Origin of the sequence: Pseudomonas sp. EA_65y_Pfl2_P74, assembly GCF_963970575.1 — a bacterium.
GTDB lineage: Bacteria > Pseudomonadota > Gammaproteobacteria > Pseudomonadales > Pseudomonadaceae > Aquipseudomonas > Aquipseudomonas baetica_A.
This window is the reverse complement of sequence record NZ_CAXAOQ010000031.1, coordinates 1-91,677: the sequence shown is the minus strand read 5'-3', so window position 1 is coordinate 91,677 and position 91,677 is coordinate 1. Positions and strand designations below refer to the sequence as shown.

Below are 91,677 nucleotides of genomic sequence, written 5' to 3'. Positions count from 1 at the left end.
GCAGCCAGAGCGCCGTGGTCACCGGCCCCAAAGGCGAAGAAATCCACTGCGACCAATACGGCCGCGTCAAAGTCCAATTCCACTGGGACCGCGAAGGCCAGGCCGACGACAAAACCAGCTGCTGGCTGCGTGTCTCCAGCGCCTGGGCCGGCGCCCAATACGGCGGCATAGCCATCCCGCGCATCGGCATGGAAGTCCTCGTCACCTTCCTTGAAGGCGACCCCGATCAGCCGCTGGTCAGCGGCTGCCTGTACCACAAGGAAAACACCGTCCCTTACGCCCTGCCGGCGAACAAGACCCGCAGCACCTTCAAAACCCTGAGCTCGATGGGCGGCAGCGGTTACAACGAACTGCGCATCGAAGACAAAAAAGGTCAGGAACAGATCTACCTGCATGCCCAGCGGGATTGGGACGAGAACATTGAACATGATCAGAAGATTCGGGTCGGCAATGAGCGTCACGACACCGTTGAAAAGAACAGCTACACAGAGTTCAAGGCCGAAGAACACCACACGGTTTTTGAGGACCGCAAGGTTGAGGCGCAAGCCAATGATCACCTGACGGTTGGGGTGAATCAGCACATCAAGATTGGCACTGGGCAGTTCATTGATGCGGGGCAGGAAATCCACCTCAGCAGCGGCATGAAAGTCGTGATGGAGGCCGGCGCCGAACTGACGCTGGTGGGCGGTGGGAGCTTCATCAAGATCGATGGCGGCGGCGTGACCATGAGTGGGCCGGTGATCAATATGAACTCCGGCGGTGGACCGGGTAGCGGCACGGGCGCTGCGCCGTTGTTGCCGGGGCCGTTGAAGCAGGCGGATGCGGATAAGGCTGGGCAGTTGCTGGTGCCGGCGCAGCGGCAGGCGTTGATGCAGAAGAAGCCGATTTGTGCGGTTTGTGAGGCTGCGAAACTCGCGGCACAAAAGGGTGAACAGTAAATGAACAGACTACCGCCGCTCCCGAATGACTTGCCGTGGAAGACGCCCGCCTATTTACTTCTGGACGGCGTGAGTGTGCCCAATCTGGCACAACAGCTGTACCAATGGGACAACCAGGCATACAGCCTCTACCAATCGACACGCTGGCAAGAACTGTCCGATATCTCGCCTTACCTGATTGCTCTCAAAGGGCCCAGCGATCCGCTTTTGGCCCATTTTCTGGAAAACTCGGCCTTGGAGTGGGGTTATCTGTTGTTCAGTACTACCGATGCTCATGTGCTTTGGGGGCATTGGCGTAACTTGCTTACGGTCGAGCATCCGAGCGGCGTTGAGGTTATGCCGCGCATCGCCGACCCAGCAGTCATGCATCAGCTGTTCGGGTTGGCGGAGCAAGCCAGTAGTGCCCGCTGGTTTGGTCCGGTCGAGTACATCTGCCTGCCAGACGGAGTCGAAACCTTATGGCATCAACACAAACGTCCCGAACCCGCCATTGCTGAACCGCAAACCTATCGCTTGACCGATAAAGAACTCACAGTGTTAGGTGAGGTAGAGTTTCGCAACTTTGTCTCGTCATTGAATGAGCACTTGGAAAAGTACTTTCCTGAATACATGGCGACTTTTCCTGAACAGGATCGTCGCCCCTATGCGCAGAAAATAGCGGATGAGGCCTACGAACAAGGTTTTGCCTCGGAGCAGGAAATCACCCTCTATGCAAACGTTCACGGTTATCTGGCAGGGGAACCGCTGACTGACCACCCTGATATCGTGCGACTGCTGACGCAGTCGACACCTGATGCGCCATTGAAGCGCGTGGAGCGCGCTGCCGAGCTTGCCGAAAGCCGTGCTGAAGATCGACAAGGAAGCCCATCATGACCGCTCAACAACCACCAAAAACCAGCGCCAACACTGTTGCCCTGGCTAAACCAGCCAAGGACACCCGTGTCCCAATGGGTGAATGCCAATTGATGAACAAGAAAGTTCAGTTGCTGCCTCTGCGCTATGGGCTCGTTCAGCACCTCGATCCCGCATCCGAACTCGCCATGCCGTTCAAGACAAAAAGCCAGCCACTGGGCATCCGGCTGTTGCGCGACGGCTACCTCTACATCATCAACGGCACCACCGGTTACCTGCACGAGTACCGCATAGAGAAAGGCGAGATCACCAAACTATTGTGGAACAGCCAAGAAGTCTCCGGTGACACGCGCACCAGTTCGATCGGCGAACCTCATCTTATCTTCACCCGCAAACACACGTTGTATGCCAGCTATTCCGAGCTTCAATGGACAGCCAATAAATGCTCGCAAGTGCTCAAGTCCAAAGAAGAACGGAAGCGTTTGATGCAACCAGTGGAGTTGGCAAGTGCCTGCCCTGAAAAGGGCGGCAAACATTTGTTGAGCAAACAACAGGTGGAGGACTGGCTGGCAGAAGTGAAGGAGCAGTCTGAGAGAGCCGATGCCGTCCTCGAAGGGGCAGACCCACAAGAAGGCGAGGCTTATCACTGGGAAGATCAGCCGCTGTTCAAACATATTGCGATTGAAACGCTGACCAGTAAGGTTCAGTGCGCCTACAAGGATGACTACTTGTTTCTGGTGTTGCGTGACGACATCGGCGTCATGCGCGACCTTGCCAGCGCTCAGTTGAAAGTGGCTGACTGGATTGATCGATGGAGCAAGGACGACAAGCGTCAGGCACAATACCTCACGGGTTCCTACGTCCACTCCCTTTATGATGTGAATGGTCCACGGCTGGAAGCCCTGGGTAAAACAGATCCTGAAGTTCAGGCACTTAAAGATGAGACCAACGAAGAACAGCAATCGAAAATCTACGAATTCCTGAAGGTTCGCCGGGACAACAGAGACCCTGGCATCTACGGTGATGAAGCTCATTGGCGAAAGATGGCGGAGAAAGATCCCTACGCCCGCGCCTACATGGACATGACGGACTCTCTGGGAGATCCGCTTTATCGTAAACACCAGGACACTTTGAACAAACTCAGCCTGCAAAGCTGGTACGCGTTGCATGGCAAGGAGTTAGGTCAGCGAGGTATCGACGACCTGGTCAACCGTCAGGAAATGGAAGCCTTTGTTCAGGAACAGCAAAACCTTCTAAAACATTGGCATGGTCGTCTGCAAAACATCCGTGAAGATCGACTGAATATGTTCACAGGTGGTCGCTTTCACGGTGCAGCCTGGTATTACGACTTCAATCTCGATGCACAAATCAAGCACCGACTGGAAACCGAGTTTGTCTGCGTGGCAGCCATGTGCGCAGACCCAAAAGCGCTCGAAAAACTTGCCGCCTACATGGAGGCAAATCTGCAGACCCTAGTGCCAGGACTGGATACTCTGTCCCTCGTAGCACAGGTAGACATTGCAAAAAAACTGGCAGACTTGACCAGTTTCTCGATCAACGTGATCTCGGCCAAGGAAAACCTCGCTAACGTCAATGTGCTGACCAACCAGTTCCACAGCTTGATGACCGAGCGCCTGCCCAACTACGCCAAACTGAACACCCAGTTCATGGGCATGCAAAGCATGCTGGACGAGGCCTACAACCCGGCGCGGCAGCTGAAGATTGCCGATCAACTGGACAAGGCTCACGAGGGTTTCGCGCGCGCACAAACAGTTGATCCCAACGAGTACATCCGCAAGATTGGAGCACCCGCGCGCTTGCAGCTATTGCGCGAGTTCTCTCGACAGGGATTGACTCTGCGTGCGGCTACAGGGGCTGAAATTGCAGCCTTCAATCAGGCTCGCGACCAATCACTGAACTTGCGTAGCCAATTGAAAGAAAGCTACAAACTTCGAAATCGGGAATTGATGCGCCAGTCCATCGGTTCTGCAACTCCGGGTAGTGAAGCCCCGCATAACCAACGTATCGCTCAACTGAAAAATGCGCTGATTCCACTGGAAGAGAAACTCACCGATGCCTTGGCGGTCGGGGGTGATAGTGCAGCGAAAATTGGTACGGTGGTTGATGGATTGGATCCGCAGTTACGCGCGGAGATGGGCAGGACTGTCAGGGATTTCAGGGCTACGGGCACCCTCAACAAGCCGCTGGCGGGCGCATTGAAGTCGAAGGGTGATGGGATTGCGTTTGCTCTGTTTGTCATCCAAGGACAAAAATTTATTGAAGCGATGAGTAGTTTTGCTAAGAAGACGGACCGATCTTGGGCAGATTGGGGCGCTGCTGGAGAATCAGTCGTCGGCTTGTCCTCCTCCGGGTTTGCAATGGTGCAAGGTCTATCCGTAACAGTATTCCAAGCTCATATCGAGCAAATGGAAAGTGCTGCCGGCAAATTGAACACTATGAGCCGCCTAGGTCGCTGGAGCGGCATTGCTGGATTTGGAGCATTTTTGTCTGGTGGTGTCGCCGCTGCATTTGACTTGGGGAAGCATTCTCTACAATGGGGTAAAGCGTTGGCTGAAGGTGACTACAAAGGGTTAGGGGCGACGACGTTGCAGATAAGCGGGGACGCAACACTCGTAGGAACCAATACGTGGGCAGCCAAACACACCGGCTCTATCGTGAAAAACGTAATGAAAACGCCGACCGAATTGCGCGCACTGGCATGGGCAGAGGCCAGCCCTCGGCTTTTGGCTATCGGCACACGGGCCAATCTCATAGGATTGATCGCTACTGCTCTACAACTAGTGGGAGAAGGCCTCTTTAACTATTTCAATCTGGACGACTTACAGAAATGGATGGAGAGTAGCGTTTGGGGGAACAAGACCAAGCAGCGCAATGTTCAAGATGAGTGGAACGAGCTCGCAAAAGTCGTTCAGAAGCCAACATGTGAATTGATTCGCGATGACAAGCTAACCTATTTGAAATTGGTTTTGCCAGGAGTCAGCACTCAGGAAATGGACAGCCGGAAATTGCAGTTTCAGGCGTACCAACAGTATCGTGAAAAGCCACTTTCGCCACGTACTTATAGCCCTGGACCATTCCCGTTACGCTGGAAAGAGTGCACGATCACTTGGGTTACTCGTTTCATAATCGCCAGTAAAGAAAAGGAAGCCTTGACACTGCATTTACCGATCAGCAATTCCTTGCAAACCTCAGACTTCGCTTTGGCATTAAACATCGCTTACCAATTGGAAGCTGAACGCGATACCACACACCAAACTCGTTTTGTTTTACGCGACCTACATATCGTGAATACGTATGGTGTGCGCATTCCAACAAAGGGGACGTATAAAGTCGAGTCTGTTGAGACTCTGCCAGTCGGCACAGGCAAGGCATCATTCCACTCTTTTAAAAAAGATGACTTGGCGACTATTGATGTTTAAGAACTTGTTCAAACGTAAAACCACGACTGCCGAACACAAGTCCGCCCCAGACATCCGCAGTCAACGCCCACGTGCAGGAGAAATTCGAGCCAACGGTTTAAATGAAACCCTGTTCCTTTCACCATTACCTGTCTACACAGGCCAGGCACAGTCATCTCGTCGTAACTTTTCGGAGATCACCGAGACCTATCTGGAGTTGGGCGGTAACAATTGGGGCATGGTTGAGCAAGGAAAAATATTAGCCGCGGGAATCTGGATGCTCTTAACCCTGGCATTTATTGCCCCGACTTTAATTGTTTTGTACGGGACACTTGCCTACCCGGAAAACTTCCCCACTCCCTTGAAAGATTTAGTAATGGGCATTCAGACGTTTTCAGGAATTGCACTGTTAGGGCTTCTGCCCCTCGGCGCCTATGTTTACGGAATGTTTTCCAGCGTCTTCACCGCCGCAAAAACCTACCCCGTTCGCTTCAACCGCCAGCGCCGCGAAGTCTGTTACGTCGACAGCAACACCCATCGCGTGCTGATCGTGCCTTGGGAAAGCGTGGTCGCTTGGGTTGCAAACTCCCAAGGCGTCACCAGTTACGGCGCTACTCGCCAATACACTTTGGGCATGGGGCTGGAGGATGAAGAACAGGACAAAGTGCAGTTTCTGCTGCTCCCCCAACCCAGCGATGCCCACTCCCTGAGCATGTGGACATCCATTCGCAACTTCATGGAAGACGGTCAACTAGTCGATGTGCCGAACCCGATGCTCAAGGCACTCGGCCTGATCCCGACCGGGGATCGGCTCAAGCCCTATGAAGGACTGCACACCTTTGAAATCGAACGCGAAGATGCCCGTGCGATGGGGTCGCTGGACGAAGAAGGTGGCGAGGACCTGACTCCAGAACAACGGAGGGAATATGGATTCGGGGAGAAATCTCGATGGCCATTGCGCCGCTGGTACATCGGGCGTGTACTGACCTTCTGGAAAATGCCCTACATTCTCGCCGAATGGGCTCATCGCAAGGGCCGTCCCGTTCTGCCGGAACAGGTTCAAGCATGGTCGCAGTCACTGCCACCGGAGCAGTGGGCCAAACCTAGTGCAGCACTGGTGAAAGCCAATCAGTTGGTAAAAAACGCCATGGACAAGAAAGGCGCGACTTTTGTCGAGGCCTGCAAAGTGGCAGGTTTGCACTGAATGAAACCCCAAAATAGGTGAAAGATTAATTTTCTAAAAATAGATCTGTCACGAATGGCACTTACTTAACATGTTTTGGGTGCCCGTTTTTTCTGACATCTGCCCTTGCTGACCGACGTGGTTTGGTCAGCAAGGGGTAGGCTTGAGGTCTTCGTTTTATGGCTCGCGGCTCGATACGACCAGGCCGATTTCCGACGCGCCTCTGAGCAATCAGCATCAATAAATTCGACAGGCCATCCTCGTCTTCGGAACTGCCATATTGTCGCAGCGCCAGCCATAGCTGAAGGCTGTGTTTGAAGCTCAGTTCGCGAGGTAAACAGTCAGCTAACAGAGCCGATTGTGCCATCAGCATTCGGATCAGATTGTGAGCTAACAGATAGACCCATAACTCCTTTACTGCCATGCCTGGGGTTTTGCAGCTTAACTTGCCTAGTCCGGCATTGCGACTCTAGGAGGAGCAATACTGAGTGGCTGGGATAGCTACCGATCTCTGAAACAAGGAGATACTGATGCCGCTGCCGCCTATGGTGTGGCCGCAGTCGGAAGTGGACTATGGGCAGCTTATGGTGTTGGAATAATTCTTAATCCCTATGCTTTGGTAGTCGGCATGGCTCTGACTATAGGTGGTACTATCGCAGCCAATCTATTGACCGACAGCGACATGGAAATTGTAGTGAAGAAAGGTCCATTTGGTCTCCAGTTTGCAGAAGCAGGAGTGTTGGATCAGGCCCTAGGCAAAGGCCAACGCTTCAATCACTTGAAAGACCCGCAGATCGCCTACCAGCAATTGCTCGGCATTATCGGAAAACCGCAAATATTCGTACAGAGGTTGGCCGACTGGCGAAAAAAAGCGCCTGCGGCGCATATCAAGGCATTGCAACAAGCTGATAGCGATCGTGCGCCACTGACAGATTCTGGGCAGCAATGTGTCATGCCCGGAAAACAGACTCTAGTCGATCAGGATTGGGCCATCGTTCTCAGTTCTCCACTGCTGTCGATGTTCGAGAATGACCAGCAATTTCAGTTGATCGCCCAGGAGTTCCAAAGCAGCCTGCGTATAAACGTCGCCTTCGATATCAAACGTTATGACCGGATCCCTGTTGCGGCCCCCAAGCTAGCGGCGCTTTCACTGGATGCCACTAGCGTGCTCTATGTTCTTCCCGCCAGCCTACCCGTTGCTCAACTCAGCCCTCTGGATCGCTACAGTGTGCGCGTAACTCAGGGTCTGAAAGTGAGTGCTCAATTTGAACTAAGTGCCGACCAAGCAAGCGAACGGTTGGTGTTGCCTCAACCAAGCCCTAAAAGCTGGTCAGCCTTCACCTCGGCCAATCGTCGTTTGCCACCAGATAACCTGCTACCGGATGCCGCTCCGCCCTATTGGCAAATAGAAATCACTGAGTTCTCTGTATGACAGCACAAATGGACACCTTGTACGCTGCCAGTGCCTACCGCAGCAACAGCGATACTCCTCTGCCCCCCCCAAAATGGCCGGAAGATGTCAATCGTTCAAGCACCTTTGATACCCACCTTGCCTTTGGTTATTACGCCAACCTAGAGCCGGCAATGGAGGTTACAAACCAGTTGCAAGGTGAAGAGCAAACGATTTACCAGCGCCAGCAGGAAAAAGGGGATAAGGAGGAGGTGTATTGCGACGAAAGCCGCTGGCGCTTTCAGAACGCAACCAAAATTCCATATTTATTGTTCATATTGAAGATAGTGTGTATTTCTTTTATATGGGCTGTCTGGGGAATAGGAATTTTACTCGAATTTATCCCAGATACAGGGCGTAAAGACTTTAATACTTTTCTGACACTGCTAGGTTGCGTAGCAACAGTGGCTTTCATGATTGTGTCAATGGCGTTATTTTTGAATGGCAATAAGTTGGCACATAAGATCCAGATCATTGGATTTTTCATTTGTGCCGGCATTGTCTTATGGAAGCAAGGGTCACTTTTTGGCAGTGACAGCATGCAGGTTTCCCTATGGTTAGGGGCGTTCCTCTACCTCATGGCTAGTGTCGGATCCGACGGTTTACTCTGGTTTCACAGCAAAATCAGCACCCACGACGGCAGCGAGTTCAACCGCATAGACGGCATGCTTCGCTTCAAGCGTCGTTTCCGCCGACTCTTCGTTGCACCTTTTGAAGAGTTTGACCCGGTACTGCAACTGCTGCCCAACGGTTATGGCTCCCATGACTATGCCCTGTGGCTTCATCACCGCTACACCGACAACAAGATTTGTCTGGCAACCAAAGTCCACGCCCTGGGCCTCGACCAGCCGAATGCGCTGGCCTTCTGGGATTGCCTGCAACGTTACATGGACGTCACACAACCGCTGCCAGACCTGCCGGTGCTTGAGCAAAGTCGTCACCTGGACCCGGTAACCGCCGCCTACGACGTCAAAACCGGCCGTAACCCACGACGCTGGCGCGACCAGTCGGAAAAGGGCTGGCTGGCAACAGGCCTCAAGCAGTTGACCCAACAGTTGCAGCAATATCCTTGGCAAAAACAGCCTTGCATCATCAAGGCTCGCATTGATCCGTCTCTAAGCATCGAAGCGTACTACCGCGCTCAGGAAGCCAAAGGCATCCAGGCCACGCCGAAGGCCGATGATTTTGATGACATTCATAGAGCGTAATAGAGCGGGCAGGACGGAATTATATTCAGAGTAACCGGGAAAGGGACGGGCCACGTTTATAAACATGGCCTGCCCCTGAGATCGCTAAGGCATCAATACAAAATCGTCGAACACCCAAGCAACATTACCTTTCGCGACAAGCTCCAACCTCACAATATTCAACCCTGAGAATTCGATAGTTCTGTATGGTCTGTCGAGCCTGTCTTGCCCGAGATAACCGCCAGCACCATAAAAATGAACTTCACCATAGGAAGTCTCTGGCTGGTTTCCATAAAACCGAAAGCTCACCTTTTGGCATGGGCGAACGAACGTAATCTCTGCCTTTTCTTGCGCCACAACATACCAGTGGAGCTGTTTTCCAGGTTCACCACTGCCTATTTGAGCGCTTGTAAACACGTCCGGCCTCGTTGGAAAAACCGCCGTACTTAGAAGTTTGAATGTAAGGACCGGCGTCACAAGAACTTCCCCTGCCCGGATGATCATCCGCGAAAGCTCATCTTCAAAATCCTCCACCAACAATGTCTTGACCGTGTAGTTTCTCGGCGGAAACTTCACAGCCATGCTCTCGTCTGCCTCGCCATAAAAATTCACGCTTATGTCGATCGACAATTGGCTCCTTTCACGCAGTGTAAAAAACCAATCCAGCGGTACCGGTCGACTCAGGCCTGACGATGCGGCATTGATTACTTTTTCTTCGAAAACCGTATCTTTGCCATCACTGTCGATCCCGCTGTAGCGGATCAAGACCCATTGGTTTAAAACCTGTTGGGGCCACTCGCTAACATTCAAAGGCGTCAGTGCGTCAAGCTGCGTGACGTCCAGATCAGTGCTATTCACACCTCCAACAGTCGGTGTTGGCAGATCGGGATGATAGTGCGCAATTGACCCGATGTTGGCGGCAAGGATCGGCGATTTCTGGATCGGCTTGCCATCGCGAAGGTGCTCGAAACCAAGTTTTACCGGTTTACCGAGATTGGCGGCGATAAACGCTTTTGCCAGCAGAAAACTGGCACGACTGTTGGCATTCAGCGGCTTAGACTCGAAGGTTGGCGATCCAGCCCCAGGGGCACCCTCGACAACCAGTCGCACTGTGTCGCCGTTGCGATAACCCAACACTTCAACCCGACCCGTGGCGCCTTGCAGGTTGGCGGAGTCCAGGGGGTCGAGCACTCGGTTGACGGACTTGAGTAACTGGGGTGGTCGCAGCGTTGGTAACCCCTCGCCTTTTACTTGCGCAGTGGTCACCCTCGAATCGCCGACAGAGCCTCCCTCTCTGATCAGCGTGTAAATCACCGATACGTCGCTATTGGCGATAACTTTTTCGTTGGCGACCTCAATGATGCAAGGTTGCTTCTGCCCGAACTCGTCTTGCGTGACAGTTCCCGTCACCTTTGCAACCACATCCGGCTTGCCTGCAACTTTGGCCGTGTACGTGGCATAGATGTCATCCCCAGCGAGGAAGCGCGGATCGCTGGTGAGTACGATAACCAGCAAAGGATTGGCACCGAGTTTCTCAAGGTCGATGTAAGGCAAATCGTCGGGGTCATTGAGGATTTCGCGCAGCAACGCCTTCGGCAATCGTTTGCCGTCCAAATCAACATCGATGATTTGCACGGCAGAGAAGAGTGAATCCGGGTCAGGATTGTTTCCCAGTTGATCGGTGACCGTATAAGAGATTTTGAATTTCGGATGATCCTTGGCCTTCTCCAAGTCTGCACGGGTGACGTTAAAACAGACTTTGACCGGCTCGTTGGAACCCGGATCCGGCGCCTCCTGCTCGGTGACCTTGTGGTAGACGTCATGGCCGTTGAGGTTCAACCGAATGCGATCATGCGCCCGACAAAACGGGTAAGACACGCACACCTGTGCACCCGCGGCAGGAAAATCCGCACCCACACCGTTGAGCAACGCATCAGGCAGTATCAATTCAAGCTCGGAATGCTCACCGTCGCCCGGGCTGGTGTCTTGATTGCCGGGACGAATCTTGTTGTACAACAACTCCAAAGGTGGCTCGGAGGTTCCCATGTTGTTACTGCTGCGTCTCACTGTACAGGTGAGACGGTTGACTACATCGGCGAGCAGCATTTTCTTTGGAATGTACAGTGTCACTTCATCGTCCACGGCTTGCGTTTGCACACTGTCAATGCAGGGTTGACCGTTCAAATTCAAACACACCGTATCGCCCGAATCCTGATCCAGATATGGGCCGAACACGACTTTGACGCCTTTCGGCGCCAAATCATAAATGCGCAGCGGGACTCCAAGATGCGCGCCTGTGACCGGTCTAGTCGCCTCGGGTAGATCAGGCGGATCCAGCGTCAGCACCGTGTTGTCCGCCCCCATGACACCCGAAATCTGCATGTCATTTTGCGGGAGCCACGTTGGGGCAACGACTTGTGGGCTATCTGATTGTCCGGCTGGGGGATTGGCCATTTGATTCTCCTTCTCGCAGTTTGAATGCCAAATACGCGTGCTGGAGAGTGGGCGCCGATAAAGCAATACTGACAACTGTCAGAAATTACAGGTGGACGGTCATTCCTGACGGACGGAAACAGTCCCTTTGTTGAGTCCTCTGGAGATCAGCTCATCGATTAAATAGATATACACTCAAACTCATCTATAAAAACCGCCCACCGGGTACCCTTCCCATGATGACCTTGCGTCAGATCCGTCACTTCATCGCCGTGGCCGAAACCGGCTCGATCTCCGCCGCCGCGCAAACGGCGTTCATTTCCCAATCGACCCTGACCCTGGCGATCCAGCAACTGGAAGAGGAAATCGGCGTCAGCCTGTTCAGCCGACACGCCAAGGGCATGACGCTGACACATCAGGGACACCAATTCCTACGCCAGGCTCACCTGATTCTGGCGACTGTGGACAATGCCAAACGCAGCCTCCAGCAAAGCACCGATCAGGTCGCCGGGCAGTTGATCGTCGGTGTGACCAGTCTGGTCGCCGGTTATTACCTCGCGGATCTACTGACTCGATTTCAACGGGCCTATCCCAACGTTGAAATAAGAGTGATGGAGGACGAACGCCCCTACATTGAGCACTTGCTGGTCAGCGGCGAGATCGATGTCGGGGTGTTGATCCTCTCCAACCTCGAAGACCGCCATGCCTTACAGACCGAAGTCCTGACCCACTCGCCACACCGTTTGTGGCTGCCCGCGCAGCATCCGCTGCTGGAGCACGACAGCATCAATCTCGCCGACGTCGCTCGCGAGCCGTTGATTCAACTGAACGTCGACGAAATGGATAGCAACGCTCAACGTCTATGGCAGGGCGCCGGACTGCAACCGAAGATCACTCTGAGAACCGCATCGACCGAGGCCGTGCGAAGTCTGGTCGCAGCGGGTTTGGGCGTGTCGATCCAGCCGGACATGACCTATCGCCCGTGGTCGCTGGAGGGCGACATCATCGAAGCCCGCCCCATCGCCGACCTCAATCAGACCCTCGACGTCGGCCTGGCCTGGCGCCGTGGCACTGCGCGCCCAGCATTGGTCGACCCATTCCTGACCGTCGCTCGCGAACAACCCCACGGCGGGCGCAAGCCATCTATTTAATCGAATGCCACCTTCAGTATTTAGAATTTGTCGACCTCGGAGCCGCGCACTAGTCTTGCTGCATCTATAAGACGGTCGGCTCCCGGTGACAGAGGGAGCAACAATGACCACACAAGAAAAGAGATCGCGGAAAATGGCTGGCGCGCAGACCCCGATGTGTACCGCGTTGTTGATCGACGGCCAACTGGTCGCCGGGGAAGGTTTTGTCGAGCCGATCCTCAACCCGGCCACCGGCGAAATTCTCACGCACATTGCCGAGGCCAGCACCGAGCAGGTCGAAGCGGCGATCCTCGCCGCCCACCAGGCCTTTGCCCAATGGTCGCGCACAACGCCGCAGCAACGTTCCAACCTGTTGCTCGACATCGCCAACGCCGTCGAAAAACACGCCGATCACCTCGCCCGCCTCGAATCGCTGAACTGCGGCAAGCCATTGCACCTGGCGCGTCAGGACGATTTGACCGCGACCGTCGATGTGTTCCGCTTCTTCGCCGGTGCCGTGCGCTGCCAGACCGGCCAGCTCAGCGGCGAATACCTACCGGGTTACACCAGCATGGTCCGTCGCGATCCGATTGGCGTGGTCGCCTCGATCGCGCCGTGGAATTACCCGATCATGATGGCCGCGTGGAAAATCGCCCCGGCCCTCGCTGCCGGCAACACGCTGGTGTTCAAGCCGTCCGAACACACGCCGCTGTCGATCCTCGCACTGGCGCCTGCGCTAGCCGAGATCCTCCCGCGTGGGGTGATCAACATCATCTGCGGCGGTGGCGAAGGCGTCGGCAGCCATTTGGTCAGTCACCCGAAAATCCGCATGGTGTCGCTGACCGGCGATATCGTCACCGGCCAGAAAATCCTCCAGGCCGCCGCGAAAACCCTGAAACGCACTCACCTCGAACTTGGCGGCAAAGCCCCGGTAATCGTGTGCAACGACGCTGATCTAAAAGCTGTGGTCGACGGCGTGCGCACCTACGGTTATTACAACGCCGGGCAGGACTGCACTGCCGCCTGCCGGATCTACGCACAGGCCGGGATTCACGACAAATTGGTCGCCGAACTCGGCGCCGCCGTCAGCAGCCTGCGCTTCGCTGGCAAACGCGATGCCGACAACGAGATCGGCCCGTTGATCAGCACCCGCCAGCGTGACCGCGTCGCCAGTTTCGTCGAGCGCGCCCTTGGCCAGCCGCACATCGAACGCGTGACCGGTGCGGCCGTGCATTCCGGTGCCGGTTTCTACTATCAACCGACGCTGTTGGCCGGTTGCAAACAGAGCGACGAAATCGTTCAACGCGAAGTGTTCGGCCCGGTGGTGACCGTGACCCGTTTCGACGAACTCTCGCAGGCCGTCGACTGGGCCAACGACTCCGAATACGGCCTGGCCTCGTCGGTGTGGACGCAGAATCTGGACAAGGCGATGCAGGTTGCCGCCCGCCTGCAATACGGCTGCACCTGGATCAACAGCCATTTCATGCTGGTCAGCGAAATGCCCCACGGCGGGCTGAAACGCTCGGGTTACGGCAAAGACTTATCCAGCGATTCGCTTCAAGACTACAGCGTGGTGCGGCACATCATGGCCCGCCACGGCCAGCATCTCTGACTACGCTAATAACAAGCCGCCAACGGCATGCTTCACCGCGTTCACAACTGCCCCGACCATAATTTAAAGAAGAGGGTTCAACCATGTTCGTGCACAAGACCGCACTGCTCAGTGCAATCACCACGGCCTTGCTGGCCAGCGCCAGCCTGCAAGCGGCAGAACCGCTGAAGGCTGTCGGCGCCGGCGAAGGGCAGTTGGATATCGTCGCCTGGCCGGGCTACATCGAACGTGGCGAAAGCGACAAGGCCTACGACTGGGTGACCGGTTTCGAGCAGGAAACCGGCTGCAAGGTCAACGTGAAGACCGCCGCCACCTCTGACGAAATGGTCAGCCTGATGGCCAAGGGCGGTTACGACCTGGTCACCGCGTCGGGCGATGCTTCGCTGCGATTGATCGTCGGCAAGCGTGTGCAACCGATCAACACCGCGTTGATCCCGAACTGGAAGACCCTTGACCCACGCCTCAAAGATGCGCCGTGGTACGTGGTCAATAAACAGACCTACGGCACCCCGTATCAGTGGGGCCCAAACGTGCTGATGTACAACACCAACGTGTTCAAGACTGCGCCGACCAGTTGGAATGTGCTGTTCGCCGCGCAGGATTTGCCCGACGGCAAGCCGAACAAGGGTCGCGTGCAGGCCTATGACGGCCCGATCTACATCGCCGATGCGGCGCTGTATCTGAAATCGACCCGGCCTGAACTGGGCATCAAGGATCCGTATCAACTGACCGAGGCGCAGTACAAAGCCGTGCTGGATCTACTGCGGGCGCAGCAGCCGCTGATCCACCGTTACTGGCATGACACCACGGTGCAGATGAGCGATTTCAAAAACGAAGGCGTGGTCGCGTCGGGCGCCTGGCCGTATCAGGTCAACAGCCTGGTGAACGAGAAGCAGCCCATCGCTTCGACCATTCCGAAAGAAGGCGCCACCGGTTGGGCCGACACCACCATGTTGCACGCCGAGGCCAAACATCCCAACTGTGCATACAAATGGATGGACTGGTCGCTGAAGCCCAAAGTCCAGGGTGATGTGGCGGCGTGGTTCGGCTCGTTGCCGGCGGTGCCAGCGGCGTGCAAGGAGAGCGAGTTGCTCGGCGCCGAAGGTTGCAAGACCAACGGTTTCGACCAGTTCGACAAAATCGCCTTCTGGAAAACTCCGCAAGCTGAAGGCGGCAAGTTCGTGCCGTATAGCCGCTGGACGCAGGATTACATCGCGATCATGGGCGGTCGCTAGTCTTTGAATTGACGCCGCGCCCCCTGTGGGAGCGGCGGTGCGACTTGCTCGCGAAAGCGGTGTGTCAGCCAGCACCCTTGCCGAATGATAGACCGCGTTCGCGAGCAAGCCCGCTCCCACATCGGGATCACCAACAACGGCAAACCGCAAAACGTTTCAGCTTTTTCAGAAGTCCAGGCAGGGCCGCTGCGACGGCTTTCGCCTTTTTGGAGCACCGCACCATGACGCTTGCAGTCCAGTTCACCAACGTTTCCCGGCAGTTCGGCGAAGTGAAGGCCGTTGACCGGGTTTCCATCGATATCCAGGACGGCGAGTTCTTTTCCATGCTCGGCCCCTCCGGCTCGGGCAAAACCACCTGCCTGCGACTGATCGCCGGGTTCGAGCAACCGAGCGCCGGTTCGATCTGCATCCACGGCGCCGAAGCGGCCGGTCTGCCGCCGTATCAACGCGATGTAAACACTGTATTTCAGGATTACGCACTGTTCCCGCACATGAACGTGCTGGACAACGTCGCCTACGGCTTGAAGGTCAAAGGCGTAGGCAAAGCCGAGCGCCATAAGCGCGCCGAAGAAACCCTGGACATGGTCGCCCTCGGCGGCTACGGCGTGCGCAAACCGGTGCAGTTGTCCGGTGGTCAACGACAGCGTGTCGCCCTGGCCCGCGCCTTGGTCAATCGCCCTCGCGTGCTGTTGCTCGATGAACCACTCGGCGCACTCGACCTGAAACTGCGCGAGCAGATGCAAAGCGAATTGAAAAAGCTGCAACGCCAACTCGGCATCACCTTCATCTTCGTGACCCACGATCAGACTGAAGCCCTATCAATGTCCGACCGCGTCGCCGTGTTCAACAAGGGCCGCATCGAGCAGGTCGACACGCCGCGCAATCTGTACATGAAACCGACCACCACGTTTGTCGCCGAGTTCGTTGGCACCTCGAACGTGATTCGTGGCGATCTGGCGCGCCAGCTCAGCGGACACCCGCAGCCGTTTTCGATCCGACCGGAACACGTGCGTTTCGCCGAGGGCCCGCTGGCCAGTCACGAAATAGAAGTCAGCGGTTTGCTCCACGACATCCAGTATCAAGGCAGCGCGACCCGTTATGAACTGACGCTGGAAAACGGCCAGACCCTGAGCATCAGCCACGCCAATAATCAGTGGATCGACAGCAGCGCGCAGCACCAGACCGGCCAGCGCTTGAGTGCGCGTTGGGCGCGTGAAGCGATGATTACGCTGCACGACACCGTTGCGAGCGGGGTGTGAGATGAGCACGCTCGCGACGACTCCATCGCCACCGTTGCGCAGGTTTTCCAACCTGCTCTATCGCAAGCCCAACCTGTACCTGTTGATGTTGCTGGTGCCACCGCTGCTGTGGTTCGGCGCGATCTATCTAGGCTCGCTGCTGGTGCTGCTGTGGCAGGGTTTCTATACCTTTGACGACTTCACCATGGCGGTGACGCCGGACCTGACGCTGGCGAATTTTGCGGCGCTGTTGCGGCCATCGAACTTCGACATCATTCTGCGCACGTTGAGCATGGCCATTGCCGTGTCGATGGCCAGCGCCCTCGTCGCGTTCCCGATTGCCTACTACATGGCGCGTTACACCACGGGCAAGACCAAAGCGTTTTTCTACATCGCGGTGATGATGCCGATGTGGGCCAGTTACATCGTCAAGGCTTACGCATGGACGCTGTTGCTGGCCAAGGGGGGCGTGGCGCAGTGGTTCGTTCAGCACTTGGGGCTGGAGCCGGTTTTGCAATTCATTCTGGGCATACCGGGCGTGGGCGGCAGCACCCTGTCGACCTCGAATCTGGGGCGGTTCATGGTCTTCGTCTACATCTGGCTGCCGTTCATGATCCTGCCGATTCAGGCCTCGCTGGAACGTCTGCCGCCGTCGCTGTTGCAAGCGTCTGCCGACCTTGGCGCCAAGCCGCGCCAGACGTTTATGCAAGTGATTTTGCCGCTGTCGATTCCGGGGATTGCGGCGGGTTCGATCTTTACGTTTTCGCTGACGCTGGGCGATTTCATCGTGCCGCAACTGGTGGGCCCGCCGGGCTACTTCATCGGCAGCATGGTGTATGCGCAGCAAGGCGCGATTGGCAATATGCCGATGGCAGCGGCGTTCACTCTGGTGCCCATCGTTCTGATTGCGGTTTACCTGTCCATCGTCAAACGACTGGGGGCCTTCGATGCACTCTGAGCGCGCTTCACTGGGTCTGCGCATCGCGGCCTGGGGCGGGTTGGTGTTTCTGCACTTCCCGATCCTGATCATCTTCCTTTACGCCTTCAACACCGAAGAAGCCGCGTTCAGCTTTCCACCGAAGGGCTTCACCCTGCACTGGTTCAGTGTGGCGTTTTCGCGGCCGGACGTGCTGGAGGCCATCAAGCTATCGCTGCAGATTGCAGCCATCGCCACGTTGATCGCGATGGTGCTTGGCACGCTGGCGTCGGCGGCGCTGTACCGGCGTGATTTCTTCGGCAAACAGGGCATCTCGCTGATGCTGATCCTGCCGATTGCGCTGCCGGGGATCATCACCGGGATTGCGTTGCTGGCGACGTTCAAAACGCTGGGAATCGAGCCTGGGATGTTCACCATCATCGTCGGCCACGCGACCTTCTGCGTGGTGATCGTCTACAACAACGTCATCGCCCGTCTGCGCCGTACTTCGCACAGCTTGATCGAGGCCTCGATGGATCTGGGCGCCGACGGTTGGCAGACCTTCCGTTACATCATCCTGCCGAACCTCGGCTCGGCGTTGCTGGCCGGCGGCATGCTCGCGTTTGCGCTGTCGTTCGACGAAATCATCGTCACCACGTTCACCGCAGGGCATGAACGCACGCTGCCATTGTGGTTGCTCAATCAACTGAGCCGGCCACGGGATGTGCCGGTGACCAACGTCGTCGCCATGCTGGTGATGATGGTGACCATGCTGCCGATCCTGGGTGCCTATTACCTGACCCGAGGTGGCGAAAGCGTGGCGGGGAGTGGCGGCAAGTAAACGTCCCCCCCCTGTGGGTGCGGGCTTGCTCGCGAAGAGGCCAGCACATTCAACATTGATGTTGGCTGCCTTACTGCTTTCGCGAGCAAGCCCGCTGCCACCGTTGAACCCGGTTTCTTCTGAAAAATAACAATGGCTTCAAAGAGGACAAAAACATGCAAACCAAACTCTTGATCAACGGCCAACTGGTCAACGGCGAAGGCCCGGCGCAACCGGTGCTCAACCCTTCGCTCGGTGAAGTGCTGGTGGAGATCAACGAAGCCAGCGAAGCCCAGGTCGATGCAGCCGTGCGTGCCGCCGACAACGCCTTTGCCGAGTGGTCGCAAACCGCGCCGAAAGACCGCTCCTTGCTGCTGCTCAAACTCGCTGACGCCATCGAAGCCCACGGCGAGGAGTTGGCGAAACTCGAATCCGACAACTGCGGCAAACCCTACAGCGCCGCGCTGAATGACGAGATCCCGGCGATTGCCGACGTGTTCCGTTTCTTTGCCGGCGCCAGTCGTTGCATGAGCGGATCGGCCGGCGGTGAATACCTGCCCGGCCACACCTCAATGATCCGTCGCGACCCGGTCGGCGTAATCGCCTCCATCGCGCCGTGGAACTACCCGTTGATGATGGTCGCCTGGAAAATCGCCCCGGCACTGGCCGCCGGTAACACCGTGGTGCTCAAGCCGTCGGAACAAACCCCGCTGACCGCGTTACGCTTGGCCGAACTGGCGTCGGACATTTTCCCGGCCGGCGTACTCAATCTGGTGTTTGGTCGTGGGCCTACCGTTGGCAGTCCACTGGTCACGCACCCGAAAGTGCGCATGGTTTCGTTGACCGGTTCCATCGCCACGGGTGCCAACATCATTTCCAGCACCGCCGACAGCGTCAAACGCCTGCACATGGAACTGGGCGGCAAGGCGCCGGTGATCATCTTCGACGACGCCGATATCGATGCGGCGGTTGAAGGCATCCGTACGTTCGGCTTTTACAACGCCGGGCAGGACTGCACCGCGGCCTGCCGGATCTACGCGCAGCAAGGCATTTATGACAAGTTTGTGGAGAAGCTCGGCGCGGCCGTCAGCAGCATCAAGTACGGTTTGCAGGATGATCCGTCCACCGAACTGGGGCCGCTGATCACTGCGCAACATCGCGACCGCGTCGCCGGTTTCGTCGAGCGTGCCGTGGCGCAACCGCACATCCGTTTGATCACGGGTGGCAAGTCTGTGGACGGCAATGGTTTCTTCTTCGAACCCACCGTGCTGGCCGATGCGCAGCAGGACGACGAAATCGTCCGCCGCGAAGTGTTCGGGCCGGTGGTGTCGGTGACCAAGTTCACTGATGAAGCGCAGGCGCTGGAGTGGGCCAACGATTCGGACTACGGCTTGGCGTCCTCTGTGTGGACTGCGGATGTAGGACGCGCGCATCGGATGTCCGCGCGGTTGCAGTACGGCTGCACCTGGGTGAACACGCACTTCATGCTGGTCAGCGAAATGCCTCACGGCGGTCAGAAATTGTCTGGCTACGGCAAGGACATGTCCATGTATGGGCTGGAGGACTACACCACGGTTCGGCATGTGATGTTCAAGCACTAAGCCTTTAAAAGCTTCGCGTCACCCCGGCTTCAAGGCAGAAACCGGCTCTACGCACCACCAGGACTCCAAAACAATAACTACCGAACCGGGCGGCGCCCTTAGGCCCCGCCACGGCCTCGGCCATCCGAAATCTGCCGATTTCACGGAGCAAACACACATGAGTGCATCACCCTATCTCTCAGCCGCCGTTGCCGACAGCGATGCCGAACAACTGCGCCAACTGGGCTACACCTCCAACTTCAATCGCAGCATGAGCCTGTGGGAAAACTTCGCCCTGGGCTTCACTTATCTGTCACCGGTCGTAGGGGTTTATACCCTGTTCGGCCTGTGTCTGGCCGCAGGCGGGCCACCGATGTTCTGGGCCTACTTGCTGGTCGGTTGCGGTCAGTTGCTGGTGTGCCTGATCTTCGGCGAAGTGGTGTCGCAGTTCCCGATCTCTGGCGGCGTCTATCCATGGGCGCGCCGCTTGGTGGGCAAGAAATGGGCGTGGATGGTCGGCTGGATCTACTCCATCGCCCTGTGCGTGACCATTGCCGCCGTGGCGGTCGGCGCCGGCCCGTACCTGGCCGCCATGATGGGCTTTGAGCCAAACAACAACACCAACATCGTCATCGCCCTGGTGCTGACCCTGTTCGCCACACTGGTCAACCTCAGCGGTACCAAAGTGCTGGCGCGCATCGCCATGTTCGGCTTCCTCTGCGAACTGGTCGGCGCGGTGATCGTCGGCGTGTACCTGCTGATCTTCGAACGCCACCAGCCGCTCAGCGTGCTGTTCAACACCTTCGACATCAGCGTCGACGGCTCGTACCTGCCAGCCTTCCTCACTGCATCGCTGGCGGGGATGTTCCTCTACTACGGCTTCGAGGCCTGCGGCGACGTCGCCGAAGAAACCCCGAACCCGAGCAAGAAAATCCCGGTGGCCATGCGCATGACCATCTACATCGGCGGCATCGCGGCAATGTTCGCCTGCCTGGCGCTGATCCTCGCCGTGCCGGACATGCAAGCGGTGATCAATGGCACCGACAAAGACCCGGTCACCACCATCCTCAACAACGCCTTCGGCCCGGTCGGTTCGAAAGTGGTGATGGGCGTGGTGATGATTTCCTTCATCTCCTGCGTCATCAGCCTGCAAGCGGCAGCCAGCCGTCTGCTGTACTCCTACGCTCGCGATGAAATGGTCATCGGCAGCCGACTGCTGAAAAAGCTTTCTCCTACGACCCAGGTGCCGGTGGCTGCACTGTTCGTGGCCGGCGTCCTGCCCGCCCTGATCATCGTCCTCGGCTTCTTCCTGCAAGACGCCGTGGCCACCATCGTCAGCTTCGCCGCCATCGGCATCTACCTCGCGTTCCAGATGATCGTGCTGGCCGCCCTGTATGCGCGGATGAAAGGCTGGAAACCCAGCGGCAAATTCACCCTCGGCGTGTGGGGCTGGCCGGTGAATATCGGCGCACTGGTGTATGGCGTTGGCGCGATCATCAACATGGCCTGGCCACGCACGCCGGATGCGGCTTGGTATGTGAACTACGCGATGGTGTTGAGCACCGTAATCGTGATTGGTTTGGGCCTGGTTTACATGTGGATTGGCAAGCCGTATGACCATGGGAAGGCGCCGGCCGGGGATGCCTGGAAGGTGAGTCGCTAAGAAGAATCACCCCGGAATCAAGATTTGATTCCGGGGTCTCCCCGAAGCACTCTCATCAATTCATCTGTACGCCATTTGATCTCCGCTTTACCTCTGACAGCTTCGAAGCGATCCAGATCGATCACCTTTCTCTTTTTACCTCTCGCTTCGTCTTTGCTCACAGAATTACTTCTCCCGTTTTCCCGGTTGCTAACTCATAAAGGAAAATCTTCGGTACAGGGATGGTTTCGCAGCAAGAGCTGCAAAAACAGGCATTTCCTACAGACACAACCTTCCGGAGAAAGCCCCATTTCCTACGCCGTGCGTCGACAGAGTAGACTTGGCGCCGCTAGCGCCTGACCGATAGGCTTTGTCCCGTCGCTGCCAAATCAGCGGCCCGGGGTCGAAGCCGGAACATCATCAACTTGGCGCAACTGCGTCCTCCATAGAGACCGGGGCTTTTTTGCCTTTCAGTTTCGCGTTATGGCGGATCGTGTGGTGCGGGCCTCTCGGCTTCCATGTTGATCGAGAATGTTCCGACTTCGAACGCCACACGGTTCGCCACCCAAAATCTGTCGAAGGATTCGTGGCGACTCTCATTTCAACATGGAGTCAGAAATGCCTAAGCACACGCCAAATCCACCTGAAACCCACCCGCACTTCACCCCCACCGTCTTCACCCGCCACAACCGCTTCCTCCACGCGTTCATGCAAGACCACGAAGCCTGGTTCTGCGTCCAGGATCTCGGTCGCCTGATGGGTTATCCGCTGAACGAACACCTCACTCTGAAACTCGATCCCGACCAGCGTCGCAACGTCCTCATGCGCAAGGACGGCGAAATCGTCGATTGCGCGACGGTCAGCGAGTCCGGCCTGTACGCCCTGCTCGTCCATCACTTCGTGCCGCAAAACCGCAATCTGCGCCAATGGCTGAGCCATGAAGTGATTCCGATGCTGCGCGAAAGCATGGCAACGCCTGTGCAGAACGACCCGAGCCTGAGTTCGGTTAACTGGGCTGGGGTCACCGTCCCTCTGCTTCACTGGCAGCAGCAGGCGTGGGTCAAATGGCGTGACGTGCCGGAGTTGATGCACGGCCAACAGCCGTATCCGGTTTTGGGAACCTGTAGCTGAAATCCATCCAAAAAAACTGTGGCGAGGGCGCTTGCTCCCTCGCCACAGGCTATCCCAACGTTAAAACCGCGAAACACTCCTCATCGCATCCACCAGATACCGCATGGCGATCCGGTCGCTCTCCGAAAGCTCCCGATAACGCTCCAACAGTTTCAACTCATCAGAGCTGAGCCTACGCCTTTTGCGACCGCTGCCAAGGCAGGGAAAGATGCCCAACATGTCAGTGATGCCTTGTATTTTTGCCATGGACGATGTCCTTCTCTAATACGTCAAAGAACTGCTCAACCACCACATCGCCCTGCCCCTTTCAGCAGCGTCGTGTGCCCCACCGGTCTGAAGGTTCGCGACCGGTCATGTCCATAGAATAGAAATTTAATCGGTGCTGAAAAGGGCTTTTTAGAGTAATTAGTCGAAAAAAGCAGAAATGCCCTGTAAATCAGAAAGTGCCGTCGGAAAAAATACCGACATGTCTTGTTTCATTGCCAGACTGAGCCTCGTAATCAATCATTTTTGCTCGACAATCGAACGGTTTAAGCTAGCCGGCATCTGTTTATAGTCCGCAGCGTTTGGCCGAAGGCTTGTCCGAACCGTACTTTCTGATCCAGCACGTGCCAGGAACGGCGCGGGATTGCACACGACAGGTTGTATTTATGCACCGCAGGAATTTGCTTAAAGCGTCCATGGCCATTGCGGCTTACACCGGTCTTTCAGCCTCAGGCCTGCTGGCGGCGAATGCCTGGGCCGCCAGCGGTGACGTCGCTGATGGCGACGCACAAGCCTTCGATTTCCAAGCCCTGAAGCGCAAGGCCAAACAACTGGCCGGCAGTGCCTACCAGGACACCAAACAGGTGCTGCCGCCGACGCTGGCGACCATGACCCCGCAAAACTTCAACGCGATCCGCTACGACGGCGAGCATTCGTTGTGGAAGGAGAACAAGGGTCAACTGGACGTGCAGTTCTTCCACGTCGGCATGGGTTTTCGCCAACCGGTGCGCATGCACAGCGTCGATCCGAAGACCCGTACCGCCCGCGAGGTGCATTTCCGCCCGGCGCTGTTCAACTACGAGAACACTTCGGTCGACACTCAGCAGCTCAAGGGCGATTTGGGGTTCGCCGGCTTCAAGCTGTTCAAGGCGCCGGAACTGGATCGTCATGACGTGCTGTCGTTCCTGGGCGCCAGCTATTTCCGTGCAGTCGACGCGACTGGCCAATATGGCCTCTCGGCGCGTGGTCTGGCGATCGACACCTATGCCAGGAAGCGCGAAGAATTCCCTGACTTCACCCAGTTCTGGTTCGAGACACCGGATCAGAACGCCACGCATTTTGTGGTTTATGCCCTGCTCGACTCGCCGAGCGCGACCGGCGCCTATCGCTTCGACATCGATTGCCAGGCCGAACGCGTGGTGATGGAAATCGACGCGCATATCAACGCACGCACGGCCATCGAACAATTGGGCATTTCGCCGATGACCAGCATGTTCAGTTGCGGCACCCACGAGCGCCGCATGTGCGACACCATCCACCCGCAAATCCATGACTCGGATCGCCTGGCGATGTGGCGCGGCAACGGCGAGTGGATCTGCCGTCCGCTGAACAACCCGGCGACGCTGCAGTTCAACGCATTTGCAGACACGGACCCTAAAGGTTTTGGTCTGGTACAAACCGACCATGAATTCGCCAACTATCAGGACACCGTCGACTGGTACAGCAAACGTCCGAGCCTGTGGGTCGAACCGACGACCGCATGGGGCGAAGGCTCTATCGATCTGTTGGAAATCCCTACCACCGGCGAGACCCTCGACAACATCGTCGCGTTCTGGACGCCGAAGAAACCGGTGGCCGCCGGTGATTCGCTGAACTACGGCTACAAGCTCTACTGGAGTGCCCTGCCACCGGTCAGCACGCCGTTGGCGCGGGTGCAGGCGACCCGTTCCGGGATGGGCGGATTCACTGAAGGCTGGGCACCGGGCGAGCATTATCCGCCGGTCTGGGCGCGCCGTTTCGCCGTGGATTTCACTGGTGGCGGTCTGGATCGCCTGCCGCAGGGCACCGGGATCGAACCGGTCATCACCTGCTCCAACGGCAAGGTGCAGGACTTCAGCGTGTTGGTGCTCGATGACATCAAGGGTTACCGGATCCTGTTCGACTGGTACCCGACCAACGACAGCGTGGAGCCCGTGGAACTGCGGTTGTTCATTCGTACCAATGACCGCACGTTGAGTGAGACCTGGCTGTACCAGTACTTCCCGCCGGCGCCGGACAAGCGTAAGTATCCTTGAGGGTTTGAGGCGCCTGCTCGCGAAGACGGCAGCACTGGCAAAACAGCCGCCAACAGAAAAAACAAAGCCCCGACCCTCACTGGCCGGGGCTTTTTGCATGTCAGCGACGCACTCAATCGCGCAAATCAGACTCATGAATCGGCTGATCACGATGGGTCGCACGCTGATACTGCGCCGGCCACACCGCTTTGCGTCCGCCCAGATCATCATCGGCGTGCAACGGCCAGTACGGATCACGCAGCAACTCGCGGGCGAGGAAGATGATGTCGGCCTGGCAGGTACGCAGAATGTGCTCGGCCTGCGCAGGTTCGGTAATCATTCCCACAGTGCCAGTGGCGATGCCTGACTCTTTGCGCACGCGTTCGGCGAAGCGCGTCTGATAACCCGGCCCGACAGGAATCTCGGCGTTGGCTGCCGTGCCACCCGAGGAAACGTCGATCAGGTCCACACCCAATGCTTTAAGACGCCGCGCCAGCTCAACGGTTTCGTCAGGGTTCCAGCCGTCCTCAACCCAATCGGTGGCCGACACACGGACAAACACTGGCAGTTCCTCTGGCCAGACTGCCCGTACCGCTTCAGTGACTTGCAGCACCAGACGAATCCGGTTTTCGAACGAGCCGCCGTACTGATCGCGCCGTTGATTACTCAGCGGCGACAGGAACTGGTGCAGCAGATAACCGTGCGCGGCGTGAACCTCAACCACACTGAAACCCGCTGTCAGCGCGCGTTCTGCGGCATCGACAAAGGCTTGGATGACTTCGGCGATCTGCCCTTCATCGAGCTGTTTGGGTTGCGTGTGCTGCGGATCAAAGGCAATCGGCGACGGCCCGACCGGTGTCCAGCCGCCATCATCCGGTTTGACGCTGCCGTGCTGGCCGATCCAGGGTCGATGGGTGCTGGCCTTGCGCCCGGCGTGAGCCAGTTGAATGCCGGCGACCGCGCCCTGCGAGGTGATGAAACGAGTGATACGTTGCAGTGGTTCGATCTGTTCGTCATTCCACAGGCCAAGGTCTTGGGCGGTGATCCGACCGTCGGCCGTCACCGCCGTGGCTTCGGTGAACACCAGCCCGGCGCCACCCACGGCGCGGCTGCCAAGGTGTACGAGGTGCCAGTCGTTGGCCAGACCGTCGACGCAGGAGTATTGGCACATGGGCGACACGGCGATGCGGTTGGGCAGGGTCAGTTGGCGCAGAGTAAAGGGTTCAAGCAGCAGACTCATGGGGCACCTCTCAAATCAGTGGGCAGGCTCCAGGGTTCTGTTTGAATAGTCGTCGAGTGACAGGAAGAGATGCAGCACCCGCCCCCGCGGGCAAAAAACGACAAGACGTCACAAGGCCAATCAAGCAGTGCTTAGAGCCTAGTCGACAACCGGGGATGCGGGAGGGTTCAGAGTCATTCCGTGTGGGAAAGTCCGCCTTCGCGAGCAAGCTCGCTCCACCAGGAAAACACCGGACCTGTGGGAGCGACTTTGCTCGCGAAGGGGTCAGCGCGGTTCGATGTGGGCAATCATCAGTTGCACGGTCTCATTGCCACGAAACTCGTTAACGTCGAGCTTGTAAGCCAGTTCGACCCATTTGATCGTCGGATTCGGCCAGATGTCGCGGTCGATACCGAAGGCGATGCCGTCGAGTTTCACCGAGCCGCACTCGCTTTTGAGTACCACTTTCAAGTGTCGCTCACCGACGACCCGCTGCTCGACCAACTGGAATACACCGTGAAACAGTGGCTCCGGAAAGTGCTGACCCCAAGGCCCGGCATGGCGCAGGGCGCGGGCCAGCTCAAGGTGGAATTCTTCAACCGCCAGCGTGCCGTCCGACAACATGCGCCCGGTGAGGTCTTCTTCGCGAAGTTGCCTACGCACTTCGGCGTCAAATGCCTCAGCGAACAACGGAAAATTCTCCTGCGGCAAGGTCAGGCCGGCTGCCATTGCGTGGCCGCCGTATTTGGCAATCAGGTTTGGATGCTGCGCTGCAACCACGCTCAAGGCATCACGAATATGGAAGCCTTGCACTGAACGCCCCGAGCCCTTGAGCAAACCATCGCCAGCATCGGCGAAGGCGATGGTCGGACGGAAATAACGCTCTTTCATCCGTGAGGCGAGGATGCCGATGACGCCCTGGTGCCACTCCGGATCAAACAGGCACAGACCGAACGGCATCGACTCAACGGGCAAGTCCTTCAACTGGGCCAGCGCTTCGCGCTGCATGCCTTGCTCGATGGTTTTGCGATCCTGGTTCATACCGTCCAGTTGCGCGGCCATTTCGCGGGCCATGTTGGCGTCGGCGGTGAGCAGGCATTCGATGCCCAGGCTCATGTCATCCAGGCGCCCGGCGGCGTTCAGGCGCGGGCCGACGATGAAACCCAGATCCGTGGAGGTGATGCGAGCCGCATCACGCTTGGCCACTTCAAGGATCGCTTTGATCCCCGGCCGCGCACGCCCGGCGCGAATCCGCTCCAGACCCTGATGCACCAGAATCCGGTTGTTGGCGTCCAATGGGACAACGTCGGCGACACTGCCCAACGCGACCAGATCAAGCAATTCGCCGATGTTCGGCTGCGGCTTGCTTTCGTACCAGCCGAGGCTGCGCAGGCGCGCGCGCAACGCCATCAACACATAGAAAATCACCCCGACACCGGCCAGCGCCTTGCTCGGGAACTCGCAGCCTGGCTGGTTGGGATTGACCAGCGCATCGGCCAGCGGCAGTTCATCGCCGGGCAAGTGGTGGTCGGTGATCAGCACTTTGAGCCCATGACGCTTGGCAGCGGCCACGCCTTCAACGCTGGAAATGCCGTTGTCGACGGTGATCAGCAACTGCGGCTCGCGAGTCATGGCAACTTCGACGATTTCCGGGGTCAGGCCGTAACCGTATTCAAAGCGATTCGGCACCAGATAATCGACATGAGCAGCACCCAGCAGTCGCAGACCGAGCATACCCACCGTGCTGGCCGTGGCGCCGTCCGCGTCGAAATCACCGACGATGAGGATGCGCTGGCGTTGCTCCAGCGCTGTCACCAGCAGATCGACTGCCGCATCGATGCCCTTGAGTTTCTGGAACGGAATCAACCGTGCCAGACTCTTGTCCAGTTCCGCCTCGGATTGCACGCCCCGCGCCGCATACAAGCGGGTCAGCAGCGGCGGCAGGTCACCGAGAAAAGGCAGAGTGGCAGGCAGTTGACGAGGTTCGATACGCATGGGGTGACGGAGACTTCTCTTGAATACGTGGGATTAATCAGATGACAACGCAGGATCAGCCGCGCTCACCTTGCAGCCATTGCAACTGGACTTCGTGTTGACCGCGATCGTCGGTGACGAAAATCGTCCCTTCGCTGATCATCACGTCCCACTTGATGACGCGGGGCATGTCCTTGGCCAGGGTTTCCAGCACTTCTTGCGGGACGGCGGCAATGTTGACGTTTTTAAGGTTCTTGATCGCCGGGATCACCTTGGTTTCCCACACGCGCAGGCTGCCGTAGGCCAGCAGGCTGGTGCGTTCGGTGCGACGCGAGCACCAGGTCAAACGGTCGGCGTCGGGCTGGCCGACTTCGATCCAGTGCAGAACACGATCGTCCAGGCTCTTTTCCCACAGCGCAGGTTCATCCACGTCTGACAGACCACGGCCAAACGACAACTGCTCGTTGTACCAGAGGGCGTAGGCCAGCAGCCGCACAGTCATGCGCTCTTCGGTTTCCGAAGGGTGACGGGCGATGGTCTGCTTGACGCTCTCGTAGACGCTGCGGTCGAGGTCGGTGAGGTTCAGTTCAAACTTGTAAGTGGTCGAAGGCTGGGCCATGAACGGGCTTCTTGATACGAGGAAAGTCGGCAAGTCTAACCGATGCGGTAGGCAATCATCGAATTGATGGCGATCAACCTGCGGCGCCTGACAGCCGGCTATGCTAAAACGCTGTATCCGCTCAACCTTGTCCTACAGGATTCAGCATGCCGTTTACCAACAAGCCGCTCAGCGGCGTGAAAGTCATCGAACTGGGTACATTGATTGCCGGGCCGTTTGCCTCGCGTATTTGCGGCGAGTTCGGTGCCGAAGTCATCAAGATCGAATCGCCGGACGGCGGTGATCCGTTGCGCAAATGGCGAAAGTTGTACGAGGGCACCTCGTTGTGGTGGTTCGTTCAGGCGCGCAACAAGAAGTCGCTGACCCTCAACCTCAAGCATCCCGATGGCTTGGCGATCCTGAAAAAACTGCTCAGTGAAGCCGACATCCTGATCGAAAACTTTCGCCCCGGTGTGCTGGAAAAACTCGGTCTGAGCTGGGACATCCTGCACGCGTTGAACCCGAAACTGGTGATGGTGCGCCTCTCCGGCTTCGGCCAGACCGGGCCGATGAAGGATCAGCCGGGGTTCGGCGCCGTCGGCGAATCCATGGGGGGGTTGCGCTACATCACCGGTTTCGAGGATCGGCCGCCGGTGCGTACCGGCATCTCCATCGGCGACTCGATTGCCGCGCTGTGGGGCGTGATCGGCGCGTTGATGGCGCTGCGTCATCGTGAGGTCAACGGCGGGCTCGGCCAAGTGGTCGATGTGGCACTGTACGAAGCGATCTTCGCCATGATGGAAAGCATGGTGCCGGAGTTCGATGTGTTCGGTTTTATCCGTGAACGCACCGGCAACATCATGCCCGGCATCACGCCGTCGTCGATCCACACCAGCGCCGACGGCAAACATGTGCAGATCGGCGCCAATGGCGATGCAATCTTCAAGCGCTTCATGCTGATCATCGGCCGTGAAGATCTGGCCAATGACCCGACACTGGCCAGCAACGACGGTCGCGACAATCGCCGCGACGAGTTGTATGGCGTGATCGATCGCTGGGTCAATTCGCTGCCGCTGCAATCGGTGCTCGACCTGCTCAATCAGGCTGACGTACCGGTCAGCCGGATCTTCAGTGCCGAAGACATGTTCAGTGATCCGCAGTACCTGGCTCGGGAAATGTTCCTGTCTGCCAAACTGCCGGACGGCAAATCTTTCAAGATGCCGGGTATCGTGCCCAAACTCTCAGAGACACCGGGCTCCTCCGAATGGGTCGGACCGCAACTCGGTGAACACAATGCGCAGGTACTCCACGATCTTGGCTATGACGAAAAGCAGATCGCCCAACTGCGCGAAGACGGAGCCATTTAAGCTGAAGCACCGACAGGCATCGGACGCCAACCGCTCCCGCCACGGATGGACGTGGCGCCTGTTCGGTCTGTTGTTTCTGCTGACCCTGCCCGCTTGGGCGCAGGCAAAACCTACGCTGATCTGGTTACTGCGCGACTTGCCACCGATGACCATTTTCGAAGGTCCGAAAAAGGGCCAGGGGGTGATCGATCAGTTGCTGCCGATGCTGATCGCTGGCATGCCGCAATACGAACATACGCTGATGCGGGTCAATCGCGCCCGTGGCTTGCAGATGCTCCATGACAACCCTTTCGCCTGTGACCCCGCGCTGATATGGAACCAGGTACGCGCGCAGTCGGTTGCGTATTCGATCCCTGCGATTCGCGCGGTGAGCAATGGTCTGGTGGTTCGTCGGCAGGATCGGGCGGTGCTTGAACCCTATCTGGTGAATGGCGAGGTTGATCTGTCTGCGCTACTCGCGAATGGCAACAGGAAGGTCGGCGTTGTCGCCGAACGCAGCTACGGCGAGTTTCTCGACACTATCCTGCATCAAGCGCCCAGCGGCGCGCTGACTGCGCATTACGGCAATGATGCGCTGGCCAATCTGCTGTCGATGCAGCGTCTGGGCCGGTTGCAGGTGGTGCTGGGTTACTGGCCGGAAATCCGCTATCAGGCGAAGCAGGCGCAGATTGCCGAAGATGAGCTGGAGTTTTATCCGATCCAGGGCGCCGGAAAATATCTCTCAGGTTATATCGCCTGTTCCGACACCACGATGGGGCGTCAGGCCATCGGCGAGATCAACCAACTGCTACGCACCCTGCCCCACGAACATCTCAATCGGCTGTACGCCGCGTGGCTTGACCCCAAGCAACAGGCCGATTATCTGGAACAGGCACGGCTGTTCTTCGAACAGCAGGCCGCGCAGTAAACGGCGGACAAAAGAAACCCCGAGAAGTGGGGAGACGACTCGGGGTTAAACGTGGCCCGTAATAAAGACCCGTAGCAGCAAGCGACAAGCACCGGAGCACAATGCTTGATCCTGCTGTTACGAGGTCTGACTGACAGAGATGCAGGAAGTTTCCCACAAGAGACATTTCATTTTCAGAGCGCCGCACGCTTGTCCAGCGCCGCATTGCGCAAGGCCGCGATCACGCAGGGCTCCAGGCGCCCTTCGGCAATCAGGACGTCACGGTGCAAACCATCGACGACATCGGTCAACTGACGCTTGTCGGTCAGTTGTGCCTGATTGAATGGGCGTTCCACGACAATGGCGCCGCTGCTGTTCTTCAAGGTCACCAGGCATTCACCCTGGGCACCGCTTGGAGACAACGAAACCTGATACGGGCTCAGAGCCTCACCGAGCAATAGACTGATACTTTCCATCTCGATCTCCACTCAATAGTCCGAAAACATTGTGTCTGGGGCGTGTCCACAGTAAATGACCACCGGCCCGAGAAGAAAGTTCTGCATGCCGGTCGCAAGCACTGCAGCGTCACCGGTCTGTCAGAGCATGCACGGTGAAGATGACAGAAAAATAACCGTGCCCTTCAGACCCCGACAGGCTGCGAAGCAGCGATCAGGTAGCCGTCCAGCAAACCTCTCATCAGCACTGCCGAGACCGGCGTTTGCAAGCGCCCCAATAATCGCAACCGATGCTCGCGCAGCAACGGCTCGAGATCGCTCAGCAGACTCGGCGCGACCGCCCCCAGCAGGATCAGCGCACGGGCTTCACGCTGTACCGCCAGATGCTGAATCAGAGCCAGGCCATCGCCGCCCTTGAGTTGCGGATCGCAAATGGCAATATCGACCACGCCGCGGTGGCCCAGCGAACACAGGGCCGACGCCAGGGACGGTGCGGTCAGTACGTCATAGATGCCGATGGCATTGAGCATTTGATGCAATGCCATCAGCTGAAACGGATTGGGTTCAAGAATCAGAACTTTAAGCGAGCGCATGGGCGACCTCCGGAACGACAATCGCGGACTCTCACCGCAGTTGTCGCTCACTCTAGGGCAGCCGTCTTAAGCCTCCCATAGGAAAAGTAGCCGCGTCTTATAGGAAGTTTCCCATCTTCACTGCAGACATCGGCACCCGCTCTCCGTCCTACGCTGGGTGATGTCGGTCCAGCCGCCCAGCAGTCCACGCAACTGGCCGTCGGCACTGTAGAACGGCACGGTCCACTGATAGACCTCGCGCGGGCCATTCTTGAATTGCAGTTGGCGTTTACTGAAGCGCGACTTGCGTGTGCTCAGTTGCACGATGAACTCGTCGTGCAGCATCAGGGCGGTCGCTTCGGGCAACACATCGATCTCGATCAGCAAACGCCCCTGCACCTGATCCAGCCGAACCGAAAGAGCCTCCTCGTAGCTGCGGTTGCACATGATCAGTCGACCGTGCAGATCTCGGACAAACATCGGATCAGGCATGGAATCAATCAGCGCGCGCTGAAACGCCAGTTGATCGCCCAGCACCTTTTCCGCCTCGCTGCGCTGTTTGATCACCGCCGTCAGGCGCCGATTCCATACCAGCGACAACAGGCCGAAAACACCCAGCCCACCCATCACCCAGCAGCCCCATTCGATCATCCGCTGCCACACCGACGGTATGGGCGCCGGCGAAATACCCTCCAGCCATTTGAGGCGAATGGCGCGTAACTCGGCAGGGGGGAACGCCTCCAATGCCTTGTTGAGAATACTCAAAAGTTCCGGCATGCCCTTGCGTACCGCCAGATGATCAGCCTCCCATTTGCCTTCCACCAGTGCACCGACCTTGAGCAACCCCAACGGATAAAGCTGTGCACCGATCTCGTTTTCGATCGTCGCGTAGGCCTCGCCGCTCTCGACCAATGCCCGTGCTTCGGCGTAGGTTTTGACCGAGCGGATTTCGATTGAAGGGTAATCACGTCGGATCACGTCTTCCAGTGCATGCCTGGCGGGCAGCACCACCACTCGCTTGGCCAGTTGCTCCAGGGACTCCACCGAGGGTGCCCCGGCGCGCCCGACAAATACCCAGCCCGCGCCGCCGAATGCGTGACTGAAATCAAGAAACGCCTTGCGTTCGTCGCTTACGGCCAGCGTTGTGCTGATGTCCGCCGCCCCGCTCTCGAGGCGCTCAAGCATGTGATCCGTGGAAAACGACTCATGATGCACAAACTGCAACCCGGTCATCGCCGTGACGCGTTTGAGCACATCGTTGTTCAAGCCGCTCCACTGACCATGCTCATCCTGAAACAGATACAACGGGTACTGCACCGACGCGACCGTCACCGTGGGGTTATCGCGAATCCACTGGCGCTCATGTGCGTCCAGTTCGATGGGCTGAACGTTGAGGCCCACCGCATCATCGTGCAACGCCAATTGCGCGGCCACACTGCCGTGCATCACTCCCAGCAATCCGAACAAGCACAACCAGCCCAGTGCCGGTTTCAAACCTCTATAAAACAGCATTGCCACTTCCTTCGTGATCGACTCACCCGTCCTTCGAGGGTGAAAACCCGAGCAGTGTGGCAGCAGAAACAAAAAAGCCCGTCAGGAGACGGGCTTCAAAATGTGACAGCTTTGCAGGTTTAAAGCGGCTTGCCGCGGTTGCCATGCTGGCTGACAAAGGCCTGCACGGCTTTCAGCTCGTTTGGCAGAACGGTGCAGCGTTCGTTTCGCTCAAACAAATCAGAAAGGTGTGCAGGTAGTTCGAGCGCTTTTCCTACACCCGCTTTCTCTACCGCGTCCGGGAATTTCACCGGATGCGCCGTGCCCAGGATCACCATCGGGATGTCGAGGCTGCGACGGCATTCGCGTGCGGCCTTCACGCCAATGGCGGTGTGCGGGTCCAGCAGTTCGCCGGTCTGCGCATAGACTTCGGCGATGGTTTCGCAGGTTTGGGCATCGTCCACGGCCAGCGAATCGAACAGTTTGCGTGCTTCGGTCCAGCGCTCTTGCTCGACGCTGAAACCACCGCCCTGCTTGAACGAATCCATCAAACCGGCAATCGCTGCACCGTTGCGACCGTGCAGGTCGAACAGCAGGCGTTCGAAGTTCGACGACACCATGATGTCCATCGACGGCGACAACGTGGCGTGCAGGGTTTGCTTGACGTACTGATTGCCGCTCATGAAGCGGTGCAGGATGTCATTGCGGTTGGTGGCGACGATCAACTGATTGATCGGCAGGCCCATGTTGCGCGCCAGGTAACCGGCGAAGATGTCGCCGAAGTTGCCGGTCGGCACCGAGAACGATACCGAACGCGCAGGGCCACCCAACTGCAGGGCAGCGTGAAAGTAGTAAACGATCTGGGCCATGATCCGCGCCCAGTTGATCGAATTCACCGCCACCAGGCGCGTGCCCTTGAGGAAGCTCTGGTCGGCGAAACTGGCTTTGACCATTTCCTGGCAGTCATCGAAGTTGCCTTCGATGGCGATGTTATGAATGTTCTCACCGAAAATCGTGGTCATCTGGCGACGCTGCACTTCGGACACACGGTCGTGCGGGTGCAGGATGAAGATGTCGACATTTTCGCAGTGTTTGCAGCCTTCAATGGCGGCCGAACCGGTGTCACCGGAGGTGGCGCCGACGATGACTACACGCTCGCCGCGCTTTTCAAGCACGTAGTCGAGCAGACGACCGAGCAGTTGCAAGGCGAAGTCTTTGAACGCCAGGGTCGGGCCGTGGAACAGCTCCATGACCCATTCGTTGCCGTTGAGCTGACGCAGCGGCGCGACGGCGCTGTGCGAGAACACACCGTAGGTTTGTTCAAGAATCCTTTTGAAATCGGCGTCAGGAATGCTGCCGGTTACAAACGGGCGCATGACGCGAAAGGCCAGCTCGTGATACGGCAGGCCAGCCCAGGAAGCGATTTCTTCCTGGGTAAAACGTGGCAGGTTTTCCGGGACGTACAGACCACCGTCGGTGGCAAGACCAGCCAGCAGGACGTCTTCGAAATTCAGGGCCGGTGCCTGGCCGCGGGTACTGATGTAACGCATAAGGGCAAACCTTCGGTTTGGGCTACAAGCGGTGAGCTTCAAGCTACAAGTGAAAAGCGCCTCTGCTTTTACTTGCAGCTTGAAGTTTGAAGCTTGCTGCTGCTGTTAATTCAAGTGTTCGACGCGGATCCGCATAACCGGACCGTTGACGCCGGCCAGGGCTTCCAGGGCTGCGATCGCATCATTGATGCGCTGCTCGACCACGCGGTGGGTCAGCAGGATCATCGGCACCAGACCGTCCTGCTCTTCGACTTCCTTCTGCATGATCGACTCGATGTTGATGCCACGCTCCGACAGAATGCTCGCCACCTGAGCCAGTACGCCCGGGTGATCCTTGGCTTGTATGCGCAAGTAGTAAGCGCTTTCACAGGCTTCGATCGGCAGGATCGGATGGGCCGACAGCGAGTCTGGCTGGAAGGCCAGATGCGGGACGCGGTTCTCCGGGTCGCTGGTCATGGCGCGAACCACGTCCACCAGGTCGGCGATGACCGAAGAGGCCGTTGGCTCCATGCCGGCACCGGCGCCGTAGAACAAGGTCGAACCGGCAGCATCACCGTTGACCATCACCGCGTTCATCACGCCGTTGACGTTGGCGATCAGGCGATCGGCCGGGATCAGCGTCGGGTGTACGCGCAACTCGATGCCCGCAGCCGTACTGCGCGCCACGCCGAGGTGCTTGATGCGGTAGCCCAGTGCTTCGGCGTAGTTGACGTCAGCGGTGGTCAGCTTGGTAATGCCTTCGGTGTAAGCCTTGTCGAACTGCAGCGGAATGCCAAACGCAATGGAAGCCAGAATGGTCAGCTTGTGCGCGGCGTCGATGCCTTCGACGTCGAAGGTCGGATCGGCTTCGGCGTAACCCAGCGCCTGAGCTTCGGCCAATACGTCTTCAAACGTACGGCCCTTCTCGCGCATTTCGGTGAGGATGAAGTTGCCGGTGCCGTTGATGATCCCGGCCACCCAATTGATGCGGTTGGCGGACAGGCCTTCACGGATCGCCTTGATCACCGGAATGCCACCGGCCACCGCGGCTTCAAACGCCACGATCACGCCTTTCTCGCGTGCCCTGGCGAAAATTTCATTACCGTGAACGGCAATCAGTGCCTTGTTCGCGGTGACCACATGCTTGCCATTCTCGATGGCCTTGAGTACCAGCTCGCGGGCAACGGTATAGCCGCCCATCAGCTCTATGACGATGTCGATCTCAGGGTTCGTGGCCACTTCGAAGACATCGTTGGTAATCGCAATACCGGTCGTCTGGAACTGAGGCTTTGGCGTGCGCATGGCAATTTGTGCCACTTCGATCCCACGCCCGGCACGACGAGCAATTTCCTCGGCGTTGCGCTGAAGTACGTTGAAGGTACCGCCACCGACGGTCCCTAACCCACAGATGCCTACTTTGACCGGATTCACTGTGAACTCCCCATGAAACGGCCGACTCAGGGTCGGCCGGAAAACAACCGCGTGCTCGCGGCTCTCTATTAATGGCCCGGCGATGCGGCTACCGGACCATGATCGTCAAAGTCTGACCGTGACGATGCGAATTACTTCGCGCCCAGCGCCAGTTTGGCGACTTGTGGCGCAGGCTGATAGCCCGGAATGACTTGCCCATCGGCCAAAACGATGGCCGGTGTACCGTTCACGCCGATCGACTGACCGAGGGCGAACTGTCTGGAAACCGGGTTCGCGCACTTGGCGGCCTTGATTTCCTTGCCATCGACCATTTTGTCCATGGCCGCTTTCTTGTCTTTGGAGCACCACACGGCTTGCAGTTGCTCATCACCCGGCGAGCCCAGGCCCTGACGCGGGAACGCGACATAACGCACTTCGATGCCGCGCTTGTTCAGCTCGGGCACTTCGGCGTGCAGCTTGTGGCAGTAAGGGCAAGTGGTGTCAGTGAACACGGTGATGTGCGATTTGGTCTCGCCCACGGCCGGGTAAACCACGGTTTCAGCCACCGGAATGGCGTTGATCAGTTTGGAGATGCCCAGGCGCTCGGTCTTCTCGGTCAGGTTGACCGGTTTGCCGTCCTTGAGCTGAAACAGGTAGCCCTGAACGATGTACTGGCCATCGGCACTGGCGTACAGCACACGGCTGCCCTTGAGCTTGACTTCATACATGCCAGGCAGAGGGCTCGCGGAAATGCTGTCTACCGGAACATCGAGCTGGAGGTTTTCCAGGCTTTTACGAATGGCTTTGTCAGCCGCATCATCGGCGACGGCAAAGGTGCTGACCAACGCAATGGCGGCGGCGGCGAAAATCTGGGTCAGACGCATGAGAACTCCTGAGGGCGGACAAATGGAACGGTCAGAACGCCCGGGCCGGAACACCGGGTCATAACCGTCCATCGTGCAAACCGGCAAAGCCTAACACATAAGGTCACGGTGGCCGAATGCGCCTGTCGCCAGACGCACAGGCGGATGCAATTGCTTGCACATCGATTGTTTGTTCAGCCACGCGGGTGGTGTTTGGCATGCAGATCCTGCAACCGTGCCCGCGCCACATGAGTGTAGATCTGGGTGGTCGACAGATCACTGTGACCGAGCAACATCTGCACCACGCGCAAATCCGCGCCGTGGTTGAGCAGGTGCGTGGCGAACGCGTGCCGCAAGGTGTGCGGCGACAGCGATTTGCCGATCCCGGCGACCTTGGCCTGATGTTTGATCCGGTGCCAGAACGTCTGCCGGGTCATCTGCTCACCGCGCTGGCTGGGAAACAGCACATCGCTGGGGCGCCCGCCGAGCAGTTCTGCACGCCCGTCACGCATATAGCGCTCGACCCAGACAATCGCCTCCTCGCCCATCGGCACCAGCCGCTCTTTGCTGCCCTTGCCCATCACCCTTAATACGCCTTGGCGCAAGTTGACCTGCTCCAGGGTCAGGCTGATCAGCTCGGTTACCCGCAGGCCGCAGGCATACAGGACTTCCAGCATGGCGCGGTCACGCTGACCGATGGCTTCGCTCAGATCCGGTGCTTTGAGCAATGCCTCAACGTCGGCCTCCGACAAGGATTTGGGCAGCGGCCTGCCGAGTTGCGGCATGTCGACGCGCAATGTCGGATCGACTGTGATCAGCTTTTCGCGCAGCAGATAACGATAAAACCCACGTACGCCGGAGAGAAATCTCGCAGTGGATCGCGGTTTGTAGTTTTGCTCCAGACGCCAGGCGAGATGATCGAGGATCAACTCACGGCCGGCGTTGATCAGCTCCAGGTTTTTCTCCTGCAACCAGCCATTGAACAGCGCAAGGTCGCTACGATAGGCGCCACGGGTGTTGTCGGACAGGCCCTTCTCCAGCCACAAGGCGTCGAGGAATTGGTCAATCAGTGGATGGTCGATGGCAGGCATGGGCGCTCAAGGCACACAGTTCAACGACTGCGCGCAAATGTAGAGTGAACGGTAGGAATGGGCGCTAGTCTTTCATAGCCCGCAATTTCAAGGAACAGGGAGCATCAATGAACGAGCAGCAAATTCTATTGGCATTTGGCGGGATAGGCGCAGCGGCGCTAGGTTGCCAATGGCTGGCGTGGCGCCTGAAGCTGCCGGCGATTCTGTTTCTGTTGCTGACCGGCATTCTGGTCGGCCCGGTATTGGGGTGGCTCGATCCGCAAGAAATGTTCGGGCCGCTGCTGATGCCACTGGTATCGCTGGCCGTGGCGCTGATCCTGTTCGAGGGCAGCCTGACGCTGCACCTGTCGGAATGGAAGGAAATCGGCAGCGTCGTCCATCGACTGGTGACTCTCGGCGCCCTCTCGACATGGATTGTCATTGCGCTCGCCACTCACTTTTTGCTCGGCTTCGACTGGATGCTGGCGATCCTCTTCGGCAGCCTGACGCTGGTCACGGGCCCCACGGTGATTGTGCCAATGCTGCGAGTGGTGCGGCCCAAAGCCTCGATCGCCAACATTCTGCGCTGGGAAGGCATCGTCATTGATCCGATCGGCGCCCTCCTCGCCGTGGTGGTCTACAGCTTCATCATTGCCAGTGCCGAAGGCCATGGCCTCAAGCAGAGCCTGTTCACCTTTGGCGGGGTGATTGCCTGCGGCGCGGCGTTCGGGGTTGCCGGAGGCTGGTTGCTCGGCACGGTCATTCGGCGGCAATGGCTGCCGGAGTACCTGCACAACCTCGCTTCGCTGGCGGCGGTGCTGGGAATTTTCATTGTCTCCAACGAGGTGATGCATGAGTCCGGCCTGCTGGCGGTGACATTAATGGGCATGTGGCTGGCCAACATGAAAGGCGTGGATGTACGGCACATCCTGCACTTCAAGGAAAACCTCAGCGTGTTGCTGATTTCCGGGCTGTTCATTCTGCTCGCCGCAAGGCTGGACTTGAACGCCTTGATCGGGCTCGGGCCGCTGGTGCTGATCCTGCTGCTGGTCATCCAGTTGATCGCCCGACCTTTGAACGTTGTGCTGAGCACCGTGGGATCTAGCCTGAACTGGCGTGAGCGGGCATTGCTGTGCTGGATCGCCCCACGCGGGATTGTCGCGGCGGCAGTGTCGGCGATTTTCGCGATTCGCCTGGATGAAGCCGGGCATGAAGGTGCACTGTTGCTGGTGCCACTGACCTTCGCGGTGATCATCGGCACCGTCGTGCTGCAAAGCGCAACGGCGCGACCGTTGGCGCGTTTGCTCAACGTCGCAGAGCCGGCACCCAGTGGTTTCCTGATCGTCGGCGCCAATGGGCCGGCCCGGGCGTTGGGCAAGTCGTTGCAACAATTGGGCAGCCGAGTGTTGCTGACCGATTCAAGCTGGGAAAACATCCGTGCCGCGCGCATGGAGGGTTTGCCGACGTACTTCGGTAATCCGGCTTCGCAGCATGCCGATGCGCATCTGGATCTGGTTGGCCTGGGGCATTTGCTGGCACTGTCGCCGTCGGGCGAACTCAACACGCTGGCAGCCATGCGCTTTCGCCATGACTTCGGGCATCAGCGCCTGTTTGGCCTGGCCAGCGGTCAGGAAAGCCGTCGCAGCGACAAGCATCGCGCCAGTCTTGAGCATCGCGGCAATCAACTGGGCAGCGAGGCACTGACCTACGCCAAACTGGCCGGCCAGATGGGTCAGGGGGCCGAGCTGTATAGCACCACGCTGACGGATGGCTTTGGCTGGGAGGATTACCGTGCGCTGCATGGCAAGCGCGCCACGCTGTTGTTCATGCGCGATGACAGCGGATGGGTGCATGTGGTGACGCCAGAGACCGCTTTGAAGCCGGGATCGGGGTGGACGCTGCTGGCGTTGATCCAGCCTTTAACCAGCGGCGCCTGACCTGACGCATTCGCGAGCAAGCCCGCTCCCACAAGAAACCTCGATCCAGTTCAAGCCTGCCCCCACAGGAGACCTCGATCCAGTGAGGGAGCGGGCTTGCTCGCGAATGGCGCGGCTCGGAAGTGGATCAGGCCGCAAACCCCGGCAGCACCGGCACCGGTCGTTTGTCATCATCGATGGCGACAAAGCTGAACTGCCCATGGATAGCCTTCTCGCGCCCGTCACAACTCATGCTTTCCACAAACACTTCCACCTCGACCTTGAGGCTGGTGTTACCGACCTTGATTACTCGCCCCACCAGTTCGACGATGGAACCGGCCGGGATTGCATGATTGAAGTCGATGCGGTCAGTAGACACCGTCACCAGCGGCAAACGGCAAAAACGCGTGGCGGTGATGAACGACACCTCGTCCATCCACGCCAGCGCGGTGCCGCCGAACAGGGTGTTGTGGTGGTTGGTGGTCGGCGGGAACACGGCTTTGGTTACACGGGTCACCGAGAGCTCGGTACGGCGTTCGATTTCCTGGTCACGGGGGGTCATGGTTATGGCCTGAAATAAAAATGCTGTGGATAAATTGCAGACAACAAAAAAGCAGCCCGTAGGCTGCTTTTTTCTGCATCGGAAGCTGGACTTAAGCCAGTTTTTCCTTGATGCGAGCTGCTTTACCCGACAGGTCGCGCAGGTAGTACAGCTTGGCTTTACGTACGTCACCGCGACGTTTAACAGCCATGCTGTCGATCTGCGGGGAGTAGGTCTGGAAAGTACGTTCTACGCCAACACCGTTGGAGATTTTACGTACGGTGAACGCACTGTTCACGCCGCGGTTACGCTTGGCGATTACAACGCCTTCGAACGCTTGCAGACGGGAACGATCGCCTTCCTTCACTTTCACCTGAACGACAATGGTGTCGCCTGGGGCAAAGGTAGGGATTTCTTTGGTCATCTGCTCTGCTTCGAGTGCAAGGATGATTTTGTTGGTCATGCTGTGCTCCTAAGGTAAATCAACTGATCTACCATCGATACGTTGTTAACTATCGTCCCGCTCGCGGATGTATTCCTCGAGCAGCTTCTTCTCTTCTCCAGAAAGCGAGCGGCTTTCCAGAAGATCGGCGCGTCGTTCATAGGTCCTACCAAGGGACTGCTGTAAACGCCAACGCCGGATATGCGCGTGATTGCCACTCAGCAACACGTCGGGAACACGCTGATCCGCATACACCTCAGGTCGGGTGTAGTGCGGGCAATCCAGCAGACCATCCGTAAAGGAATCTTCCTCAGCGGAATCCGCATGCCCTAAAGCTCCAGGCAGCAGTCGTGTAACCGCATCGATCAGGACCATGGCCGGCAGCTCACCGCCAGACAGTACATAGTCGCCAATCGACCACTCTTCATCGACATGAGCCTCAATAAAGCGCTCGTCAATGCCTTCGTAGCGGCCGGCAATCAGGATCAATGCATCCGATTGTGCCAACTCGCGTACCGCCGACTGAGTCAGTTGACGGCCTTGGGGGGACAGGTAAATCACCTTCGCCGCCTCCCCGGCTGCTGCCTTGGCCTGAACCAGAGCATCCTCCAGGGGCTTGATCTTCATCACCATGCCCGGACCACCGCCAAACGGGCGATCGTCCACAGTGTGATGCCGATCCGTCGTGTAATCCCGCGGATTCCAACAGGTCAGCTGCAAGAGCCCCTGTTTGACCGCTCGACTGGTGATGCCATAGTCGCCGATGGCGGAAAACATTTCGGGAAACAAACTGATCACTTCTACGCGCAAGTTAGCCACGCTTAGAAGTCCGCGTCCCAATCCACCTTCATCTCACCCGCGGCGAGGTCGACTGCCAACACGCATTGCTCCGTATAGGGCAACAGGCGTTCGCGATCATCCAGGCTGCCAGCGCAAGGCTTGACTACCATTACATCATTGGCGCCGGTTTCCAGAAGATGATCGATTTTCCCGAGCAATTGCCCCAGTTGATCGATGACCTTCAGACCTTCCAGCTGGTACCAGTAGTACTCGCCTTCGGTCAATTCAGCGAACAGGTTGCGCGGCACGCAGATCTCGTAACCGGCCAGAAGACGAGCTTCTTCACGATCATCAAGACCCTTGAGCTTTGCGACCAGGAACTTGTCGCTCCCGCGTCCACTGACCAGCTCGACCTGTTTGACATTGCCTTCGCGCTTGAGCGTCCAGGTTTTGTACTGCAACAGGTTTTCAGTCGGATCAGTAAAGGAATAAACCTTCACTTCGCCGCGAACGCCGTGAACAGAATAAATTTTGCCAATAACGATCAAATCATCGGCAACAGCAGGCGTCGCGTTCATATTGCTCAGGCCGCAGCCTTGGCAGATTCCTTCAACAACTGAGCAACGCGCTCAGAAGGTTGTGCACCAACGCTCAGCCAGTAGGCTACGCGCTCTTGGTTCACGGACAGACGAGTTTCCTGACCACGGGCAACAGGGTTGAAGAAACCAACCTGTTCTTTGTGGGAACCGTCACGCGGGTTGCGGGAGTCGGTTACGGTCAGGTGGTAAAACGGGCGCTTTTTGGAGCCGCCAAGGGCAAGACGGATTGTTAGCATGTGAACATCGTTCCTGTAGTCGGTGCTGCAAATCTAAATGCACAGCGGGCATGGGTGCCCGAAAGGCCGCATATTCTAAGGAATATCCGGACTTTTGCAAATGACTTTTTCCGGCGCCTATGGCATGCCGTGCAGATTTGCATATAGAGCCGTCGATGAAAACGGCCAGTCAGCTCCCGCCGAGTGCGGGTTTGCTGTTGATCCCGCATCCTTGCGGGGCCTGCGCCGGTGCGACGACCGGCGAGTTATTTACATTTTCGGCATACCGCCGCCGGGCAACATACCGCCCATGCCGCGCATCATTTTCGCCATTCCGCCTTTGGCGGTGAATTTCTTCATCATCTTCTGCATCTGCTTGTGCTGCTTGATCAAGCGACCAATGTCCTGCACCTGAGTGCCCGACCCCATGGCGATCCGGCGCTTGCGCGAGCCGCTGATCAACTCAGGGTCACGGCGCTCGGCCGGGGTCATGGAGCTGATGATGGCTTCCATCTGTTTGAATTGCTTCTCTGCGGCATTCTGGGCATTGCCCATCTGAGACAGGTTTACGCCGCCGATGCTCGGCAGTTTGTCCATGAGGCCGCCCAGGCCGCCCATGTTCTTCATCTGTTGCAACTGATCACGGAAGTCTTCGAGGTCGAAGCCCTTGCCCTTCTTCAGTTTCTTGGCCAGTTTGTCGGCCTTTTCCTTGTCGAGGGTCTGCTCGGCCTGTTCGATCAGGCTGAGCACATCACCCATACCGAGGATCCGCGAAGCAATACGCTCGGGATGGAACGGCTCGAGCGCTTCGCTCTTCTCGCCCATACCGATGAACTTGATCGGTTTGCCGGTGATCGCTCGCACCGACAGGGCGGCACCGCCACGCGCGTCGCCGTCGACCTTGGTCAGGATCACACCGGTCAGCGGCAGCGCATCACCGAAGGCCTTGGCCGTGTTGGCCGCGTCCTGGCCGGTCATGGCGTCGACCACGAACAGGGTTTCGACCGGGTTGATCGCGGCGTGCAGCGCCTTGATCTCGCCCATCATCTCTTCGTCGATGTGCAGACGACCGGCGGTATCGACGATGACCACGTCGATGAATTTCAGTTTTGCTTCTTTAATAGCCGCGTTGGCGATGTCGACCGGCTTCTGGCTCAGGTCGGACGGGAAGAACGTCACGCCGATGTCGTTGGCCAGGGTTTCCAGCTGTTTAATGGCCGCAGGGCGATAAACGTCCGCCGACACGACCATGACCGACTTCTTTTTGCGCTCTTTGAGCAAGCGCGCCAGTTTGCCGACGGTGGTGGTTTTACCGGCACCCTGCAGGCCGGCCATCAGCACGACGGCTGGCGGTACGGCGCTGAGGTTCAAGTCCTCGTTCGCCGCGCCCATCAGGCTTTCGAGTTCAGCCTGGACGATCTTCACGAATGCCTGGCCCGGCGTCAGGCTGCGCGACACCTCGGTGCCGACAGCGCGCTCCTTGACCGAATTGACGAAGTCCTTGACCACCGGCAGGGCGACGTCGGCTTCGAGCAACGCCATGCGCACTTCACGCAGGGTGTCTTTGATATTGTCTTCGGTCAGCTTCGCCTTGCCGGTGACATGGCGCAGCGTCTGCGAGAGACGGTCGGTTAAGTTTTCAAACATTGCGCGATCCTTTCAGGCCCTGTGTAGACCGGGATAATGGCGGCCCAGACCGGAATCAACATGTGCTCGGCGAGCCTGCGGCGTGGGCAGGTCGCGGATTATAGCGAAGACTGCGTCTGGCGGACACCTCGCTGTCAGCTTCCTGAGTCTTTCGTGCCATGGCGGTTCTATGCCAAACTCAGCCCCTTTCGGGCTTACCGATCAGGATTTATGCTCCCCTTGTCACCCAGTTTGCTGACCACCCTCGCCGCCGCCCTTATATATGCCGCTGCGACCCTTTATCAGAGCACCCGTCTGGCCACCGGCGCCAAGGCGAACAAGCGCCTGCTGGTTACGCTCGGCGTTTTCGCCGTGCTGGCCCATAGCGCCAGCCTGCTCACGCACCTGCTGACCCCGATCGGCCTGGGCCTGGACTTTTTCAGCGCCTCCAGCCTGATCGCAGCGGCGGTGATCGCCCTGACCCTGATTGCCTGTTCGCGAATCCCGGTGGAGAACCTGCTGGTCCTGCTGTTCCCGCTGGGTGCGGTCACGGTGTTGCTGGCGCAGTTCGCGCCGGCCGGCACCGTGCAGATCATTGATGAAGAGCCGGGCATTCTCGCCCACATCCTGCTGTCGATCCTCGCCTACGGCATGTTCACCATCGCGGTATTCCAGTCCTTGCTGGTGCTGGTGCAAGACCACCAACTCAAGCACAAGCATCCCTCCGGCCTGATCAAGAACTTCCCGCCACTGCAAACCATGGAAAGCCTGCTGTTCGGTTTCCTTTGGGCCGGCTGGACGTTGCTCTCGCTGTCGTTGATCTCCGGCTGGCTGTTCGTCGAGAACCTGTTCGCCCAGCATCTGGTTCACAAAACGCTGCTGGCGTGTCTGGCCTGGGTGGTGTTCAGCGTGCTGTTGTGGGGCCGCAACCGTCTCGGCTGGCGCGGACACAAAGCGATTCGCTGGACGCTCGCCGGTTTCTGTCTGCTGATGTTGGCGTATTTCGGCAGCAAACTGGTTCGTGAATACATCCTGCATATCTGACGGGCGGCATAAATGGACGGTTTGCCCATAGGGCCGATGCTCGCGGTATTTGTCCTGCTGATTTTATGGTCGGGGCTGTTTACCGCCGTCGAAATCGCGCAGCAACACCTGCTCGCACAACGCACCGCCTCACGCGCCAGTGATAAACCGCTGGCGAAGCTGAGCTTCCCGCTCGACAGCCTGATTCTGTGCAACACCCTCTGCCGTGCGCTCGCGGTCGTGATCGCGACGTTGCTGGCGATTTTCCTCTGTGAAGAAAACGGCCCTTGGGCGGCATGCCTCGGTGCGGGCGCCATCTTGCTGGTCTTCGCCGATTACTTCCCACGCACCCTCGCCCGGCGTTATCCGGAAGCCGTGCTGACCCTCGGCAACACGCTATTGGCCGTGCCGCTGAAAATTGTTTATCCGTTTGCCTGGCTTTTCAGTCGCATCAGCCATTTGCTCCTGAGTCCGTTCGTGCGCAAAACCCAAATGGTTCAGCAGAGTGACGACGACGCGCAGGCTGATCGTCATGACGATCCCGAACATCCGGCCCGCACGCACCCGACGTCGGGTATCCACGCGCTGGACAACATCACGGTCAATGACATTCTGGTGCCACGCAGTGACGTCGACGGTATCAACCTCGACGATCCGATCGAACAGATCATCGAACAACTGCGCCACAACAAACGCACACGTCTGCCGGTGTTCCACAGCGACATCAATCAGGTCGAAGCGGTGCTCAACACGCGGCAGATCAGCCACCTGCTGAATAACCACAGTCTGACCCGCGAAGCCCTGCTGGCGGCCAGTTACGAGCCGTACTTCGTGCCGGAAAGCACGCCTCTGCAACTGCAATTGCTCAATTTCCACAAGCAGCAACGTCGCCTCGGCATGGTGGTGGACGAGTACGGCGAAGTGCTCGGCATCGTCACCCTGGAAGACATTCTTGAAGAGATCGTCGGCGAATTCGAAAGCGAGCACAGCCTCGACAATCCGCATATTCACCCGCAGGCCGATGGCCGCATGGTGATCGACGGCACGGCCTCCATCCGGGAACTCAACAAATGCCTGGGCTGGCATTTGCCCAGCGATGGCCCGAAAACCCTCAACGGCCTGGTGACCGAGGCGCTGGAAACCATTCCCGAGAGCGCGGTTTGCCTGAAGATCGGGCGCTATCGACTGGAAATTCTCGAGACTGAAGAGAACCGGGTGAGCAAGGTGTTGATCTGGCACACCACGTCTACCCCTGCGCTTTTGCTGCCCCGATAACAGATCAAAAAATCACCGCTGCGAGAGTGCCTTTCACGCGTTTTTTACGCTTGTTCAATCGTTAGCCCCCTTCCTATAATCGAGGCGCTTACCCAAGCGCCGACGATCCAAGTGCTTACCCGGCACTGCTCAGGTCTCGACCTTTTGCGCATCACCCCGGCGACTGTTCTTACCTGAAACAGCGCTCGCGCCTCATCCCACATCCCTGGGTGCTCGACCCTAATAATTCGCTCCACCGGAGCTCATGACTGTCAGGGATCACCGCATGACAACCCGTACCGCTTACAGCGACACCGCGCCTGCCCAACCGACCAACTCCGCCACCCGCGTGGCGACGGCGAGTTTCATCGGCACCGCCATCGAGTTCTACGACTTCTACGTTTACGCCACGGCTGCCGCACTGGTGATCGGGCCGGTGTTCTTTCCGCAGACCTCCGGCACGGCACAGATGTTGTCAGCCTTCCTCACCTTCGGCATCGCTTTCCTCGCCCGACCGCTGGGTTCTGCGTTGTTTGGCCACTTCGGTGACCGCATCGGGCGTAAATCGACACTGGTCGCTTCGCTGCTGCTGATGGGTGTTTGTACGACGCTGATCGGCGTGCTGCCGGGTTACGACAGCATCGGGGCCTGGGCGCCCATTCTGCTGTGTGTGCTGCGTTTCGGTCAGGGTCTTGGACTGGGCGGCGAGTGGGGTGGTGCCGCCCTGCTGGCCACGGAAAACGCACCGAAAGGCAAGCGCGCGTGGTTCGGCATGTTCCCGCAACTTGGCCCTTCCATTGGTTTTCTCGCCGCCAACGGCTTGTTCCTCACGCTGGCCATGGCCCTCAGCGACGAGCAATTCAGCCGTTGGGGCTGGCGCATTCCGTTCCTGCTCAGCGCCCTGCTGGTGATGGTTGGCCTGTATGTGCGCCTGAAACTCCATGAAACCCCGGTATTCGCCAACGCCATCGCCCGCCAGGAACGGGTGAAAATGCCGCTGGTCGAGCTGTTCAGCCAGTATTGGGTGCCAACGCTGCTGGGGGCGATGGCGATGGTGGTTTGCTATGCGCTGTTCTACATCTCGACGGTGTTTTCCCTGAGCTACGGCGTATCCACACTGGGCTACAGCCGCGAAACGTTCCTTGGACTGCTGTGTTTTGCCGTGCTGTTCATGGCCGCCGCCACACCGTTATCGGCCTGGGCCAGTGACCGTTACGGACGCAAACCGGTGCTGATCATCGGCGGCGTACTGGCCATTGCGTCCGGGTTTCTGATGGAGCCGTTGCTGACTCAGGGGTCGACCTGGGGCGTGGCGCTGTTTCTGTGCATCGAGTTGTTCTTGATGGGCGTAACGTTCGCGCCGATGGGGGCGTTGTTGCCGGAGCTGTTTCCGACTCATGTGCGCTATACCGGCGCGTCGGCAGCGTACAACCTGGGCGGCATTGTCGGGGCCTCGGCGGCGCCGTTCTTTGCGCAGAAACTGGTGGCGATGGGTGGTTTGAGCTATGTCGGCGGGTATGTGTCGGGCGCGGCAGTGCTGAGTTTGATTGCGGTGCTGTGCCTGAAGGAAACGAGGAATAACGATCTGAATCAGGTTGCCTGACCGAAGATCAAAAGCTTCGCGAGCAAGCCCGCTCCCACAGGGTTCTCTGTTGATCACACATTTTGTGTACAACCAAAAAGACTGTGGGAGCGGGCTTGCTCGCGAATAACGCGCCTCGGTTTACAGCTCGACGACAACCGCCTGAGCAGCACGGGTCGCTTTGGCACGCGCCGCTTCAATCGACTCATCCCGCGCCAGCGCCACGCCCATGCGGCGCTGACCATTGACTTCGGGCTTGCCAAACAGACGCAGCGCTGTGTCCGGCTCGCTCAACGCAGCGCCCAGGTTGGCGAACGCGGTTTGAGTCGACTGACCTTCCACCAGAATCACCGCCGAAGCCGATGGCCCGAACTGACGGATCAGCGGTACGGGCAGACCCAAAATCGCCCGCGCGTGCAGGGCGAATTGCGAGAGATCCTGAGAAATCAAGGTCACCAGACCGGTGTCATGCGGACGCGGCGAGACTTCGCTGAACCACACCTGATCACCTTTGATGAACAACTCAACGCCAAACAGACCACGGCCACCCAGTGCCTCGGTTACCGCTTTGGCAACACGCTCGGATTCTGCCAGGGCAATCGGGCTCATGGCTTGTGGCTGCCACGACTCCTGATAGTCGCCCTTCTCCTGACGGTGACCGACCGGCGCACAGAACGTGGTGCCGCCGATGTGGCGCACGGTCAACAAGGTGATTTCGTAGTCGAAATCGATGAAGCCTTCGATGATCACCCGACCTTTGCCGGCACGACCGCCCTCTTGCGCGTAGTCCCAGGCTTTCTGCACGTCATCGTGGCTGCGCAGCAGGCTCTGGCCCTTGCCCGACGAACTCATCACCGGTTTGACGACGCATGGGAAACCCAAATCCTCAACGGCTTTGCTGTAGTCCTCGAAGGTGTCGGCGAAGTGGTACGGCGAGGTCGGCAGATCCAGCTCTTCAGCGGCCAGACGACGAATGCCCTCGCGGTTCATGGTCAGTTGCGCAGCGCGCGCGGTCGGGATCACGGTGAAGCCTTCGGCTTCCAGTTCGACCAGGGTGGCGGTGGCGATGGCTTCGATTTCCGGCACGATGAAGTGCGGCTTCTCGGCTTCGATCACGGCACGCAGAGCGGCGCCGTCGAGCATGTTGATCACGTGGCTGCGATGAGCGACTTGCATGGCCGGCGCGTTGGCGTAGCGGTCGACGGCAATCACTTCAACGCCTAGGCGTTGCAGTTCGATCACCACTTCCTTGCCCAACTCACCACAGCCACACAGCAATACGCGGGTCGCGGTTGGCGACAATGGAGTTCCGATACGGGTCATCTCAGGTCCTCAAAGAAGCGGATCATCGAGGAAAGCAACGCCAGGCGCACTTTCCATGGGGAGAAAGCGCGGCATTTTACATGAACCCGCGGGTTTGGCTTTAGCTGGCGACGGCCTGCTTGCGATCGCGCCAGGCCATGATCAGCCAGACGGCCGTCACGCCAGCAAACTTCGAAGCCAGAGCGGTGATGATCACGGGCGGTGTCAAGGCATCGATCATGCCGAAGAAAATGAAGGTATCGAGGGGAATGCTCAGCGCCGAACTGATCCACAAACGGTCGCGCAACGGCCGCTTGGTGATGCTGAACACCAGCCAGTCGATGCACTCGGAGACCCCGAACGCGACAGCGCTGGCCAATGCGATGGACGGATCGGACGTCACGTAGGACAACACCAGCGCCGCCAACATCGCCACGATCGCGCCATGGCCGAAGCGGGTTTGCACCATGTCACGCAACACGAACACCAAGCCACCCCAAGCCGACCAGATGACGTCCAGGTGCGGCGCGGTGGAGAAGGCGAAGTTGATCAGCACGACGCTGCTGATGTAGGCGATGAGGAAAATCATGGGGGCGACCTGATAAATTGGCGCACAGGTTACTTCAGGGATTGTTTTGGGCCAATAAGAAGTCGTGGCGTTGCCGGCCGCTTCGCGAGCAAGCCCGCTCCCACACTGGGTCTACAGTGAACACAGATTTTGTGTATGCAATAGATCCATACAAACGGGCTTGCTCGCAAAGGCGCCCTGTCAGACGCCGGATTTCCCAGGGATCATCCACACCAGCCCACTCGCCTTCGCCCGCTCATGACACAACCCCAGCACAACACGGCGCTCGTCGTTGCTCATCCGGCTCCAGCGCGTAATCTCCTCGACCGTGCGCTGACACCCGGTGCAAACATCATCCTCATCCAGCGCACAAATACTCACGCAGGGCGAGGCGACGGGTCTTTCAGGCGTATTCATTCTTCCTGCTCAACCAGATCACGGGCATAGCGCTGCGCGTTATGCACATAGTGCGCGGCGCTGGCTTCGAGCATTTTCTTCTGCGGCTCGGTCAGCTCACGCACGACCTTGCCCGGCGAGCCCATTACCAGCGAACCGTCAGGGATTTCCTTGCCTTCGCCGATCAGCGAATTGGCGCCGATGATGCAGTTCTTGCCGATCTTCGCGCCGTTCAAAATCACCGCATTGATACCGATCAGGCTGTAATCGCCGACGGTGCAGCCATGGAGCATGGCGTTGTGGCCGATGGTCACGCCGGTGCCGATGGTCAGCGGATAGCCCATGTCGGTGTGCATCACCGTGCCGTCCTGGACGTTGCTGTTCTTGCCGATCAGGATCAGTTCGTTATCACCGCGCAGTACAGCGTTGAACCAGACGTTGGCGCCCTCTTCGAGTTTGACCTTGCCCACCAGCACGGCATTGGGGGCGACCCAGCTCTGTGGATGGGTTTGGACACGGGCGTCGCCCAAGCGGTATTTCATCTTGTTGTCCTCAGGGCTCACGGTGAGCGGCCATTGCTGCGATGGCTTCAGGTGTTGATGAAGCTTTTAGGCGGCTGATGCAGGCTGATCTTCGCGTCATAGAGCAGATTGATCAACTCGACGATCATGATTGCCGTCAGCCCCCAGATTTTGTATTCACCAAATCGATAACTCGGCACGTACCAACTGCGGCCCTGGTAGTCGATGCGGTGGGTGTGTTCGCGTGGGTCTTTACGGAAGAATTCCAGCGGCACGCTGAAGACGGCGGCGATCTCGGCGTCGTTGGCCAGATACTCGACAAAATCAGGAATCACACCGACATACGGCGTGACCTTGATGCCGTGCAGAGAAATCAACGGGCTGAGCGGGCCGATGACTTCGACCAGGCCCGGCGGCAGGCCGATCTCCTCTTCGGCTTCGCGCAGGGCGGTGAAGATCAGATCAGGGTCTTCGGGGTCGCGGCGCCCGCCGGGAAAGGCGACTTCGCCGCCGTGGGTCGAGAGGCCGCTGGCGCGCAGGGTCAGGATCAGTTCCGGTTCGTCACTGCGGGTGATCGGCACCAGAACGGCGGCCTCGGGAAAACGCGAGTCGGTCTCCAGCGTGCGCGGTGTGTGGTTGCTTACCCGATGCAGTAGCTCGTCCAGCATAAGAGTTCTCGATCTGTGCCTTGCCCCGCATCATGCACCAATCAATGCGAGCGCCCAAGCCCCCGACTCTTGCTGTGTCGCGAAACGACAACTTGCCGACCGGCACCGCTGCACGCCAAGATAGGCGCAGCATTCAGGAACCTCAGCATGAAATTTTGCAGCCAATGCGGTAACCCGGTGACCCAGCGCATTCCCGAAGGCGATTCGCGGCTGCGATTTGTCTGTGATAGCTGTCAGACCATTCACTATCAGAACCCCAATATCGTCGCTGGATGCGTCGCGACCTGGGACACCCAAGTGCTGCTCTGCCGCCGCGCCATCGAGCCGCGCCTCGGCTACTGGACATTGCCTGCCGGCTTCATGGAAAACGGCGAAACCCTCGAACAGGCCGCGACCCGCGAAACCGCCGAGGAAGCCTGCGCCCGGCTGCGTAACCTGAGCATCTATACGCTGATCGATGTCCCGCACATCAGCCAGGTGCATGTGTTCTTTCGCGCAGAACTGGTCGACCTGGACTTTGCCGCCGGTCCCGAGAGCCTTGAAGTGCGACTATTCGACGAAGCCGACATTCCATGGGACGAGCTGGCTTTCCGCACAGTGGGCCGTACCTTAGAATGCTTCTTCGCTGATCGGCGTGCCGAGACCTACCCGGTTCGCTCGGAATCGATCCCGCCGCTCGCTCAGCCGGTCATCACATAAAAGCATCTATGAATATCTGCATCACTCCCTGGGGAATCGTTTCAATGCGCTGGTTGCTTGCCCTGTTCTGCCTGTCGTTCGTCACGGTCTCGCAAGCGTCATTCGTGACCACCGTATCGCCGTCCAATACCCCTCTGATCGAAAAAGTGCTGGTGCTCAAATCGGCTCATCAGTTGCAGTTGATCGCCGACGGCAAGCCACTCAAGACCTACCGGGTTTCCCTGGGCAAGGGCGCGAAAAAAGGTCCGAAACTGTTTGAAGGCGATAAACGCACACCGGAAGGTTTCTATTGGATCGATTGGCGAAAGGTCAGCGACCGATTCAACCTGGCGATGCACATTTCCTACCCGAACATCAGCGATTCGGCGCGTGCCCGACGGGAAGGCGTCGCCCCCGGCGGCATGATCATGATCCACGGCACACCCGACACCGAGGACACCCCCGAGGATCTGTTCCACACGCTGGACTGGACCGACGGCTGCATCGCCATGCGCAACATGGACATGCGCGAAGTCTGGGGCCTGGTGCCGGACGGCACGATGATCGAGATCCGCCCGTAACGACCCACCACTGGCCACCTGCAAAAAAATAAATCAGAGGATCGCCGCCTGCGACAGCGCCTACAGGGTTGATACCACTTTCAACGACAGGAGCGGCCGCAGACGGCGATCTTTTGCTTTTTACAGCCCACCTCTAATACCACTTAAGACACCCCTCTCCACAACCTGCCATTTCATTGGGCAAACCGCCATTTTCCTGCGTTGACATGGTATTCAAGTGGTATTAATTTGCGCCCAGCAAGCGAGCCACAACAATCCTATACTCGCGCCGGAAATGACCTCAATGAACGACCTCCACGCCCTACGTCCCGATGACTCTCAGCCGACGCCGCTGTACCTGCAACTGGCGCGCAATCTGGAAGCTGCGATTCATGCCGGGCAGTGGAAAGCCGAACAGGCGATGCCGTCCGAGCGCAATCTCAGCGAACAGTTGGGCATCTCCCGCGTGACTGCACGCAAGGCGCTGGAAGTGTTGCTCGATCAAGGTCTGATCCGTCGCTTGCAAGGCTCCGGCACCTTCATCACCCCGCGCCTGGAACAACCCCTCTCACGTCTGTCGGGCTTCAGCGAGATGCTGCGCCTCAAGGGCTTCGTGCCCAGTTCGCAATGGCTGGAGCGGGACATCACCCTGCCGACCCACGAAGAACTGATCCGCCTGAGCCTGTCGCCGAACGACAAAGTCGCGCGCATGAAACGCCTGCGCAAAGCCGACGACACCGTGATGGCCATCGAAATGAGCACCCTGCCCGCCGCGATCATGCCCAAGCCACAATTGGTCGGTGATTCGCTCTACGAATACCTCGACGGCATCGGCAAACCGATCGTGCGCGCCTTGCAACACATCCAGGCCATCAACGCCTCGGACGAGTTCGCCGCACTGGTCGGCATCGCCCCCGGCACCGCCATGTTGCTGATGACCCGGGTCGGCTATCTGGAAGACAACACGCCGATCGAAGTCACCGACACCTATTGCCGCAACGACTACTACGACTTTGTTGCAGAGCTGCGCCGTTAAACGGGCGCAGACGTCAAACAGCGAGAACCGAAATGTCCGAAGACAACATCCTCACCGCCCACGGCTGGGTTCGCGGCCGGCTGATCCACGAACACGGCAAAATCGTGTCGATCGAAGGCGTGCCCTGCGATCCGGCCGATAATGACCTGCCTTATCTGCTCCCGGGCTTCATCGACCTGCACGTTCACGGCGGCGGCGGCAAAGACATCATGGAAGGTGCCAGCGCCTTCGAGACGATCACCAAGACCCATGTGCGTTTCGGTACCACTTCGCTGCTGGCCACCACCATGACCGCACCCAGCGCCGAGATTTCCAGCGTGCTCAAAGCCGTCGGCGAGTTCTGCGAACAGCGCCCGGCCAACAGCGCCCGGGTGCTCGGCGTTCACCTTGAAGGCCCGTACATCAACCCCGGCAAACTCGGCGCCCAACCGAACTTCGCCCACACCGCGTTGATGGCCGAAGTCGAGGAATACCTGGCTCTGGCGCCGATCCGGGTGATCACCATTGCCCCGGAAATTGCCGGCCACGACGGTTTGATCCGTGAGCTCAGCAACCGTGGCATCCGCATGCAGATCGGCCATACCCTGGGCAGTTACGAGGAAGGCGTCGCCGCGCTGGAGGCCGGCGCGACCAGCTTCACCCATTTGTACAACGCCATGAGCCCGCTGCATCACCGCGAACCGGGGATCGTCGGCGCGGCGCTGGCCCACGCCAAATACGCCGAGCTGATTCCGGATTTGCTCCACGTACACCCCGGCGCCATCCGCGTGGCCCTGCGCTCAATCCCGTGCCTGTATTGCGTCACCGATTCGACCGCAGCGGCCGGCATGCCCGACGGTGAATACAAACTTGGCAGCCACACCGTGACCAAATGCCTGGGCGGCGTGCGACTGCCCGACGGCACCCTGGCCGGCAGCACCCTGACCATGGACCAAGCCCTGCGCAACCTGGTGAAGATCGGTTTGCCGATCAGTGAAGCGTCGCAGCGTCTGTCTCAATTTCCCGCCGACTACCTCGGCATCAACGAACGCGGGCGCCTTGAACCCGGCGCCTGGGCCGACTGCGTGCGGTTGGATCGCTCACTCACACTGACCGCCGTCATGGTCGAAGGAGAAGACATTGACTTCAAAAATGCTTGAAGAGGCGCTGTCCTCGTTTGAGGCCGTGCAAGCCCAACTGCAACAGCTCGACGCGCCCATGATCGAGATCGCCGGGCGCCTGCGCCGTCAGCCGCCGCAAGTGGTGATGACCGTCGCCCGGGGCAGCTCCGACCACGCAGCGAGCTACTTCGCCTACCTGACCATGCAGCAATTGGGCGTGCCGGTGGCATCGTTGCCGATGTCGGTGGTGACCATGCAACAGGCGCCGTTGAAGGTCAGCGGTCAAGTGGCCTTTGCCTTCTCCCAATCGGGTCAGAGCCCGGATCTGGTCAACAGCCTGCGCTTGTTGCGCAAGCGTGGCGCGCTGAGCGTTTCGATGGTCAACGCCGCCGATTCGCCACTGGAAGCGGCGTGTGAATTCAGCGTGCCGCTGCTCGCCGGCACCGAAAGCAGCGTCGCCGCGACCAAGAGTTTCATCGCCACCCTCAGCGCCAGCGCCCGTTTGATCGCGCACTGGAAAGAGGACAACGAATTGCTCGAGGCGCATAACGCCCTGCCTGAAGGCCTGCGCGACGCGGCGCAACAGGACTGGAGCGCGGCCATCGACGTACTGCGCGACTGCGAACGTCTGATGGTCATCGGTCGTGGTGCCGGTTTCGCCATCGCCCAGGAAGCCGCGCTGAAATTCAAGGAAACCTCGGCGATCCAGGCCGAAGCGTTCAGCAGCGCCGAAGTGCGTCACGGCCCGATGGCGCTGATCGACGAACACTATCCGTTGCTGGTCTTCGCCCCACGCGGTGCCGAGCAGGCCGGCCTGCTGAGCCTGGCGGCAGAGATGCGTCAACGCGGCGCTCGCGTATTGCTGGCAGCGCCGGATGACGTCACCGAACGTGACCTGACCCTGACCCGCGCCGAACACCCGGCCCTCGACCCGATCCTGGCGATCCAGAGTTTCTACGTGATGGCTGCCGGACTCGCCGTGGCCCGTGGCATGGACCCGGATCAACCGCGCCACCTGAGCAAAGTGACCCGTACGCACTAAGTCCGACTGACTGCACACCTGATGAGACCGAGCCATGCACAACAACAATAAAGAGCTGACCCTCAGCGCCCCGCTCAGCGGCCCGGTGCTCACGCTCGCCAAAGTCCCGGACGCGGTGTTCGCCAGTGGCGCGATGGGCGATGGTATTGCCATCGACCCGATCAACGACACCCTGTATTCGCCATGCGCCGGGGTGATCATCCACGTTGCGCGCACCGGCCATGCCCTCACCGTGCGTGCCGACAACGGCGCGCAAATCCTCCTGCACCTTGGGCTCGACACCGTTGAACTGAACGGCGAAGGCTTCTCGATGCTGGTCAAGGAAGGCACGCGAGTCAGCAAGGGGCAGCCGCTGTTGCGCTATGACGTCGACAAAGTCGGCCTGCAATGCAAAAGCCTGGTGAGCCTGTTGATTCTGACCAACAGTCAAGACTTCCAGGTGCGCCCGATCACCCTCAAAGCGGTGAAAGTCGGCGAGCCGTTGCTGCACATCATCTCGCGCAACAACTCGGCGGCGAATGCTGAAGACGTTGGCGGGCCAGAGGTTCAGGGCCATGTACGCGTCGCTCATCGCGGCGGCCTGCACGCCCGGCCGGCAGCGCTGATTCGCCAGACTGCGCAGGGCTTCAAGAGCCAGTCGCAACTGCACTTCGCCGGTAAATCGGCGCCGTGCAACAGCCTGATCGGGTTGATGGGCCTGGCGGTCGGCGAACAGGATGAAGTGCAAGTCAGTTGTCAGGGGCCGGATGCTGAAGCGGCGCTGCAAGCGTTGATTACGGCATTGGCCACCGCGCTACCGAATGATCATCATGTCGCCGCGCCGATCAGCGTTGCACCGCTCAAGCGCCCGGCCGAAGCGGATGTGTTGCACGGTGTGTGCGCCGCACCGGGGTTGGTGGGCGGGCCGTTGTTTCATTTGAATGCGATCAGTTTGCCGGCGGACGCGGGCAATCATGATCCGCTGGCGCAACAGCAAACACTTGAAGCTGCGCTGGATCAGGTGCGCGGCGACATCGGCAGCACCCTCGCCCAAGCGAAACAACACAGGAGCGCCGACGAAGAAGCGATCTTCGCCGCGCATCTGGCCTTGCTCGAAGACCCGGCCCTGCTCGACGCCGCACGACAATCCATCGAGCAAGGCACGGCCGCCACCCATGCGTGGAGTCAGTCGATCGACGCTCAGTGCGACGTGCTCCAGAAAACCGGCAGCGCGCTGCTGGCCGAGCGCGCCAACGACCTGCGCGACCTCAAGCAACGCGTGCTGCGCGCCCTGCTTGGCCAAGCCTGGCATTACGAGGTGCCGGCCGGTGCTATCGTCGCCGCCCATGAACTGACCCCATCGGACTTGCTGCAACTCAGCGCTCAAGGTGTCGCCGGATTGTGCATGGCCGAGGGCGGTGCGACGTCGCACGTCGCGATTCTGGCGCGGGGCAAAGGTCTGCCGTGCATGGTGGCGTTGGGCGCGGCGCTGCTCGATCAGCCGCAAGGCCAAGCAGTGGTCCTCGACGCCGACGGCGGGCGCCTCGAACTGACGCCCAGCACTGAACGTCTGGCCGACGTCCGGCAAGCGCAAATCGACCGCCAACAACGCCGCGATGCGCAACAAGCCAAGGCTCATCTGCCCGCCGAAACCCACAATGGCGTGACCATCGAAGTGGTCGCCAATGTTGCGTCCAGCCATGAAGCGGCGGACGCGTTTGCCAACGGCGCCGACGGTGTCGGTCTGTTGCGCACCGAGTTTCTGTTCGTTGACCGCCAGACTGCGCCTGACGTCGAAGAACAGCGCGCCGCCTATCAAGCCGTCATTGATGCCATGGGCGATAAGTCAGTGATCATCCGCACCATCGACGTCGGCGGCGACAAGCAACTCGACTATCTGCCGCTGCCCGCCGAAGCCAACCCGGTGCTCGGTTTGCGCGGCATTCGTCTGGCCCAGGCCCGCCCGGAAATTCTCGATCAGCAACTGCGCGCGCTGCTGCAAGTCAGCCCGTTGCAGCGTTGCCGGATCCTGTTGCCGATGGTCACCGAAGTCGACGAACTGCTGCACATCCGCGAGCGGGTCGATGCGTTGTGCAATGAACTCGGTATCACTCAACGCCCGGAAATGGGCGTGATGATCGAAGTCCCCGCCGCCGCATTGCAGGCCGAACAACTCGCCGAACATGCCGATTTCCTCTCGATCGGCACCAACGATTTGTCGCAATACACCCTCGCCATGGATCGCGATCACGCAGGACTCGCCGCCCGCGTCGACGCCCTGCACCCGGCGCTGCTGCGCCTGATCGCCATGACCTGCGCAGGCGCAGCGGTGCACAAACGTTGGGTTGGCGTCTGCGGCGCCCTCGCCTCGGACCCGTTAGCGACACCAGTGCTGATCGGCCTCGGCGTTACCGAACTCTCGGTGAGCCCGGTGCAGATCGGTGAAATCAAGGATCGCGTGCGCCAGTTGCACGAAGCCCAATGTCAGCGCCTCAGCCGCGATCTGCTCAAGCTGAGCAGCGCCGCCGCCGTGCGCCACGCCTGTCATCAACATTGGCCACTGCGCTAACAAAAACAAAAAGGACAAACGCCATGTACCAACTCTTCATCGAAGGCCTGCAACGCCTCGGCCGCGCGCTGATGCTGCCGATTGCGATCCTGCCGATTGCCGGCCTGCTGCTGCGCCTGGGCGATACCGACCTGCTGAACATCGCGATCATCCACGACGCCGGTCAGGTGATCTTCGCCAACCTGGCGATGATCTTCGCCATCGGCATCGCCGTCGGCTTCGCCAAGGACAACAACGGCACCGCAGGCCTTGCCGGAGTGATCGGTTATCTGGTGATGATCTCCACCCTCAAGGTGCTCGACGCGAGCATCAACATGGGCATGCTCGCCGGGATCGTCAGCGGCCTGATGGCCGGCGCGCTGTACAACCGCTTCAAGGACATCAAGCTGCCGGAGTACCTGGCGTTCTTCGGTGGCCGGCGTTTCGTGCCGATTGTCACAGGGTTTGCGGCGGTCGGGCTGGGCGTGGTGTTCGGCTACATCTGGCCGCCGATTCAGCAAGGCATCAACAGCTTCGGTAGCCTGATGATGGAAAGCGGCAGCTTCGGTGCCTTCGTCTTCGGCGTGTTCAACCGTCTGCTGATCGTCACCGGCCTGCACCACATCCTCAACAACATGGCGTGGTTCGTCTTCGGCAACTTCACCGACCCGACCACAGGTGCGTTGGTGACCGGTGATCTGTCGCGCTACTTTGCCGGCGATCCGAAGGGCGGCCAGTTCATGACCGGCATGTTCCCGATGATGATCTTCGGCCTGCCGGCCGCGTGCCTGGCGATGTACCGCAACGCTCTGCCAGAGCGGCGCAAGGTCATGGGCGGGATTTTCCTGTCGATGGCTTTGACGTCGTTTTTGACTGGGGTAACCGAGCCGATTGAATTTGCCTTCATGTTTTTGGCGCCGTTGTTGTATCTGCTACATGCGCTGCTGACCGGGTTGTCGATGGCGATCACTAACGCGCTGAATATTCATCTGGGCTTTACCTTCTCCGGCGGCTTCATCGACATGGTGCTGGGCTGGGGCCGTTCGACCAATGGCTGGTTGGTGATTCCGGTCGGGCTGGCCTATGCCGTGGTGTATTACGCGGTGTTTGATTTCTGCATTCGTCGTTTCAATTTGAAGACGCCGGGGCGTGAGGATGTGGCGGCGGCTGACAAGGCAGTTCTCACCGAGAACGAGCGCGCTGCGGCTTACATCAAGGCTCTCGGTGGTGCGGATAATCTGGTGACGGTGGGTGCGTGCACTACCCGCTTGCGTCTGGAAATGGTTGATCGCAACAAGGCTTCTGACGCTGACTTGAAGGCACTGGGTGCGATGGCCGTGGTACGCCCGGGCAAGGGCGGCAGCTTGCAGGTAGTGGTCGGGCCATTGGCCGACAGCATCGCCGACGAAATCCGCCTCGCCATGCCGGCGCTGGGGCGTGCGTTGGTGTCTGCGCCTGCGGTGGTGGTCGAGGAATCGAAAGCTGCGTTGGTCGCTGCGCCGCAAGCTCAACAATGGCTGACGGCACTGGGCGGTAGCGAGAATGTGCTGCAACTGGACTGCATCGCGCTGACACGTATTCGTCTGCAACTGGCCGATGGTAAAGCGTTGTCCGAGGCGCAGTTGAAAGAGCTGGGTTGTCAGGGTGTCAGCCAGTTGGAAGGCGGGGTCTGGCATTTGTTGGTGGGGGATAAGGCAGCGAGTTTGAGTGGAGCGCTTGAGGCGTTGGTCAATCGCAGTGAGCTCGGTGCAAAGGTTTAAATCTGCTGCGCCTGAGCGGGCCTCTTCGCGAGCAAGCCCGCTCCCACAAGGTGATTGCATTCCAGATGGGGAGCTGGCTTGCCAGCGATGACGCCCGTCGAGCCTCTACTCAATCAAAACTGTGGGAGCGGGCTTGCTCGCGAAGAACGATGACACGGTAAACCTGATCAATCAGGTTTGCGGGTCTACCCGATCCAGTGCCCGGTTTACTGCCAGTTCGGCGAGCATGACGATTTGCTGGATGCCTAATACGGTGCTGCGCTGAGAACCATTTAGCTCATTGGCGAAGTTGCTGGCGGCGGTACTTGCCGAGGCTAATGACTCGCAAGCGTGGGCGAGCAGGCTTTCGGTGTCGACCTCTGGGCAGACCATGAACATGGTGCTTGGTCGGCGGGGCTTTGCGGGTTCGGGGCACAGGTAGAAGTCGAGGGCGCGCTTGATGGCTTCGCGGTTTCGGGCCTGGTCTTCGGCGCGGAGAGCTTCTTCGAGTGGGGTTTTGGTTTCGGGTGGGTCGGGTACGGGCTTGGTCATTGCAATGATCTCTAATCAAATGATTGAAGCCATCACTGGTCGTTTCTCACGCGACGAGGAGGTGGCAGCTATGTGCGGAGTGAGAAACCGGTAAGAGATCAACCCGGCCGAACCGAAGTTCGTCCGCACACAGCCGCCATAGAGCATTGCCGGCAGCAAATGAGCTGGCGGCGATTATGGTGCTACTGACGTTTGATTAAAACCTCTTACCGGGTTCTCACACCCGATCACCGATTTGCGGTGACAGCCAAAGACTAGAGACCCGACGTCCGACGGACAACCTGAAAACCTTGTGGGAAGGTTCTGGTGATTTGATGCATTTTTAAACAACCTTGGGTGATGGGGTGGCCGGGCGGGCCTCATCGGGCTCCCACAGTTGGAGTGTGTGCATCCAGATAGAGACTGGTCGGCTATCAGGCCGCCATCGCTGGCAAGCCAGCTCCCACAGAAAAGCAAAGCAGCGCCACCTACTCGCTCCTGCTTCTCACCACTCAACAGGATGAGCGCAAGCTCGGCTGCAGCTCTTGATCTTGATCCACAGGCCCCGTCGGCAGGCTGAGCGCAGGGATTCATCCGGGGAGAACATCGAGAGGAGGTGCAGCGAAGCAAACCGGAGGCGATGCCCCGGATGGATCCCGGAGCGAAGGAACCCCGAGCCCCAGCGAGCGAGCCGAACGTTGGGGCAAGCGTTTTTGGTTACTTTTTAGGCGTCTGTAAAAAGTGACCCGCCGTAAGGGCGGAACTCTGAGCAGCCATGACCACAGCAATGGATATGTACTCGGTCAGCCAGAACATCATTGCCTGAGCCGACGCCTTCGCGAGCAAGCCCGCTCCCACATAGGAACCCCATCGCGCAAAAAATCGGGGGCAACAAAAAACCCGCAAACAATCACTCATCTGCGGGTTTCTTGTAATAAGCGGCTATCAGAAATCTTCCAGCCGCCACACTTCATAAGCCGGTGTCTCGTACGGGTGGCTCAACTTCAAAGCCGCCACTACAGAGCGAATCAACTCATCCGCCACCACAAGCTCAACCTTCCATTCCTCAACACGCTCAACCTGCCCCGCTTCCCCAATAAACGGCTGACTGCCGTCCAAAGGTCGAAACTGGCCCAAACCGAGCACCTGCCAAGCACAGTGGTCATAGCCCCCGATCCGCCCACCACCGGCAGCGAATACGGCTTCCTTGACCACCTCGACATGACTGTCAGGAACAAAAAACGCCAGCTTGTACACGGACCTTAGTTAACCCACACACGAGCATTACGGAACATACGCATCCAAGGCGCGTCTTCGTTCCAGTCTTCCGAACGCCACGAGTTCTGCACAGCACGGAACACACGCTCCGGGTGCGGCATCATGATAGTCACGCGGCCATCACGGCTGGTGAGACCGGTAATCCCGCGCGGCGAACCGTTCGGGTTGGCCGGGTACGATTCGGTGACCTTGCCATGGTTGTCGACAAAACGCATCGCCACGCAACCCGACAGATCCGCTTCCAGCAGAGCTTCTTCGCTGGAAAACTCGGCATGACCTTCACCGTGAGCAATGGCGATCGGCATACGCGAACCGGCCATGCCCTGCAGGAAGATCGAGTTCGACTCCTGAACCTGAACCATCGCCACGCGCGCTTCGAACTGCTCGGAGCGGTTGCGCACGAAGTGCGGCCAGAACTCGCTGCCCGGGATCAGTTCGTGCAGGTTGGACATCATCTGGCAACCGTTGCACACGCCGAGGGTGAAACTGTCGTTACGCTCGAAGAACCCCTGGAACGCATCGCGAGCGCGGCTGTTGAACAGGGCCGACTTGGCCCAGCCTTCACCGGCACCCAGCACGTCGCCGTAGGAGAAACCACCGCACGCCACCAGACCTTTGAACTCGTTCAGGTCGACACGGCCGGCCAGAATGTCGCTCATGTGCACGTCAATCGCGTTGAAACCGGCGCGGTCGAACGCTGCCGCCATTTCCACCTGACCGTTGACGCCCTGCTCACGCAGTACGGCAACCTGTGGGCGAATGCCTTTTTTGATGTAGGGCGCGGCGATGTCCTGGTTGACGTCGTAGCTCAGCTTGACGCTCAGGCCCGGGTTGTCTTCTTCCAGCAGCACGTCGAACTCTTGTTCGGCGCAGTCGGCGTTGTCACGCAGACGCTGGATCTGGTAGCTGGTCTCGGCCCACTGACGTTGCAGCAGACGACGCTGGCCTTCGAACACGGTGTCACCATTGAAGGTGATGTTGATCTGGCCATTGTTGATCGGCTGACCGATCACCGAAACACAGTCGCCCAGACCGGCCGCGCTGAACTGCGCGAGGATGTCTGGCGTGGCGTCCTGACGAACCTGAATCACGGCACCCAGTTCTTCGTTGAACAGGATGGCGGCGATTTCAGCGGCGCTTTCGGCAACGCTGTCCAGGTTAAGACTCAGACCGCAGTGGCCAGCGAAGGCCATTTCCACCACGCAAGTCAGCAGACCACCGTCGGAACGGTCGTGGTAAGCCAGCAGGTGACCGTCAGCGTTAAGGCCCTGGATCACGGCGAAGAAGGCTTTCAGGTCTTCGGCGTCGTCGACGTCCGGCGCGTGCTTGCCGAGCTTGCCGTGTACTTGCGCAAGGATCGAAGCACCCATGCGATTCTGCCCGCGACCGAGGTCGATCAGGATCAGGTCGGTGGTGCCCTTGTCCATGCGCAGTTCCGGGGTCAGGGTCTGACGGATGTCAGCCACTGGCGCGAAACCGGTCACGATCAGCGACATCGGCGAGGTCACGGTTTTTTCTTCGCCGTTGTCGTTCCAACGGGTGGCCATGGACATCGAGTCCTTGCCCACCGGAATGGTAATGCCCAGCTCAGGGCACAGTTCCATACCGACCGCTTTCACGGTGTCGTACAGACGTGCGTCTTCACCCGGGTGACCGGCAGCGGACATCCAGTTCGCCGACAGTTTGATGTCGGAGAGCTTGTTGATGCGCGAAGCGGCAATGTTGGTCAGGGTTTCGCCGATGGCCATGCGGCCCGACGCCGGAGCGTCCAGCAGCGCCAGCGGAGTCCGCTCGCCCATCGCCATGGCTTCACCGGTGTAGACGTCGAAACTGGTGGCGGTAACGGCCACGTCGGCAACCGGAACCTGCCACGGGCCAACCATCTGGTCACGGGCCACGAGGCCGGTGATGGTGCGGTCACCGATAGTGATCAGGAAGCTCTTGCTCGCGACGGCCGGGTGATGCAGAACGCGTTCGATGGACTCGGTGATGTCGAGGTTCGACGGATCGAAGTCATCGCCCAGTTCGGCCTCGCGAACCACCGAACGGTGCATGCGCGGCGCCTTGCCCAGCAACACTTCCAGTGGCATGTCCACCGGGTTGTTGCCGAAGTGGCTATCGGTGACAGTAAGCTGCGGCTCGGCGGTGGCTTCACCGACTACGGCAAACGGGCAGCGCTCACGCTCGCAGATCGCCTGGAAGCGCTCGAAGTCTTGCGGGCCGACGGCCAGCACGTAGCGTTCCTGGGATTCGTTACTCCAGATTTCGTGCGGGGCCATGCCCGGCTCGTCGTTTGGAATGTTGCGCAGTTCGAAACGGCCACCGCGGTCGCCGTCGTTGACCAGCTCCGGGAAGGCGTTGGACAGACCGCCCGCCCCCACGTCGTGGATGAAGCTGATCGGGTTCTTGTCGCCCAGTTGCCAGCAACGGTCGATGACTTCCTGGCAGCGACGCTCCATCTCAGGGTTTTCACGCTGAACGGAAGCGAAGTCCAGATCCGCCGAGCTGGTGCCGGTGGCCATAGAGGAAGCCGCACCGCCACCCAGACCGATCAGCATCGCTGGGCCGCCGAGTACGATCAGTTTGGAACCGACGACGATCTCGCCTTTCTTGACGTGTTCTTCGCGGATGTTGCCCATGCCGCCAGCGAGCATGATCGGCTTGTGGTAACCGCGAACTTCGTCACCGTGCGGGGTGGTGATCGATTGTTCAAAGGTACGGAAATAACCGGTCAGGGCCGGACGACCGAATTCGTTGTTGAACGCGGCGCCGCCGAGCGGGCCTTCGATCATGATGTCCAGCGCGGTGACGATGCGCTCAGGCTTGCCGTACGGCACTTCCCACGGCTGTTCGAAGCCCGGGATTTGCAGGTTCGATACGGTGAAACCGGTCAGGCCAGCCTTAGGCTTGGCGCCACGACCGGTTGCACCTTCGTCACGAATCTCGCCACCGGAACCGGTGGACGCGCCCGGGAACGGGGCAATCGCGGTCGGGTGGTTGTGGGTCTCGACCTTCATCAGGATGTGCACCGGCTCCTGAACCGCGCCGTACTGACGGGTTTCAGGGTTCGGGAAGAAGCGGCCGGCCACGTTGCCGACGATCACCGAGGCGTTGTCCTTATAAGCCGACAGAACGCCTTCGCTGTGCATCACATAGGTGTTCTTGATCATGCCGAACAGGCTTTTTTCCTGGCTCTGGCCGTCAATGTCCCAACTGGCGTTGAAGATCTTGTGGCGGCAGTGCTCGGAGTTGGCCTGGGCAAACATCATCAGTTCGATGTCGTGCGGGTTGCGCTGCAAACCGTTGAAGGCGTCGACCAGATAGTCGATCTCGTCTTCGGCCAGGGCCAGGCCCAGCTCGGTGTTGGCTTTTTCCAGCGCGGCGCGACCGCCACCGAGAATGTCGATGGCGGTCAGCGGTTTCGGTTCGGCGTGGCTGAACAGGCCGGCGGCCTGCTCCAGATTGGCCAGAACGATCTGGGTCATGCGGTCATGCAGGACATCGGCAATCTGCTGGGCTTGGGCGTCGCTGAACTGACCGGCCACGTAGAACGCGATGCCGCGCTCCAGGCGCTGGATCTTGCTCAGACCGCAGTTGCGAGCGATGTCGCTGGCCTTGCTCGACCATGGCGAGATGGTGCCAAAACGCGGCAACACCAGGAACAGACGGCCGGTCGGCTCTTGAACCGGAACGCTTGGACCGTACTTCAGAAGGCGCGCAAGCACCTGCTGTTCGTCGCCGGTCAGGACGCCGGTGACTTCGGCGAAGTGAGCGAATTCAGCATACAAGCCACTGACAGCCGGAACCTTCTGGCTCAGTTGCTCAAGGAGTTTGCTGTGGCGAAAGGCAGAAAGGGCAGGAGCGCCGCGCAGGATCAACATCTTCGGGACAGCCTCGGGAAGGGGTGTGCTTTGAGGCCGTGCATTCTAGCCTAAACCGCCCTCAACATCACCCGAAACGCTACGCACGGTTGCACCCGGACGTCGATCTGTGTTTCTGATTCGCAAGTCAAATTTACCCAGCCTGCGACAATGGCTTATTTTTGCTGTAACAAAATGCCCGGAAGGCCCGTTTATGAGGGGTTTCGTTCGGTTTTGTGATCGTTAGCAGACAAGCCCTGCACTGTCGAGATATGGCGTCCGCGGTCCTTTGCGTATACTGCGCAAATGTTTTTCCCAAAGGCTTTGCGTCCGCGGTACGCCAAATGGCTGATCGCAACCGGACTCTTCCTGTTGCTCGGTGGCTGTGTTGATAAACCCAACACACTCGAGCGCGTAAAGGAGGATGGTGTGCTGCGGGTGATTACCCGGAACAGCCCCGCCACCTACTTTCAGGATCGCAGCGGTGAAACCGGCTTCGAATACGAGCTGGTGAAGCGCTTTGCCGAAGATTTGGGTGTCGAGCTTAAAATCGAGACCGCCGACAACCTCGACGACCTCTTCGACCAGATCGGCAAACCGAACGGCCCGGTCCTGGCTGCCGCCGGGCTGGTCAGCAGTGAACAGCGCAAGAAACAGGTGAGGTTTTCCCACCCCTACCTCGAAGTCACCCCGCAGATCATCTATCGCAACGGCCAGTCACGGCCCACCGACGCCGGTGACCTGGTGGGCAAGAAGATCATGGTGCTCAAGGGCAGCACCCACGCCGAACAACTGGCCGAACTGAAACAGAAATACCCCGCCATCGAATACGAAGAGTCCGACGCGGTTGAAGTGGTCGACCTGCTGCGCATGGTTGATGAAGGCCAGATCGACCTGACACTGGTCGACTCCAACGAAGTGGCAATGAACCAGGTGTACTTCACCAACATCCGCGTGGCCTTCGACCTCGGCGATGCGCGCAGCCAGAGTTGGGCCGTCGCACCGGGCGAAGACAACAGCCTGCTCAACGAGATCAACAGCTATCTGGACAAGGTGCAGAAGAACGGCACCCTGCAACGCCTCAAAGACCGCTACTACGGGCATGTCGACGTCCTCGGTTACATGGGTGCCACCACGTTCGCCCAGCACTTGCAGCAACGCTTGCCCAAATACGAACAGCACTTCAAGACCTACGCCAAAAAAGAGAAAGTCGACTGGCGCCTGCTCGCGGCCATCGGTTATCAGGAATCACTGTGGCAACCGACGGTCACCTCCAAAACCGGCGTGCGCGGGCTGATGATGCTGACCCAGAACACCGCTCAGGCCATGGGTGTGTCCAACCGACTCGATCCGAAGCAGAGCATCATGGGCGGCGCGAAGTACCTGGCTAACATGAAGGATCAGCTCGACGATTCGATTCAGGAGCCGGATCGCACCTGGTTTGCCCTGGCGGCGTACAACGTCGGCAGCGGCCACCTGGACGACGCCCGCAAACTGGCCTCCAAAGAAGGCCTGAACCCGAACAAGTGGCTGGATGTGAAGAAAATGCTGCCGCGCCTCGCGCAGAAGCAGTGGTACAGCAAGACCCGCTATGGCTACGCCCGGGGCGGCGAACCGGTGCATTTTGTCGCGAACATTCGTCGCTACTACGACATTCTCACTTGGGTGACCCAGCCGCAGCTTGAAGGTGATCAGGTGGCTGAAGGCAACCTTCATGTGCCGGGGATCGACAAGTCCAAACCGACTCAAGAGCCAGCCCCGCTCTAGCCCAGATACCTTCAATCAAATGTGGGAGCCAGCCTGCTGGCTCCCACATTGGTTTTGCGATGAGGCTTAAGCTTTTGCAGCCGCCAGAATCAGCGCTTTCATTTCAGCGACGGCAGACTTGAAGCCAACGAACAACGCATGCGCCACCAGCGCATGGCCGATGTTCAGTTCGTTGATGCCCTTGATCGCGGCCACGGCCTCAACGTTGTGGTAATGCAGACCATGACCGGCATTGACGATCAACCCCTGAGCCAGACCAAACACCACACCGTCCGCCACTCGTTTCAGTTCTTCGGCGACTTCGGTCGGGGTTTCGGCATCGGCATAACGCCCGGTGTGCAGCTCAATGGCCGGCGCACCGACGCGCTTGGAGGCCGCAATCTGACGCTCGTCGGCATCGATGAACAGCGACACCTCGCTGCCGATCTTCGACAGACGCTCAACCGCCGCTTTGATGCGTTCTTCCTGCCCTGCCACATCCAGACCGCCTTCGGTGGTCAGCTCCTGACGGGTTTCCGGGACCAGGCAGATGTGCGCCGGACGGATACGTTCGGCAAACGCCATCATTTCTTCGGTGACGCCCATTTCGAAGTTCATGCGGGTTTGCAGCACGTCCTTGAGCAACAGTACGTCGCGCTCCTGAATGTGCCGACGGTCTTCGCGCAGATGCACCGTGATGCCATCGGCGCCCGCCTCTTCCGCGTCCAGCGCAGCCTTGACCGGATCCGGGTAGCGCGTGCCACGGGCCTGACGCAGGGTGGCGACGTGGTCGATGTTCACGCCAAGAAGAATGCGATTGCTGGTGGTCACGGATGCGCTCCTGAATGGAAAGATTCGGCGCACAGCATACACGGGGCTAGGGCTTGCGAAACAGCTCGCGACTGACCAGAGGGCGACCGCCGAGGTGAACGGCCAAGGCCTGACGCATCAAACGCTTGGCGGCGGAGAGTGCGCCGGGAGCCGACCAGTCGGCTTCGGCCATGGCGAGTAATTCAACGCCGTTGAACAGGCCGGGTTGCAGCAAGTAAACGCGCTCAAGGCCGGCGTCCACTTGCAGACGGTAGAGACCATCGGGCGCAACAGGCTCGCCGTGAATATCGGTATTCATGGAAAAGCCGTAACCGAGGTCATCGAGCAGACGCCATTCGAAAGAGCGCAACAACGGTTCCAGCGGCCGGCCTTCGGCCAGAGCCAGCAGGGTTGCTGCGTAGTGATCGAACACCGCCGGGTGCGGATCTTCGGCAGGCAGCAGGCGGATCAAGAGCTCGTTGAGGTAAAGACCGCTGAACAGCGCCTCGCCATTGAGCCAGGCGCAGGTGCCGGCACTTTCCATGCGCCCGACATTCTTCAACTCGCCCTTGCCGCGAAACTCGACTTCCAGCGCCACGAACGGCCGCGCCAACGTCCCGGCCTTGCCCCGCGCACTGCGCAGCACCGCTCGCAGCCGACCTTGCGGCGTGAGGAAATCCACCAACGCGCTGGTTTCGCGGTAGGCGCGCGAATGCAGGACGTAGGCGGGTTGGGCAGGAGGTGGAGTTTGCGACATGGAATTCTCGATGAAGAAACGCGTTTTTTACTCACAACCCAAAACTACTGTGGGAGCGGGCTTGCTCGCGAAAGCGGTGAATCAGTCGAAGTGAATGTCGACTGACACTGCGCATTCGCGAGCAAGCCCGCTCCCACAGGGGGGTTCTCTGGAGTATCAGAAAACCGGTATTACAGGTCGCCGTAACCCAGCGAACGCAGCGCACGCTCGTCGTCGGACCAGCCGCCCTTCACCTTGACCCACAGGTTGAGCATGATCTTGGAGTCGAACAGCAACTCCATGTCCTTGCGCGCTTCGGTGCCGATGCGCTTGATGCGCTCGCCCTTGTCGCCAATGATGATCTTCTTCTGGCCGTCACGTTCGACGAGGATCAGCGCATGGATGTGCAGGGTCTTGCCCTGCTGCTTGAACTCTTCGATTTCGACGGTGATCTGGTATGGCAGCTCAGCGCCCATCTGGCGCATGATTTTCTCGCGCACCAGTTCGGCGGCGAGGAAACGGCTGCTGCGGTCGGTGATCTGGTCTTCGGGAAAGAAGTGATCGTTTTCCGGCAGGTGATCGGCAATCACCTTTTCCAGCGCGTCGAGGTTATGCCCGTGCTGCGCCGAAATCGGGATGATCTGCGCGTTCGGCAGCTGTTCCTGCAACCAGCTCAGGTGCGGCATCAGCTCGGCTTTGTCTTCGATACGGTCGGTCTTGTTCAGTGCGACGATCAGCGGGCCGGTCACGTATTGCACACGCTCCAGCACCATCTGGTCTTCTTCGGTCCACTTGGTGCGATCGACCACGAAGATCACCACGTCAACGTCTTTCAACGCCGCCGAAGCGGTCTTGTTCATGTAACGGTTCAGCGCCTTTTCGCCACCCTTGTGCATGCCGGGGGTGTCGACGTAGATCGCCTGCACGCCACCCTCGGTCTTGATCCCAAGCATGTTGTGACGAGTGGTTTGTGGCTTGCGCGAGGTGATCGCCAGCTTCTGACCAAGAATGTGGTTCAGCAGCGTGGACTTGCCCACGTTGGGACGGCCGACGATGGCAACGTAGCCACAGCGAGTTGCGTTTGTATCAGTCATTGCCATTCTCCACGCCCAGGGCAATCAGTGCTGCGGCGGCCGCTACCTGTTCGGCAATACGACGGCTCACACCCTGACCTCGGCTTTTTTCATTCAGTAAGACAACTTCGCACTCGACGAAGAAGGTTCGGCAGTGCGGCTCGCCCTGGATATCCACCACCTCGTAACGAGGCAGGTCGCAACCGCGTGATTGCAGGAATTCCTGCAGGCGGGTCTTCGGATCCTTGTTGGTGTCGACCAGGGTCAGACCTTCGAACTCACCCGCCAGCCAGGCCAGTACGCGCTCGCGAGCCATGTCCATGCCGGCGTCGAGGTAAATCGCACCGATCAAGGCTTCGAGGGCATCGGCCAGAATCGATTCGCGACGGAAACCGCCACTTTTCAACTCGCCGGACCCCAGACGCAGATAATCCCCCAGGTCGAAACCGCGAGCCAGCACGGCCAGCGTCTCACCTTTCACCAAGCGTGCGCGCAAACGCGACAACTGGCCTTCACGGGCGAGCGGGAAACGATCGAACAGCGCCTCGCCCGCCACGAAGTTGAGGATGGCATCACCGAGGAATTCCAGGCGTTCGTTGTTACGCCCGGCGAAACTGCGGTGCGTGAGGGCCAGGAGCATCAGCTCCTGATCCTTGAAGGTGTAACCGAGCTGACGCTCGAGACGGCTTAATGAGGCGCTCACGGTTTACCCACGCTGAGATCAAAGCTGGATTCCACCGCCATCGCCGGGGTACGGCGCAGGTCTGGGACAATTAACGCTGTGTTCAAAAATTACATCCTGACTATTACGAAGCCGATTGTGTCGACTCCAGAAATGCATTCGGCGCTGTGGTCAACAGCGCCGTGTGTGATTACTTGATCAGGCCTACCCGCGAGAAATTCGGCAGGTGGCTGAGTTTCGGTTCCGGCCAGCTCATCCAGACTGCAAAGGCCTTGCCGACGATATTCTGGTCGGGAACCATGCCCAACATGTCCTTGGGAATGTTGGGATCATCCCAGTAGCGACTGTCGTTCGAGTTGTCGCGGTTGTCGCCCATCATGAAGTAGTGCCCGGCCGGCACGGTCCACGAATGATCCGGGGTCGCGCGGTAGCGGCTCATTTCCTTGCGGATCAAGTGCTCGGCGGCGCCGAGTTTTTCCTGGTAGAGCTCAGCGCTGCCCAGGGTGCCCGGCTCGGAGCCAACCAACTGCTCGGCAATCGATTCGCCGTTGACGAACAGACGCTTGTCAGCGGTGTAACGCACGGTGTCGCCCGGCAGGCCGACTACACGCTTGATGTAGTTGACGCTCGGGTCGCTTGGGTAGCGAAACACCATCACATCGCCCCGCTGCGGATCACCGACTTCGATGATTTTCTTGTCGATCACCGGCAGGCGGATCCCGTAAGAAAACTTGTTCACCAGAATGAAGTCACCGACATCCAGGGTCGGTTTCATCGAACCGGACGGGATCTGGAACGGCTCCACCAGGAACGAACGCAGCACCAGCACGATGAACAACACCGGGAAGAACGACTTGCCGTATTCCACCAGCAGCGGCTCTTTGTTCAGTTTTTCGACCACCACCACATCGGGCTCGCCGACACTGCCTTGATAAGAGGCAATGGCAGCGCGTCGACGCGGCGCGAGGATCAACAGATCAAGCAACGCCAACAGGCCGCAGACGAACACGGCGATGACCAGCAACAGCGGGAAATTTAGTGACATAGGACCTGACTATTCCAACCTGAGCACGGCAAGGAAGGCTTCTTGTGGAATTTCCACGTTGCCGACCTGCTTCATGCGTTTCTTACCGGCCTTTTGCTTCTCGAGCAGTTTCTTCTTACGGCTGACGTCACCACCGTAGCATTTGGCCAATACGTTCTTTCTGAGCGCCTTGACGGTTGTCCGTGCAACGATCTGACCGCCAATGGCGGCCTGGATGGCCACGTCGAACATCTGTCGCGGAATCAGTTCTTTCATCTTCTCGGTCAACTGGCGACCTTTGTAGTGCGAGTTGTCACGGTGCACGATCAACGCCAGAGCATCGACCTTGTCGCCGTTGATCAGCACGTCCAGTTTCACCAGATTAGCCGATTGGTAACGATCGAAATGGTAGTCCAGCGAAGCATAGCCGCGGCTGGTGGATTTGAGACGGTCGAAGAAGTCCAGGACCACTTCGTTCATCGGCAGGTCATAAGTGACTTGCACCTGATTACCGAGGAACAGCATGTCGACCTGTACACCGCGTTTCTCGATGCACAGGGTGATGACGTTGCCCAGGTGTTCTTGCGGAACCAGGATGTTGGCACGCACGATCGGCTCGCGCATGTCTTCGATGGCCGAGACATCCGGCAGCTTGGAGGGGTTGTCGACGTAAATCGTTTCACCGGTTTTGAGCACCAGTTCGAAGATTACCGTCGGCGCCGTGGTGATCAGGTCCAGGTTGTACTCGCGCTCCAGGCGCTCCTGGATGATCTCCATGTGCAGCATGCCGAGGAAGCCGCAACGGAAGCCGAAGCCCAGTGCGTCAGAGCTTTCCGGGGTGTATTGCAGCGACGAGTCGTTGAGGGTCAGCTTCTGCAGCGCTTCGCGGAAATCTTCGAAATCGTCGGAGCTGACCGGGAACAGACCGGCGTAAACCTGTGGCTGGATGCGTTTGAAGCCCGGCAGTACCGGAACATCCGGGGTGGAGCTGAGGGTCAGGGTGTCACCGACCGGGGCACCGTGGATGTCCTTGATGCTGGCGATGATGAAGCCCACTTCGCCGGCCTTCAGGTCAACCGTGGCGGTGTGTTTCGGATTGAACACGCCGACGCTGTCGACCAGGTGGATCTTGCCGGTGGATTTCACCAGAATCTTGTCGCCCTTCTTCACACGGCCGTGGCGCACGCGAACCAGGGAGACAACGCCCAGATAGTTGTCGAACCAGGAATCGATGATCAACGCCTGCAGCGGATCTTCGATGTTGCCGGTCGGCGCAGGAATGGTGTGCACCAGACGCTCGAGCACTTCGTCGACACCCAGACCGGTCTTGGCGCTGCAGGTGACGGCGTCGGCGGCGTCGATGCCGATGATCTTCTCGATCTCGTCCTTGACGCGTTCCGGTTCGGCCTGTGGCAGGTCGATCTTGTTCAGGACCGGCATGACCTCAAGGCCCTGCTCGATCGCGGTGTAGCAGTTGGCCACGGACTGGGCTTCAACACCTTGACCGGCATCGACCACCAGCAAGGCACCTTCACACGCCGCAAGGGAACGGCTGACTTCATAGGTGAAGTCGACGTGGCCAGGGGTGTCAATGAAGTTCAGCTGGTAGGTGACGCCATCTTTGGCTTTGTAATAGAGGGTAACGCTGTGGGCCTTGATGGTGATCCCGCGTTCACGCTCCAGATCCATGGAATCCAGTACCTGGGCTTCCATTTCACGCTCGGCCAGGCCGCCGCACATCTGGATAAAGCGATCGGCCAGCGTCGACTTGCCATGGTCAATGTGGGCGATGATGGAGAAATTGCGGATATGACTCAAATCACTCACGGATCAACACTCAAAAAGGCTGCAGGCTTGGCCCGCCGAAAAATAGCCGGGAATTGTACCTGATACACGGCGCAAGCGTCACGTTCACCTGTCACCCGGATTGCATACAAAAACGCCCCGATCGGTTGATCGAGGCGTTTTCAGGGTTAAACGGCGGATGAAAGCTTGTTCATCAACCCGCTCGTCGCAGCAGCCAGACACCGGCCAGCGCACAGACTCCGGCCGGCACCAGCACCGCAAACAGCGGTGAGAAACCGAACACCAGGCTCGATGGGCCGAGCAAATCCTGAACGATGCGGAAGGTGAAGCCGACCAGCACGCCAGTGAAGACACGCTGCCCCAGGGTCACCGAACGCAGCGGGCCGAAGATGAAGGAAATGGCCATCAATACCAGTGCGGCGGTGACCAATGGCTGCAACACCTTGACCCAAAATGCCAGCCAGTAACGGCCGTTGCTCAGGCCCTGCTCCGCCAGATAGTGGATGTAACCCCACAGGCCGGTGATTGACAGCGATTCCGGAGCCATGACCACTGTGCTCAGCAATTGCGGGCTCAGGGACACATCCCAACGCTCAGTGGGCGTGTTTACAACCTCGGTGCTGCGGTCATGGAAAACGGTGGTTGCAACGTCGGTGAGCTCCCAGTGATCTTTATCGAACTCGGCCTTTTTGGCGAAGCTCGAACTCAGAAGATGGCGCTCTTTGTCAAAGCGATAGCGCGTCACGCCATACAACAGGCCATTGGGTTGAACGGCGTTGATGTGAATGAACTCTTCACCCTGGCGGTGCCACATACCGTGCTTGGCGCTTTGCGCGTCGCCACTGCCCTGAGCCAGCGAGCGGTTGGCCTGGGCCATGCTTTCGGTGGCAGGGGCTATGTACTCACCGATCAGCACGCCGGCCAGCATCAGCACCAGCATTGGCTTCATCACCGCCCAGACGATCCGGCCGATGGACACGCCGGCGGCGCGCATCACGGTCAGCTCACTGCTGCTGGCCAGACTGCCGAGGCCGATCAGGCAACCAATCAACGCTGCCATCGGCAGCATTTCATAGAGCCGGCGTGGCGCGGTCAGCAAAACGAACCCCAGGACATCAACCAGGGTGTAGGTATCGCTGACGTCGCCCATCTCATCGATAAAGGCGAACAGGGTCGCCAGACCGAGAATGATTGCCAGCACGGCGATGATCGCCATGAAGACGCTGCTGCCGATATAGCGGTCGAGTTTAACCACGAGCCACCTCCAGTGCAGCGGCGCGACGGCTGGCCATCTTCAGGCGCAACGGCTCCCAGTACAGCAGGCCGATACCGATGAACAGGAAGATCGCATGCACCCACCACAAGCCGAGGGCGGGTGGAATCTTGCCTTTTTCAAGGGCGCCGCGGGCGGCAATCAGGATGGTCAGGTAAGCCATATAAAGAAGAATCGCCGGCAGCAACTTGAGGAAACGCCCTTGACGCGGGTTGACTCGCGACAGCGGCACCGCCATCAGGGTCACGATAAACACCAGCAACGGCAGGGACAGACGCCATTGCAGTTCGGTTTTGGAGCGGATGTCGTCATTGCCCAGCAAGGTCGATGTCGGCATCGCATCGCGGTCAGTGACTTCTTCGCTGACGTCCGGCTTGGGCAGCAAAACACCATAGGTTTCGTAATGGATGGCGCGGTAATCGGCCAGCCCTGGGCTGCCGTCATAACGATAGCCGTCTTCGAGAATCAGATAGCGATTGCCGTCAGGACGAACTTCCTGACGGCCCTTCTCGGCCACCAGTACGGAAATCCCGCGATCCTTCTGATCGGCGCCGAGGTTCTTCTGCGAGATAAACACGCTGCCCAGATTGACGCGGTCATCGCTCAGCGTTTCGGTGTAGGTCACGCGGGTGCCGTCACGCAGCGCCTGGAAGCGACCTGGCTCGAGCGTATCGAATTCGGTAAGCGCGTCCTGCTTGTTGAGCAGCAACTGGAACTGGTTGGCACCTTGCGGGGCCAGGCCCAGGCTCAGCCATGCCACGACCAGTGCAACCAGGGTGGCCGGAAACAGCGTGATGCGAAACAGCTTCTGCTGGCTCATGCCGGTGGCCGAGAGCACGGTCATTTCGCTTTCGAGGTACAGGCGACCGTAGGCCAGCAGGATCCCGAGGAACAGGCCCAGCGGCAGAATCAGTTGCATGAACCCCGGCAGACGATAGCCCATGATCAGGAACAGAGAACCCGGATCGAGCTGGCCGGCAGCGGCCTGAGCGAGGTATTTGATGAAGCGACCGCTCATGATGATGACCAGCAGCACAGCACTCACAGCGCTGAGGGTCAACAGGACTTCGCGGGACAGATAACGGAAGACGATCAAACCAGACACTCCAGGGTTGTCAGGCTAAGGCGGCCAAACAAGCAAACACATCAACCGGCCCGCAAGGCAGAGCCGTCGAAAAAAGATGCGGCATTATCCTGTGATTGAGGGCGCCTGTCACTGCGCACACTCATCCGCGCGTGCAATCGGTTGAAGATCGTACAACCGAGGGTTGTCAGGCGCGGTGAGCGAGGTTCAAACTGCGGCCCTTGTCGCAGGCCTTGGCCTGCGCCTCTTCTATCTATAAGCAGGCGACTGCGAACACCGTCGAACGCCTGTGTGTTGATCATTCATTCAGGGATCCGGACATGGAACTGGTTGTAAAAAGCGTTAGCCCAGAAACGTTGAAAACCGCCACCCTGGTGGTTGCCGTCGGTGAAGGCCGCAAGCTCGGCGTCGCCGCCAAGCAGCTCGATGAACTGAGCGGCGGCGCGATCAGCGCGGTACTCAAGCGTGGCGATCTGGCCGGCAAAGTCGGCCAAAGCCTGCTGCTGCACAGCCTGCCGAACCTCAAAGCCGAGCGCGTGCTGCTGGTCGGTGTGGGCAAGGATGAAGAACTGGGCGACCGCCCGCTGCGCAAAATCGTTGCCGGCATCCTCAACACGCTGAAGGGCCTGGGCGGCAGTGATGCCGTACTGGCGCTGGATGAAATCATTGTCAAAAACCGCGACAGCTACGGCAAAACCCGTCTGCTGGCAGAAACCCTGCTGGACGGCGAATACACCTTCGACCAGTTCAAGAGCCAGAAAGCCGAACCCCGCGCCCTGAAGAAAATCACCCTGCTGACCATCAAGGCTGCCCAGGCCGAAGTGCAGCGCGCCGTGACTCACGCGACTGCGATCGCGAACGGCATGGCCTTTACCCGTAATCTGGGCAACCTGCCGCCGAACATCTGCCACCCGACGTTCCTCGGCGAGCAAGCCAAGGATCTGGGCAAAGCGTTCAAGGATCTGAAAGTCGAAGTCCTCGACGAGAAGAAGATCAAGGCGCTGGGCATGGGTTCGTTCTACGCCGTCGGCCAGGGCAGCGCCCAACCGCCGCGCCTGATCGTCATGCAATACAACGGCGGCAAGAAATCCGAGAAGCCATACGCACTGGTCGGCAAAGGCATCACCTTCGACACCGGCGGTATCAGCCTGAAGCCGGGCGCCGGCATGGACGAAATGAAGTACGACATGGGCGGTGCTGCCAGCGTCTTCGGCACCCTGCGTGCCGTGCTCGAGTTGAAACTGCCGATCAACCTGGTGTGCATCCTCGCCTGCGCCGAAAACATGCCGAGCGGCAATGCCTCGCGTCCGGGCGACATCGTCACCACCATGAGCGGCCAGACCGTGGAAATCCTCAACACCGACGCCGAAGGCCGTCTGGTGCTGTGCGACGCCCTGACCTACTCCGAGCGCTTCAAGCCGCAAGCGGTGATCGACATCGCCACCCTGACCGGCGCCTGCGTCGTGGCGCTGGGTGCACACACTTCCGGCCTGCTGGGCAACAACGACGAACTGATCGAGCAACTGCTCAGCGCCGGCAAAACGGCCGACGACCGTGCCTGGCAACTGCCGCTGTTCGATGAGTATCAAGAGCAACTGGACAGCCCGTTCGCCGACATCGCCAACATTGGTGGCCCAAAGGCCGGCACCATCACGGCAGCTTGCTTCCTGTCGCGATTCACCAAGAACCTCAACTGGGCGCACCTGGACATCGCCGGCACCGCGTGGACCAGCGGCGGCAAGGACAAGGGCGCCACCGGCCGCCCGGTGCCACTGCTGACCCAGTACCTGCTCGATCGCGCCAAAGCCTGAAACCGCTGACGGGCGGCGGCGTCACTTTCAGGTGACGCCGTTTGCCGCTCTGGAACCGCAATGACCAAAGTCGACTTTTATATCCTGCCCAGCGCCGATCCTTCGGCTCGTCTGGACTTTGCCTGCAAGCTCACTGAAAAAGCCTGGCGCATGGGCCACCGCATCTACCTGCATTGCAGCGATGCCGCTCAGCGTGACGATCTAGATGCTCGCTTGTGGGCGTTCAAGGGCGAAACCTTCGTGCCCCACGGCCCGGCCGACAGCGAACCTGACGGTTTGATCGTGCTGGGACTGGGCTCTGACTGCGGCGAGCATCAGGACCTGCTGGTCAATCTCGACCTGAAAGTCCCGACTTTCGCCAGCAAATTCGCCCGGGTGGCGGAAGTGGTGGTGGAGGACCCAACCATACGGGCGGCTGCGCGGGAGAGTTTCCGTTTCTACCGCGAACAGGGCTATCCTCTGCAAGATCACCGTTTACAGCGACTCTGAGCATTGCGATGGACACTCCAAAACCGCAGCAAAAGTCCGCACACCTGCTGGACGATCTTGAATCAATCCGCCAGTTGCTCGGCGATGACAACCTGCAGCCACCGCTGCTGACCGACACGGTCGACGACGGTGAACAGGAACAGATTCCGATGTTGTTCGACTCAGCCGGCACCCAGCCGCCAGCCGTCGAACCGCCACCGGCTCCCTCTGCGACACCTGCCGCGCAACCTTCGGCGACCCTCGACAAAGGCCCGGATGCCCTGCTGCACCTGGACAGCGAACTGCGCGCCGCCGCACAGTTGATCATGCAAGACGTGATCGACGACTTCGCTCCCCACATCGAAACCGAGATCAAACGTCGCCTCGATGCGCGAATGGAACGGCTTTTGAGCCAATACGAATAACCACAAATCCCCTGTGGGAGCGGGCTTGCTCGCGAATGCGGTGTATCGGCCAGTGATGAGGGCGCCTGACACACCGCATTCGCGAGCAAGCCCCCTGTCACATTTGAAACGCACACCACCCTCCCCCGCTCGCCCTCGGCCCCATGCCCCGCTATACTTCCCGGCTTTTCCTGAATAAATGCCAATAGGGTCCCGCCGCGCATGGATAAGACCTACCAGCCGCACGCCATTGAAACTTCCTGGTACAACACCTGGGAGTCCGAGAACTATTTCGCACCGCAAGGCGCGGGCGATTCCTACACCATCATGATCCCGCCGCCGAACGTCACCGGCAGCCTGCACATGGGGCACGGTTTCAACAACGCGATCATGGACGCCCTGATCCGTTTCCGCCGCATGCAGGGTCGCAACACCCTGTGGCAGCCGGGCACCGACCACGCCGGTATCGCCACGCAGATGCTGGTGGAGCGTCAACTGGAAGCCACCGGTCAGAACCGTCATGACCTGGGCCGCGAAAAATTCCTCGAGAAAGTCTGGGAGTGGAAGGATCAGTCCGGTGGCAACATCAGCCGTCAGATCCGCCGCCTCGGCTCATCCGTGGACTGGAGCCGCGAGCGCTTCACCATGGACGACGGTCTCTCGGAAGCGGTCAAAGAAGCCTTTGTGCGCCTGCACGAGGACGGCCTGATCTACCGCGGCAAGCGTCTGGTCAACTGGGACACCAAGCTGCACACGGCGATTTCCGACCTCGAAGTGGAAAACCACGACGAGAAAGGCTTCCTGTGGAACCTCAAGTACCCGCTGGCCGACGGCGCGAAAACCGCTGAAGGCAACGATTTCCTGATCGTCGCGACCACCCGTCCGGAAACCATGCTCGGCGACTCCGCCGTCGCGGTTAACCCGAACGATGAGCGCTACAAAGCCCTGATCGGCCAGTTTGTCGAGCTGCCACTGGTTGGCCGCCGCATCCCGATCATCGCCGACGATTACTGCGATCCTGAATTCGGCACCGGTTGCGTGAAAATCACCCCGGCCCACGATTTCAACGACTACGAAGTCGGCAAGCGCCACAACCTGCCGCTGCTGAACATCTTCGACAAGAACGCCGCCGTACTGCCGGCCTGTCAGGTGTTCAACCTCGACGGCACGCTGAACGAAAGCATCGACGGCAAGATCCCGGCTGAATACGTCGGTCTCGACCGTTTCGAAGCGCGCAAACAAATCGTTGCTGCGTTCGACGCCGCCGGCCTGCTGGTCAGCGTTGACGACCACAACCTGAAAGTGCCCAAAGGCGACCGTTCGGGCACCGTGATCGAGCCGTGGCTGACCGACCAATGGTACGTTTCCACCAAGCCTTTGGCCGAGCCTGCGATTGCTGCCGTTGAAGACGGTCGCATCCAGTTCGTGCCGAAACAGTACGAAAACATGTACTTCTCCTGGATGCGCGACATCCAGGACTGGTGCATCAGCCGTCAGCTGTGGTGGGGCCACCGCATTCCAGCCTGGTACGACGAATCGGGCAAGGTCTACGTCGGCCGCGACGAAGCCGAAGTGCGCGCCAAGCACAACCTTGGCCCGGACGTGGCGCTGCAACAGGACAACGACGTGCTCGACACCTGGTTCAGTTCCGGTCTGTGGACGTTCTCCACGCTGGGCTGGCCTGAGCAGACCGAATTCCTGAAGAAATTCCACTCCACCGACGTACTGGTGACGGGTTTCGACATCATTTTCTTCTGGGTGGCCCGGATGATCATGATGACCATGCACTTGATGAAGAACGAGGACGGCACGCCGCAAGTGCCGTTCAAGACCGTTTATGTGCACGGTCTGGTGCGCGATGGCCAGGGCCAGAAGATGTCCAAGTCCAAGGGCAACGTCCTTGACCCACTGGACATCATCGACGGCATCGACCTGGAAACGCTGGTGCACAAACGCACCTCGGGCCTGATGCAGCCAAAACTGGCGAAGAAGATCGAGAAGCAGACCCGCGACGAGTTCGCCGACGGCATCGCCAGCTATGGCACCGACGCACTGCGCTTCACCTTCTGCTCGCTGGCCTCGACCGGTCGCGACATCAAGTTCGACATGGGCCGCGTCGAAGGCTATCGCAACTTCTGCAACAAGATCTGGAACGCCGCGCGTTATGTTCTGGACAAGGGCGAAGACTGCGGCCAGAACGGCGAGGCCTACGAGCTGTCGCTGGCGGATCGCTGGATCATCTCGCAACTGCAACGCACCGAAGCCGAAGTCACCCGTCAACTGGATCAGTTCCGTTTCGACCTCGCCGCGCAAGCGCTGTACGAGTTCATCTGGAACCAGTACTGCGACTGGTATCTGGAATTGTCCAAGCCTGTGCTGTGGGACGAAAACGCTCCGGTTGAACGTCAGCGCGGCACCCGTCGCACGCTGGTGCGCGTACTGGAAGTGGCGCTGCGTCTGGCGCACCCGTTCATGCCGTTCATCACTGAAGAAATCTGGCAGCGCATCGCGCCGCTGGCCGGTATTCAGGGCAAGACGATCATGCTGCAACCTTGGCCAGTGGCCAATGAAGAGCGCATCGATCCGGCTGCCGAGAGCGACATCGAGTGGCTCAAGGAGCTGATGCTCGGCACGCGTAACATCCGTGGCGAAATGAACATCGGCCCGGGCAAGCCACTGCCGATCTACCTGAAGAACGTCAGCGCCGAAGACCAGCGCCGTTTGACCGAGAACGAAGCGCTGCTCAAGAAGCTCGCGCGTCTGGAATCGATCACCGTTCTGGCCGCTGGCGAAGAAGCACCGCTGTCCGCCACCGCGCTGGTCGGCGAGATGGAAGTGCTGGTGCCAATGGCCGGCCTGATCGACAAGGCTGCTGAACTGGCGCGTCTGGACAAGGAAATCCTGCGCCTGCAGGGCGAAGTCCAGCGGGTTGGCGGCAAGCTGTCCAACGCAGGTTTCGTCGACAAGGCCCCGGCCGAAGTCATCGACAAGGAACGCACCAAACTGGCGGAAGCGGAACAGGCTTTGGGCAAGTTGGCTGAGCAACGCGCGCGGATTGCCAGTTTGTAACGGCACATCGCAATGAAAAAGGGAGGCCACATTGGCCTCCCTTTTTTATTTCTGCAGCACGATACCCCTCCCACAGTTTGAACGGTGTTGTCTTTAGATGTGGGACAATAGCCGCCACTTTCAGCCATACCCGAATCGACCACACCCATGAACGCCCCCCGCCCCCCGAAACCTGCGCGCAAGAAGCCTGAATCCGCGACCCCGGCCAAAGCCGTTGAGCCGCGTGAAAAGGCCAGCCTGCACCCGCGCAATCGCCATCAGGGTCGTTACGACTTCCCGGCACTGATCAAAACCACGCCGGAACTGGCGAAGTTCGTGATCATCAACCCGTACGGCAAGGAAAGCATCGACTTCGCCAATCCCGATGCAGTGCGCGTGTTCAACCGGGCGCTGCTCAAGTCGTTCTACGGCATTGAGCATTGGGACATTCCGGCGGACTACCTCTGCCCCCCGGTGCCGGGCCGTGCCGATTACGTGCACTTCCTCGCTGACCTGCTGGCCAGCATGAACGACGGCAAGGTGCCACGCGGTGCGATCGTCAACGTGCTGGACATCGGCATGGGCGCCAACTGCGTTTATCCGCTGATCGGCAACAGCGAATACCGCTGGCACTTCCTCGGTTCTGAAATCGATCCGACCGCCGTGGCGGCTGCCAAGGCTATCGTCCAGTCCAACGACCTGAACAAGGTCATCAAGCTGCGCCAGCAGGAGAACCGCAAGCACATCCTGATTGGTCTGCTGGAGCCGGGTGAGCGCTTTGACCTGACCATGTGCAACCCGCCGTTCCATGCCTCGATGGATGAAGCGACCAAGGGCAGCGAGCGCAAATGGCGTGCGCTGGGCCGCGCTGATCCGAAACGCAAATTGCCGGTGCTGAACTTCGGCGGCCAGTCGGCGGAGTTGTGGTGTGAGGGCGGCGAAGCACGCTTCGTGACGCAACTGATCGCCGAGAGCGCGAACTTCCAGCACAAAGTGCTGTGGTTCAGCACCCTTGTTTCGAAAGCCTCGAACCTGCCCGCCATAGAGACAGCGCTGAAAAAGGCCGGCGCGCTGGAAAGCCAGGTGGTGGAAATGTCCCAAGGGCAGAAACAGAGCCGCTTCGTCGCGTGGACCTTCCAGACCAAATCCGAGCAGCAGATCTGGCGCCGCGAGCGCTGGACGCGCTAACACTGCTCAACTTGTGGGAGCGGGCTTGCTCGCGAATGCGGTGGATCAGTCAATAAACATGTCGACTGACACTGCCCTTTCGCGAGCAAGCCCGTTCCCACATTTGATTTATGGTGTCAGTAAAAAACGGACACAAAAAAACCGTGCCCGGATTGCTCCGGTGCACGGTTTTTTTATCGCTGCGTCTTACTTGTTCACAGCGTCGGTCAGGCCTTTGGCCACAACCAGCTTGATCACTTTCTTGGCAGGGATTTCGATGGCAGCGCCAGTCGAAGGGTTACGGCCAGTGCGGGCAGGACGCTCGGTCACTTTCAGCTTGCCAATACCTGGCAAGGTGATTTCGCCGCCGTTTTCCAGCTGATCAGCAACGATTTGGCCCAGTTGGTCCAGAGCGTTACGCGCGGTGGTTTTCGGCGCGTCGATAGCTTCAGCGATGTCGGCGATCAGTTGGTCTTTAGTAAGAGCCATGTAGTGTTCCTTCCCTATCAAATTCATATGGATTGCAGAGTGCAGTGTCAGCCATCGAGCCCGATCTTCTGGATCTGGCACCCTCGGCGATAACCACGACGAGTCGGGGTTATAGATACCGAAATCAGGGTTTGGTTCGACCTGACAAATGCTGAATGCACGCTTAACGCAGTGACTTCGCGTAAGACCGGGCAAAACTAGCACAGAGGCGGGGAAATATCCGCTTCTAGCTACCCATTTGGTCAGCTTTATTGCTCTAAATCGGCAAAAAACTGCATAACCACCTTCGAGCCCCCCGGTTTTGCCCTTCAGCCCGCGCCAAAACCAGTGGTTGCGGTACACTGGGCGCTTTTTCGGGGGAGCCTGCCCTCCTCCCTTCCAACAGCCGAGAAGCCCATGCCGATCCGTCATTGCATCGTCCACCTGATCGACAAAAAACCCGACGGCACGCCCGCAGTTCTGCACGCCCGTGACTCTGAACTGGCTGAGTCCGCGGCCATCGAGAACATGCTCGCCGACCTCAACGAGAGCTATAACGCCAAACAAGGCAAAGCCTGGGGCCTGTTCCATCCGGAATCCGGTGCATTCCCGTTCAGCGGCTGGCTGAAGGAATACATGGAGGGCGCTCACGACTTCACCGCGTTCAGCAAAGTCGCGGTCGAACATCTGCAAAAGCTGATGTTCTGGCACCTAGAGAACGTTAAATATTTGTGCTATGCCATACAGACATTTAGAAGCTCAGGCGCTTCAAAGGCTGCTTAAGGCCCCTTAGCTCTACCTGAGACCACGATAGGCGCCAATGTTGGGGGCCATCCATGGAACTTGTTTGGGCTACTGAGGATTTGGTGATCGCCGGGCAACCCCATCCAGGGTTTCCTATTCTGCTTTGGAACTCGATGGAGAGCTGCGCCCCCGCTAATCAGTTCTTCCGTCACTATCTGCTTCGTGCAGCCATTGGTTCCAAGCGATCCTGGCCAAGTACCGGACGCGCACTGTACGACTTCTTCAGCTTTCTTGAAGCCCATGACATTGGCTGGGTTGACGTAGAGCGTGGCGAGGCAAAAAGCCTTGTGGCGGCCTATCGAGACTATTGCTTAACGACATGCAAGCTGGCACCGAACAGCACTCGCCAACGCTTGACTTACATCTGCAAGTTCTATGAATACGCACTGGAGGAGGGTTGGGTGAAACGCCTACCCTTTGCGTACGAAGAGCGCATCGTACGAAGTCAAGAAACCTTCCTTGAACATGTCGGCTCCAGCGGTGGCAAGACCATGGTAAACGACGTGATGCCGCGTAGCTACAAAGCCCTGCCCAAGTTTTTGTGCATGCATGAAATCAAGTCGCTCTTGGCCGCTGCTGAAAATCCCCATCATCGAATGATGATACGCCTCGCGTTGCACTCGGGCCTACGCCGCGAGGAAATCGCAGCCTTCCCACTGGCCTATGTTTTCGATCCAGACAAGGTGCGTGGAACCGAGCGTAACCTGCGCATTTGTCTCGACCCCTTCGACGGAAATGGCATGGTGACGAAAGGCAGCAAGCCGCGAACAATTTATCTGAGCCGCACGTTCATGGCCGAACTCTACCGCTACGTGATGAAGGTGCGTGGCGAGCGCGTTTCACCGAGCAAGCCTCCTCAAAAAGCGCTATTTCTCAATCAGTTCGGAGAGCCTTACGCCGAGGACGGCAAGAGCCTTAACCGGATCATCAACGAAACCGGTAAACGGGTTGGCATTAGGGTCCATACGCATATCCTCAGACACACCTACGCTACGCACACGCTGGTCAGCCTTCAGCGAAACCCCGCGAACGGGCTGGATCCTCTTGTATTCCTACAGCGACAACTTGGTCACAGCTCGATTCAGACGACTATGGTGTACCTGCATCTGATCAACGAAATGGCCGACGAAGCCGTACTGGCCTATGACGAGGAGTTGAACACACTAGCAGGGACAGCCTGATGCGTAAGCGCAAGGTATTTGTGAGTACCGACCTCAGCGTTCCCCAAGTCGAACACCGCCACGACTCGGCCGGCAATGTGGTCATCCTTCCCCAGGCTATCCCTGCGAGTAACACTATCGTCGAGTTTGGAAGGAATACGTCCAAGAGCCGTACCTTCGACTTTGCTCACTGGTACGGCGTCGGAATTGATTCCATCGCCTACGCATGTCAGCGCCAAATAGAACGCTTCCTAGCCGGCCAAGATGGCACCATCGCCACCACTACCGTGGCGGGCTACTGCGTAAATGGACTGCGCAACTTCCTGGACTGTTGCATGCTCCGGGCAGCCGCTTTTGGCCGTGACTTACTGTTGAGCGACATAAACCGAGACTTGATCGACGGTTACCTAGGTCATCTGGCGGGGCTAGGTGTCGCAACAACGTCTCAAAAGACGCTTTATACGCAAACTAAGCCGGTACTACTTGCCTTGGGGCTACGTGGGCTGATTCCTCTGATCGCCTCCGGCGATATGGCCACCTTTCCGAGCACGCCCTTCCCGAATAGTAACCACAAGTTCAAGAGCGAGACTGCATTAACCAACAGAGAACGACAAGCCTTCACTGCGGCATTGCGGCAAGCCATCAAGCCGATATGGACGGACGGCGTGTCTGTAACCGGCGAGCTGCTGGCATTCGCACTGTTGGTTGTTGCGCTGCACACCGGGCGTAATAACACGCCACTCTTGGAAATGGGCCGTAACTGCCTACGCCCGCACCCGAAAGATGACACCGTATTCCTGGTTCTGTGGAAGCGGCGAGGATACAACACCAGCAAGGTGGCCCTCCGCGCAGAGTCGGACGTCGAACGCCATCTTGAATCCACGCCGAGCGTAAGAACCAGCGTGGAACGTCTGATTCGTCGTGTGATGGTCCTGACCGAACCTCTGGATACGGAGGCTCCGGCCGACCTCAAGGGCCGTGTATGGCTGTATCGTACTCGCGCCTCGAAAAGTGTCGGCAACGTCACAGCGTTGAATTCATCAGCGGTGGCGGTCGCGGTAACTCGACTTGTAGCTAGATATAGCCTGACCGACAGCGATGGAGAGCCGCTGCGCATCAACATCTCACGCCTGCGCAAGACGTTCGCCAGCGGTATCTTCGAGCTGACCGGCGGAGACGCTGCAACCACCGCCGCAGCACTCGGAAACACCCTACAGATCACCGACCAACACTATTTAGCGCCCAGTGAAGACTCCCGTCGCAACTGGCAGTTCATGGGAGAGATATTGGTGCAGGAGTTATTGACTCGGACCATCGGTACAACCTATCGAGACACTCCCATGGGACGCTGCGCCGACCCGGAGAACGGCCAGTACGCTCCTAAGCGAGAGGGTGCGACTTGCATGAACTTCATCAACTGCCTGCGCTGCAAGCACTACGCGGTGACCGCCGAAGATTTGTACAAACTGTTCAGTTTCTACTTCCGCGTGCTGGCCGAACGCTCGCGCATGGATAAAAGGCTCTGGGCACGGGAATACGCTCACATTCCCCGCTTAATCGATCACTACATCATTGACGAAGGGCTGAGGCGCGGCACTTTCAGAGTCGCAGCGGTGGAGGCCGCGCGTGAGCATGCTCGCACCCAACCACATCCGTTTTGGTCGATTGATCTGATCGAAAGCCTGGAGGTATTTGCATGAATGACAACCTTCTAGCAGTACTGTCCTGGGACGCCTATACAGCCCAACCTAGCGATGTGCGTGGACTCCACGAGCGCGACACCTTGATCATTAGCGCGACCCAAGTCGATGGGCTGTGGGTTATCCTCAGCCGGTATGGTGACGACATCTGGCAGCTCGACGGCTTCACCAGCAATGTGCCAGCTTGCCAGAAACGATTGGATTTCAACCTCGTACCAATGGCGTTTCGAGCGGTTATGAAAGCGATGTTGTACCGCTATCTACGACGTGGGCGACGAGGAGGCACGCGGCCTAAAGGCAGCTCGATGAAGGCTCTCTTCCATGATGCAATGCCATTTTTACGTCATCTGGAGGTGCTTAAGCTCAATCATATGGGCGCGGTGACCCCAATGGTTTGCGCAGCCTTTGTGAATACCTGCAAGGCGCACCGGCAAACCAGCCGATACAGTGGTAAGCCACTGACGCAAAGGGGACTGGAGAATAGCCTCAAGGCCGTCGAAGCGCTTTATGAACTTAGTCAGTACACCGAAGACCGAATACCAACGCATCCCTGGCCTGAGACTTCCGCAAAGGCATTGGCGGGGCTCACCGGTTTTGGTGCCCAAGAAAGCAAAACGCCCCTGATTCCCGATGATGTGTTCTGCACCCTATTCGAGCGAGCCTACCAGCACGTCGAGCGCGGTCAACAATTACTTGACCTTCGCGATGCTCTTGATGCCCTCACGGTGCAGCGAAAGGGGAAATCATACACAACAGTCAATGTCGCAAAGAACCGACACCTAGAGGCCCAGGCTTGGAAGGGTGGCCTGAAGACACTCAACAAAGCACTCATTGATCTGCGTACGTCCTGTTATATCGTTATGGCCAGCACCTCTGGTTGCCGCAACCACGAGCTGGCGAACATACAATCGGGTTCGCACTTGCGGACCCAAGACAATCAGGGCACGGTCTATCACTGGATGCGCTCACGCTCGGACAAGACCGATGCGGGCATCCATCAATGGATGATACCTGAGGCAGCCGTACGCGCGCTGCGACTGATGGAGCGCTGGGCCATGCCATATCAGGCCATGATCACCGCCGAACTCCAGAAGCGACGCCGGTCCAACCCGCATGATCCGCAGATCGTCGAGACAAGCAAGCACCGCCATGCGCTCTTCCTCGGTGTAGCTCTGGGAGGCGATCAAGTACGCACAGTTTGCAACGCTACTTGGAACTTTTACCTGAAGGAATTCGCCAAGGAGTGTGGGCTCAGCTGGAACCTCACCAGCCACCAGTTCCGCCGCAAGTTCGCCAACTATGCCGCGCATAGCCGCTTCGGTGACTTGCGCTATCTCAAAGAACATTACGCGCATTGGACGCTGGACATGACCTTAGGCTACAGCATGGACGACAGTTGGGGGCAGCATTTGGATCTTGAGATGTATACCGATATTCAGGCCGAGCTGGATAATATCAAGCTCAGCGTGGTAGGCGACTGGCTCGGTAAGTCGCCTCTGGCCGGGGGCTATGGCCGCACCCTCAAGCAGTGGCAACGAGAGCCGCAGAACTTGCTGATATTTAAGGATCATGCCTCAATGCTGAAGTCTATTGCCGAGAGCACTGCAATTCGTAGCAATGGACATGCTTGGTGCACGGCGGACAATGACGGTTGTGTTGGCAATACCCTTGAGCGCACCCGATGCAGCAGCTGCAACAATGCCGTGATCGGGCACAGACACACGGCGATCTATCAGCGGCTCTACAATGATCTGAAAGGGCTGCTGCATTGCCCAGACATTGGTGACGGAGGTCGCCAGCGCGTTGAGCGCGACCTGATTCGATGTCGCGATGTACTAACACGGCTGGGAGTGCCGCCGGAGACTTTGATCGCATGAAGCCCAAAAACAAGGCAACCCACTACAAACCGGCTGAGGATCGCGAAAAGGATCTGCGGCTCGCGCTTTATCGCATCCAGAAAGGACGCACCCACTCCGGGGAAACCAAGATTACCATCGCCGCAGTCGCCCGCGAGGCAGGCGTATCAACAGCGCTGATCCACAACTACTACCCAAAAGTTGCTGAGGCTATCCGCGAAGCTCAGGGACGCTCTAGTCGCATGGTTCGTGATATGAAACATCACGACTTGATTGCTGAGCGCAAGAGATCCGCAGCCTGCCGACATGAGATAGAAGAACTGCGGGCCAAAATCGCTAGTCTCGCTTCCCTCAACGAAATGCTATTGGACGAGAACCGTGTGCTCAAAGCCAAGGTGAGCGACCGCAGGGTGACAGATCTGGGTTCAGCGGCGTTTTAACTGATCAATGAGTTGAGTTGGCAAGCCCTTAATGATCAATGTACCGGCTGCTTCGTCGTATTCAATCTTTTCGCCCAGTAAGTGCGCCTCGAAGCTGATCGACAGCCCTTCGGCACGCCCGGTGAAGCGGCGGAATTGGTTCAGGGTGCGTTTGTCGGCCGGAATCTCTGGCGACAAACCATAGTCACTGTTTCGGATGTGATCGTAGAACGCCTGTGGGCGGTCCTCGTCAATCAGGCTGGAGAGCTCTTCGAGAGTCACTGGCTCGCCAAGCTTGGTTTGTGTGGTGGCGTAGTCGACCAGGGTCTGGGTCTTCTCCCGCGCGGACTCCTCTGGCAGGTCCTCTTTTTCGACATAGTCGCTGAAGGCCTTCAGCAGAGTACGGGTCTCGCCCGGGCCGTCGACTCCCTCCTGGCAGCCGATGAAGTCGCGGAAGTACTCTGAGACCTTCTTGCCGTTCTTGCCCTTGATGAACGAGATGTACTGCTTGGAGTTATGGTTGTTCTTCCACTCCGACAGGTTTATCCGCGCCGCCAAGTGCAACTGGCCGAGATCCAGATGGCGTGACGGGGTCACGTCCAGCTCGGCATTCACCGCTACCCCTTCGCTGTGGTGCAGCAGAGCGATGGCGAGATATTCGGTCATTCCTTGCTGGTAGTGGGCAAACAGCACATGGCCGCCGGTGGAGAGGTTGGACGCCTCCATCAGCGTCTGCAAATGCTTTATGGCCACGCGGCTGAAGCTAGTGAAATCCTGGCTACCGTCCAAATACTCTTTCAACCAGCCGCTGAACGGGTACGCGCCGGACTCGGGATGGAAGAACCCCCAAGCCTTGCCTTGCTTAGCGTTATAGCTGTCGTTGAGGTCAGCCAGCAGGTTCTCGATGGCGGTCGACTCGGCAAGCTCGGAGTCGCGGGCGTGGAGAACAGCAGGTGTTCCGTCGGGCTTTTTGTCGATCAGATGAACAATGCAATGACGGATAGGCATTAGAGCGCTTCCTGTATAGGGAGTTATTAAGAGAATCTTCACAGAGTAGACCGACGGAAGCGTTGCTTTTTAGCGCGGTATTCACCGACAGCGCAAGACGAATTGCGCCAACTACCATGGGACATGGTCGGTAACTTTACTGTACCAGCGGACATCCTGCTGCCGAGGATGACCTCATGATTTCTATTCATAAATAGATGCAACTGAATGACCGTTCAGGAAGTAAGTGATCATGGTGAGCATGATCCTTCTTCCGCTGAAGCACCGCTCAGAAAATACTGAACGACGTTGCTCTGATATCTAGGGGGACATGCTTCTCAGACTATTCTGGTTATTCAGCGTATTCGACCATTTGATCAACAGCGTCTAGGAGCTGCTCAAGCGCTTCGCAACCCTCGTCCCGGCGCATGAGGAATTCCACGGCGTCTTTTGCATCGAATCGAAAAGGCTCGGTAATCAAGACAGCTCTGAAGAACGTATTCGCCAAGACCATTCCCCCTTGATTTAGCGCTTGCTCTACTTCCTCCCCATTCAGCCTCTCGAAAAAAGTCGACAGCACAGCCGTCGCTAGCGGTCTCATGTCGATGGATGAATAGGACGATTCCCAATGCCAGCGCCCTTTGGAGGGACAGAACGTAGGGCTATCATCGTCAAGCATGTAGTTCCAGTAGCTGCTTTTCCACATCCACTGGGGCGGAAGCGGCGTTTTTCAAGGTTGTTGTCGCGTCGCCGTCTAACTATGCCGCTCTTTTCTCGGTCTGCTGCTGCTGCCGATCCGGGTTCAACATCACAGTGCCCATCGGCTCCCAGTTTCTTGTCTGGCCAGACCAGCGTTCCGGGCATTTCTCCCGAGCTTGCTCGTACAGCTCATGACGCCGAGCCAGGATC

At 58.7% G+C, this 91,677-nt stretch carries 77 protein-coding genes and 2 pseudogenes; 40 read left to right on the top strand and 39 right to left on the bottom strand.

The window, feature by feature from the left end:
* The 4 genes from tssI to AACY18_RS22655 all read left to right on the top strand — a co-directional run.
* Window positions 1-938, top strand: a 938-nt coding sequence (tssI, locus tag AACY18_RS22670) for a type VI secretion system tip protein TssI/VgrG (protein ID WP_339466183.1), incomplete at its 5' end; no start/stop codon positions are given.
* Window positions 939-1,811 carry a DUF4123 domain-containing protein gene (locus tag AACY18_RS22665; protein ID WP_339466182.1) on the top strand — a complete coding sequence of 291 codons (873 nt, stop codon included), beginning with the start codon at window positions 939-941 and terminating at the stop codon, window positions 1,809-1,811.
* On the top strand, window positions 1,808-5,230 hold the full coding sequence (locus AACY18_RS22660) for a toxin VasX (RefSeq protein WP_339466181.1): 3,423 nt from the start codon (window positions 1,808-1,810) through the stop codon (window positions 5,228-5,230). The genes AACY18_RS22665 and AACY18_RS22660 overlap by 4 nt, the downstream gene beginning before the upstream one ends.
* Window positions 5,223-6,413 (top strand): DUF6708 domain-containing protein, encoded by a 1,191-nt coding sequence (locus AACY18_RS22655; RefSeq protein ID WP_339466179.1) that lies wholly within the window; start codon window positions 5,223-5,225, stop codon window positions 6,411-6,413. The genes AACY18_RS22660 and AACY18_RS22655 overlap by 8 nt, the downstream gene beginning before the upstream one ends.
* Window positions 6,414-6,474: 61 nt before the next feature.
* Here the strand turns inward: AACY18_RS22655 and AACY18_RS22650 are convergent.
* A pseudogene (locus tag AACY18_RS22650) lies at window positions 6,475-6,849 on the bottom strand (IS4 family transposase); the annotation flags it as partial.
* Window positions 6,850-7,020: 171 nt separating this feature from the next.
* On the opposite strand from AACY18_RS22650, the gene AACY18_RS22645 reads away from it, so the two are divergent.
* Together AACY18_RS22645 and AACY18_RS22640 are read left to right on the top strand one after the other, a co-directional pair.
* Window positions 7,021-7,824: a hypothetical protein gene (locus AACY18_RS22645; RefSeq protein ID WP_339466177.1), complete on the top strand. Its 804-nt coding sequence runs from the start codon at window positions 7,021-7,023 to the stop codon at window positions 7,822-7,824.
* A 596-nt stretch (window positions 7,825-8,420) separates the two neighbouring features.
* Window positions 8,421-9,050, top strand: a complete 630-nt coding sequence (locus tag AACY18_RS22640; RefSeq protein ID WP_339466187.1) for a hypothetical protein — start codon at window positions 8,421-8,423, stop codon at window positions 9,048-9,050.
* Between the two features lie 84 nt (window positions 9,051-9,134).
* Here AACY18_RS22640 and AACY18_RS22635 read toward each other — a convergent pair whose 3' ends face one another.
* Window positions 9,135-11,483, bottom strand: coding sequence for a hypothetical protein (locus AACY18_RS22635; protein ID WP_339466175.1), 2,349 nt, complete (start codon window positions 11,481-11,483; stop codon window positions 9,135-9,137).
* Between the two features lie 215 nt (window positions 11,484-11,698).
* On the opposite strand from AACY18_RS22635, the gene AACY18_RS22630 reads away from it, so the two are divergent.
* The 8 genes from AACY18_RS22630 to AACY18_RS22595 all read left to right on the top strand — a co-directional run bounded on the left by AACY18_RS22630 (window position 11,699) and on the right by AACY18_RS22595 (window position 21,656).
* Window positions 11,699-12,613 (top strand): LysR family transcriptional regulator, encoded by a 915-nt coding sequence (locus tag AACY18_RS22630; RefSeq protein WP_221729866.1) that lies wholly within the window; start codon window positions 11,699-11,701, stop codon window positions 12,611-12,613.
* Between the two features lie 133 nt (window positions 12,614-12,746).
* Window positions 12,747-14,204, top strand: a complete 1,458-nt coding sequence (locus AACY18_RS22625; RefSeq protein WP_339466185.1) for a gamma-aminobutyraldehyde dehydrogenase — start codon at window positions 12,747-12,749, stop codon at window positions 14,202-14,204.
* Between the two features lie 83 nt (window positions 14,205-14,287).
* Entirely contained in the window at window positions 14,288-15,439 is a 1,152-nt protein-coding gene (ydcS, locus tag AACY18_RS22620) for a putative ABC transporter substrate-binding protein YdcS (RefSeq protein WP_339434046.1), read from the top strand.
* 221 nt (window positions 15,440-15,660) lie between these two features.
* Window positions 15,661-16,698, top strand: coding sequence for an ABC transporter ATP-binding protein (locus tag AACY18_RS22615; RefSeq protein WP_339466174.1), 1,038 nt, complete (start codon window positions 15,661-15,663; stop codon window positions 16,696-16,698).
* 1 nt (window position 16,699) lies between these two features.
* Window positions 16,700-17,635, top strand: coding sequence for an ABC transporter permease (locus tag AACY18_RS22610; RefSeq protein WP_339434044.1), 936 nt, complete (start codon window positions 16,700-16,702; stop codon window positions 17,633-17,635).
* Window positions 17,625-18,434, top strand: coding sequence for an ABC transporter permease (locus AACY18_RS22605; protein WP_003222021.1), 810 nt, complete (start codon window positions 17,625-17,627; stop codon window positions 18,432-18,434). The genes AACY18_RS22610 and AACY18_RS22605 overlap by 11 nt, the downstream gene beginning before the upstream one ends.
* A 155-nt stretch (window positions 18,435-18,589) precedes the next feature.
* A complete protein-coding gene (locus tag AACY18_RS22600) occupies window positions 18,590-20,014 on the top strand; it encodes a gamma-aminobutyraldehyde dehydrogenase (protein ID WP_221729870.1) in 1,425 nt (474 codons plus the stop codon).
* Between the two features lie 157 nt (window positions 20,015-20,171).
* Complete coding sequence (locus tag AACY18_RS22595) at window positions 20,172-21,656, top strand: APC family permease (RefSeq protein WP_339466173.1); 1,485 nt, start codon at window positions 20,172-20,174, stop codon at window positions 21,654-21,656.
* Between the two features lie 17 nt (window positions 21,657-21,673).
* On the opposite strand, the gene AACY18_RS22590 is transcribed toward AACY18_RS22595, so the two are convergent.
* Window positions 21,674-21,817, bottom strand: coding sequence for a hypothetical protein (locus AACY18_RS22590; RefSeq protein WP_339434041.1), 144 nt, complete (start codon window positions 21,815-21,817; stop codon window positions 21,674-21,676).
* A gap of 436 nt (window positions 21,818-22,253) precedes the next feature.
* Between AACY18_RS22590 and AACY18_RS22585 the strand changes: the two genes are divergently transcribed.
* Window positions 22,254-22,766, top strand: coding sequence for a BRO-N domain-containing protein (locus tag AACY18_RS22585; protein ID WP_339466172.1), 513 nt, complete (start codon window positions 22,254-22,256; stop codon window positions 22,764-22,766).
* A gap of 60 nt (window positions 22,767-22,826) precedes the next feature.
* Here the strand turns inward: AACY18_RS22585 and AACY18_RS22580 are convergent, their stop codons facing one another.
* Window positions 22,827-23,012 (bottom strand): hypothetical protein, encoded by a 186-nt coding sequence (locus AACY18_RS22580; protein ID WP_221729874.1) that lies wholly within the window; start codon window positions 23,010-23,012, stop codon window positions 22,827-22,829.
* Window positions 23,013-23,416: 404 nt separating this feature from the next.
* Between AACY18_RS22580 and AACY18_RS22575 the strand changes: the two genes are divergently transcribed.
* On the top strand, window positions 23,417-25,045 hold the full coding sequence (locus AACY18_RS22575; RefSeq protein WP_339434039.1) for a glucan biosynthesis protein D: 1,629 nt from the start codon (window positions 23,417-23,419) through the stop codon (window positions 25,043-25,045).
* Window positions 25,046-25,157: 112 nt separating this feature from the next.
* Here the strand turns inward: AACY18_RS22575 and AACY18_RS22570 are convergent, their stop codons facing one another.
* The 3 genes from AACY18_RS22570 to AACY18_RS22560 all read right to left on the bottom strand — a co-directional run bounded on the left by AACY18_RS22570 (window position 25,158) and on the right by AACY18_RS22560 (window position 28,836).
* Window positions 25,158-26,264, bottom strand: a complete 1,107-nt coding sequence (locus tag AACY18_RS22570; RefSeq protein ID WP_339434038.1) for an NADH:flavin oxidoreductase/NADH oxidase — start codon at window positions 26,262-26,264, stop codon at window positions 25,158-25,160.
* A gap of 264 nt (window positions 26,265-26,528) precedes the next feature.
* Window positions 26,529-28,238, bottom strand: a complete 1,710-nt coding sequence (gene recJ / locus AACY18_RS22565) for a single-stranded-DNA-specific exonuclease RecJ (RefSeq protein WP_339434037.1) — start codon at window positions 28,236-28,238, stop codon at window positions 26,529-26,531.
* 55 nt (window positions 28,239-28,293) lie between these two features.
* Window positions 28,294-28,836, bottom strand: coding sequence for a YaeQ family protein (locus AACY18_RS22560; RefSeq protein ID WP_007908961.1), 543 nt, complete (start codon window positions 28,834-28,836; stop codon window positions 28,294-28,296).
* Window positions 28,837-28,982: 146 nt separating this feature from the next.
* On the opposite strand from AACY18_RS22560, the gene AACY18_RS22555 reads away from it, so the two are divergent.
* Together AACY18_RS22555 and AACY18_RS22550 are read left to right on the top strand one after the other, a co-directional pair.
* Entirely contained in the window at window positions 28,983-30,182 is a 1,200-nt protein-coding gene (locus AACY18_RS22555; RefSeq protein ID WP_339466171.1) for a CaiB/BaiF CoA transferase family protein, read from the top strand.
* Window positions 30,136-31,089 carry a TIGR02285 family protein gene (locus AACY18_RS22550; RefSeq protein ID WP_339466170.1) on the top strand — a complete coding sequence of 318 codons (954 nt, stop codon included), beginning with the start codon at window positions 30,136-30,138 and terminating at the stop codon, window positions 31,087-31,089. The genes AACY18_RS22555 and AACY18_RS22550 overlap by 47 nt, the downstream gene beginning before the upstream one ends.
* Window positions 31,090-31,262: 173 nt before the next feature.
* Here the strand turns inward: AACY18_RS22550 and AACY18_RS22545 are convergent, their stop codons facing one another.
* From AACY18_RS22545 to xerD, 7 genes are all read right to left on the bottom strand, one after another.
* A complete protein-coding gene (locus tag AACY18_RS22545; protein WP_221729880.1) occupies window positions 31,263-31,544 on the bottom strand; it encodes a DUF3509 domain-containing protein in 282 nt (93 codons plus the stop codon).
* A 164-nt stretch (window positions 31,545-31,708) separates the two neighbouring features.
* The gene (locus AACY18_RS22540) at window positions 31,709-32,116 is read right to left on the bottom strand and encodes a response regulator (RefSeq protein WP_221729881.1); all 408 of its coding nucleotides are present in this window, start codon (window positions 32,114-32,116) and stop codon (window positions 31,709-31,711) included.
* A gap of 117 nt (window positions 32,117-32,233) precedes the next feature.
* On the bottom strand, window positions 32,234-33,607 hold the full coding sequence (locus tag AACY18_RS22535) for a transporter substrate-binding domain-containing protein (protein ID WP_339434034.1): 1,374 nt from the start codon (window positions 33,605-33,607) through the stop codon (window positions 32,234-32,236).
* Between the two features lie 119 nt (window positions 33,608-33,726).
* The gene (gene thrC / locus AACY18_RS22530; protein WP_339466169.1) at window positions 33,727-35,136 is read right to left on the bottom strand and encodes a threonine synthase; all 1,410 of its coding nucleotides are present in this window, start codon (window positions 35,134-35,136) and stop codon (window positions 33,727-33,729) included.
* A 105-nt stretch (window positions 35,137-35,241) separates the two neighbouring features.
* On the bottom strand, window positions 35,242-36,546 hold the full coding sequence (locus AACY18_RS22525; protein ID WP_221729884.1) for a homoserine dehydrogenase: 1,305 nt from the start codon (window positions 36,544-36,546) through the stop codon (window positions 35,242-35,244).
* Window positions 36,547-36,677: 131 nt separating this feature from the next.
* A complete protein-coding gene (gene dsbC, locus AACY18_RS22520) occupies window positions 36,678-37,409 on the bottom strand; it encodes a bifunctional protein-disulfide isomerase/oxidoreductase DsbC (protein ID WP_339434032.1) in 732 nt (243 codons plus the stop codon).
* A 173-nt stretch (window positions 37,410-37,582) separates the two neighbouring features.
* Window positions 37,583-38,479, bottom strand: a complete 897-nt coding sequence (gene xerD / locus AACY18_RS22515) for a site-specific tyrosine recombinase XerD (RefSeq protein ID WP_339434031.1) — start codon at window positions 38,477-38,479, stop codon at window positions 37,583-37,585.
* Window positions 38,480-38,586: 107 nt separating this feature from the next.
* On the opposite strand from xerD, the gene AACY18_RS22510 reads away from it, so the two are divergent.
* Window positions 38,587-40,395, top strand: coding sequence for a cation:proton antiporter (locus AACY18_RS22510; RefSeq protein WP_339466168.1), 1,809 nt, complete (start codon window positions 38,587-38,589; stop codon window positions 40,393-40,395).
* 127 nt (window positions 40,396-40,522) lie between these two features.
* Here AACY18_RS22510 and AACY18_RS22505 read toward each other — a convergent pair whose 3' ends face one another.
* The 6 genes from AACY18_RS22505 to ffh form a co-directional block, all read right to left on the bottom strand.
* Window positions 40,523-40,936, bottom strand: a complete 414-nt coding sequence (locus AACY18_RS22505) for an acyl-CoA thioesterase (RefSeq protein ID WP_221729888.1) — start codon at window positions 40,934-40,936, stop codon at window positions 40,523-40,525.
* Window positions 40,937-41,027: 91 nt separating this feature from the next.
* Window positions 41,028-41,378: a 50S ribosomal protein L19 gene (gene rplS, locus AACY18_RS22500; RefSeq protein ID WP_003175895.1), complete on the bottom strand. Its 351-nt coding sequence runs from the start codon at window positions 41,376-41,378 to the stop codon at window positions 41,028-41,030.
* Window positions 41,379-41,423: 45 nt separating this feature from the next.
* Window positions 41,424-42,176: a tRNA (guanosine(37)-N1)-methyltransferase TrmD gene (gene trmD / locus AACY18_RS22495; protein WP_090281920.1), complete on the bottom strand. Its 753-nt coding sequence runs from the start codon at window positions 42,174-42,176 to the stop codon at window positions 41,424-41,426.
* 2 nt (window positions 42,177-42,178) lie between these two features.
* Window positions 42,179-42,715, bottom strand: a complete 537-nt coding sequence (gene rimM, locus AACY18_RS22490) for a ribosome maturation factor RimM (protein ID WP_095191188.1) — start codon at window positions 42,713-42,715, stop codon at window positions 42,179-42,181.
* A gap of 5 nt (window positions 42,716-42,720) precedes the next feature.
* Window positions 42,721-42,972 carry a 30S ribosomal protein S16 gene (rpsP, locus tag AACY18_RS22485; RefSeq protein WP_016986371.1) on the bottom strand — a complete coding sequence of 84 codons (252 nt, stop codon included), beginning with the start codon at window positions 42,970-42,972 and terminating at the stop codon, window positions 42,721-42,723.
* A 249-nt stretch (window positions 42,973-43,221) separates the two neighbouring features.
* Window positions 43,222-44,598, bottom strand: coding sequence for a signal recognition particle protein (ffh, locus tag AACY18_RS22480; RefSeq protein ID WP_339432121.1), 1,377 nt, complete (start codon window positions 44,596-44,598; stop codon window positions 43,222-43,224).
* Between the two features lie 210 nt (window positions 44,599-44,808).
* Here ffh and AACY18_RS22475 point away from each other — a divergent pair, with 210 nt between their 5' ends.
* The 3 genes from AACY18_RS22475 to AACY18_RS22465 all read left to right on the top strand — a co-directional run bounded on the left by AACY18_RS22475 (window position 44,809) and on the right by AACY18_RS22465 (window position 48,457).
* Complete coding sequence (locus AACY18_RS22475) at window positions 44,809-45,621, top strand: cytochrome C assembly family protein (protein WP_339432120.1); 813 nt, start codon at window positions 44,809-44,811, stop codon at window positions 45,619-45,621.
* A 12-nt stretch (window positions 45,622-45,633) separates the two neighbouring features.
* Window positions 45,634-46,875, top strand: a complete 1,242-nt coding sequence (locus AACY18_RS22470) for a transporter associated domain-containing protein (RefSeq protein ID WP_339466167.1) — start codon at window positions 45,634-45,636, stop codon at window positions 46,873-46,875.
* A 265-nt stretch (window positions 46,876-47,140) separates the two neighbouring features.
* Complete coding sequence (locus AACY18_RS22465; protein ID WP_339466165.1) at window positions 47,141-48,457, top strand: MFS transporter; 1,317 nt, start codon at window positions 47,141-47,143, stop codon at window positions 48,455-48,457.
* A 120-nt stretch (window positions 48,458-48,577) separates the two neighbouring features.
* Here the strand turns inward: AACY18_RS22465 and purT are convergent, their stop codons facing one another.
* The 5 genes from purT to AACY18_RS22440 all read right to left on the bottom strand — a co-directional run bounded on the left by purT (window position 48,578) and on the right by AACY18_RS22440 (window position 51,891).
* On the bottom strand, window positions 48,578-49,759 hold the full coding sequence (purT, locus tag AACY18_RS22460; RefSeq protein WP_339432117.1) for a formate-dependent phosphoribosylglycinamide formyltransferase: 1,182 nt from the start codon (window positions 49,757-49,759) through the stop codon (window positions 48,578-48,580).
* Between the two features lie 100 nt (window positions 49,760-49,859).
* Window positions 49,860-50,327 carry a VUT family protein gene (locus tag AACY18_RS22455; protein ID WP_221729895.1) on the bottom strand — a complete coding sequence of 156 codons (468 nt, stop codon included), beginning with the start codon at window positions 50,325-50,327 and terminating at the stop codon, window positions 49,860-49,862.
* Window positions 50,328-50,507: 180 nt separating this feature from the next.
* Entirely contained in the window at window positions 50,508-50,723 is a 216-nt protein-coding gene (locus AACY18_RS22450) for a DUF1289 domain-containing protein (RefSeq protein WP_339432116.1), read from the bottom strand.
* Window positions 50,720-51,244 carry a gamma carbonic anhydrase family protein gene (locus tag AACY18_RS22445; RefSeq protein ID WP_339432115.1) on the bottom strand — a complete coding sequence of 175 codons (525 nt, stop codon included), beginning with the start codon at window positions 51,242-51,244 and terminating at the stop codon, window positions 50,720-50,722. Before AACY18_RS22445 ends, AACY18_RS22450 begins: the two co-directional genes overlap by 4 nt.
* 47 nt (window positions 51,245-51,291) lie before the next feature.
* Complete coding sequence (locus AACY18_RS22440; RefSeq protein WP_339432114.1) at window positions 51,292-51,891, bottom strand: CoA pyrophosphatase; 600 nt, start codon at window positions 51,889-51,891, stop codon at window positions 51,292-51,294.
* Between the two features lie 147 nt (window positions 51,892-52,038).
* Between AACY18_RS22440 and AACY18_RS22435 the strand changes: the two genes are divergently transcribed.
* From AACY18_RS22435 to nagE, 7 genes are all read left to right on the top strand, one after another.
* Window positions 52,039-52,590 (top strand): NUDIX hydrolase, encoded by a 552-nt coding sequence (locus AACY18_RS22435; protein WP_339432113.1) that lies wholly within the window; start codon window positions 52,039-52,041, stop codon window positions 52,588-52,590.
* Window positions 52,591-52,634: 44 nt separating this feature from the next.
* On the top strand, window positions 52,635-53,150 hold the full coding sequence (locus AACY18_RS22430; protein WP_339432112.1) for a L,D-transpeptidase family protein: 516 nt from the start codon (window positions 52,635-52,637) through the stop codon (window positions 53,148-53,150).
* 283 nt (window positions 53,151-53,433) lie between these two features.
* The gene (locus AACY18_RS22425) at window positions 53,434-54,165 is read left to right on the top strand and encodes a GntR family transcriptional regulator (protein WP_221729900.1); all 732 of its coding nucleotides are present in this window, start codon (window positions 53,434-53,436) and stop codon (window positions 54,163-54,165) included.
* Window positions 54,166-54,197: 32 nt separating this feature from the next.
* Entirely contained in the window at window positions 54,198-55,304 is a 1,107-nt protein-coding gene (gene nagA / locus AACY18_RS22420) for an N-acetylglucosamine-6-phosphate deacetylase (RefSeq protein WP_221729901.1), read from the top strand.
* Window positions 55,285-56,307 (top strand): SIS domain-containing protein, encoded by a 1,023-nt coding sequence (locus AACY18_RS22415; protein ID WP_339466164.1) that lies wholly within the window; start codon window positions 55,285-55,287, stop codon window positions 56,305-56,307. The genes nagA and AACY18_RS22415 overlap by 20 nt, the downstream gene beginning before the upstream one ends.
* 34 nt (window positions 56,308-56,341) lie before the next feature.
* A complete protein-coding gene (gene ptsP, locus AACY18_RS22410; RefSeq protein WP_339466163.1) occupies window positions 56,342-58,855 on the top strand; it encodes a phosphoenolpyruvate--protein phosphotransferase in 2,514 nt (837 codons plus the stop codon).
* A 23-nt stretch (window positions 58,856-58,878) separates the two neighbouring features.
* On the top strand, window positions 58,879-60,594 hold the full coding sequence (nagE, locus tag AACY18_RS22405; protein WP_339466161.1) for an N-acetylglucosamine-specific PTS transporter subunit IIBC: 1,716 nt from the start codon (window positions 58,879-58,881) through the stop codon (window positions 60,592-60,594).
* Between the two features lie 171 nt (window positions 60,595-60,765).
* Here the strand turns inward: nagE and AACY18_RS22400 are convergent, their stop codons facing one another.
* The 3 genes from AACY18_RS22400 to purL all read right to left on the bottom strand — a co-directional run bounded on the left by AACY18_RS22400 (window position 60,766) and on the right by purL (window position 66,263).
* Complete coding sequence (locus AACY18_RS22400; protein ID WP_339466159.1) at window positions 60,766-61,125, bottom strand: DUF6124 family protein; 360 nt, start codon at window positions 61,123-61,125, stop codon at window positions 60,766-60,768.
* A gap of 924 nt (window positions 61,126-62,049) precedes the next feature.
* A complete protein-coding gene (locus AACY18_RS22395; RefSeq protein WP_339466158.1) occupies window positions 62,050-62,361 on the bottom strand; it encodes a YqfO family protein in 312 nt (103 codons plus the stop codon).
* A gap of 5 nt (window positions 62,362-62,366) precedes the next feature.
* Window positions 62,367-66,263 carry a phosphoribosylformylglycinamidine synthase gene (purL, locus tag AACY18_RS22390; RefSeq protein WP_339466157.1) on the bottom strand — a complete coding sequence of 1,299 codons (3,897 nt, stop codon included), beginning with the start codon at window positions 66,261-66,263 and terminating at the stop codon, window positions 62,367-62,369.
* Between the two features lie 285 nt (window positions 66,264-66,548).
* Here purL and mltF point away from each other — a divergent pair, with 285 nt between their 5' ends.
* Window positions 66,549-68,009 (top strand): membrane-bound lytic murein transglycosylase MltF, encoded by a 1,461-nt coding sequence (gene mltF / locus AACY18_RS22385; protein ID WP_339432104.1) that lies wholly within the window; start codon window positions 66,549-66,551, stop codon window positions 68,007-68,009.
* A gap of 66 nt (window positions 68,010-68,075) precedes the next feature.
* Here mltF and pdxJ read toward each other — a convergent pair whose 3' ends face one another.
* From pdxJ to lptF, 8 genes are all read right to left on the bottom strand, one after another.
* The gene (gene pdxJ / locus AACY18_RS22380) at window positions 68,076-68,819 is read right to left on the bottom strand and encodes a pyridoxine 5'-phosphate synthase (protein WP_339466156.1); all 744 of its coding nucleotides are present in this window, start codon (window positions 68,817-68,819) and stop codon (window positions 68,076-68,078) included.
* Between the two features lie 46 nt (window positions 68,820-68,865).
* Window positions 68,866-69,555 (bottom strand): DNA repair protein RecO, encoded by a 690-nt coding sequence (gene recO, locus AACY18_RS22375; RefSeq protein WP_339432103.1) that lies wholly within the window; start codon window positions 69,553-69,555, stop codon window positions 68,866-68,868.
* A 170-nt stretch (window positions 69,556-69,725) separates the two neighbouring features.
* On the bottom strand, window positions 69,726-70,628 hold the full coding sequence (gene era, locus AACY18_RS22370) for a GTPase Era (RefSeq protein WP_221729912.1): 903 nt from the start codon (window positions 70,626-70,628) through the stop codon (window positions 69,726-69,728).
* On the bottom strand, window positions 70,621-71,310 hold the full coding sequence (gene rnc / locus AACY18_RS22365) for a ribonuclease III (RefSeq protein ID WP_221729913.1): 690 nt from the start codon (window positions 71,308-71,310) through the stop codon (window positions 70,621-70,623). The genes era and rnc overlap by 8 nt, the downstream gene beginning before the upstream one ends.
* A 169-nt stretch (window positions 71,311-71,479) precedes the next feature.
* Window positions 71,480-72,334, bottom strand: a complete 855-nt coding sequence (gene lepB / locus AACY18_RS22360) for a signal peptidase I (protein ID WP_339432102.1) — start codon at window positions 72,332-72,334, stop codon at window positions 71,480-71,482.
* Window positions 72,335-72,343: 9 nt separating this feature from the next.
* Window positions 72,344-74,140 (bottom strand): translation elongation factor 4, encoded by a 1,797-nt coding sequence (lepA, locus tag AACY18_RS22355; protein ID WP_339432101.1) that lies wholly within the window; start codon window positions 74,138-74,140, stop codon window positions 72,344-72,346.
* Between the two features lie 172 nt (window positions 74,141-74,312).
* A complete protein-coding gene (gene lptG, locus AACY18_RS22350; protein WP_339432100.1) occupies window positions 74,313-75,374 on the bottom strand; it encodes an LPS export ABC transporter permease LptG in 1,062 nt (353 codons plus the stop codon).
* Complete coding sequence (lptF, locus tag AACY18_RS22345) at window positions 75,367-76,488, bottom strand: LPS export ABC transporter permease LptF (RefSeq protein ID WP_221729917.1); 1,122 nt, start codon at window positions 76,486-76,488, stop codon at window positions 75,367-75,369. The genes lptG and lptF overlap by 8 nt, the downstream gene beginning before the upstream one ends.
* Before the next feature lie 308 nt (window positions 76,489-76,796).
* Between lptF and AACY18_RS22340 the strand changes: the two genes are divergently transcribed.
* The 5 genes from AACY18_RS22340 to rlmF all read left to right on the top strand — a co-directional run bounded on the left by AACY18_RS22340 (window position 76,797) and on the right by rlmF (window position 83,395).
* On the top strand, window positions 76,797-78,287 hold the full coding sequence (locus AACY18_RS22340; RefSeq protein ID WP_339432099.1) for a leucyl aminopeptidase: 1,491 nt from the start codon (window positions 76,797-76,799) through the stop codon (window positions 78,285-78,287).
* A gap of 60 nt (window positions 78,288-78,347) precedes the next feature.
* Entirely contained in the window at window positions 78,348-78,776 is a 429-nt protein-coding gene (locus tag AACY18_RS22335; RefSeq protein ID WP_339466155.1) for a DNA polymerase III subunit chi, read from the top strand.
* Between the two features lie 8 nt (window positions 78,777-78,784).
* Window positions 78,785-79,180 carry a DNA polymerase III subunit chi gene (locus AACY18_RS22330; RefSeq protein ID WP_339432098.1) on the top strand — a complete coding sequence of 132 codons (396 nt, stop codon included), beginning with the start codon at window positions 78,785-78,787 and terminating at the stop codon, window positions 79,178-79,180.
* Window positions 79,181-79,381: 201 nt separating this feature from the next.
* A complete protein-coding gene (locus AACY18_RS22325; RefSeq protein WP_339466154.1) occupies window positions 79,382-82,228 on the top strand; it encodes a valine--tRNA ligase in 2,847 nt (948 codons plus the stop codon).
* Window positions 82,229-82,375: 147 nt separating this feature from the next.
* Entirely contained in the window at window positions 82,376-83,395 is a 1,020-nt protein-coding gene (gene rlmF, locus AACY18_RS22320; RefSeq protein ID WP_339432096.1) for a 23S rRNA (adenine(1618)-N(6))-methyltransferase RlmF, read from the top strand.
* Between the two features lie 186 nt (window positions 83,396-83,581).
* Here the strand turns inward: rlmF and AACY18_RS22315 are convergent, their stop codons facing one another.
* Window positions 83,582-83,863, bottom strand: coding sequence for an HU family DNA-binding protein (locus AACY18_RS22315; protein ID WP_003221909.1), 282 nt, complete (start codon window positions 83,861-83,863; stop codon window positions 83,582-83,584).
* A 396-nt stretch (window positions 83,864-84,259) separates the two neighbouring features.
* Between AACY18_RS22315 and AACY18_RS22310 the strand changes: the two are divergent.
* The 5 genes and pseudogenes from AACY18_RS22310 to AACY18_RS22290 all read left to right on the top strand — a co-directional run.
* Window positions 84,260-84,544 (top strand): annotated as a pseudogene (locus tag AACY18_RS22310) (nucleoid-associated protein); the annotation flags it as partial.
* A 134-nt stretch (window positions 84,545-84,678) separates the two neighbouring features.
* Window positions 84,679-85,827 carry a tyrosine-type recombinase/integrase gene (locus AACY18_RS22305; protein WP_339466152.1) on the top strand — a complete coding sequence of 383 codons (1,149 nt, stop codon included), beginning with the start codon at window positions 84,679-84,681 and terminating at the stop codon, window positions 85,825-85,827.
* Window positions 85,827-87,506 carry a hypothetical protein gene (locus AACY18_RS22300; RefSeq protein WP_339466150.1) on the top strand — a complete coding sequence of 560 codons (1,680 nt, stop codon included), beginning with the start codon at window positions 85,827-85,829 and terminating at the stop codon, window positions 87,504-87,506. Before AACY18_RS22305 ends, AACY18_RS22300 begins: the two co-directional genes overlap by 1 nt.
* A complete protein-coding gene (locus AACY18_RS22295; protein WP_339466149.1) occupies window positions 87,503-89,383 on the top strand; it encodes an integrase in 1,881 nt (626 codons plus the stop codon). Before AACY18_RS22300 ends, AACY18_RS22295 begins: the two co-directional genes overlap by 4 nt.
* Window positions 89,380-89,802, top strand: coding sequence for a TetR family transcriptional regulator (locus AACY18_RS22290; protein WP_339466147.1), 423 nt, complete (start codon window positions 89,380-89,382; stop codon window positions 89,800-89,802). The genes AACY18_RS22295 and AACY18_RS22290 overlap by 4 nt, the downstream gene beginning before the upstream one ends.
* Here the strand turns inward: AACY18_RS22290 and yejK are convergent.
* Both yejK and AACY18_RS22280 read right to left on the bottom strand, forming a co-directional pair.
* On the bottom strand, window positions 89,788-90,789 hold the full coding sequence (gene yejK, locus AACY18_RS22285) for a nucleoid-associated protein YejK (protein ID WP_339466145.1): 1,002 nt from the start codon (window positions 90,787-90,789) through the stop codon (window positions 89,788-89,790). The genes AACY18_RS22290 and yejK overlap by 15 nt on opposite strands.
* 331 nt (window positions 90,790-91,120) lie before the next feature.
* Window positions 91,121-91,447 (bottom strand): hypothetical protein, encoded by a 327-nt coding sequence (locus AACY18_RS22280; RefSeq protein WP_339466144.1) that lies wholly within the window; start codon window positions 91,445-91,447, stop codon window positions 91,121-91,123.
* Window positions 91,448-91,677 lie beyond the last annotated feature (230 nt).

Excerpts from the sequence above, each read along its gene's own strand:
- AACY18_RS22665 (WP_339466182.1), top strand. The coding sequence starts at position 939 with ATGAACAGACTACCGCCGCTCCCGAATGACTTGCCGTGGAAGACGCCC.
- AACY18_RS22660 (WP_339466181.1), top strand. The coding sequence starts at position 1,808 with ATGACCGCTCAACAACCACCAAAAACCAGCGCCAACACTGTTGCCCTG.
- AACY18_RS22655 (WP_339466179.1), top strand. The coding sequence starts at position 5,223 with ATGTTTAAGAACTTGTTCAAACGTAAAACCACGACTGCCGAACACAAG.
- AACY18_RS22645 (WP_339466177.1), top strand. The coding sequence starts at position 7,021 with ATGGCTCTGACTATAGGTGGTACTATCGCAGCCAATCTATTGACCGAC.
- AACY18_RS22640 (WP_339466187.1), top strand. The coding sequence starts at position 8,421 with ATGGCTAGTGTCGGATCCGACGGTTTACTCTGGTTTCACAGCAAAATC.
- AACY18_RS22635 (WP_339466175.1), bottom strand. The coding sequence starts at position 11,483 with ATGGCCAATCCCCCAGCCGGACAATCAGATAGCCCACAAGTCGTTGCC.
- AACY18_RS22630 (WP_221729866.1), top strand. The coding sequence starts at position 11,699 with ATGATGACCTTGCGTCAGATCCGTCACTTCATCGCCGTGGCCGAAACC.
- AACY18_RS22625 (WP_339466185.1), top strand. The coding sequence starts at position 12,747 with ATGGCTGGCGCGCAGACCCCGATGTGTACCGCGTTGTTGATCGACGGC.
- ydcS (WP_339434046.1), top strand. The coding sequence starts at position 14,288 with ATGTTCGTGCACAAGACCGCACTGCTCAGTGCAATCACCACGGCCTTG.
- AACY18_RS22615 (WP_339466174.1), top strand. The coding sequence starts at position 15,661 with ATGACGCTTGCAGTCCAGTTCACCAACGTTTCCCGGCAGTTCGGCGAA.
- AACY18_RS22610 (WP_339434044.1), top strand. The coding sequence starts at position 16,700 with ATGAGCACGCTCGCGACGACTCCATCGCCACCGTTGCGCAGGTTTTCC.
- AACY18_RS22605 (WP_003222021.1), top strand. The coding sequence starts at position 17,625 with ATGCACTCTGAGCGCGCTTCACTGGGTCTGCGCATCGCGGCCTGGGGC.
- AACY18_RS22600 (WP_221729870.1), top strand. The coding sequence starts at position 18,590 with ATGCAAACCAAACTCTTGATCAACGGCCAACTGGTCAACGGCGAAGGC.
- AACY18_RS22595 (WP_339466173.1), top strand. The coding sequence starts at position 20,172 with ATGAGTGCATCACCCTATCTCTCAGCCGCCGTTGCCGACAGCGATGCC.
- AACY18_RS22585 (WP_339466172.1), top strand. The coding sequence starts at position 22,254 with ATGCCTAAGCACACGCCAAATCCACCTGAAACCCACCCGCACTTCACC.
- AACY18_RS22580 (WP_221729874.1), bottom strand. The coding sequence starts at position 23,012 with ATGGCAAAAATACAAGGCATCACTGACATGTTGGGCATCTTTCCCTGC.
- AACY18_RS22575 (WP_339434039.1), top strand. The coding sequence starts at position 23,417 with ATGCACCGCAGGAATTTGCTTAAAGCGTCCATGGCCATTGCGGCTTAC.
- AACY18_RS22570 (WP_339434038.1), bottom strand. The coding sequence starts at position 26,264 with ATGAGTCTGCTGCTTGAACCCTTTACTCTGCGCCAACTGACCCTGCCC.
- recJ (WP_339434037.1), bottom strand. The coding sequence starts at position 28,238 with ATGCGTATCGAACCTCGTCAACTGCCTGCCACTCTGCCTTTTCTCGGT.
- AACY18_RS22560 (WP_007908961.1), bottom strand. The coding sequence starts at position 28,836 with ATGGCCCAGCCTTCGACCACTTACAAGTTTGAACTGAACCTCACCGAC.
- AACY18_RS22555 (WP_339466171.1), top strand. The coding sequence starts at position 28,983 with ATGCCGTTTACCAACAAGCCGCTCAGCGGCGTGAAAGTCATCGAACTG.
- AACY18_RS22550 (WP_339466170.1), top strand. The coding sequence starts at position 30,136 with ATGACGAAAAGCAGATCGCCCAACTGCGCGAAGACGGAGCCATTTAAG.
- AACY18_RS22545 (WP_221729880.1), bottom strand. The coding sequence starts at position 31,544 with ATGGAAAGTATCAGTCTATTGCTCGGTGAGGCTCTGAGCCCGTATCAG.
- AACY18_RS22540 (WP_221729881.1), bottom strand. The coding sequence starts at position 32,116 with ATGCGCTCGCTTAAAGTTCTGATTCTTGAACCCAATCCGTTTCAGCTG.
- AACY18_RS22535 (WP_339434034.1), bottom strand. The coding sequence starts at position 33,607 with ATGCTGTTTTATAGAGGTTTGAAACCGGCACTGGGCTGGTTGTGCTTG.
- thrC (WP_339466169.1), bottom strand. The coding sequence starts at position 35,136 with ATGCGTTACATCAGTACCCGCGGCCAGGCACCGGCCCTGAATTTCGAA.
- dsbC (WP_339434032.1), bottom strand. The coding sequence starts at position 37,409 with ATGCGTCTGACCCAGATTTTCGCCGCCGCCGCCATTGCGTTGGTCAGC.
- xerD (WP_339434031.1), bottom strand. The coding sequence starts at position 38,479 with ATGCCTGCCATCGACCATCCACTGATTGACCAATTCCTCGACGCCTTG.
- AACY18_RS22510 (WP_339466168.1), top strand. The coding sequence starts at position 38,587 with ATGAACGAGCAGCAAATTCTATTGGCATTTGGCGGGATAGGCGCAGCG.
- AACY18_RS22505 (WP_221729888.1), bottom strand. The coding sequence starts at position 40,936 with ATGACCCCCCGTGACCAGGAAATCGAACGCCGTACCGAGCTCTCGGTG.
- rplS (WP_003175895.1), bottom strand. The coding sequence starts at position 41,378 with ATGACCAACAAAATCATCCTTGCACTCGAAGCAGAGCAGATGACCAAA.
- rimM (WP_095191188.1), bottom strand. The coding sequence starts at position 42,715 with ATGAACGCGACGCCTGCTGTTGCCGATGATTTGATCGTTATTGGCAAA.
- rpsP (WP_016986371.1), bottom strand. The coding sequence starts at position 42,972 with ATGCTAACAATCCGTCTTGCCCTTGGCGGCTCCAAAAAGCGCCCGTTT.
- ffh (WP_339432121.1), bottom strand. The coding sequence starts at position 44,598 with ATGTTTGAAAACTTAACCGACCGTCTCTCGCAGACGCTGCGCCATGTC.
- AACY18_RS22475 (WP_339432120.1), top strand. The coding sequence starts at position 44,809 with ATGCTCCCCTTGTCACCCAGTTTGCTGACCACCCTCGCCGCCGCCCTT.
- AACY18_RS22470 (WP_339466167.1), top strand. The coding sequence starts at position 45,634 with ATGGACGGTTTGCCCATAGGGCCGATGCTCGCGGTATTTGTCCTGCTG.
- AACY18_RS22465 (WP_339466165.1), top strand. The coding sequence starts at position 47,141 with ATGACAACCCGTACCGCTTACAGCGACACCGCGCCTGCCCAACCGACC.
- purT (WP_339432117.1), bottom strand. The coding sequence starts at position 49,759 with ATGACCCGTATCGGAACTCCATTGTCGCCAACCGCGACCCGCGTATTG.
- AACY18_RS22455 (WP_221729895.1), bottom strand. The coding sequence starts at position 50,327 with ATGATTTTCCTCATCGCCTACATCAGCAGCGTCGTGCTGATCAACTTC.
- AACY18_RS22450 (WP_339432116.1), bottom strand. The coding sequence starts at position 50,723 with ATGAATACGCCTGAAAGACCCGTCGCCTCGCCCTGCGTGAGTATTTGT.
- AACY18_RS22445 (WP_339432115.1), bottom strand. The coding sequence starts at position 51,244 with ATGAAATACCGCTTGGGCGACGCCCGTGTCCAAACCCATCCACAGAGC.
- AACY18_RS22440 (WP_339432114.1), bottom strand. The coding sequence starts at position 51,891 with ATGCTGGACGAGCTACTGCATCGGGTAAGCAACCACACACCGCGCACG.
- AACY18_RS22435 (WP_339432113.1), top strand. The coding sequence starts at position 52,039 with ATGAAATTTTGCAGCCAATGCGGTAACCCGGTGACCCAGCGCATTCCC.
- AACY18_RS22430 (WP_339432112.1), top strand. The coding sequence starts at position 52,635 with ATGCGCTGGTTGCTTGCCCTGTTCTGCCTGTCGTTCGTCACGGTCTCG.
- AACY18_RS22425 (WP_221729900.1), top strand. The coding sequence starts at position 53,434 with ATGAACGACCTCCACGCCCTACGTCCCGATGACTCTCAGCCGACGCCG.
- nagA (WP_221729901.1), top strand. The coding sequence starts at position 54,198 with ATGTCCGAAGACAACATCCTCACCGCCCACGGCTGGGTTCGCGGCCGG.
- ptsP (WP_339466163.1), top strand. The coding sequence starts at position 56,342 with ATGCACAACAACAATAAAGAGCTGACCCTCAGCGCCCCGCTCAGCGGC.
- nagE (WP_339466161.1), top strand. The coding sequence starts at position 58,879 with ATGTACCAACTCTTCATCGAAGGCCTGCAACGCCTCGGCCGCGCGCTG.
- AACY18_RS22400 (WP_339466159.1), bottom strand. The coding sequence starts at position 61,125 with ATGACCAAGCCCGTACCCGACCCACCCGAAACCAAAACCCCACTCGAA.
- purL (WP_339466157.1), bottom strand. The coding sequence starts at position 66,263 with ATGTTGATCCTGCGCGGCGCTCCTGCCCTTTCTGCCTTTCGCCACAGC.
- mltF (WP_339432104.1), top strand. The coding sequence starts at position 66,549 with ATGTTTTTCCCAAAGGCTTTGCGTCCGCGGTACGCCAAATGGCTGATC.
- recO (WP_339432103.1), bottom strand. The coding sequence starts at position 69,555 with ATGTCGCAAACTCCACCTCCTGCCCAACCCGCCTACGTCCTGCATTCG.
- era (WP_221729912.1), bottom strand. The coding sequence starts at position 70,628 with ATGACTGATACAAACGCAACTCGCTGTGGCTACGTTGCCATCGTCGGC.
- lepB (WP_339432102.1), bottom strand. The coding sequence starts at position 72,334 with ATGTCACTAAATTTCCCGCTGTTGCTGGTCATCGCCGTGTTCGTCTGC.
- AACY18_RS22340 (WP_339432099.1), top strand. The coding sequence starts at position 76,797 with ATGGAACTGGTTGTAAAAAGCGTTAGCCCAGAAACGTTGAAAACCGCC.
- AACY18_RS22335 (WP_339466155.1), top strand. The coding sequence starts at position 78,348 with ATGACCAAAGTCGACTTTTATATCCTGCCCAGCGCCGATCCTTCGGCT.
- AACY18_RS22330 (WP_339432098.1), top strand. The coding sequence starts at position 78,785 with ATGGACACTCCAAAACCGCAGCAAAAGTCCGCACACCTGCTGGACGAT.
- AACY18_RS22325 (WP_339466154.1), top strand. The coding sequence starts at position 79,382 with ATGGATAAGACCTACCAGCCGCACGCCATTGAAACTTCCTGGTACAAC.
- rlmF (WP_339432096.1), top strand. The coding sequence starts at position 82,376 with ATGAACGCCCCCCGCCCCCCGAAACCTGCGCGCAAGAAGCCTGAATCC.
- AACY18_RS22315 (WP_003221909.1), bottom strand. The coding sequence starts at position 83,863 with ATGGCTCTTACTAAAGACCAACTGATCGCCGACATCGCTGAAGCTATC.
- AACY18_RS22305 (WP_339466152.1), top strand. The coding sequence starts at position 84,679 with ATGGAACTTGTTTGGGCTACTGAGGATTTGGTGATCGCCGGGCAACCC.
- AACY18_RS22300 (WP_339466150.1), top strand. The coding sequence starts at position 85,827 with ATGCGTAAGCGCAAGGTATTTGTGAGTACCGACCTCAGCGTTCCCCAA.
- AACY18_RS22295 (WP_339466149.1), top strand. The coding sequence starts at position 87,503 with ATGAATGACAACCTTCTAGCAGTACTGTCCTGGGACGCCTATACAGCC.
- AACY18_RS22290 (WP_339466147.1), top strand. The coding sequence starts at position 89,380 with ATGAAGCCCAAAAACAAGGCAACCCACTACAAACCGGCTGAGGATCGC.
- yejK (WP_339466145.1), bottom strand. The coding sequence starts at position 90,789 with ATGCCTATCCGTCATTGCATTGTTCATCTGATCGACAAAAAGCCCGAC.
- AACY18_RS22280 (WP_339466144.1), bottom strand. The coding sequence starts at position 91,447 with ATGCTTGACGATGATAGCCCTACGTTCTGTCCCTCCAAAGGGCGCTGG.